Raw genomic sequence first — 88,897 nt, 5'->3', positions numbered from 1 at the left:
TTTGATTTATTCTAATCCTGATGATGTGGAGTTTTACATTATTGATCTTAAAGGAGGACTGGAATTTAGTCAGCATAATTACAAGCAAGTCAAAAAGGTGGCGAGTAGTCCATTACAAGCCTATGACTTATTAAAGGACTTAGCTGTAGATATTGAATTAGATATGGCTCATTTCAAGCAAAAAGGATATAACAATGTATTGAATACCTATATCAAGCGCAGAAAATTTATTATTGTGGATGAAGGAGCTGAACTTGTACCGCATAAATATATGGATAAAGAAGAAAGAAAAAAACTAGATTATTGTCAGTACGCTTTATCCAATATAGCAAGGGTGTCCGGTGCGTTAGGTTATCGTTTAGTGTTTGCTACTCAATATCCAACTGCAGATACTTTACCACGTCAAATAAAGCAAAATGCGGACTGTAAAATAAGTTTTCGTGTACCTACAGAAGTTGCTAGTCGTGTGGCGATAGATGAACAGGGCGCACAGGATATAAATATTAAAGGTAGAGCAATTTATCGAACATATGATAAGCAATTAATACAAGTTCCATATGTAAGTGATGATGAAATAAAAGGGAGGTTTAAGCAATATGTTAGCTCAACTACAAAGACAGCAGAGAGACGAACAGATACTGTTGAGTTTGGATAAATTGACATATGCCACAAGAGAACAATTACAAATCATTAATAATCTTGGTGGTGATCGTAATGCACAACGGATACTTGCCAGGATGGAAAAAGATAAATTATTACTATCTGCACGACTGGAAAAGAAAATATACTATCTGTCCAATAAAGGTAAACAATTAATCGGGTCCGCACAAGGTATTTTAAGCAAGAAAGAGGTTACTCACGCATTAATGAGAAATGATCTTTACATTGAATTAGGATTGCCTAAAGACTGGAGGAAAGAACGTCCTGTTACCTGGGGAGATAAAAAACTAATACCGGATGCAACATTTAAACGAAATGGTGAGTTTTACTTTATAGAAATTGATAATCAGCAAACTATGGCAACAAATATAGAAAAGATTAAAAAATACAAAGACTTATCATACATTATCCATCAACAATACAACCACAGACCAACATTAATATGGTATACATTATCAGAAATTAGAAAGAAAAAGTTAAAAGAACTTTGTGAAAAGTCGTCCATCAAATATGAAATATATGGTAACATGTAGGTAAAAAGATATGGGGGTTAATATATATGAGTGGATTTTTAGGAGCAATTGGAATTGTAGGTATATTAAGTGGATTGGTGTTATTTGTATTAGGATTTATTAAGAAGAAAAAATATCGAGGTGGATGGATTGCATTAGCATCACTTGTACTAACCATTATCGCAGTAGCGACAACTCCAGAAGCAAGTTCAGAAGAACCCAATGAACTAACTGCAGAAGAAAAAATCATAGAAAAATTAGGAGAAAAAACAAACCAAGACCAAGAAAGATTAATTAGTTATTCAAATGAAGATGGTGTTATAGAAGTTGTTCTTGCAGGAGATCAAAGTCTTGATGATGAGGGTACTTTAAAATTAATGCTATACAATGCACAGGATGTTTTCCCAATTCTTTTTGAAGAAGAACAAACTAAAGAAGCGTCAATCAATATACAGCAAACTTTTGTAGACAAATACGGAAAAGAGTCAGAACAAGATGCATTGCAAATCATGATAAGTCAAGAAACGAACGACAAAATAACTTGGGAAAACTTCAATATAGATAATTTTTCAGAAGTAGCAGATGATTATTATGTCCATCCAGGAATAGAATAATAAAAAGAAAGAGAGGGATTACCCTCTCTTTTTAATGGAATACAAAACGGTATACATTTAATAAAAATATATGTTTATTCCTCATTTTTCCTTTATGGTGTAAATGTTTATATATCAGCATTTTTGAACATTTTTAGACATATTGAAAACTCGTCCAATCGACTCCCTCCGTCTCCACCAATACATAACTAATATTGGTGTGATATTATTTATAAAGTCGTGGTAACACTTTTGTTATTTTGATTTAAATTCTAATAACTATGCTTGTTTAAAGTCATCTTCCATTTGGTTGATGGCTTTTTTATGTTGCAGCTTCTTTCCAAAATTAGTCGATGAGTATGATTAATTAAAAAATCTAATTTACCAACTAAACGATATTCTTGAACTTTAATAAGAAAAAATTAATGAGTGCCCAAAAATCCTGAGGAATAGAAAAAATGGTCACTCATAGAGTGGATGAGTGCCCAAAAATCCTGAGGAGCAGAAAAAATGGTCACTCATAGAGTGGATGAGTGCCCAAAAATCTTGAGGAATAGAAAAAATGGTCACTCATAGAGTGGATGAGTGCCCAAAAATCCTGAGGAATAGAAAAAATGGTCACTCATCATGCCACCTATTTTCATCATTATATTTGAATTCTTGATCAACCAGCGGGATTGATCCACAAAAAAAGCTAAAACTCTACTTTATATAAACATTGACTTATATAAGCAAGTGGTTATATAATCACTCGAGGAGGAGATAACCATGGTTCATACCGAAACTACATTCGAAGTTCAAGAATTAACAAAGTTACTAAAGGTAATGAGTGATCCTACTCGAATTTTAATAGCATATTTCTTACAAAGTAAAACATACTGCGTATGTGAATTTGTTGAGATGTTTGAAATAAGTCAGCCGGCAATTAGTCAGCACATACGTAAATTAAAACAGATAGAATTAATTACGGAAACAAGAAAAGGCCAATGGAGGTATTTTACAATGAACAAACAATCTCCTTATTATTCAATGGTTCAGCAGATTCTTAAAACAATTAATCCAGAAAATACAAAAGTAAAAAATGTAATCACAAAAGAAAAGCCACTGGAATGTTAGGGAGGAATTTAGATTGTCATCAGTGATTATTGCATCAGTTATATTTTTACTCACGCTCATATTAGTGATATGGCAACCAAAGAATTTAAATATTGGGTGGTCAGCTTGTGGGGGAGCAATTGTAGCATTACTTTTTGGTGTTGTTAGCTTTAGTGATGTATGGGATGTAACAGGGATTGTTTGGAATGCAACTCTTACTTTTATTGCTATTATTTTAATCTCATTAATATTAGATGATATTGGATTTTTTGAATGGTCTGCACTACATATGTCACGTCTTGCAAAAGGAAATGGCATTCTAATGTTTGTTTATGTATGTGTGCTTGGTTCTTTTGTTGCTGCATTTTTTGCAAACGATGGGGCAGCATTAATTTTAACACCAATTGTATTAGCAATGGTGCGATCTCTAGATTTTGATGAAAAAATAGTATTTCCATTTATAATCGCGAGTGGTTTTATTGCAGATACAACTTCACTTCCTTTAATAGTAAGTAACTTAGTGAATATTGTGTCAGCTGACTTTTTTGGAATCGGATTTATTGAATACGCCACACATATGATTGTACCAACAATTGTTGCACTTGTTTCTAGTATTATTGTACTTTTCGTTTATTTTCGAAAACGAATTCCTAGGACCTATGATTATTCCAAATTGAAAGAACCACGTAAGGCGATTAAAGACTATCGCATGTTTCGATTATCATGGTTTGTATTAGGACTATTATTAATCGGGTATTTAGTTAGTGAGTTTGTTGGTATTCCAGTATCATTTATAGCTGGTGTGATTGCCATTATATTTTTAGTTGTTGCGAAGTATAGTCAGGCTGTCAATACGATGGCGGTGATAAAGGGAGCACCATGGAATATTGTCTTTTTCTCCATTGGCATGTATGTAGTAGTTTATGGACTACGAAATGTTGGATTAACGGATGTCTTGGCTGACGTGATACAAGTTGTTGCAAATCAAGGGATGTTTGCAGCAACTATCGGAATGGGCTTTATTGCTGCATTTTTATCCTCTATTATGAACAATATGCCTACCGTGATGATTGACGCTCTTGCAATTGCTGAAACTTCAACAACTGGAATAGTACGCGAAGCTTTAATCTATGCTAATGTTGTTGGTGCGGACCTAGGTCCAAAAATCACACCAATCGGTTCTTTAGCTACATTATTATGGCTTCATGTGCTAACGCAAAAAGGAGTTAAAATCTCATGGGGAACTTATTTTAAAACTGGAATTGTAATAACGATACCCGTTCTATTTATGACACTTGTAGGATTGTTTATCTGGTTAATGATTATAAATTAAAATAAAGGAGTTTTTATTATGGCGAATAAAATTATTTATTTTTTATGCACAGGAAATTCATGTCGCAGTCAAATGGCAGAAGGATGGGCAAAGAAAATACTAAGTGAGGAATGGGATGTATATAGTGCAGGAATTGAAGCACATGGACTTAATCCGAGTGCTGTAAAAGCAATGAAAGAAGTGGATATCGATATTACAAATCAAACTTCTGATCAAATTGATAAGGATATTTTAAATAAAGCGGACCTTGTTGTTACCCTATGCGGAGATGCGAAGGATAAATGTCCAATGACTCCTCCACAAGTAACAAGAGATCATTGGGGATTTGAGGATCCTGCAAAAGTGCAAGGTACTCAAGAAGAAAAATGGGCTGTTTTCCAACAGGTTCGTGATAAAATTGGCGATCGCATAAAAGTGTTTGCTAAAACAGGAGAATAATTATTAGACAAAGCATGACGGTATAGACTACCTTCATGCTTTTTTATTGTTTTTGAGTATAAAAACTGTGGATATGTCTATGATTTTATTATTGTCTAAAGCCAAATGATTAATAGAGTAAACGATAATCAAGTTGAAATATATTTGAAATAAGAATGTAAGTTTATAAACTTATAATTAAAGGGAATGAACAAGTGAATAGGAAAATTTATTTCAAGATAGCAATAAAACAGGCTTTAAACGCTATTACGATATGGAAGGTGTGTTGGTAATGAAGGGGATTTTACTTGCAGGTGGAAGCGGATCTCGATTGTCTCCAAGTACGGATAGCTTAAATAAGCATTTACTCCCGGTTTATGACAAGCCGATGATTTATTATCCACTATCAGTATTAATGCTAGGTGGTTTAAAAGAAATAATGATAATCAGTACACCAGAAGATACATCTCGTTTTGAGAGGTTACTGGGCGATGGTTCACATTTAGGAATTACTATAACTTATCGAGTGCAGGAAGAACCAAAAGGAATTCCGGAAGCTCTCATAATTGCAGAAGATTTTATTGGTACAGATGATGTCACACTGATGCTTGCAGATAATATATTTTACGGTCAAGGGTTTACAACTTTATTAAGAAAAGCGATTAAAAAACATCAACATGCCATGGTATTTGGTTACCGGGTTAAAGATCCGGAGAGATTCGGAGTTGTTGAATTTGATCATAACCAAAAAGCAATTTCTATTGAAGAAAAGCCAGAAGATCCCAAATCTGATTTTGCCGTAACTGGGTTATACATGTATGATTATCGAGCTGTTAACATTGCGAAGAATTTAGAGCCCTCTGACAGAGGAGAATTAGAGATTACGGATGTTAACAAAGAGTATCTGAGGTGCAATCAACTAGATGTAGAGTTGTTAGGAAGAGGATTTGCATGGATGGATGCGGGCACGCAAGAATCACTATTTGATGCAGCGGAATTTATAAAAACAACACAACAACGTCAAGGTTTTAAAATTGCATGTTTGGAAGAAATCGCATTTTACCTTGGATATATTTCTAAAGAAGCATTATATGAAAGAGGCAAAACAATGGAAAAAAATGATTACGGACAATACCTGATGGAAATTGCTGAAAGAAAGCACCATCAGCAATATTGGGATTCGATTGATCATCATCCAATGTTAGGACTGGTAGAAAATGAATAAGTCAGCGATTTTAATAACAGGTGGAGCTGGATTTATTGGGTCAAATTTTATCCATTACTTTATGGATATATATCCGGAAGTTCCAATTGTAAATATAGATAAATTAACCTACGCAGGGTCTCTTCAAAACCTCAAGGGAATAGATTCGAACGCTAACTATCATTTTGTAGAAGGTGATATTGCAGATGATCAGGTTGTGCAGCAAGTATTTCAAAACTTTGATATCCATGGAGTAATCCATTTTGCGGCTGAATCACATGTTGACCGGTCTATCAAAGATGCACGTTCTTTTGTAGATACGAATGTTGTAGGTACACTGAATTTATTACAAGCTGCACGTAATGATTGGGAAGAAAAAGGGGAACTAGAGGGCAGACGATTTCATCATATATCAACTGACGAAGTATATGGGTCACTTGGAGAAGAAGGGATGTTTACTGAAGAAACTCCTTATGATCCTAGAAATCCATATAGTGCATCAAAAGCTGGTGCGAATCTGATGGTGAAAAGTTTCGGATATACGTATGGTATGAATGTGATTTTATCTTCTAGTTCAAATAACTATGGTCCTCGGCAGCATGAAGAGAAGTTACTCCCTACAATTATTGAAAAAGCGTTAAATGGAAAAGGAATTCCGATTTATGGTGACGGTAAAAATGTTCGTGATTGGTTATATGTGGACGATCATTGTCGAGCAATTGATACAGTATATCATTTTGGGAAATCTCAAGAGACATATAACATTGGTGGTAGAAACGAAAGAACTAACCTTGAAATTACAAATCAGATTTGTGAAATCTTAAATGATTTACGTCCGGACTTGTTATCAAAATATGAAATAGAGAAGTTTCAAGATTTGATTACCTTTGTCGAAGATCGTAAAGGACATGACTTACGATATGCAATTGATGATCGCAAATTAAGAAATGAACTACAATGGGAACCAAAACAATCATTAGATAATGGACTGAAACAAACAATAGAGTGGTATATACGAAAATGGGAATCTATTACAAAAATGAACCATTGATTTCAGTTGTTGTTCCTGTTTATGGTTGCAAAACCTGCCTTGTTGAATTATGTAGTCGAATTAAAGAGACGATACAGTCCATTCCAGCTCGATATGAAATAATACTCGTCAACGACGCAAGTCCAGACCAAGCGTGGGAAGTAATTGCAAATTTGCATGAACAGGATAATAGAATTAAAGGTATCGATTTAGCTAGAAACTTTGGGCAACATCATGCGATAACTGCAGGGTTAGACTATGCTCAAGGAGATTGGGTTGTGGTCATGGATTGCGATCTTCAAGATCGACCAGAGGAAATTAAGGTATTATTTGAAAAGGCAATGGAAGGATATGATGTTGTATTCGCTCAGCGAGTTAAACGTCAAGATAAATCGATGAAGCGACTTTCTTCCAAACTTTTTTATAAAATATATGATTATTTCGCTGGACAAGAGAGTGATGCTTCCATTGCCAACTATAGTATTATCTCTGCAAAAGTTGCAAGTAGTTATCGGAAAATGAGTGAGCAAAATAGATATTATCCGATGTTTATCAAGTGGTTGGGATTCAAGCAGACTAAAATTCCAGTTCAACATGATCAACGTAAAGAAGGGAAATCATCTTATGATTTTAAAAAACTAGTTTCGTTAGCTACCGATGCTATTGTTTCTCAATCGAATAAGCCACTTCGTATTTCGATTAGTTTTGGTTTTTTGATGTCGCTGGTCTCTTTTGTGTATGCAGTTTATTTATTTGGAAGATATTTCTTTTTAGATGAACATGTACAAGGATGGACGAGTGTAATGGTATCTATTTTCTTTATTGGTGGTTTAATATTTTTCCAATTTGGAATTATTGGTTTGTATTTAGGTAAAATTTTTAATGAAACAAAGAACCGACCGATTTATACTGTTCGGAATGTGATAGGAGAAAAACAAGAAAATGGGGTTGATTAGATGATTAAATCTTACTTAGAGCCTACACCTTGGGATCAACGCAATTTCCCGGTTGAAACATATCAACTATCTGAGTATAGTGAAGCAGCGTTAAGAGAAACGGATCAAGTAAAAGGGCATTTTACCGTGAAGGTGGGAGTGTTCGAAAATACGAAGCTATTACATGATTATGGATTCTATTATGCTGATACATTGATTGCACCATTTTGTAAAAAGGATCGTTTTTTGTTCGAGAGAGCAAAAGAGGCTTCATTTACAGAGAACTTTGATAAAGACGAAATACTAAATATTGCAGAAGAAGCGTTTCAAGGTGGCAGATACCATCGTGATTTTAATATACCAAATAACATGGCAGATAAAAGATACCGTAATTGGGTTAAAGATTTAATTAATCAACGTTTAATTTTAGCATACAAACAAAATGGGGAAATTGCGGGCTTCTTTGCTTATAAAGATGATCAAATATTGTTGTTAGCTATGCATGAGGACTACAGAGGAAAAGGAATGGCAACTGCTTTTGCGGGGGCGTGTGTAAAAGAACAGTTCGAGAGAACCGGACATACCGAACTGAAAACATCAATATCTCCTAGTAATCCGGCATCCTTAAATGTATTTCTTGGTTTAGGGTTTCGTCTTGGTCCAGCTATTGATGTATATCACAAACTAAATGGAACGATTGAGGAAAGGGAATAACTATGGCATATGCATATATTATTGGGACCATTGTTTTCACAGTATATGGTCAATTAATTATTAAATGGACGATGGATAAACAAGGAGAACTTCCTGCTGGTTTGATGGATAAATTTTTATTTCTAGTACAAATGATATGGAATCCTTGGATTTTATCCGGTTTTGTAGCAGCCTTTCTTGCAGCATTGAGTTGGATGGCTGCCATGACGAAATTTGATATCAGTTATGCATATCCTTTTATGAGTCTATCATTTGTGCTTGTTTTTATACTATCGGCAATATTTTTTGGAGAACCAATCAGTACACAAAAAATGGTTGGATTTGGATTAATTATACTAGGAATTATAGTAATGAGGTGATCAGTTGATACCATTTAATGTACCTTGTCATATAGGTCGAGAAGAAGAAACAATTGCTGAGGCAATTAAAGAACAAAAATTATCTGGGAATGGCCGTTTTAGTAGATATTGTACTACATGGTTGGAGAATCATTTAGACGCAAAAAAAGCAATATTAACCCCATCTTGTACGGCGGCATTAGAGATGTCTGCTATTTTGACAAATGTGTCAGAGGGAGACGAAGTTATTATGCCATCTTACACATTTGTGTCTACTGCCAATGCATTTGCATTGCGAGGCGCACATATCCGTTTTGTTGATGTAGAACCAACGACAATGAATATTGATCCTAAAGCGATTAAAGCAGCAATAAGTCACCGAACCAAAGCGATCGTAGTAGTACATTATGCGGGTGTTGCTTGTGATATGGTTCCTATCATGAAATTGGCTAACGAACATCAATTATGGGTGATCGAAGACGCTGCACAAGGTTTAAAAAGTCAATATAATGGCCGTCCATTAGGAACTATTGGTCATTTAGGAACATTTAGTTTTCACGATACAAAAAATTATACATGTGGAGAAGGCGGAGCACTTATCATAAATGATGAAGCTTTTGTAGAGCGTGCAGAGATAATACAAGAAAAAGGAACCGATCGTTCTAAATTTGTTCGTGGGGAAGTCGATAAATATACATGGCGAGATATTGGATCTTCTTATTTAACGAGTGAATTAAATGCGGCATACTTATCTGTTCAATTGGACCAAGCAGAAGTTATTAATCAAGACCGTCTTGCTGCTTGGTATTTGTATCAGAAAGGATTAAAACCATTAGAAGAGAAGGGAATTCTAGATTTACCAACCATACCGACTGGATATAAGCACAACGCTCATATGTTCTACATTAAAACAAGAACAGAAGAAGAAAGAAATGAACTTATCAAATACTTAAAGGAACAAGAAATTATGGCTGTAACCCATTATGTTCCATTACACCAATCTGAAGCTGGCAAATACTATGGATCTTTTTCAGGTGAAGATGTTTATACAACTTCTCATAGTAGCAGACTTCTACGCTTACCACTTTATTACGGAATAACGAAAAAGGATGTCGCATATGTCATACAAACTATTCAACAATTTTATTCAGCATAAATGGTTATGGCTTGGTGTATTAATTATTATCGTGTATCTTTCACCTTATTTTATTAATGGTGAAAATACACATATACGAATACATGATAATATGGATTCAAACGTTGTATGGTATAAAGTTTTAGCCGAAAGCGGACAAATATTTACATTAAAAGATGTGATGCTCCCATACGCAATCGATGGTTTGCCCCGCAGCGCTTTACCGTCACCATTTGATGCTGTCGTTTGGCTGTATGTATTATTTGAACCGATGACTGCATATACGATCAGCCAAACAATTATGCGACTGGCAGCTTATTTTGGGATGTATCTACTATTAACACGGTTTGTATTAGCAAAAGATACTACTCCGTGGATTACCGTTGGTGTATCACTTGCATTTGCAATGTTACCTTATTGGCCATCAGGAGCTTTATCCATTGCAGGTATTCCCTTAGCTTTATATGTATTTTTAAACATTCGAAAATATAAATCCGAAGCACCGAAACATGCTTGGATATTATTAGTGATAATACCGTTCTTTTCGAATTTTATTTTAAGTTTTGTATTTTTCGTAGGATTAATGGTTGTATTATGGCTGATTGATTATATTCGACAAAAAGAATGGAATTGGAGTTTTTTTAAAGCAATATGTTTAATGACATCGATGTATCTTGTGAAGAACTACTTATTAATAACATCGATGTTTTTTGACTCAAATTTTACTACTCATCGAGAAGAGCTTGACTTAGGGTATAATTCGTTTGAGCGAAGTTATGAATTAGCGTGGGAAAATTTCTTATATGGACATACTCATGATGAAGCACATCAAGCTTATATTATTGTTCCAATCATTCTTTTTGCTTTATTTCTGGCCATATATAAGAAAATTCAGCCCAAATTATTAATAACGCTATTTTTAAGTAATTTAGTCCTTTCTTTTTGGTATGCATTTTGGTATTGGGAAGGATGGCGTGTAATAAAAGATGAGATATCGATCGTTAATACATTTAACTTTGCAAGAATCCATTTTCTCGATCCTACCATTTGGTATATCGCATTTGCGGTTGCTTTAGCGGTTATTTGGAAATATGCAAAGCTAGGTAAATATCTCGTTATTCTCGTATTAATTGCCCAAAGTCTTTATTTATTTGTGTTAACTGAAGATATAAAATATGGAGAGGTTGGAACTCCAACATTTAACGACTTTTATTCGGAAGAATTGTTTACAGAAATTCAACAATACATCGGTAAGGATCCATCTAGTTATCGCGTTGTTAGTATCGGAATGCATCCAACAATTGCACAATATAATGGATTTTACACGTTGGACACATATAACAATAGCTTTCCTTTAGAATATAAGCATGAATTCCGAGAAATTATAGCTGGTGAACTAGATAAAAATCCTTCCTTAAAGAATTACTTTGACACTTGGGGAGGGAGATTGTATATGTATGTAGCAGATCATGGTGAAAATTATATGTTTACAAAAGATAAAAATGAGCCTATTCAACAATTAGATATTAACACAGAAGCTTTAAAGAACTTAGGTGGAGAGTATATACTCTCAGCCGTACCTATTGATAATGCCGAAGAAATTAATCTAGTACTTGAAAAGCGGTTTGAACAAGAAGAATCTCCATGGGAAATATATCTTTATCATGTTCCATAGTGTATATGTTGTTTGAAATCCACAAACGGGGAACTTTTTAGAGGCATCGGTTTTATAGCTAACTTGAAAAAAAGAACACTTTTCAAGTGGACCTCAAGCTCGAGCTATTCTGAAGAGGAGTTCTTCATCTTTCATTACAATTAGAGTTAAGTTGTTTCTATAATATGAACATGTAGTATATAACTACTTATTTAAATTGAAATTAGTATTTTTAAATCGACTCAAACAATAATTGAACTATTTCTTATACATAGAGATAGTTCTTTTTTTTGAGATCTACCAGCTATTATTCTTGACTATATATTCGTTATATTTTAATTATTCAATACATGATACATAAATGTAATACTATGATAATGCCATTGAAATCTCTAGATGTTACACTGCATATGTTCTAATTTTAGGATGAACATGAAAAATTTAGAAATACATAAATGATTTGTACACTCAATTTTTCGAGATAGACCAAGAAAGCAAAGGGGGAGCTTAATAATGAAAAAATCACTCAGATTGCTATCAATTGTGGTTATACTTACTTTCATAGTATCTATCTTTCAAAATCCTGTTTATGCAAATTCCAAAGAGGATTTAAAAGAAGTTAAAGATGAAAGAAGTAAGATTCAAGAAGAATTGTCTGACTCACAACAAAAGGTTATGGACGCTGTAGAAGAATTAAATGTATTATATAATGAAATTGATAGTCTACAAGTAGAATTAGCAGAAAAAGAAGCACTTATCGATGATACGGAACAAAAAATGAATGACACAATGAATGATATATCTGATTTAGAAGTAGAAATTAAAGAATTAGAGAAAAAAATCGAAGAACGATTTGACATATTAAAAGATCGTTTAGTATCTGTGCAACAGACTGGTGGAGATATCACATATTTAGAAGTGATATTTGGTTCTCAAAGCTTTCATGATTTTGTTAATCGTGTAAGTGCGGTAAATAAAATTACAGATTCTGATGCTGCATTGATTGAGCAACAAGAGTTAGACATGAAGCAATTAGAAGAAAATAAGCAACAAATTGTAGTAAAGTTAAATGATTTAAATGAATTAAAAGATGAACAAGATCAAATGAAGGTAGAAGTTGAAGAGAAGCTTGTTGTACAAAAGGATCAGCAATCTGAACTAGAAGATAAGAAAAACAGTCTTCAAGCAATGGTGGAAGAACTAGAAATGTCGGATAGTGAATTAGCATATCTAGAAAATAATATCCAAACCGACATTCAAAAAGAAGAGGAAGCAAGAGCTAAAGCAATTGCTGCAAAAGAGGCTGAAAAGAAAGCACAAGCAGCAAAGAAAGAAGCACCTAAGCGTGAAGTGTTAAATACTTCTACATCTAAAAAAGAAGACAAAAGTAATAGTTCAAATGATAAAGCTAAGGAAGAAAAGCCAACATCCAATAATGATGAAAAGACATTTACAGTAACATCAACCGCTTATACAGCAGACTGTAAAGGATGTTCGGGTAAGACTTCATATAATGGTATTGATTTGAAAAAAAATCCGAATATGAAAGTCATTGCTGTAGATCCTGAAGTTATACCACTTGGTAGTATTGTTGAAGTAGAAGGATACGGTGTTGCTATTGCAGCAGACACTGGTAGTGCCATTAAAGGGAAGAAAATTGATGTGTTTATTTCTGATAAAAATGCTGCTCGTAGCTGGGGAGTTAAAACTGTAAAAGTAACTATAAGATAACGTACAAAAAAGGAGATCGGATTTTTGTCCAATCTCCTTTTTTTAGTAATGTAATTAACTAATCACAATGCTTTGGATAATAGCAAAGTAAGCCAATACGACAAAAATAACGGATACTAAGAACGAAAGTGTTGCATTTTTTTTCATTCTATAAATATATAAACTTCCAATAAGGCATATCAAAGCTATTACTGCAAAGAATAAACCGGAATCCGTAGCAATCAGAGCAACCTTACTACCTTCTAACGAACCATTATAAAACATATTTAACAATGGTGCATATCCTCCATGTTCTATGAGAGTCTCAAGGTTCATCGGTGGGGATTGTTCATTAAGAGCACCAGTTATAATGAAAATGATAGTAATAATAAAGAATTCCACACGCACCCATGGCTTTGGGTTATATGTGGGATCTTTTTTTATCCTTTGTTTCATCCAAAAACCATTAATCAATGCATATAAAATTAATGGAATAATAAATAAATGCTTGAGTAACAAGCTTTGCCCATAGGAGACTAAAAAGGTATCTGTATAATCCGCTCCAGCTGTAGTGACGTTCATTAATAATATGCCACTTACGATAATTAATAGAAAACAACCAATTGCAGTTGGATGAAACCACCTTAGAAAGGCTAGCCAATTCGATGAATTCGATGAGAACCAACCTACTATTAACAATATCCCTGACCATACAGAAACTGCTAATACATGCATAGTGTGGATTGCTATACCATAAACTCCTTCTATGCTTCCAGCATGACTTGACCAGGCAATTCCAATAGTAAGAAGAAAAAGAAGAAATAGCTCTCCTATAATGAAAATTTGCCGATGATCATTCCCAAAAATTGTTATATAAAATGCCGTCACTATACAAATAATAAATGTAAACAGCCAAGCATTTCCGATTCGGAAAGTGAGTAGAATAGATTCAACAGCAGATCCAATCCCTTCCATTCCTGCGACATGTATAATTAATTGTATCAGAGGAATAAAAGATAATAATGCAATACTAAATACCGTAAATAATTGTAAAGAGGTAGATATTTTAATAGTTGGTTTAGAATTAGTGGGAATCCATCTTAGAATAAATGCTCCCGCAAGGAAAGAGAAACATAAATAAAGTAACGTCTCACTCCATATTGTGAAGAAAAACATAGCTTATTTTTTCTTTCTTATTAATACAATTGCAAGAATAGCGATAATTGCTACAAGAAGAATTGTAATAATCATGGTGTTAGAGCTTGAATCTGTAGCAGTTTCTTCATTAGTTTCATCTGCTGTAGTTGAATCGTCCGATTCAGATTGATTATTTTCAGTCATTGATTCATCTTCTTCAGTAGCATTCGATTCTTCGATATCTTCTTCTGAAGATTCTTCTACTTCTTCATCAGCATCAATTTCAAATGAGATCGAGTCCTGCATTGCATGACCATCTACACCAATAATATCCCAAGTCACTGTGTAAGAACCATTAGCTAGATCTTCTTCTAATGTTGCAACAAGCTCACCATCAGTTATGGAAATATCAGTGGCTTCAAACGTATCTCCTTCACTATTCTCAATTTGTAATGATGCGTTTTGCTCAATAACAGTATCGAAGTATAACTGTATTGTATCTATTGCCTCTGTAAGTGTTGAACCATCTTCTGGATTTGAAGAATCCAAATGTGTATGTGCAAATACAGTATGTGCACTAAAAAGGAATAAAGTGGCTACAAACAGTAGCGTGGATATTTTTTTCATAAGAATAACCTCCTAAATTTTATGTCGTTAACAGATTACTAAATAATTCATACAGAAACAACTTATATAACCTCTAAACTAATGACACTTTCGTGACGATACTAATGTGTGAAAACTATGATATTTAGGATTATTGAGTTAAACTAAGTGAAGATGATTACATAAGGAGTGTGTTTTGAATGAAAAGTTATCCAAACGCTCAAGCAACAAAAGCACTAATTGAACAATTAGTAAAAATCCCAAGTCCAACTGGTTATACAACGAATGCGATATCCTTTGTAGAAAATCACTTAAAACAGTTAGGAGTGGAAACAAAACGAAATCATAAAGGAGGTCTAATTGCCACTGTCAAAGGAGAAAATGATAGTAAACATCGCTTTTTAACAGCGCATGTCGATACGCTTGGGGCAATGGTTAAGGAAATAAAAGATAACGGGCGTTTAAAGATTCAACGAATTGGTGGTTTTCCATTTAATTATATTGAAGGAGAATACTGTACTATTCATATGTCTAATGACAATACTATTACAGGTACGATTTTAATGCATCAAACCGCAGTTCATGTTTACCATAAAGCAGCTTCATTAGATAGAAGTGAAGAGAATATCGAAATACGAATTGATGCAGAAGTACATAATGCCAATGATACACGAGCGCTAGGAATAGAAGTAGGAGACTTTATATCATTTGAGCCTCGAGTAGAGATAACTGATAATGGTTTTATTAAGTCTAGACATTTAGATGATAAAGCAAGTATAGGTATATTATTACAAGTGATAAAACAAATCCAAGAAGAAAATATAAAACTACCTCATACAACTCATTTTTTATTCTCAAATAATGAAGAAATAGGTTATGGGGGAAATTCAAACATTACTCCTGAAACAGTGGAATATTTAGCTGTCGATATGGGAGCAATTGGTGATGGCCAATCAACAGATGAATATACAGTTTCTATTTGTGTTAAGGACTCATCAGGTCCGTACCATTATGGTCTTCGTAAACATCTGGTGAATATAGCAAAACAACATGATATTGGCTATAAATTAGATATATACCCTTATTACCAGTCAGATGCTTCAGCAGCTATCCAATCAGGCAACGATATTATACATGGACTAATTGGACCTGGGATTGATGCATCTCACGCTTTTGAACGAACACATGAATCTTCGTTAATTCACACAGAAAAATTAATCTATCATTATATTCAAACAGAAATGATTGAAATGTAAAGATATAGATAGTATAGATTTAAATGGTTGAGTCTAGATTAATATAAAAAGTAAATTTTACGGGCGCGTATGGCTAGATGATGCCAAGCTCAAAAATTGAAAGAGAAGGCCCATCAGCCACCCGTAAAATGGATACGTCATTGCTCATTTAAATTAATACATAAACATAGATACATAGATAATGAGAAATGCTTCCAAGTAAAATAAAAATGTGAAAGATCTCATGAAAACCGAAATAACGGAAACGTAAAAAGTCTGGTTTTAACCAATAAATAACTGCGCCAACAGTATACAAAATCCCCCCTAAAATCAACAGGAACATTCCTTGCAACCCAATCTCAGGAGCTAAAGATCCACTATATAAGATAACTATCCAACCCATTAATACGTATAGCAGCGTAGATAACCATCTAGGGGAGTGGAACCATATAAGTTTAAAGGAAACTCCAAGCAACGCAAGACCAGTAATAATTGCAAATAAGACCCAGCCGATTGTTCCCTTAAGACTAATCAAACAAAAAGGGATATATGTACCTGCGATTAGAACATATATCATCGAATGATCCAACTTACGCAAAAAAGCAATAACTGGTGGTTGTGCGATGATGGAATGATAAACTGTAGATGCTGTATATAAGAGGATTAAACTGACTCCAAATATAGTAACTGCAGTAATTGTTTGAGCAGATGCACTTATTTGTGCTGATTTAACGACAAGAAAAACTAGTCCAATGATTGATAAGACAATGCCAATAAAATGTGTAAAAGCATTCATAGGTTCTCTAATATATTTATTCATTTTAACACCTTCATTCCTTTATGTAGTTTTTAAAACTATATAATGATAATACATATATTTCGTGATGTAGTCAATATTTACATATCCGTGTTTTGAAAGTATAATATGTATCAAATCAAAATGAGGAGAATAATAATGGATATTTATAAGCAATTAGAGGACTTAACATTATCTAACCAATTATCGCTAGAAGAAATTCCAAATATTGATTTATATATGGATCAAGTTATTCAACTTTTTGAAAGCAAGTTTAGTTCATCAAAGCGGAATGATGATGAAAAAGTTCTGACGAAAACAATGATTAATAATTACGCTAAAGGAAAGTTGTTATTCCCAATTAAAAATAAAAAGTACTCCAAAGATCATATACTATTGATTGCGATGATTTATCAAATGAAAAGTGCTCTATCGATAAGTGATGTTGGTAAAACATTAAAAGGTATTAATCATCAAGTTTCAGAAGGAGACATTCAACTGGGAGAATTTTATGGGAGTTATCTACGATTAATGGAAAAAAATGTAGAGTTATTTGAAGAATTTATATCAAGTCAACAAAATTCAGTTGGTGAAGAAATTAATAATAAAGAAGTATCTGAAGCAGATTATTTACAACAAGTATTACTTATTTTAAGTTTCACAGGGATGAGTAACTTCTTTCGGAAAGCAGCTGAAAAAATGGTAGATAATCTTGTATGGAAGGAAGAAAATAAAGATGAAGCTTAGTATTTTAGATCAGTCTCCAGTTTTAGAAGGCGCTAGCTCAAAACAAGCGTTGGAGGAGACAATTAAATTAGCTAAATTAGCTGAGGGTAAGGGATATCATCGTTATTGGATTGCAGAGCATCATGGTATGCCACAATTAGCAAGCCCTTCACCAGATATTTTACTAGCTATAATTGGTAGCCAGACGTCAACAATACGAATTGGTGCTGGAGCAGTTCTGTTACCAAATTATCGTGCTTTTCCTGTTGCTGAAAGATACCATATGTTAGCTTCCATGTTTCCGGGACGAGTTGATTTAGGAATTGGACGTGCCCCTGGTGGATCAGCAGAAGCATCTATTGCGCTTGCTGGGGATTTTTTGAGTAAAGTCAACGATATGCCTACTTTAATTGATGAATTATTACATTTTTTGTACGATGATTTTCCAGAAGACCATTTATATGCAAAAATAGATATTTCGCCCCGGACAATTGAACCCCCACACCCTTGGCTATTAGGAACGAGTGAAAAAAGTGCGGTTCTTGCAGCAGAAAAAAATCTTGCTTATGTGTTTGGACACTTTATGACGGATAGTGATGGTCCTAAAATCATAAGAAAGTATCAAGATTTAACAGAGAATAAAAAGTCTATAATTGTTGCTGTGTCCGTCATTTGTGGGGAAACTGAAGAAGAAGCTTTACAAATAGCTAAGGAAGCATCTACGTGGAATCAAAAAGCTACATCAATTGAAGTAGATAATCAAAATAATGATATGTTCTCTAATATGATAATTGGTAATCCTGTACAAGTAAAAGAACAACTACAAACATTACAACAGTTATATCAATGTGATGAATTTATGATACTTACGATTACTTCAAATTATCAGGATAGGAAAAAATCATATGAACGAATAGCTAACATATTCCTTTAGTTTGAGCATCTACGTCAGATTCCGTTTATAGCATACGTCTTTTATCGAAGACATATAATGGACTACATGGACAAGCTATAAAGGAGAGCAGAAAGATGAATGATTGGGTTACGGCTATTATGGAACAGCTAGGTTACCTAGGGATTTTTTTAATGATGGCATTAGAAAATATTTTTCCACCTATTCCATCAGAAATTGTATTACCATTTGGTGGATTTTTAACAACCTATACAAATCTAACGGTAATAGGTGTTGTAACTGTTGCTACCTTGGGATCTGTAATAGGTTCTATGATTCTTTATTGTATTGGAACAGTTTTAGACATACCTCGATTAGAGAGAATAATAGATCGTTATGGGCATTGGATTCGCTTGAAAAAGTCAGATGTACAGCGAGCAGATAATTGGTTTCATCAGCGTGGTTATTGGACGGTCTTTTTCTGTAGAATGGTACCGGTAATAAGAAGTCTTATATCTATTCCAGCTGGTATGACGAGGATGAATTTCCCTGTTTTTATTTTACTAACTACCGTTGGTACAATTTTATGGAATGTTATATTAATTAGTTTTGGTGTTATTTTAGGAGAAAACTGGCAGCAGATATTAGGATTTATGCATGGATATTCAAGATTTGTATATATTGTTATTATTTTAGTACTTGTAGTAATTACTATTATCTTTATTAGAAGAAAACGTCAGCGCTAGTTTAGGTTGACGTTTTCTTCATTTAGTTCCTCTGTCATATAATAATCTTCCGTTAGTTCTAATATAGAAATTAATTCATAAAGCATTACTAACTCGAATGGGAGTTTATTTAACATATCTTTGCTCAGTTCATGCGTTCTATGTTTTTCTTTCCAAAATAATTTATTCAACCGGGTTCTTTTATCTTGTATATCATTGCTATTAAAAGCAATCTCTTTTTTTAATACTTGTGCAATATAGGAGGATACAATCATTAGTTCATTTTTTTCATTCTCATTTACGTTTATTCGACCTTTAGGATGGTCAATAACATTCGTTATATGATAATGCATAATTCTTAAAAAATGTAACTGTGTTTTTAAATCTTTAAATTTTTCTTGATTATATTCGGTGAAATGATATTTTGTATCATTTGTTTGATACCTACTTAAAATTTCAGCTCTAATTATTATTTTATCTAATTCCAATAACCTATTTAAATATTTACTCTCGTTACTTTTTTCATCTGTAAGTAAATGGCAGTGATATATATCTTTTGTTAATACACCTAATTCTTGAGCAATGGATGTTACTTTAGATTGAATGTTTTTTTGATAATCAGGTGGAAGTAAAAACATATTTACTAATGTAGATACAGATAAACCGATTGTTGTTGTAAATAGTCTAATAAAAAATTCCATCAAATAATTACTATGAATAACATCTACCATTGCAACAGAAGTAATCGTGGCAACTAACAATCCATCATGTAATTTAAGACGAAAGCAGGTAGAGATTGTGAAAACTGCAGATAGAGCGTATGTCACCGGTGAATTTCCAAACAAAGCAATAAATAATACTGCATATGCTGCTCCAATTGCAGAAGCAGGAAATCGTATCAACCCTTTTCGTATAGAATCAGAAACGGTGGGTTCAATGGTTACAATGGCAGTGATAACAGCGAATACAGGAGACCATCCAATCCATTTGCAAATATAAGCTGTTAAAAGAACAGCTATACCAGTTTTAATTACTCTGCTACCAATAAATGACCGAAGTTTCACGATTATAAAATCTCCATTCTTTACCTAAGTGAGTCAATTTCATTAGTGTTATGCCCCATGTTATTTATGAGATTGATTCAAGTAATATTTCTATTTTCCACCCTTATTGAGTAAATTTCAAATTTTTTTCAAAAAAGTGTTGCAAAATAGAAAATATTTTTATAAACTGTATTATAACAAAATTATAAATTATTAAACTGTTATATAAAAGGAGGTTTTCAAATGTCTGAAAAACAGGTGCTGTGTCCTGATTGTGGTATTCCGATGGATGCAAAGCAAACATCACTAGAATGTGATTATTGTCTTTCTAAAAAAGCAGAGTAAATTTTTTTTGTGTCAATTGTTATATAACAAAAATTGATATTTATTTATTATTATAATACAGGTGGTGAAGGTTATTTTATGAATGATGTATCTATACTACAAAGTTCTTCAAAAGTAAAATACGAAGATGTTCTAACTACTGAAGCGCGAGAGTTTTTGTTTTTATTACACCAACATTTTAATCAGCGAAGAAAAGAATTACTTGATGAAAGACAAGAAAAACAAAAAAGATTGGCTGATGGAGAAAAGTTAAATTTTCTATCACTAACCAAACATATACGAGAATCAGATTGGGAAATTGATCCAGTACCAAAAGATTTAAAAGATAGAAGAGTCGAGATTACTGGACCTGTAGATAGAAAAATGATCATCAATGCTTTAAATTCAGGTGCTAATACTTTTATGGCAGATTTTGAAGATGCTAGTTCTCCAACTTGGGAGAATATGATGCAGGGACAACGTAATCTAAAAGACGCAATTCGAAGAGAAATTGATTTTTTTGATAACCGGGGAAAAGAATATCGTTTGAATGATAAAACGGCTGTACTAATTGTTCGGCCTAGGGGATGGCATCTCGAAGAGCGACACATTAAAGTTGAAAATGAGCCTATGTCTGCTAGTTTAGTAGATTTTGGATTGTATTTTTTCCATAATGCCAAAGAATTAATACGGAGCGGATCTGGACCATACTTTTATTTGCCTAAAATGGAAAATTATTTAGAAGCGCGTCTTTGGAATGATGTATTTGTTTTTGCCCAAAACGAAATTGGTATTCCACAGGGAACAATTAAAACTACTGTGCTGATTGAAACAATTACTGCTGCATTTGAAATGGATGAGATTTTATATGAGCTACGCCATCATTCAGCAGGTTTGAATTGTGGTAGATGGGATTATATTTTTAGTTTCATTAAAAAGAATCAAAGTGATCCTGCTATGCTATTACCTGATCGTTCGACGGTAACGATGGAAACTCCTTTTATGCGCTCGTATTCTTTATTAGCAATTCAAACTTGCCATCGAAGAAACGCGCATGCAATTGGTGGAATGGCTGCTCAAATTCCTGTGAAGAATAATAAAGAATTAAATCGTCAAGCATTTGAGAAAGTAAAAAAAGATAAAGAACGAGAAGTACGTGATGGGCATGATGGGACATGGGTAGCGCATCCAGGTATGGTTCAACTAGTAAAAGATGTTTTTGATTTAGGTATGCCTGCAGCTAACCAGATTAATAGAAAACGAGAAGATATACACATTACAGCAAATGATCTTTTACAGCTACCGACTGGGCCAATAACTATAGAAGGGTTGCGTACAAATATTACCGTTGGAATTCAATATATGGCGGCCTGGTTATCAGGGCGTGGGGCTGTTCCAATTAATAATCTAATGGAAGATGCAGCAACAGCTGAAATATCGAGGGCACAAATATGGCAGTGGATACAAAATGAAGCAATTATGGATAATGAACAACAAATCACTTTTAAATTAGTCAAGGATATGGTAGATGAAGTAGTTCTATTTGAAGAAAACTTAGGAACAGAAAATATGGAATCGGAACACGTATACGAGGCTACTAATCTATTTTTATCTTTAATCAAACAAAAAGAATTTGAAGAATTTTTAACTTTACCAGCTTATCATCAATTAAATGAAGGAGGATATGTAAATGACAAATAAAAGAGTAGAGAATTTAACAAGACACTGGGAAGAGGATATTCGATGGGCGGGGGTTGAACGTCCATATAAAGCAGAAGATGTAATACGTCTTAGAGGGTCTATTGATATAACGCATACTTTAGCGACTCGAGGTGCTTCGAAGTTATGGAAATTAATTAATGAAGAAGACTATGTAAATGCTTTAGGTGCACTTACCGGAAATCAAGCGGTTCAACAAGTGAAAGCGGGACTTAAAGCAATTTATTTAAGTGGATGGCAGGTTGCTGCTGATGCAAATATAGCAGGAGAAATGTATCCTGATCAAAGTCTGTATCCCGCAAATAGTGTCCCTCAGGTAGTGAAAAGAATCAATCAAGCACTACAACGATCGGATCAGATTCATTATTCTGAAGGTAAGAATGATATTGATTGGTATGCTCCTATAGTAGCGGATGCAGAAGCGGGTTTTGGAGGACAATTAAACGTGTTTGAATTGATGAAATCAATGATTGAAGCGGGGGCTGCGGCTGTTCATTTTGAAGATCAGTTATCTTCTGAAAAGAAATGTGGTCATTTAGGAGGTAAAGTGTTGTTACCAACACAGAATGCAGTTCGGAATTTAATTGCAGCCAGATTTGCAGCAGATGTGATGGGAACACCAACTATTATCATCGCACGTACAGATGCAAATGCAGCGGATATGATAACTAGTGATATAGATGAATATGATCATTCATTTCTTACTGGAGAGAGAACGATAGAAGGTTTTTATAAAACACAGCCAGGAATCGAGCAAGCAATATCAAGGGGGCTTGCATATGCTCCTTATGCTGATTTGATTTGGTGTGAAACATCAGAACCAAATATGGAGGAAGCTAGAAGATTTGCTAAAGCTATACACGAAAAGTTTCCTAATAAATTACTCGCATATAATTGTTCACCATCATTTAATTGGAAGAAAAAACTTTCAGATCAAGAGATTGCAGATTTCCAAAAAGAGTTAGGAAAATTAGGTTATAAATTCCAATTTGTAACATTAGCAGGTTTTCATGCTTTAAATTACAGTATGTTCGATTTAGCTAAAAAGTATAAACAATCCGGTATGGCAGCTTATTCCGAATTACAGCAAGCGGAATTTTCAAGTGAGAAAGACGGGTATACAGCTACAAGACATCAGAGAGAAGTAGGAACAGGTTATTTTGATGAAGTTGCACAAGTCATTTCTGGTGGTAATGCTTCTACTATAGCATTAGCAGGTTCAACCGAAACCGAACAATTTACAAGTTCTTACAAATAAATAAGAAAAAATCTGTTCACCATTTTAATAGTGAACAGATTTTTTTGACTGTCGTGGCAGTATTTGTCGAAATTGAAATATAACTGTAACATTTCTATAATATGCATGACATTTTCCAATGTTATACTTCATATTACCTAGAAAATATACATAATGTGTTTAAATATATAAAACTGCATAGGACTTTCTCACAATCATACATAAATAGTCTTAGAGAATTGCAGTGTAATAGGGAAGCGAGGAAAAAATGTTGAAAAAGGTAATATTTACATTAACTACGGCAACTGTAGTTGGGTTAAGCAGTACTTTGTTCACAGGTGTCGCACATGCAGAAACAATTGAGGATTTAGAATCACAACAATCACAAATTCAAGAAGATCGAGATGCTATTAAAGCAGATTTATCTGATGCCGAAAGCGAGATAGCAGATGTACTTATTGAGTTAGAGGAACTTAATAAAGAAATTGAACGTGTGGATAAAGCACTAAAAGAAAATGAAAACAAAATGGATGAAACTCAGGACAAGATTTCAGAGCAAGAAGCTGAAGTTGAGAAGTTAGAAAAAGAAATTGCAGAGTTAGAAGAGGCAATTGAAAAGCGTTATGAAATCTTAAAAGAACGCGCTATATCTTTACAGCAAAGTGGTGGAGAGATTACATATTTAGAAGTAATTTTTGGAGCACAAGACTTTGGTGATTTCATTAACCGTGTACAAGCTGTCAATAAAATTACTGATTCAGATACATCTTTAATTGAACAACAAGAAGCAGATAAAAAAGAAGTGGAAACAAAACAAGATGAAGTAGTTTCTAAACTTGATGATTTAAAAGAAATGGAAGTTGAAATTAAAGGGATGCTTGCAACAATTGAAGAACAGAAGTCAGAGAATGAAGTGAAGAAAGACGACTTGAAAGAAAAAGAAGACAACCTAGTGGCAATGAAAAATGAACTAGAAGTTGAAGACTCTAAATTGGCTACCTTAGAAAAGGATGTTGAAAGAAGTTTAAGTACTGCTACTTCACCTGCACCAAATACAACAGTAGCAAGTGCTAGTGTTGGAACAGATTCAAAATCAGATAATAATAATGTAACAAGAACTTCTGGATCTGGTGGTGTAAGTACAGCAATTAATGCTGGGTTTAATCATCTAGGAACACCATATGTTTGGGGTGGAAAATCACCAAGCGGATTTGATTGTTCTGGATTTGTTTCTTGGGCTTTTGCTCAGGGAGGAATTTCAATTCCATCAAGTACTTCAGCATTAGCTAGCACTGGATCGAAAGTATCTGCTAGCAATATGCAGCCTGGGGATATCGTATTCTTTGATACGTATAAAACAAATGGACACGTTGGTATCTACTTAGGTGGAGGACAATTTATTGGTGCACAAAATTCAACTGGTCTTGCAGTTGCTGACATGACGAGCGGTTACTGGGCAGACAAATTTAGTGGGCATGTACGTAGTGTACGTTAAATAAACTATAATATTGAAAAAAACCATAAGGGAAATTTCCCTTATGGTTTTTTATATTTTTCCGTAGATATCTAAGTTTATTCAAAGGCATTTAAGTTATAGCTTCATGGTACTAACATTCCATTGGATGAACGAAAAAAACCATTGAAAGAGTTTTTACTTTATGAACCAATACACCATGATCAGGCGAAATATGGTTTAAGTCATTTAATAATCGGATATATATAAGTTATCGTTATCATACATAAAAAACCAAGAAAGGACTAACTGATGAATAAACATAAGTTTATAAATCCAGTATTTTTTGTATCCTCTATATTTATATTAATACTAGTAATTATAGGAGCTATAACTCCGGGAAAATTTGAGTCTGTTGCTAATAGATTATTTAATTTTACTACCATTAATTTTGGATGGTTTTACTTACTTGCTGTTTTTGTATTCATTCTATTTTTAGTATGGCTCGCTTTCAGTAAGTACGGCAAAATCAAGCTTGGCCCTGCTGATTCAAAGCCTGAATATTCCTTCTTCGCTTGGATTGGAATGCTATTCTCGACTGGTTTTGGTTCTGGTCTCGTTTTCTGGGGTGTGGCAGAACCAATGAATCACTTCTTTAATACACCCTTTCCTGGATTAGAAGCACAAACAGAGGAAGCTGCCCGTGTCGCTATGGGTTATTCATTTTTTAACTGGGGAATTAGTCAATGGTCGGTTTTTGCATTAGTTGGTCTAGTTATAGCATTCAATCAGTTTCGTAAAGATAAAAATGGTCTAATATCTACAGCAATTGAACCAATAGTTGGAAAGAATCGCTTAACTGCTAACACGGTTAATTCATTCGCAGTTATCGCAACCGTGATGGGAGTAGCTACTTCATTAGGATTAGGGATTATGCAAATGAATGGTGGTTTAAATTCTGTATTTGGACTTTCAAATTCAATATGGGTACAGATAGGAATTGCGGTTACCATGTTGCTTGTTTATCTGATATCATCCGCCACCGGTCTGAAAAAAGGTATGAAATGGCTTAGTACATTAAATCTAACTTTATGTCTTGCTCTGTTATTATTTGTATTTATTATGGGACCAACTGTATTTATCTTGAATCTTTTGTATTAGGGATTGGAGATTACATTACAAATTTTGTACATTATAGTTTGAGAATGACCCCATATACTGGAGATTCTTGGGTGACAGAATGGACGATATTCTACTGGGCATGGGCGATATCGTGGTCACCATTTGTAGGAGCATTTGTAGCCAGAGTTTCACGTGGTAGAACCATTCGCGAATATATTTTTGGTGTGACAGTAGTTCCACCTGTTATTGCTTGTTTATGGATTGCTGTATTTGGCGGGACATCATTAATTAGTGATCTGAATAATGGTACAATGATAGCAGAAGCTGTGGATGAAGATTTAGCAGTGGCTTTATTCGAGACATTTGGTACTTTACCATTAAGTACATTAATGTCTGTATCAGCTATTTTTCTCATATTTACTTTCCTTGTGACTTCCGCAGACTCGGCTACTTATATTTTAGGTAGTATGACTTCGAAAGGAAGTTTGAATCCAGCACTTGTGACAAAGATTGTGTGGGGAATGTTAATTACTGCTATTGCAATTGTTCTACTATTAGCTGGTGGTTTAGAAGCACTGCAAACCGCTGCATTGACCTCAGCATTACCATTTACCATTATAATAATTTTCTTAATGATTTCTTTCTTGAAAATAATAAAAAAAGATAACAGTTCTAAGTAACTTAAATTTTGGAAAGCGGACTTGAATCATTTTAATAATATTGATTCGAGTCCGCATAATTTTATTTCTAAACAGGTAATTCACCGTTCTTGATTTTCTATCTATATTCTAGACATGCTGAAGGTATTTAGATTATAATATTGAATAGGAGAGAGGGTGATTCCATGGGAAGGTAAAAGTGAATAACAACATCAGACATTGCACTGAGGCTGTCATTCTACCTATTTGGTTGAATCACCAACGTGCTTATTACTAACAGAATTATTTTAAAGTAAATCAGGAGGTGAAATCCTTGTGCCATTCTTGGTACAGGGATCTTAATTGGACATATCGACGATTATTAATTTAACTGCGGTTGCAATATTAATCGCATTAACCGCTTTTTTTGTAATGTCAGAATTTGCTATTGTTAAAATTCGAAGTACGCAATTAGAACCACATATAGAACAAGGTAAGAAACGTGCTATTTATGCAAAAAGGGTAGTGACACATTTAGATGAATACTTATCTGCCTGTCAGTTGGGTATCACAATCACTGCACTCGGTATTGGACGTTTAGCAGAACCGACTTTTGAACGGATGTTGCACCCAGTACTAGAGGATTTTAATTTAAGTAGCGCTGTCGTTACAACAGCTTCTATTGCAATTTCGTTTGCTTTTGCAACATTTCTACATGTGGTTGTTGGGGAGCTTGCTCCGAAGACATTAGCAATTCAAAAGGCAGAAAAAGTCACATTATTCGTTGCAAGGCCATTAACTTGGTTCTATCGATTACTTTTCCCTTTTATTTGGTTCTTAAATGGTTCAGCAAGGTTGCTTACCAAAGCAGTTGGGCTTAAGCCAATGAGTGGACATGAAGATACTCACACAGAAGAGGAATTAAGACTTATTCTAGCAGACAGTTACAAAAGTGGTGAAATTAATCAATCAGAAATGATGTACGTGAATAACATTTTTGATTTTGATGAAAGAGTAGCAAGAGAAATTATGGTGCCACGTACGGAAATGGTATATTTCTCAAAAGAAGATAGTTTCGAGGCAAATTTGGAGATCATTCGTGAAGGACAATTTACGAGGTATCCTGTGGCTGATGAAGACAAGGATAATATTATTGGATTAGTGAATTTAAAAGAAGTCTTTACTGGACAATTAGATAATGACAAACCAAATTCTATTGAACAGTTTATTCGTCCAATTATCCATGTTTCCGAGGCTACACCAATAAAACAACTTTTACTAAAAATGCAGAAAGAACGTATTCATATGGCGATCGTGAATGATGAATATGGTGGTACGGCAGGATTAGTAACGGTAGAAGATATTCTAGAGGAAATTGTTGGAGATATTCGTGATGAGTTTGATGAAGATGAAACTCCGGATTTTGAATCGGTAGATGAAAATACATTCCTTGTATCAGGAAGACTAAGTTTAGATGAAATTAATCAACGTTTAAATATCTATTTAGAAGACGATGAAGTAGATACAATTGGTGGATGGTTCTTTACTCATAATTTAGAAGCTGATGTTGGCACTGTTATGGAATATGAAGGACATGAATTTGCACTTATTGAAAAAGATGGCTTCCAAATTAAACGAGTTAAAATAACAAAAATAGCTTAAAGGATTATAAAAGCTTCGTGTGTAGAATAACTCTACTGCGAAGCTTTTTATATTTTTCAAACATTGATTTTTCCACCAACTGTAGATATTTAACGTGAATGGCTATGATAGATAGATCATAATTACACTTTATCTTCTTAGCTGCTATAAATAATCATTCAACTACCTAAAATATGAAGTTTAGTATTTCGTTATGACGGTTACATAACAAGTACAATCATTTTAGGAGGTGTCCTATCTTGGATATTCAGAAAAAGATAAAAAAACTTGAATATATGCAGACAGAAGGAAGTAACAAAATATTTACGATGTATCTAAATACAGATTTAAGTGATCCGGATCAACAAGGTGGAGAATGGAAGATTCATCTTAAAAATGGAATGAGGAATTTTGAACAATACCTTGAAGAGGGAGATAATAAAGAAGAATTAGAGAACTTTCGAGAAGTAAAACAGAAAGTAGATGATTACATTAAGGAATATGAAAAAAGTTTAAAGAGAGGCCTTATTGTATTTGCTACAGCTGATGAATCGATTTGGTTTGCTGAACGTGTACAAATGAGATTAGATGATGAATTTTATTGGCAGGAAACCCCTGAGCTAAATCAATTGAAAATCCTCGGAGAAAAATATCCACAAACAGGGATTATTCTAGTTCAGCAAAATTATATTAAACTACTAGACACAAACTTAAATATGCTTAAAGATACTGTAGGCTATGAATTAGATGTAGAAGAGGAAACTTGGAGAACAATGCAAGGGCCACGTCAAGGGAATTCTACTACAGGTCTTGGTTCTGGAAATTTACAAAAGGATCACTTTGAAGCAAGATATGAAGCGAACCAACAGCGTTGGTATAAAAGTATTGCAGGTAAATTAGATAAACAGGCGAAGGACAGAGATTGGAAAAAAATATTTATTGTAGGGGAAGCACCTGCATCAAAAGAATTATCAAATCAAATGAATAAAGAAATTGACGAGGTTATTCTTAAAAATATGCTAGAGCACGAAGAAAGTAAAGTAATGCAAGAGGTATTAGCATAGAAATTAGTCGTCGAGCCATTATTAAAAAAATCGACCAGAAATTCCTACAAAAGGATAGCTGGTCGATTTTACATTTTAATTATCAATCGGGTCTAGAAAATTTCGATTAACATACCCTGTAATATTTTCATACTCTATTTCAATCCACTCGTTACCATCATCGTACACTTTTACAATATCACCAGTAGCTAATGTTCCAGAAATTTGATGGTCTGTACTTGGACCGCTCCGAACATTTAATAAGTCTGCATTAACGATTCGATCTTCTTCTACAGTTTCATCTGGTTCTGACTCACTATCGCTTCCATCGTTAGAGTCTTCTTTCTCTTTATCATCAGTTTCTTCCTGTTGCTTATCTTCTTCATCAATAACTACATTTTGAGGTTTGTTATCATGCTCGTCTGTTTGTTTTGCCCTAGAGTGCCCATGATTTTCAAATTCTGGATTATTAAATTGATCTTGCATCATTACTACAAATAAAACAAAAGCAGTACTAGCTATTATAAGTAGTAATATCCCCATTTTCTTTTTATCCATCATTCACTTCTCCCAGAAATAGTATCTAAACGTAGTATACATGGAAAAGTAAGAATAGGAAATGTTATATGGTGAATTTTAGCAAATTAAGCACCTTTACATAATGGACAGAGTCCATATATTTCAAATTTATGATCTTCAATGACATAATTCGTCAATGATTTTTCTGCAGAATCCATTGGACAAATTTGTATCTCTTTTGTTTTACCACATTCATTACATATAAAGTGATGATGGTGATGGTGCGTACAATTCATACGAAAATGTTTTTCACCATTTAAGTCAGTTGACTCTAAAATACCAAGAGAGTGATATAAATGTAGATTACGGTATATGGTATCAAAACTTACACTATCAAAACTTTTTTCTAAATGAGATATGAGGTCTTTTGCAGAACGATAACCATCGACATCTTCGAAAAACTCTAAAATGTCTTTTCTTTTACCAGTTGCTTTATAACCTTTATCTTTTAAAACGCCCATTGCTTCTTGAAGATTCATGTTATAGCCCCCGTTTACTTAGATTGAAGCTTTTTAATTCCTATAGCTACTAATAATATGATAATAGCTATCATTACTATTGTACCACCTGGAGGGATATCTAAATAGTACCCTGAAATTATTCCAAGTATAACAGATAATTCCCCAAAAATAACGGAGTACAGTATCATTTGTTTAAAACCTTTGGCTAAACGCATGCTAGCTGCTACTGGTAATGTCATTAGAGCAGATACCAGTAATACCCCAACAATTCGAATAGATGCAGCAATCACTAATGCTGTTAAGACAATAAAAAGTAAATGAATCCATTTTGCATGTAGCCCTGATATTACTGATTGTTCTTCATCAAAAGATAATGAAAACAATTCTTTGTAAAATAAAATAATGATAGATACAACAATAATTGAGATGATTAATATTGATGTAAAATCGTTTTGGCTAACAGCAGAAACAGATCCAAATAAATAATTAAATAAATCATTATTAAACCCGTCAGCTATTGATATAAAAATAACACTTAATCCTACTCCAGCAGACAAGATAATCGGAATAGCAATTTCTTGATATGCTTTATATACGGTTCGGAGTTTTTCAATTAAGACAGAACCTGCTACGGAAAAGACCATCCCACTATAGATAGGTGAGAGCATCAAACCGAATTTTTTTTCCGCCATAAGACCGAAGGCGATTCCTGCAAGTGTTACATGAGATAACGCATCTGCTATCAAAGATAATCTACGAACGACAATAAATGTTCCGAGTAAAGGAGCAATTAAACCTATTAAAATACCAGTTAAAAACGTGTATCGTAAGAAAGGATATTGTAAAAAATCTATAAGCATATTTCACCCCTCCAATTATGAATGCTGATGACTTACTAGATTAACCGGATGTCCATAAAAATTGGAGAAGTCCTTTTCTGTAAGTGAAGCATATTCTTCCGGATTACCATGGAAGTGCAATGTTTTATTTAAACACACTATATCAGTAGCGTATTCTGTCATCGTACCTGTATCATGTGTTACTAAGAGTAATGTTTTATTGTGCCGTTGATGAAGTTCATGCAATAATTCATAGAATCTACGAACATGTTCATAATCTATCCCTACAGTGGGCTCATCAAGAATAAGGAGCTCTGGATCACTAACAAGTGCACGAGCAATAAATATTCTCTGTTGTTGGCCACCAGAAAGATTGCCGATGTTTTCATGAGCATATTCGGTCATGTCTACCTGATCTATTGCATGATAGACCTTTTGTTTATGCTTTTTTGACGGGAAGCGAAAATAGCCAATTTGCGACGTAAGACCTGATGAGACAACTTCAAAAACTGTTGCTGGAAATCCCTTATTAAAGGAATTTGCTTTTTGAGATACAAATCCAATTTTATTCTTATCTTTCAATTTTTGAATGGGCTGTCCAAAGACTTCAATTGTTCCATTATCTGCCTTACTAAGGCCCAATATTAAACGAATTAAAGTAGTTTTACCTCCACCATTTGGTCCAACTAATCCCATAAATGCACCTTGTGGGATTTCAAAATTTATATTGTCTAAAACGATTCTTGTATCATAACGAAAATTAAGATTGTGCATAGATACGACAGGGGACTTCATAAGAATCCTCCTTTTTTAATTTAGTTTCATATGGAATTGATTCGATTTGTAAATAATTGTACCTAATTATAATAGCGTAATGATTAAGAAATGTAAATAGGAATCGTTACGAATAAGTAAAACTTCTAAAGAAACCCTTTACAAAAAATCAATTAAATTTATTGCGAAATATCTGATATTGATTTATAGTTATAAATAAGGATATGTAAATGTCTTTTATTTTTTTACACAAAAATGAATGAACGTTCATTCAAATAGGATTGGGGGAGAAATTTGTGACATATTCCATAAAAAGTGCAGCAGTATTAGGATCTGGTGTCATGGGATCGGGTATTGCAGCTCATTTAGCAAATATCGGAATACCAGTAACAATGCTAGATGTTGTACCAAATGAATTAACGAAAGAAGAAGAGACTGAAGGATTAACATTAGAAGATCGAAAAGTAAGAAATAGAATCGCTGAGCAAAGTAAAAAGAAATTATCGAAACAAAAACCCTCACCAATTACAACAAAACAGAGTTTAAATCTAATTCACATTGGTAATTTAGAAGATGATATCGAAAAATTATCTGAAGTGGACTGGATAATCGAGGTAGTTGTTGAAAATCTTGATATAAAGAAAAAAGTGTTTACTAACGTAGATAAATATCGAAAAGAAGGTACGATTGTTAGTTCAAATACTTCGGGGATTTCTGTTGAAGCCATGATTGAAGATTGCTCTGAAGATATGAAGAAACACTTCCTTGGGACACATTTCTTTAATCCGCCAAGATACTTGAAACTGTTAGAAGTAATTCCGACACAACACACTGATTCTAGCGTTCTATCATTTATGAAGCAATTCAGTGAAGATGTGTTAGGAAAAGGTGTTGTGGAAGCAAAAGATACACCTAATTTTATTGCTAATCGTATTGGGACATATGGATTATTAGTAACTGTCCGTGAAATGCAAAAGGGCGGTTATAGTGTAGGAGAAGTGGATTCTGTTACAGGTCCATTAATTGGAAGACCGAAGAGTGCGACATTCCGGACGCTCGACGTAGTAGGACTTGATACATTTTACCATGTTGCAAAAAATGTCTATGACCAGGTGAATCATAAAGAAGAAAAAGCCGTCTTCGAGATTCCAGCTTTTGTAAGTCAAATGATAGAAAAAGGTTGGATTGGAGCAAAAAAACGTAAAGGATTTTACGAAAAACAAAAAGACGGAAAAATTTATGAAATCATTCCAGAAACATTGGAGTTTCAAGAACGAAAGAAATTAAAGTCAGCTGCTGTTGAAATGGCAAAGCAACAAAAAGGTTCTAAACGCAAATTGAAAGCGCTTGTAGACGCTAAGGGAGATCGTGCTAGTGACTTAGTTTGGTCAGTACTAAAATCTAGCTTGTTATATTCGGCAGAGTTACTTGGAGAAATCGCAGATGACATCGTATCGATTGACCAAGCTATGAAGTGGGGGTTTGGTTGGGAGTTAGGCCCATTTGAATCTTGGGATGCGATTGGAGTTAGAGATTCTGTTGAACGAATGAAAGCAGAAGGAGAAGCTATTCCAACTTGGGTCAAAAATATGTTGGATAAAGGGTATGAAACCTTTTATCAAAAGGATAATGGAAATACTCTTTACTATGATAATGGTGAGTATAAACAACAAGTTGTTAATGATAAAGAGATAAACATTCGCTCATTAAAGGAACAAAAAGGCGTCATTAAGAAAAATACTGGTGCTAGTTTAATTGATATGGGTGATGGTGTTGCGCTTTTAGAATTTCATTCCCAAAGTAATGCCATTGGCTTAGATATTATACAAATGGTTAATTTTGCAGTTGAAGAAGTGAATAAAAATTATAAAGGTCTTGTAATAGGGAACCAAGGAAAGAATTTCTGTGTTGGGGCTAACTTAGCGATGATGTTAATGGAAGCACAAGATGATAATTTCTTTGAATTAGATATGGTCATTCGTCAGTTTCAAAACATGACAATGAATATTAAGTATTCCGACCGCCCAGTAGTTGTAGCACCTTTTAACATGACTCTTGGTGGTGGTGCAGAAGTGTCTTTACCTGCAGCAGCTATCCAAGCCTCTCCGGAGACTTATATTGGACTCGTAGAATTTGGTGTTGGTTTAATTCCTGGAGGCGGTGGAACGAAAGAACTTTATTTAAAAGAACTTCGTCATATGCCTAAAGGAATAGACTTTGATTTAACTAAAGTTGCGAATAATGTTTTTGAGAAAGTAGCAACGGCTAAAGTTTCTACTTCAGCTGCAGAAGGAATTGAAAATGGATTTTTAAATAGTAACGATAGAATAAGTGCTAACCCAGATCATGTTCTATATGATGCTAAACAAAGAGTTATCAGTTTATATGATGGTGGTTATAAGAAACCCCAACGTGAGAAAATTCCGGTTGTTGGTGATGCTGGTTATGCAGCGATGTTAATGGGAGCAAAGTCATTGCAATTTAGTGGATATGCTTCGGAACATGATGTGAAAATTGCAGAGAAATTGGCTTATGTATTATCAGGGGGAAGAATAAAAGAAGGTACGGAAATAGATGAGCAAGTAATGCTTGACCTAGAACGTGAGGCATTTTTAAGTCTAATAGCTGAACCACTGACACAACAACGTATGCAACACATGTTAGTTAAAGGGAAACCATTACGTAACTAATCGATAAAGGGGGATAAATCGTGAAGGAAGCAGTTATTGTTGCTGGTGCGAGAACACCAGTCGGAAAAGCTAATAAAGGTTCACTAGCAAATGTTCGTCCAGATGATTTGGCAGCATTAACAATAAAAGAAACATTAAAGCGCGCTGGGGATTACAATGGGAATATTGATGATGTCATTATCGGATGTGCAACTCCTGAAGCAGAACAAGGAATGAACATGGCAAGAAATGTTGCGGGTCTTGCAGGACTGAAAAATGATGTTCCAGGAATTACAATAAATCGCTATTGTTCTTCAGGACTGCAAAGTATTGCATACGGCGCTGAAAGAATTATGGTTGGTGCAAGCGATACGATTATTGCTGGTGGAGCAGAGTCAATGAGCATGTTACCTATGGGGGGACATGTACTAAAGCCGAATTCTAAACTAGTAGAAAGTGCTCCAGGTTACTACATGGGAATGGGGCACACAGCAGAAGAAGTAGCAAATCGTTTTAGTATATCAAGAGAGGATCAAGATGCTTTTGCAGTTCAAAGTCATCAACGAGCAGCCAAAGCTTTAGAAGAAGGGAAATTTAAGGACGAAATTGTACCTGTTGAAGTAAGTCAAAGGCTAATTGGTAATAAGAACAAAGTAGAAAAGAAAAGTTTCACTTTTAATCAAGATGAAGGTGTACGTGTAGGAACAACTTCCGAAATCTTAAGTAAATTACGACCTGCATTTCATGTAAAGGGATCTGTAACTGCAGGAAATGCTTCGCAAATGAGTGATGGAGCTGCTTCGGTATTATTAATGGAAAGAGAAAAAGCAGAAGCGGAAGGTTTAACTCCAATATTGAAGTTTCGCTCCTTTGCCGTTGCAGGTGTTGAACCAGAAATTATGGGTGTGGGTCCAGTAGAAGCAATTCCGAAAGCATTGAAAATAGCAGGACTCGAATTATCAGATATTGGGTTGTTTGAATTGAACGAAGCTTTTGCTTCTCAATCTTTACGCGTAATTCAAGCTTTAGATTTAGATACGGATAAAGTGAATGTAAATGGTGGAGCAATTGCCCTAGGACATCCATTGGGCTGTACAGGGACCAAACTTACTTTGACATTAATGCATGAAATGAAACGAAGAAATGAACAGTTTGGTGTAGTTACGATGTGTATTGGTGGCGGTATGGGAGCTGCTGGAGTATTCGAATTACTTTAGTTTAAAAAAACCAATAATGGAGAGGGAGAAAAACATGAGTGAAACAAAAGAAAAAATATTCAAAGGTGGAGCATTTTTAGTTGAGGATATAACAGGAGAAGACATTATTACACCAGAAGATTTTACAGATGAGCACAAGATGATAGCAAAAACTACAGAAGATTTTGTTTTAGGAGAAGTCGTGCCAAAAATTGATAATTTGGAGAACCATGAGTTTGAGCATTCTGTTGATTTATTGAAGAAAGCGGGAGATTTAGGATTACTTGGAGCTGACGTACCAGAAGAATATGGCGGGCTTGCTTTAGATAAAATTAGCTCTTCTTTAATTACAGAGAAGTTTTCACGTGCAGGTGGGTTCTCTGTAACACATGGGGCACATGTTGGAATCGGTTCTTTGCCTATTGTGTTTTTCGGTAATGAAGTACAAAAAGAAAAATACTTGCCAAAACTTGCCACTGGAGAGCTCTTAGCAGCATATGCATTAACTGAACCAAGTTCTGGGTCAGATGCTTTAGGAGCAAAAACAACTGCAAAATTAAATGACGCAGGTACGCACTATATCCTTAATGGTGAAAAACAATGGATTACAAACTCTGCATTTGCTGACGTATTCGTAGTTTATGCAAAAATTGACGGAGAACATTTTACAGCATTTATTGTAGAAAGAGAATATCCTGGCGTATCTACTGGTCCGGAGGAAAAGAAAATGGGAATTAAGAGTTCCTCTACTCGTACACTAGTTTTGGAAGATGCAGAAGTTCCAGTAGAGAACTTATTAGGAGAAAAAGGGCGAGGTCATGTTATCGCATTTAATATTTTAAATGTTGGTCGTTATAAACTTGCTGTAGGTGGAGTTGGTGGATCCAAACGCGCGATTGAATTAGCTTCGAAGTATACAAATGAAAGAAAACAATTTAATACACCAATTTCTAGCTTTAATCTAACAAAAGAAAAGCTTGCGACAATGGCAGCAGGTATTTATGCAAATGAAAGTTCAGTTTATCGTACAGTTGGATTATTTGAACAACGGATGGGAGCATTGACAGATGAGCAATTAAAAGATGGGCGAGAAGTTGCTCGTGCAATTGCCGAATATCAGATTGAATGTTCCATGACAAAATATATGGCTACAGAACTATTAGATTATGTAGTTGATGAAGCTGTACAAATGCATGGAGGATATGGATTTATGCAGGAATATGAAGTGGAACGCGCATATCGTGATTCTCGCATTAACCGTATATTTGAAGGTACGAATGAGATTAACCGTCTGTTAGTTCCTGGTACACTACTTAAGAAAGCATTAAAAGGTGAGTTGCCACTATTACAAAAAGCACAAGGTTTGCAAGAAGAATTAATGATGATGATGCCTGAAGAGATAGGAACAGAAGCACTAGAACAAGAAAAATATTTACTCAAAAATGCGAAGAAAATGATTTTACTAGGAGCTGGCCTGGCAGCACAAAAATACGGTCAAAAATTAGATCGTGAACAAGAAATTCTTGTTAACCTTGCTAATATGGTTGCAGAAGTATTTAATATGGAGTCAGCAATTCTTCGTACAGAAAAGGCAATTTCTAAAGTTGGTGAAGAAAAATCGAAACAAAAGCTACTATATACAGAGGTCTATGTACAAGAAGCATTTAATCGTATTGAGGCAGAGGCGAAAGATATTCTTGTAACAGTAGAAGATGGTGATACTCTTCGAATGATGCTTTCATCATTACGTAAACTAACTCGTCATACACCAATTAATGTTGTACAGAAAAAACGTGAAATAGCAGCTCGAATTATTGAGGAAGAGAAATATGTAATTTAATTCTAAGTTAAAAGACCCATCTCACTTTAGAGTTGGGTCTTTACATGGTTAATCTTTATGCTGTTGTTTAAGTAATTTTTTAATTTCCTCCATGTCTTTTTCCATTTTTTCTAATTTAATATCAGTAGGAGAAGGAGACTCTTCACGACTTGCTTCTTCCACATTATTCACAACAACACCTACAAATAAATTGATAATGACAAATGCCCCAATTAAAATAAATGTAACAAAATACCACCATGACGTCGGATCTTGATCTAGTATAGGATACATCACCCCACTTGCCCATGATTCAAGCGTAATTACTTGAAAGAGTGTCAATAACGTACGATGAAGTGATCCAAAATACTCTGGAGAAATTGATTGGAATAACATTGTGCCAATAACTCCATATACATAGAAAAATAACCCTAATAAAAGCATAATCGTACCCATTGAAGGGATTGTTAGCAGCAAGGCATTGACCATCTTTCTTAATGAAGGAATGATAGATATCGCTCTCAATACACGAAGCACACGTAGTATTCGTAACACCATTACGTAACTTGAACCAGCTAGAATGATACTGCTTAACACTATAATTAAATCAAATACATTCCATGGTTCGGTGAAGAAACTTTTCAAAGTGGAACTGCCAATTAAACGAATAATAATTTCGAGAGTGAAAACTGTTAGTAATGTCCAATCTGCCCAAATAATAAAGGTAGAAAATTGCGCAAAAAAAGGATAGGTCTCTAATCCGACCAAAATTGCATTTAATATAATAAGTCCAATAATAATATTTAAAAATATATTACTATTGGCGATTTTTGCACATTGTTTGTGTATTGTTCTCATTCTTTAATTTTTTCCTCCTGTATTTATGTATGTTACTATTGTACGCTGTAGATGACGTGATGTCACTCAAATAATTAAAGTAGATGATTGGATATTAAAATACGAAATGTGGTAGCATACAGTTATGAATATGAACGGGAGGGAAAAATTACAATGTATCGTAGAGTAACTGATTTTTTGAATGAATGGAGTCAATCCGCAGATGGTACAGCAAAAGTAATCAACAATTTAACAGATGAAAAACTTGATCAATCTATTGTTGAAAATCATAGTACACTTGGTTGGTTAGGTTGGCATTTAGTTAACAGTCCTGCTTTTTTTGGGAAATTAGTTGGCCTGGATATTGATTTGTCACATGATCCAGATCAAGTCCCTGAAAAAGCGAAAGACATAGCAGAAGCATATAATAAAATGGTTCAGATGGTAAAAGATCAGGTAGAACAACAACTTACTGATGAAGCGTTAAATGAACAAGTGGACAGTTTTGGTACACCTATCCCTCGTGGTGCGATACTAAGAAAGATGGTTGATCATCAAACACATCATCGTGGTCAAATGACTGTGTTATTAAGACAAGCTGGTTTATCTGTACCTGGTGTTATGGGGCCAACAAAAGAAGACCAATAAGTTCTAGTTTAAATTTTACTTATCATAATAATTAAAATATGGTATATTATAGATAGAGAGTAAGACGATAAATAAAAAGTCGTCTCATGTAACTAAACATGAGACGACTTCCAATAGACCAACCCCAAAAGCGGGGAAGGCACACCGAAGGCAATAATCCCTCAGCGCCGGGCTAAAGCACATGAGGGGTTATTTTTTTTGGTTGATCTCGGACATAATAAACGCAATCAGTGTTCCAAAAGAAATCATAAGCGTCAATACGCCTTCCATATCCATAGGCACCACCCCCCTTCAAAGGAAATACCTTTAAAGGAAATGTGTGTACCTAGCACCCTCATGTGAAGCCGGTCTATTATAGTAATAGTGTAACATATATAAACAGAATTCATTCTAGTCTATTTGTTGTGTTTTTTACACAATACAAATAATTGAGTGAATTAAAAGTTTTGTGCGGTATGTCTGGTCCAATTTGTCGTACCAATATTAGCTAATTCAACAGCCACTTGTTTTGGACTTCGTTCACATCCTTCGTATACCCATTTTGATAAATAACCTACCGTTCCGTAGCTTGCAAATATGGCATAACCTTCATAAGAATAAATGTTTAGTAAATGATTATATAAAGACTCGCATAATAAATGGATAAATTTTGACTTATTAAACTGCTCCTTATAAAAACTTTTAAATTCCAAAATATGTAAGCAAATACCTAAAGTTGAATTGTTTACAAGATCAAACTCAATTTTCTCCATTTGTTTTTTTGAATTAGATTGATAATGCGAAAGGAACTCGTCGATTATATTTTCTGTTACTTGTTCCATAAGATCATACTTATCATAGAAATGCAGATAAAACGTCGAACGACTAATACCAGTTTTATCTACTATTTGTTTTACAGTTAGTTTTTCAAAAGGAGTATTATTTAATAAATCTAAGAAAGTATTTATTATAACAGAACGAGTTGAGAGATTATTCATTCAATCACTTCCTAGTTAGAAGTCATAGTCAGATGGACATTCTATTCCAAAATGTAGTTTGTAAGCAATTACAGTTAAGTTTAAAATAATTATATAGTAAATATTTTTAGGGGGTCAATCAATGTCTGATGTTTATGTAATTACGGGAGGAACAGGTGGCATGGGAAAGTCCATTGCTGAATTAGTAGGAAAGAAAGGAACGGTACTCCTAGCAGACGTGAATGAAGAACGTCTTATCCAGGTGAAGGAAGAATTATCAACAAAAGGAATTAATGATGTATATTATCAAACTGTCGATATTACCAACAAAGAAAATATTCAAGATTTAGTTGAAAAAACAAAATCTCTAGGATCTTTAAAATCGATAATCAATACTGCAGGGTTATCACCAACAATGGCAGATTCAAAAAAAATTGCGGAAGTAAATCTATTAGGAACTGCAAATATTTTGGACTCATTCATCCAAATAGCAGAGGCTAATACTGTAGCAGTATGTATCTCCTCTATGAGTGGTCATATGATACCGAAACAAGGGCCATATATGGAAATACTAAAAAATCCACTTGCACCAAATTTGGTTGAAGCAATGGAACAAATCGCACAGGGGAATTCAGGAACTTCATATAGTTTGTCTAAGTTAGGTGTCTTAGTAATGGTAGAAGACCAAGCGTGGAAATGGGGGCAAAAAGGTGCGCGAATTGTATCGGTTTCACCAGGAACAATTAATACTCCAATGGGAAGGCAAGAATCCTCTAAACAGGAACAAATGAAGGTAATGCTTGAACATACTCCCCTACAACGAGAAGGAGAACCGATGGAGATCGCGACTGCCGTTAATTTCTTAATTAGTGATGCAGCATCTTATATAACAGGAACAGATCTTCGGGTTGATGGTGGAACAATAGCAAATATACAAAATATGAATAAATAATAATCGAAATAATTCACTTATAAATGAGAAATACGTTTTCATTTGGGGGTGTTTTTGTTTCCTTAAACTCTTACCTACGAGATGTATTAAGGATGCAAATGTGGTAAAATGTCCACGATAAGAAAACATGTAGGAGGAATATGATGGCTATAAAATTTTATTGGTATCCTAATTGTGGCACATGTAAGAAAGCAAAAAAATGGTTTGATGATAATCAAATAGACTATGAAGCAATACATATTGTGAACGAGACTCCTTCTTCTGATCAGATTCAAAATTGGATGGATATCAGTGAGTTTCCTGCAAAGAAATTTTTCAATACAAGCGGGAAAAAGTATCGGGAACTTAATATTAAAGATAAAGTCAATCAGTTATCCGAGAAAGAGATAGCAGATTTATTAAGTTCGGATGGTATGCTAATTAAACGCCCGATTGTTACGGACGGGAAAAATCTAACAATTGGGTTTAAAGAAGATTCCTTTGAAAAGGTTTGGAAGTAATTTTAACTAGAAAAATGATATTATAGATTGTATAGTTAAAATGGAATGATAATTTGGAGGGATTGTTTATGAGTTTGCCACAAGATTTATTGTATTCTAAAGAGCACGAATGGGTAAAACAAGAAGATGGGAAATTACGCATCGGGATTACAGACTTTGCTCAAGATGAATTGGGAGACATTGTGTTTGTCGAACTTCCTGAAATTGGGGAAGAGTTAAAAGCTGATGAACCCTTTGGGAGTGTAGAGTCTGTAAAGACAGTATCTGAACTCTATGCACCAGTAAGTGGAAAAGTAGTCGAAATCAACGATGAGTTGGAAGATAGCCCAGAGTATGTTAATGAATCTCCATATGAAAAAGCTTGGATGATTGTGATTGAACCATCCGACGAAAAGGAACTTGAAGAATTATTATCTGCAGAGAAATACGAGGCGTTTATTCAAGACTAATTTTTAGGCTGACAATTACACGTTATTTGTGTATAGTCAGCCTTTGTTTTATCATATAATGATAATATACAAATACTAGCTTATATTTCGATTAATGTATCAGTGAAGACGGTTTAAGTGTTTTGAGAATCGAATTATCATAAGTTTTATGGGAGATCTTTATTCCAAATCAAGTCGTGCTAAATAAGCATGTTTCTTGCTTACATAAGGAGTGCTATGCGATGATGACAAATGAATCTAATAAAGTAATAATTGTAGAAGGTTTGTCGGATAAACGACAGATTGAAAAAATCATTGATGATCATGTTATAATCGTTTGTACAAATGGGACTTTAGGTGTTGAAAAACTAGATGAACTACTAGAAACGTATCAATTAGATGAAAAAGATGTCTATATATTAGTAGATGAGGACCCTTCTGGTATGAAATTGAGAAAACAATTAGCGAGGGAATTACCTCATGCAGAACATATTTATGTGAGCAGTGAGTATCGCGAAGTTGCGGCTACACCTATGAAAGTTTTAGCTAATGTATTAATCGGAGCGAGATTTACAGTCCACCCATCTTATTTAATATAAAGAAAAGAACGATAAAGGTGATATATTATGAAGGAATGGAATAAACAAATGGAACGAGGTGTGATATATATTTACACACCATTTTGTGGAACTTGTTCGGTTGCGAGGGCGATGTTGGATAATATTGAACGACTTCACCAACAAGACATTTTTCACGAAATAAACGCATCTATTCACCCTGAATATATGCAGAACAACCAAATTGAAAGTGTACCATGCTTATTATTTATGGAAAATGGGGAAATTGTCGAAAGAATATATACGTTTTATTCAACTGCAAATATATATGATTATTTGATAAAATATCAACCAGAATTATTTTCAAATGCGACGTAATTTATTGATTGACAGTCCTATAAGCGCGTGCTAAGATAGGTACACTGAATTAATTAAAAATAACCATTAAAAATATGATATCTCTTATCTAGAGCGGTGGAGGGACTGGCCCTTTGAAACCGCGGCAACCTTCATAATTAATGAAAGGTGCCAATTCCTGCAGAAAATGAAAGATGAGAGAACGTCAGACGATATACGATAAGTACGTACGTCTTTCTGTTCTCTTACAGAAAGGCGTTTTTATTTTGACGAATTTTGGAGAAACTAAACGAAATGGTTGTTGGAGAGTAAGAGGAGGAATAAAGATTGATATCCATAGAAGGGTTAAGTAAAGTATTTTCATTAAATAAAAAAGACATCAAAGCTGTAGACTCATTGACCCTCAATATTGAAGATGGCGATATTTATGGCGTAATCGGTTATAGTGGAGCCGGAAAGAGTACGTTTGTACGTTTAATAAATCGACTAGAGGAACCTACATCTGGAAAAGTAACAATAGGAGATCAAATAATCACGGAATTAAATAAAAGTGATCTTCGTGTTGCACGACAAGATATAGGTATGATATTTCAACATTTTAATTTATTATGGTCACGTACGGTAGAGGACAATATTGGGTTTCCTTTAGAAATTGCTGGTGTTGATAAGCAAGAAAGAAAACGTAGAGTAAAAGAATTAATTGGATTAGTTGGTCTTGAAGGTAGAGAGAAATCATATCCTTCACAATTAAGCGGCGGACAAAAACAGCGTGTTGGAATTGCTAGAGCCCTAGCGAATTCCCCTAAAGTATTACTATGTGATGAAGCTACTTCTGCTCTAGATCCAGAAACGACTAATCAGATCTTATCATTATTACAAGACATTAATGAGAAATTAAATTTAACGATAATCTTAATTACCCATGAAATGCATGTTATTCGTAAAATTTGTAATCGTGTAGCTGTAATGGAGCAAGGAAAAGTAGTAGAAGAGGGACAAGTCCTAGATGTGTTTACAAATCCGAAACAATCAGTGACTAGAAAGTTCGTTGAACAGGTTATGAGTTCTAATGAGGATAGTGATATGTCAACGATCGTTGAAAATTATCCGAATGGGGTTTTATATCGAATTCATTTCTTAGGGGAGACTACAAATCAAACCTTAATCAGTCAGATAGCTAAACAATTTTCTGTAGATTTAAATATTATCCAAGGAAATATCACACAGACACAAGCAGGCAGCTATGGAGCATTGGTAGTTCAAGTAACGGGGAACGACAGTGAAATTGAACGAGCTAGAAGCTTTATCGAGAGTCAAGAGTCTGTTGAATTGGAGGTAATTCAACATGCTAAGTAGTTTATTTGAAGGGATCAAAATAGAAGATTTAATCGAAGCAACCTATGAGACGTTCTACATGACACTTATCTCAATGGTAGGAACAGCAATTTTTGGGATTTTGCTTGGGTTACTATTATTCCTAACTTCAAAAGGTAATATTTGGGAAAATCGAGTTGTGAATAATATTGTTGCAGCCTTTGTAAACATCTTCAGAGCTATACCATTTATTATACTAATTTTATTGCTATTCCCGTTTACCGATTTTCTAATGGGAACGATTCGTGGTCCTAATGCTGCTTTGCCAGCACTTATTATTGGATCTGCTCCATTCTATGCACGATTAGTAGAAATTGCACTTATTGAAGTGGATAAAGGTGTAGTGGAAGCCGCAAAAGCAATGGGAGCAAAGACAAGAACAATAATCTTTAAAGTTTTATTACCTGAATCAAAACCGGCACTCGTGTCTGGAATAACTGTTACAACAATTGCTTTGATAGGATATACCGCTATGGCTGGAGCGATTGGGGCAGGTGGACTTGGAAACTATGCTTATTATTTCGGGTTTCAGCGTCGTGACTTTGATGTTGTGTTATGGTGTACGATTATTATCGTACTTATCGTATTTATATTCCAATTCATCGGGGATGCTATTACTAGAAAACTCGATAAGCGTTAAAGAAGAATTCCTCAGGTAGCTTCACTACTTGTTGAAATAATTAATTAAAATGTTAAAAGGAGAGGACACAGAGATGAAGAAATTATTATTATTGTTAACTATTGCATTTGTGGGATTATTAGCAGCTTGTGGAACAAGTGATGAAGGTTCATCAGGTGATGAGTCGTCTGATGAAACCACAGAAATATCAGTTGGAGCTTCTAGTGTACCGCATGCGGAAGTTTTAGAAGAAGCAAAGCCATTATTAGAAGAGCAAGGAATTACATTAAATATAGAAGAGTACCAAGATTATATCTTGCCTAATGATGATTTAGCTGATGAACGTATTGATGCAAACTATTTTCAGCATATTCCTTTTCTAGAACAAACAATTGCTGACACAGGTTATGAAATTGAATCTATTGGCGGCATACATGTGGAACCAATGGGTGTATATTCCCAAAATATAACTAGTGTTGAAGAAATCACAGAAGGCACAGAAGTAATTTTAAGTAACTCAGTTGCTGAACACGGACGTATCCTTTCTTTATTTGAAAAAGAAGGCTTAATTAAATTAGATGAAAGTGTAGAAAAGTCTGCAGCAACGATTGATGATATTGAGGAAAATCCGAAGAATCTTCAATTCTCAGCTGAAACAGAACCAGGATTCTTACCTGAGTACTATCATAGTGAAGAAGATGCGCTAGTTGTTATCAATACAAATTATGCTATTGATACTGGTTTAAACCCTTCAGAAGATGCTTTATTTGTTGAAGGTGAAGAATCAGACTATGTAAATGTCATTGCAGTTCGTTCTGAGGATAAGGATAATGAAGCATTAAACGCTCTAGTCGAAGTTTTACAATCAGAAGAAATTCAAAACTTTATCACGGAAAATTATGATGGGGCAGTGGTTCCGACACCAACTAATTAAGTAATTAAGAGTAAAATGTAAGAATTGTATAGAAAAATCAGTTAAAGTGGTTTATTTTAAAAAAAATGAAGTTTTAATAGGAAATCAAGGTTTAAATCCATTTTGTTCGGGAATAGTTTCTGTGTTAACATTTTTAATGTTAACGAATAAGAAAGGATGATTTATTATTACCAGTGGAATGGATTTAACCTTTACTTCGGAAATGCAAAAAGGACTTGGACAATCAAGAGGATTGAATTATGAGGAATATGGAAGAAGTTTAGAAAAACAAATTCATGTTGAGAAACTGCGAGAGAAGGAATACCATGATGCTAAAACAATGGCATCTGAAATAAATTCACAACTACCAAAATAAATCTTAAAGACTGATGTCAATACGACATCAGTCTTTTATAATTACAAACGATAGGAAATATAGAATTTGTAGGCAATGGATAACTAACTGAATAAACTACACAAACTCCCAACAGCTAGACGACTTCAAGAAATCACCCTCCGATAAAGAAGACTGCCGAATGTTCTTTATGAGGCTTAGTCGCACTTATACCCCTGGGTGAAAAGAAGACTGCCGAATGTTCTTTATGAGGCTTAGTTGCACTTATACCTCGGGGTGATAGTCATCATCAGTTCGGCACCTCAATGTGTTTCCTATATCTCAGTTGTTTTGTTTCAGTTGCTATGTGGCTAAACGGGCACTAGCGCCATTGTCCTTATTACAGATAAGTTTGATAATATGTTAAAATAAATTTATATGTCCTTCTTAATGATTCAGTAAAATCTTCACCTTTTTAATACTTATTTAATAGCTAGCAATCGTGTTAGAAATAACCAAAAATGACAAGTTCAGTATAGCTTAAAAGAGTTGATAATTAATTTGAAATGCTTTAAGATTATAATGAGAATAAATTGAGAATGGATATAAATTCATTTGATGAAAATAAAGTACTTGGAGGTATGTTTTATGTCAGGATCAGTTTTAGAAATCAAAAATCTTCATGTAAGCATAGAGGATAAAGAGATCTTAAAAGGGGTAAACCTTACAATAAAAGGTGGAGAATTTCACGCAATTATGGGACCAAATGGTACTGGTAAATCAACACTAGCATCAGCAATCATGGGCCACCCTAAATATGAAGTTACAGAAGGAAGCATTACACTTGATGGTGAAGACGTATTAGAAATGGAAGTTGACGAGCGTGCTCGTGCTGGAATGTTCTTGGCTATGCAGTACCCAAGTGAAATTAGTGGTGTTACGACTTCTGACTTTTTACGTTCAGCAATTAATGCAAAACGTGAAGAGGGCGATGAGATCCCATTAATGAAATTTATCAAAGAATTAGATAAAGATTTAGATTTTCTTGATATTGATCAAAGTATGGCTACACGTTACTTAAACGAAGGTTTCTCAGGTGGAGAGAAAAAACGTAATGAAATCCTGCAATTAATGCAATTAAAACCAGAGATTGCGATTCTTGATGAAATTGACTCTGGATTAGATATCGACGCATTGAAAGTAGTTTCAAAAGGAATTAACCAAATGCGTTCAGATGAATTTGGTTGTCTAATTATTACTCACTATCAACGTCTACTTAACTATATTACTCCTGATTTTGTTCATGTAATGATGCAAGGTCGCGTAGTGAAATCTGGTGGACCAGAACTTGCAAAACGTCTTGAGGCAGAAGGTTATGAGTGGATTAAAGAAGAATTAGGTATTGAAGACGAAACCATTGAACAAAATGCGTAATGTAAGGAGGGATAGCATGACTGTAGAAACAAAACTTCCATTCAATCAAGATTATATAAACCAATTTTCAGAAGATCGTAATGAGCCACAATGGATGACGAAATTACGTTCAAGCGCTTTAGGTATGGTTGAATCATTAGAAATGCCGAAGCCAGATAAAACAAAAATCACAAATTGGAACTTTACAGAGTTCAAACATGAATATAAAGAAGGAAAAACAATTTCTTCCCTATCTGAATTACCGGAAGAACTAAAAGATTATTTCGATGACGAGAACAAGCCTAATAACTTGCTTATTCAACGAAATCAATCTGTTGCTTATAGTACATTACAAGATGGTTTAGCATCAAAAGGTGTTATTTTTACAGATATCTTTACCGCGATGCGTAATTATAGTGATCTTGTAGAAAAGTATTATATGAAAGATGCTGTTGCAGTAGATCAAAATAAATTAACTGCACTACATGCAGCATTAGTCAATGGTGGTATTTTTGTATACGTTCCAAAAAACGTACAAATCGAAGAGCCGTTACAAGCAGTGTTTTGGCAAGAAGATGCAGAGAACGCTCTATTTAATCATGTGTTAGTAGTTGCTGAAGAAGGTAGTTCTGTTACTTATGTAGAGAATTATTTATCTCATAATGACGAGCAAGCATCTGTAGCAAATATTATTACCGAAGTATTTGCACATGATAATGCACAAGTTGCATATGGAGCTGTAGATAATTTTGCAGCAGGTACTACAACGTATGTAAACCGACGTGGGGTTGGACATCGTGACGCTCAAATAAACTGGGCATTAGGTCAAATGAATGATGGTAACACCGTTTCTGAAAACATTACGTATCTATTAGGAGATAACGCAACTTCTGAAGCAAAAGCAGTTTCTGTAGGGCGTGGAAAACAAACACAAAACTTCACATCAAGTATCCGTCAATTTGGTAAACAAACAGATGCTTATATCCTTCAGCGTGGAGTAATGAAAGGTGCAGCTTCTACTATCTTTAATGCAATTGGTAAAATTGAACATGGTGGTACGAAGTCAAATTCAGAACAAGAATCTAGAGTGCTTATGTTAAGTGAAAAAGCACGTGGAGACGCAAATCCAATTCTTCTCATTGATGAAGATGATGTAACTGCAGGACATGCAGCTTCTGTTGGCCGAGTGGACCCAATTCAAATGTACTATTTGATGAGCCGTGGTCTTAAACAGGAAGAAGCTGAGCGTCTTGTAATTCATGGTTTCTTAGCACCAGTAGTTTCACAGATCCCGATTGAGTCTGTTCGTAAACAATTAACGCAAGTAATTGAAAGGAAAGTTTATTAATGGATGTAAATGCCATTAAACAACAATTTCCGATTTTAAACCAAGAAGTAAATGGACATCCGCTTGTATATTTGGATTCTTCTGCAACATCTCAAAAACCACTTTCAGTTATTGAAGCAGTCGAAGCTTACTATAAGGAAAATAATTCCAACGTACATCGTGGTGTTCATACACTTGGTACAAGAGCAACAGATCAGTATGAGGGATCGAGAGAAAAGGTTCGTTCATTTATTAATGCGGACAGTACAAAAGAAATCATTTTTACAAGAGGGACTACTACTTCAATTAATATCGTGGCGTCAAGCTATGCTAGAATGAATGTCGGACCAGGCGATGAAATAGTTATTACCCAAATGGAGCACCATAGTAATCTAATTCCTTGGCAGCAAGTTGCTAAAGCAACCGGAGCATCGTTGGTGTATTTACCGCTTCAAGAAGACGGTACTATTACGATTGAAGATGCCAAGAAGACAATTACTGGTCAAACGAAAATTGTAGCGATGGCACATGTTTCCAATGTACTTGGTACAATTAATCCTATTAAAGAAATTGCTGCTATTGCGCATCAACATGATGCAATTATGGTGGTCGATGGTGCGCAAGGGGCGCCTCATATGAAAGTGGATGTGGAAGATTTAGATTGTGACTTTTATGCGTTTTCTGGCCATAAAATGTGTGGTCCAACTGGAATCGGAGTATTATACGGAAAACAGCATTTATTAGAAAACATGGAGCCTATTGAATTCGGTGGTGAAATGATTGACTTTGTTAATCTATATGACTCTACGTGGAAAGAACTTCCTTGGAAATTCGAAGGTGGAACACCAATAATTGCTGGCGCTATAGGACTCGGTGCTGCTATTGATTTCTTAGAAGATATAGGACATCAAGAAATTGTCGATCATGAAAATGAATTGGCTGCATACGCATTAAAGCAAATGCGTACAATTGATGGACTTTCCATTTATGGACCTGAACAAAGAGCTGGGCTAGTAACATTTAATTTAGATGATGTACATCCACATGATACTGCTACTGTATTAGATGCAGAAGGCATTGCAGTGCGTGCTGGTCATCATTGTGCTCAACCATTAATGAAGTGGTTGAATGTTTCAGCAACAGCTAGAGCAAGTTTTTACCTTTATAATTCGAAAGAAGATGTAGATCGATTGGTAGAAGGACTGTTAAAAACAAAGGAGTATTTTGGGAATGTCTTTGAATAACCTCGATACACTTTACCGACAAGTAATAATGGATCATTATAAAAATCCCAGAAATCGTGGTACTCTTGAAGGAGACTCTGTTACAGTTGATATGAATAACCCGACTTGTGGCGATCGCATTCAGCTTCAGTTACATGTTGTAGATGGAATTGTTCAAGATGCAAAGTTTGAGGGAGAAGGTTGTTCGATTAGCATGTCATCTGCTTCTATGATGACACAAGCGATTAAAGGGAAGAAGATAGAAGAAGCATTAGAAATGTCACATACATTTTCTGATATGATGTTGGGAAATGATGTAGATACAGAAGAAATGGGAGATATTGAAGCATTACAAGGTGTTTCTAAATTCCCTGCAAGAATAAAGTGTGCTACCTTACCCTGGAAGGCAATGGAAAAAGGGGTACATGATCAATAAAGCAGAGATGTTTTTTCTGCTAGGAGGAGGTTATCTATATGGCTAAAAATATGCCAGAAATCGATGAGTATAAATATGGATTTCATGATAAAGACGTATCTATTTTTCGTACGGAAAAAGGATTGACGCCACGAGTAGTAGAAGAAATTTCGAAAATGAAGGAAGAACCAGAGTGGATGTTAGAATATCGCTTGAAAGCTCTAGAGCATTTCTATAACCGCCCAATGCCACAATGGGGTGGAGACCTTTCTGGATTAGATTTTGATGAAATCGTCTACTATGTAAAACCATCTGAAAAACAAGGTAGAACTTGGGATGAAGTACCTGATGAAATCAAGCAAACATTTGATAAATTAGGTATTCCAGAAGCTGAGCAAAAATACCTTGCTGGTGTATCAGCTCAGTATGAATCTGAAGTTGTTTACCATAGCCTGAAAGAAGATCTTAAAGATCTAGGTATCATCTTTAAAGATACAGACACTGCATTAAAAGAAAATGAAGAATTATTTAAAGAGTATTTTGGTAAAGTAATTCCGTACTCTGATAATAAGTTCTCAGCATTAAATTCTGCAGTATGGTCTGGTGGATCTTTCATTTACGTACCAAAAGGAGTCGAAGCAACAACTCCACTTCAAGCATACTTCCGTATTAATTCTGAAAATATGGGACAGTTTGAGCGTACGTTAATTATTGTTGATGAAGGGGCTTCTGTACACTATGTAGAAGGTTGTACAGCTCCAGTTTATACAACAAACTCTCTACACAGTGCAGTAGTTGAGATTATTGTTAAAAAAGATGCATATTGCCGTTACACAACAATCCAAAACTGGGCAAACAATGTGTATAACCTAGTTACAAAGCGTGCAACTTGTGATGCGAATGCAACAATGGAATGGATTGATGGTAACATTGGTTCTAAATTAACAATGAAATATCCAGCTATCTTGCTTAAAGGTGAAGGTGCACGTGGAAATACACTTTCTATCGCACTTGCTGGTAAAGGACAGTTACAAGATGCTGGTGCGAAAATGCATCACTTAGCGCCGAACACGTCATCTACGATTGTTTCCAAGTCAATCTCTAAACAAGGCGGTAAAGTATCTTATCGTGGTTTAGTACACTTTGGTCGTAAAGCGGATGGAGCTCGTGCAAATATTGAGTGTGATACGCTTATTATGGATAATGAGTCTACTTCAGACACTATTCCGTATAACGAAATCTTAAATGACAACATTTCTTTAGAGCACGAAGCTAAGGTATCTAAAGTATCAGAAGAACAGCTCTTCTATCTAATGAGCCGTGGCTTATCAGAAGAAGAAGCAACAGAAATGATCGTAATGGGCTTCATCGAGCCATTTACAAAAGAACTTCCAATGGAATATGCGGTTGAAATGAACCGTTTAATCAAGTTTGAAATGGAAGGTTCTATTGGTTAAGGGGAATCGTTGATAAATGAGGTATTTATGCACGAGGTATAGGCTTATGATAACGTTCGTGATAACGTTAGTCGTTCAAAAAGCTTATTGCCTCGTGCTTTTTCTCTTTATAAAGGTGGCCATAAGTGTTTATTGTCTCTTGAACATTGTCATGTCTCATCAATGATTTTAAGACAAATATATCCACTTTTCTATTTGCTAAGAAGGAGGCATAACTGTGTCGCAAATCGTGCGGTCTAAATTCAGGAAATACTTTTTTAAACGCTAGATGGTAAGTTTTATATGCAACAGGTACCATCCCTCTAAATATAAAATAATCTTCATTAAATCCGTACATAGTTTCTTGCTGTTTTTGTTTTATACCCTCTAGCATTTCTACTAAGAAATCTGCTAAAGGCACAACATCAGCACTTGCTTCTGTTTTCGGAGGACCTATTTCTTTGGTGCCTGAATCATACGTTTTATTTATGTCGGCTTCTTTAAGTTCAAAATCAATATCTTTCCATTGAAGTGCTATTGCCTCTCCGATACGGAGACCAGTGTAAAACATAAATATGCTCATATGCTTAAAATCTTCATTCTCGAATTCCTCAACCTTTCTATCAAATTCTCTTCGTCTTATATAGCTATGTTTCTTTTTAACTCTTTTGATTGGGGGCACAGCTTTTGCTGGATCCTTCGGCAAATCAAAATATTTAATAGCATGATTGATCACTACTTTGAATCCAGAGAATACTGTGCGAGCAGTTTCATTAGAATTCAAATTGTTTAATAAATATTGTTTGAAGTCTAGGCATTGTTGAGTAGTTATGTCATGTATCTTAATGTGTCCGAACTTATTCTTCATGTGTTTATTATATTCATTTGTTCTTCTTCGTTTTGTTTTAGGTTTAAGCTCGGTATGTTCAATGTTATGATAAAATACTTCTTCAAATGTCATTTCTTCAGGTGCTCTATTTTTTACCTTTATTATAAATTCTGCCTCAGCAATTTTAGCTTCTTTTTCTTTTTTAAAGCCTCGTTTTAGTTTTTGTTTTGACTTACCGTAAATATCTTTATACCACGTTGAAAAATAATAAGTTCCTCTTTGTTCATCTTTGTAGACTGGCATAATTCTACTCCTTTACTAATAAATAGGAATATACGTTCTGTTTGAAGTTTAAAAAATTTTACTTATCAAACCATTCGATCACCCCCAAAGGCTCAAAGCAGATAGTATAACCTTTTAAATTAACTGTATTTCCGTATTTTTCTTTGTATCTTAATATTGCTTGATTTAAAAATTCTTCTGTAACATCTAGAAAATTTGCTAGTTCAAATCTATTGCGTATGAATTCCTTGTGAGCTTCAATAATCATTTCTAACGGAACTGCCCGTTCGTATGCCCAAGAACGGGCCCGTACTTCTTGTTTACGGCTGTTTAAAACAGTTTGATTTAAAATATCACCTGAGCTGGTGTGATAATGCCCCAATTCTTCTGCCATGATACAGTGTCTTTCTTTGTTGGAATCTAAATTTTTATCAATCCAAATAACATTGTCACTGTAAAGTCCCTTTAATTTGCCTTTAATAGGTTCTTCTTGTACAAATACACCAAGCTTAAAAGCTTCGTCTAAAAGCCCTTCATATCCCATACTCAATCCCCCTGCTGTTGTCTCTTAGACCTTACAAACTCCTTAAAGCGTTCAATCTCTTCGCGTTCTTCTTCAGTCCATTCTTCCCCGTCGTGATGAGCTGCTATTGTTTCTACTTGTTGATTATTCTCCTTCATCGCATCTTTGAACTTTGCCTTCTCAAATTCAACAAAGGCGTTTACATCCCCTCTAAAATACTCATGTATAGTTTCATCGTACATATCGTACTTAACAAGATGTTCCTGTACCGTCATTCCAAACACGTCAGTAATTGCCTTTAACTGTTCTGAATTTAACGGAATGAGGTCTTCTTCTATTTCTTGTAATGTACTAACGGGTATATCAGACTCAATGGCTAAAGTTTCTATTGAAAGGCTTTGTTCTTCTCTTTCATCTTTGATGGTCCAGCCTATATCATAAATACTTCCCCATCCTATTATTTCATCAAGAGTGACTTTAAAATAATTTGCGACTTTTTGAAGCTTATCTATAGAAGGAGAATTTGTATTCCATCTGTACATGGAACCCTTCCCTAGACCAAGCCCTTTTTCTAAACTCGGTATTGAGATACCGTGTTCTCTACATAGAGACTGTATATTTTCCAATATAGACATGTTTACACTCCTAACCAAATGACAATAAAAACTGCAAATTTACATTTATATATTGACAAACTGTATATATGCAGTTATTATTGTCATTAACAGCTTAATTATTCGCAAAAAGACAATAAAAAACTAGAGGTTCTACGAACCATTCTTGAAAATCGTCGCCCAACGATTGTTATTTATTGTGCCTTCTTAGACTATATTAGAATATTTTCAGTCGGTAGTCAATAATTAAGCTGAAATTTAACCTATTTTTCTACATTATTTTCAGAAAGAGGTGAAAAGAATGACAAATTATACTGAGTTTGGAGCGGAAGCAAGGAAGTTAATGTTAAAGAAAAGCATCACATTAACTTCTCTTGCTAAAGAACTTGGTATTTCTGTTACTTATGTATCTGAAATTTTAAAAGGCACTAGAGCAGGTGATAAATACAGGAATAAAATAGCAGAAATTATCGGAATGGAGGAGTAAAAATGCCTCAGGTACAACAAAAACATTTTTATGATGCTAAGGATGTCTCACAGATTCTAGGCGTATCTGAAAGAACTGCTTATTATCGCATTCATGAGATGAATAACGACCTAAAAGCAAAAGGGTTTTATGCAGAACAAGGAAAAATACCAAAACTTTATTTTCATGAGAAGTATCCCTATATACCAAACAATTAGAAAGAAGGTGAATTAATTGTCGTTATCCATGTTTAAGGACGAACACCAAGTTAAAGCTACTAATCTACTAAACCAATTCGATAGAAACACGATGCAAGCAGCATTAAGTGTCGCAGAAGGTGATTTTTCAAAAGCAGCCACACATTACTTTAACAATGCACATATCTGTAATGAGTTGCAGTACATGAAAAATGAAAAAGAAACAATGGATCAGATTGTACGAGAAATGAAAGTTCACGGTATGACACCATGATAAAACGAATCGGTGAAAGTGGAGATTATTATGTCGGTTTGTTTATAGCATCTCTAGTAGGCTTTTATATTTGTTCATTTTTTTCCACCTGAAAGGAGGTGAAAATAGTTGTTGCTCTCAGGGTTATTATATAGCAAAAACGTAGAAGACATTACAGTATTGAAGCATTCAAAGAAGTATGTTGCTCAATCAAAAAATCCAACCTCACGATCTATGTTTGGTTACACAGTTATTAAATTGAATGAGGATGTAACTTTTCATGTTGGATGGAGAAAAGATGATTTGAAAGAGTATAAGGCTTTAAAAGGAGAATATCTTGCACAAACAATAATGCAACCTCCAACAGTTATAAAAAGTTGGGACGAGTTAAGACGTAGTTTTAAAGTATTTAGAAATGAAAAACCCACTGACGGCAATCAGTGAGCTTAAACAATCATATTTAAATTTCATTTTACTTGAAAGGGGAAATTTTGACAATGGAAATTACCGTAAAAATCGATGCACCAGGATTAGAAGGTGCTATTCATACACTAGCACAGGTATTAGCAAATTATGATTTACCGAACCAAGGAGGAAATCAACAAGCTGCTGCAGTGGAACAACAGCCACAACAAGAGCAATACCAAGAACCTGTACAGCAACCTGCGTATCAGCAAGTACCAACACAACAAACACCGGCACAACAGCCACCAGTGCAACAGCAACCGCCGGTACAACAGCCACCAGTGCAAGAACAAGCACCGCAACAAGGGGCAGTACCAACAAGCAACCCGTCTTATGGAATGGAAGAATTGGCGAAGGCTGCTTCACAGTTAATGGACGCAGGTAAACAATCAGAACTTGTTCAACTTCTTGGAGAGTTCAATGTACAAGCTTTAACGGCTTTACCACAGGAGCAATATGGTGCGTTTGCTATGAAACTCCGTGATCTTGGGGCTAAGATATGAGCAACGTAATAGATCACGCATCCAGGAGCCATGCTTTATTATCTGCTAGTTCCGCCGTGCGCTGGTTAGCTTGTACACCTTCTGCAAGATTAGAAGAGCAATTTGAGGATAAAGGTAGTCCTTATGCTGCAGAAGGAACACTTGCCCATGAAATAGCAGAGTTGAAGCTTAGAAAATACTATACAGAAGCAATGGCAAAAAGTACATTTACTCGTCGATTGAACAAGCTGAAAAAACAGGAGCATTACCAGGAAGAAATGTTAAAACATACAGATACTTACTTGGAATATCTTCAGGAAATAACATTGGCAATGGATAGTGTACCTTATGTCGCAATAGAGAAAAAGGTGGATTTCAGTTCTTACGTACCTGAAGGGTTTGGGACTGCTGACTGCATCATTATTTCCAAAAACACCTTGTATGTGAATGATTTTAAATACGGAAAAGGCGTACAAGTTAGTGCGGAAGATAATCCGCAAATGAAGTTATATGCACTTGGTGCTTATCTGGAATACAGTTTCCTTTATCCAATTGAAAAAGTGCATATGAGCATTGTACAACCTCGTTTAAATAGTATTTCAGAATACGAGATTACTATACAGGAACTTCTGCAATGGGGTGATGAAATAAAACCTATTGCGGATAAAGCTTTTAAAGGAGAAGGGGAATTTTCACCAGGGGATCACTGTAAATTCTGTAAAGCAAAAGCAGTATGTAGAGCAAGAGCAGATGAGTATAGTGCGTTGGATGATTTTCACCAAATGAAACCACCTTTAATTAGTAATGATGAAGTTGGCCTGATATTAGAGAAGGCGCAAGGCCTTGATAGCTGGGTAAAAGCGTTAAAAGATTATGCGCTTAAAGAAAGCTTAAAAGGTAATGAAATACCTGGATGGAAAGCAGTTGAAGGTAGAGGATCTAGAAACTTTATTGATCAGGATAAAGCATTTAAAGAGTTACAAGAGAAAGGGATTAAAGAAGCTATGCTTTTTGAACGTGTCCCTTTAACGGTTCCAAAGATTGAAAAACAACTTGGTAAAAAAGAATTTAGGGAACTTGTTGAAGATGCTGGACTTGTACAAAAGTCACCTGGTAAGCCTGCACTTGCAAAATCATCTGATAAACGCCAAGCAATTACGAATCAAGTAGATGCAAAGGATGATTTTAAATAGTGGGTGAAATAGCAGATTATCATGTAGAACAATTTGCTTCAGGTAACTGGGGCGTGCCAACAAATAACAACTATCAAAGGAGAGATTCAGTAATGGAAAATAACACTCGTATCGTAACAGGAGAAGTTCGTTTCAGTTTTGTAAGTTTATTAAACCCTCGTGAGGATCAATATGGTGGAGCACCGAAGTATAGTGCAACTATCTTGGTACCGAAAACAGATACAGCGACGAAAGCAAAAATCGATGCAGCTATCGAAGCAGCGAAACAAAAAGGCAAAGCGGAGAAATGGAACGGTGTAATTCCTCCAGTGGTGTCTACACCAATACACGATGGGGACGGGGTTAAACCTTCCGATGGTATGCCTTTTGGCGATGAATGTAAAGGGCACTGGGTATTTACAGCAACTACAGGCGTAGATTATCCACCAAAAGTAGTTGATGCTAACCTTAATCCAATTATGGATTCTACTGAAGTTTATAGCGGAATGTATGGAAAAATAGCAGTGAATTTTAATCCTTATTCGTTCCAAGGTAAAAAAGGTGTTGGTGTTTATATCAGTACCAATGTACAAAAAACTCGTGACGGCGAGCCTTTAGGTGCTAGTGCTCCTGCTGCAGATTCTGATTTTGGTGCAGTGCCTCAGCAACCACAAGCGCAACAGCAACCGCCGGCACAAGGATATGGCCAACAACCGCAACAAGGACAATATCAACAGCCACCTGTTCAACAACCTAATTACAATCAAGGGCAATATGGACAAGCCCCACAGCAAGGAGGATATCAACAACAGGCACCGCAGCAACCGCAAATAGATCCGATTACTGGCCAACCAATTAACGGTGGCGTGTATGGGGTATGATTACAAAATTAAATATCGATATTGAGACATATAGCAGTGTAGACATCAACAAGGCGGGATTGTACAAATACGTACAGTCCCCCGATTTTGAAATATTACTTTTCGCTTATTCCATAAATCATCAACCTACAAAAATTATTGATTTAGCACAAGGTGAAAAAATACCAAAAGAAATTATAGAGGCAATGAGAAATCCAAGTGTAACTTTACATGCTTATAACGCTGCATTTGAGTGGTATTGCTTAAGTAAACATTTTGGTTTAATTCTTCCGGAAGAATGGCTTCCGCAATGGCGAGATACGATGCTTCACGGAATGTATTGCGGATTTACAGCAGGGTTAGGACCAACAGCTAAAGCGGTAGGGCTTCCCCAAGATAAACGTAAATTAACAACAGGTAAAGCATTAATAAAGCTTTTCAGTACACCTACAAAACCCACTAAGAAAAACGCAGGTCGGACACGGACATTACCGCACCATGAACCGGAGAAGTGGGAGCTGTTCAAAGAATATTGTGTGCAGGATGTAGAAGTTGAAAAAGCAATTGAACAAAGACTATCTAAGTTTCCTGTTCCAGAAGCTGAACAAAAGATGTGGGAGCTAGATCAGCGAATTAATGTAGCAGGAGTAAAAGTAGATAAGCAGTTGATTGATGGAGCTTTATATTCAAGTGATGTGACAACAGATCAATTGACCAAAGAAGCTATTCAGATAACCGGTTTATCAAATCCAAACAGCGCAGCTCAATTAAAAGCTTGGTTAGAAAAACAGGGTGTAGAAGTAGAGAACATGCAAAAAGCTACTATTGAAAATTTAATCAATGAAGTTGACGGAGATATAAAACGTGTATTGGCAATTCGTCTTGAACTCTCCAAAACAAGTGTGAAAAAGTACAAGGCAATGGATGTAGCAGTTTGTGCTGACGGACGTGTACGAGGTTTACTACAGTTCTACGGGGCGAATCGTACTGGCAGATGGGCTGGGAGATTGGTCCAAGTACAAAACCTTCCAAGAAATTATTTAGATACATTAGGGTTCGCACGTAAATTGGTGCAAGAAAGACAAGTAGAAAAAATCAAAATGATTTACGGTAATGTACCGGATACGTTATCTCAATTAATCCGTACGGCTTTTATTCCTGAAGCAAGTTATGTACTTCTCATTTCTGATTTCTCTGCTATTGAGGCACGGGTAATTGCTTGGTTATCTGGTGAGCAATGGAGATTGGATGTATTTCAAACTCACGGAAAAATATATGAAGCCAGTGCTTCACAGATGTTTGGAGTTCCAATTGAATTAATTCAAAAAGGTAATCAAGAATATGAACTTCGTCAAAAAGGAAAGGTTGCAGAACTCGCACTTGGTTATCAAGGTGCAGCTGGTGCTTTAATTTCAATGGGTGCCTTGGATATGGGATTAACAGAAGAAGAATTGCCAGACGTAGTAAAACGTTGGAGATCTTCGAATAAAAGAATCGTAGATTTATGGTACTCATTAGAAAATGCAGCTCTTGCAGTTTTACGCACAGGCCAACCACAAGGGGTAAAGGGATTATTGTTACAACGTGAAAGTGATATAGAGAATGGTCTTGATTTTTTAACTATCACATTACCAAGTGGTCGTAAATTATATTATGCAAAACCATTTCTGCAAGAAAATGACTTTGGTAAAGATGCAGTACATTACTGGGGTATGGACCAGACAACGAAGAAATGGACAAAACTAAATACGTATGGCGGTAAATTAGTCGAGAACGTGGTACAGGCTATTGCTCGTGATTGTCTTGCTGAAACACTTGTAAGGATAGATCAAGCAGGATATCAAACGGTAATGCATGTACATGATGAAGTTGTCCTAGAAGTTCCAAAGGAACAGGCAGATTTAGAAAGAGTATATGAAATCATGGGTGCACCGATTAGCTGGGCACCAGGATTACCACTAGAGGCAGACGGTTTTATTTCGGAATATTACAAAAAGGATTAGGAGGGGTTTTAATGGGTGGAAGGCCTCAAAAAGAATGGGCTATTTATAAGGGAGATCAGTTTGTTTTTATGGGGACTACAAATGAATGTGCGAAAGAATTAGGGGTACATCCTGATACGATTAGGTTTTATAGTACACCAATTTACAAAAAGCGTTTAGAGAAAAGAGGTAATCTAGACAATTCTACTGTTGTTGTTGATTTAGGGGAGGTTCAGGAAAATGATTGATTCAAAGAGTATCAAGCAATTTTCACAAGAGTTACAAATCCGTACGGATGTGCTAAATGATATTCATTCTGAGCGTAATCGCCAAACCTACAAATGGGGAAAACAAGTACATGCTTATGCTGTTTGGCTAACGATTCTGATAGAAGAAGTAGGCGAGGTTGCCCAGGCTATTCAAAAAGGAAGTGTGGCTTCCAAGGATACTGATGCCAGTGATTTATATACAGAATTAATACAAGTAGCTGCGGTAGCCACAGCTATAGCGGAGCAGGTGAAAGAAAATGAGTGATCATCTTCAAAATAGTATTGTTTCATTTGCTGAAACTGCTAGAAGTCAAGAGGATAAAGGAATAAGTAAGTACGGTAAAAAATTAGATCCATTAGATGGTTATGATTGGTTGCAAATGGCCAAAGAGGAACAAGTAGATGGTTTTCAATATTTGGAAGCTGAAGCAGTGAAACGCAAGCATATTGCTACTCGAATTCGTGCTTTAATCGAACATTCCACATTAGCTAGGTGGTCTAAGTCAGAAATTAACCACTTGCTAGATGAATTGGAGGGAATTCAATGATACGGATTGTTGAAGGTTCTCTTGAGGAATCCAAAGAACAAATGAAAAAGACTATCTCCATCGTGAAAGGAGAAGTCTCCAAGTTTAAACGCTCTGTTCGGCCTTCTAATCGTTGCAAGAGTCAGAAGGAAACCATCGCTAAACATGAGGCATTTGTACACTTTTTCCGAGTTTCACAAATGCAGCCTGTCTATATAGATAATATATGCATTAACTATTTATTGTATACCCGATTTTTGAAGAAATTAAAAGACTATCAGATTAAGGAAACGATTCAAGATAACAGCTTGGTAGTTTCATATAGAAAAGGGTCCTCCAGTGGAAAATTAGTCTTACATGATATTACAGATAAATTGGACGGATTAACGTTTTTCCCTCGAGGAGTAATAGAAAGTAACGGTTGAAATAGAAAGCAGGTGAAACAATGGCATTACAGTACGACAGACAAATAACAATTTCCGCTGGGGCTAGTCGAAAGGCTACCCAGTGGCCTGCTCAAGAATTATATTGGTCGGATATGTTAGCAAAGTTACAAATGGCTAGCCGTGGCAAAGAAACTCTAGAAGACTACCTGAAATTACCTAAACGAAAACAGGATGAATTAAAAGATGTTGGTGGGTTCGTTGGAGGAGAACTTCTTCATAATCGAAGGAAGGCAGCTAATGTATTAAGCAGAGACTTAATAACACTGGATCTGGATAATATTCCTGCAGATGGAACAAACGACATCTTAAAAAGGCTAGAAAGCCTAGGATGTGCTTATGCAACGTATAGTACCCGTAAGCATATGCCTGAAAAGCCTCGTTTACGTGTTATCGCACCTCTTAATAGAACAGTGTCTGCTGATGAATATGAACCGTTGGCTCGAAAGTTAGCTTCGATTATTGGTATCAGTTTTGCCGACCCGACAACATTTGAAGCTTCCCGACTGATGTATTGGCCAAGTTGTTCATCCGATAGTATTTTCGTATTCCAATATGCAGATAAGCCATTCCTAGATGCTGATGGTTTGCTTGGGATGTATGGGGATTGGAGAAACATACAAGAGTGGCCACAGGTTCCAGGTGATGATAATAGGCATGTGAAAATGGCTGCTAAACAAGGAGATCCAACAGAAAAGCGCGGAGTAGTTGGTGCTTTCTGCAGACAGTATGACATTTATGCAGCTATTGAGAAGTTTCTTCCTGGGGTTTATACCGAAGTAGACGGAGACAATCACCGCATGACATATATTGACGGTTCTACGGTTGGTGGAGCGGTTATTTATGAAGATGGTAACTTTCTCTATTCCCACCATGCGACGGATCCCTGCAGCGGTCGCTTGGTGAATGCATTTGATTTGGTACGTTTACACAAGTTTGGGGATGAAGATGACGAAGCAAAACCGGAAACACCGGTAAATAAGCTACCTTCTTTTGTTCAGATGAGTTCCTTTGCATTAAATGATGCAGGCGTTGCTTCTATTATTAACCAAGAACGATACGAGCAAGCAGTAGAAGATTTTGGAGATTCACCTTCTACACCTGCAAGTAAAGACGATTTGAACTGGATTCAACAATTAAAGATTAGTGCTTCAACAGGGCAACCGTTAAAAACGATTGAGAATATATTGATTGCTTTAGAAGGTGAAAACAATTTAAAAGGCAGAATTATGTTAGATGAATTCGCCGATTCGATTGTTGGTGTTGCACCTTTACCATGGGCACCACGTAATCATCAAGAGGGTTTGTTTAAATGGAGTGAAAAAGACGATTCTGGACTGATTATATACCTCGAAAAGATATTAGGGTTCCAGTCCAAGGACAAGCTTACACATGCTTTAAATCAGTGCGCTGCAACGCATTCGTATAATCCTGTCACCGATTATTTAAACGGCTTGGAATGGGACGGCGTAAAGCGACTAGATACGTTATTTATTGATTACCTGGGCGCAGCTGACAATCCGTATACACGGGCAGTAACGAAAAAATCATTTACTGCTGCTGTAGCAAGAGCTATGGAGCCAGGTGTTAAATACGATACCATGCCAGTACTTACAGGAGCACAGGGAATTGGTAAATCGACGTTTCTTCATAAACTGGGCATGGTATGGTTCAGTGATGCACTGGAAACATTTGAGGGCAAAGATGCAGCTGAACTATTACAAGGTGTATGGATCGTGGAAATTGGTGAAATGAGTGCTTATAATAAATCGGATTTAAACACGATTAAAGGGTTTTTAACTCGTACAGAGGACCAGTATAGAGCAGCCTATGCACGTAAAACAGAGAAGCATCCTAGACGATGTGTTTTCTTCGGTACAAGTAACCGAAGTGACTATTTAAAGGATCCAACAGGTGGGCGCCGTTTTCTTCCTATTGATGTTGGGTTACAACAACCAACAAAAGGTATATTCAAAGATTCCGATGTACCAGAACGTATTTTACTAGATGACGAAGTGAATCAAATTTGGGCGGAAGCCGTTTGGTATTGGCGGTTGGGCGAGTCCTTAATTCTAACGGGCGATCTTGCAGAAGAAGCAAAACGGCAGCAAGAGGGACATTCTGAACAAGATCCATGGGAAAGTGTTATCCAGGAATTTGTAGAACGAGAAGTACCGTTGGATTGGAGTAAAAAAGATATACAGGCTAGACGTATGTATTGGAGTAATGAATTTGGAGATAACCAAGTACAGACAGTTAAAAGAGACCGCGTTTGTGCAGCTGAAATATGGGTGGAGTGTTTCCATGAAAAAATGAACCGTTTAAAACGAGGGGAAACCATGCGTATTAATGATATATTGAGTAACTTAAACGGATGGGAAAAAAGGAAAAAACCCTTTAGATATGGCCCTTACGGGTTAGTAAAAGGCGGTTATGTAAGAGAATAATTTTGTATACTTTGCCTGTATACTTTGAGGTGTTTTGTATACCTTCCTAAAAAATGGAAATGTATACCTTGTATACTTTGAAAAACTAGAAGGTATACGGGAAGGTATACAGGCTAAACCCTTGATATATCTATATATATTACTATTTGTATACTTTGTATACCTTAAATATATAGAAATATATAAATAAAGTAATTAGGGGGTATAGGAGTATTACCTAAATACCTAAATAGCCTAATTATAAATCATACGCGTATATGAGAAAGAAAGTAGACAGTTTTGTTTTGGAGGTTCGAAGATGAGAGAAAAAGACATTGAAGAGTATCTTCGTAAAGAAGTTAAAAAAGAAGGAGGTAAAGCGTATAAATTTGAATCACCTGGAAACGATGGAGTGCCAGATAGAATAGTGATATTTCCAAATAACCGTATTTTCTTTATCGAATTAAAAGCACCAGGTAAAAAACCAAGACCTCTACAAGTTAAACAATTAAGAGATTTGGATAACTTGGGTTGCAAAACAAGTGTCATTGATACCAAAGAAAAAGTTAATAATTTTATAGAGTTGGTGAAGGATCATGAAATTTAAACCCCATAATTATCAGCTTTATAATATCAATCGTGTTCTATCAGACCCTTTTATCGCACTTTGGTTGGATATGGGACTAGGAAAAACAGTAATCACATTAACAGCGATAAACGATTTAAAGTATAACCGGTTTGCAGTGAATAAAGTTTTAATCATTGCCCCGAAAAAGGTAGCACAAGGAACATGGACCAACGAAGCCAAGAAATGGGATCACTTAAATCTATTACGTTTTTCAGTTGTTTTAGGATCTCAAGCAAAACGAATTAGAGCTTTAAACACACCTGCAGATGTATACATCATCAATCGAGATAATGTTGTTTGGTTAGTTGATTATTACCGTAACAGTTGGCCGTTTGACATGGTGGTTATTGATGAGTCATCAAGTTTTAAAAACCACCAGTCTAAACGATTTAAAGCTTTAAAAGGGATCCGACCACATATAAAACGCCAAGTGCAATTAACCGGTACACCTTCTCCTAATGGACTGATTGACATTTGGTCACAGATATATCTGTTAGACGGGGGCCAACGATTAGGGAAAACGATTGGCGGTTTCCGAGAAAGATATTTTGAACCGGATCAACGTAACCGAGATAGAATTTTCTCTTATGCACCAAAAGATGGAGCGGATAATAAAATTCATAGTTTGATAGGGGACCTTGTTGTCAGTATGAAAGCATCAGACTATATCGAATTACCTGCGGTAACGTATAACTCAGTTCCTGTCATCTTGGATGATAAAGCGAAAAAAGCATACGAGAAATTGGAGAAGGAAATGCTTCTAGAAGTTGATGAGGCAGAAATTACGGCTACATCTGCAGCAGTACTCGGAAATAAACTTCTCCAGCTGTGTAATGGAGCTGTTTATGACGAAAGCCGAAACATCATCGATATCCATAACAATAAAATGGAATCCTTCTTGGAATTAATCGAAGCATTAAATGGATCACCAGCTTTAGTCTTTTATAATTTCCAGCATGATAAAGCTAGGATCATTGAGGCATTGAAAAAGCAAAAGTTAAGAGTTCGAGAATTAAAAACTGCAGAAGATGAACTTGACTGGAACAACAAGGAGATTGATGTATTACTTGCACATCCTGCTTCAGCAGGTTACGGATTAAACTTACAACAAGGCGGAAATCATATTATCTGGTTTGGTCTTAATTGGAATCTAGAACTCTACCAACAAGCGAATGCGAGACTAGCAAGACAAGGACAAAAGGAAAAAGTATTTATTCATCGTCTTACTGTCATGGGAGGAATGGACCAAAACGTAGAAGAAGCTTTGATTGGTAAAGCAGCTAAGCAAGAAAGTTTATTATCTGCATTGAAAGCACGAATCGAAAAAGTAAAAGAAGAGGGGGCTTAATAATGCATTTAACAGAAAAGCAATTGAAACTAATTACGGATGTAGCTTCACAGAATGCGATTAAAGCTTACAGAGATTATACAGAGCAGCAACAACAAGAGAAAAAGGATAGGAGATTAAGAAATATAAAATTACTTCTTAAAAATTATCGGTCTTTTGTAAAACACTGTGATGACATCATAGAAGAAATTCAAGATTTGGACACAGAACTTGAAGTTACCTTACTTGATTCTGAAGAATTTGCGATAGAAGCAATTAAAAGAAGTAAACTCCGAACTTTGTCCATCGTAAGATTTACCCAAAAAATGATAAGAGTTTATGAAACTACCTGTGAAGAAGAAGGACCTGAAGCCATAAGAAGGTTTAAAGTGTTGAGAGAGCTTTACATCACCGAGCCTAAAAAGAGCATTAGAGAAGTTGCAAATGTCCTTTTTTTATCCGAAAAGACGATAAAGCGCGATAGAGATAAAGCAGTAGAAGCCTTGTCCGTCCTGATGTTTGGCGTGGATGCGGTAAAATTTAAGTGAATAAAAGAAATGTCCAAAAGATGTCCCTTTTTAGGGCTATAATCCGTGGTACAATGATAGTGTGCAAAAATTATATCTAAGTTTAAAAGGCATTCATCTAAAATGTGAATGCCTTTTTAATACATTTGAATAATTAATCGTTGGATTGAATCGCATCTTTTAACTCATCAAACTTATGATCTAACATAGATACGTTGTGTTCAGTACCAGAAGTATTGCTGCTTATGGTTTCTAATTCCTGATAAATTAATTTTAACAATGCAATGATTTCGTTAGCTTGATCTTCCTTCATTTTATCACCCCCTTTTATGGGTTATTCGACCTATAATTTAAAATTCCTGCTAAATAAAGAGGAATATTTACCTTTTTTGTCGAATAAAGAAGGGACTCATATTATAGGGAGGAAGATATATGGAACAAAAAATAATTTTTGGGAAATTACTAGGGGAAATTTACCGAATACAGAACAGAAATGGGTATTGTCCAGTTTCAGAAGGAAGAATTTACGGATTATTAAACGGTATTGAATCAGCTATAGATAAGGAAATTGAATCCAGTGGATTTTTATCTAATGAAGAACTAGGAAAAGTTGCTTATGTATTGGATGATTATTGGAAAGACCCTAACAAAATGGAAGAAGTCCAAGGATATTATAATCTAGAAGATGATTTTGAAAGAGCAGGATTGAGTAGAGGCCAAATAATCAAGGCATTAACATATTTTAAAGCTAATAGTCAGTTTAATGATTTAATAGAGAAATTTGACAGCGAACGATCTCCTGTAGAGTGTAAAACCTTTGAATTAGATGAATGGGATAAGTAATTTTGCAAAAGCACCTCAGTAGGTGCTTTTTTGTTGGGTGGATAGGGATAACGTTTGTTGGTGGGGGCTACGTAATGAATTTAAATATAGGTAAAATTATGCAGGAATTTCCTCCTTTTATGTCGAATTAATTGTATATAAAAGAGGAGGGGTTTCATGAATGAGAGCGCAGAAGTAATTGATAAATTAAGTAAGATGATTGAAATTCATCAGGAGAAAAGAGAAGAGTACGAAGAATTATTAAATGAACAAGAATTAACTTTGTACAGAATTATAGAAAGAAATAAAGATGTTTACAAGTGGATTGTTTCGCAGAAGAAAGCCTACCCATTTAAACATCCGGATTATGATAATTTTTATTATAAAGACGGGCCAGTGTTAGGGCATATTGAATTTGATTACTTAGATGCAATGATTGTATATGATGTTACTAAAGAAGATATTTTATTTGTGCCAATTGATAGTGATGAAGAACCCAAAGCATCAACGGTGAACTTCATAGTTAAAAATAAATACTTCCAGTCAGCTGTAAAGGGATTGAACTATATTGAAGAAATGTTTGAGGATTATATAAAAGTTATGGATGAAAGAGTAAATAAATTAACCCAACAAATAGAAAATGTTAAATAAGTAGTTAAGACATCTCAATAAGAGGTGTCTTTTTTATATTCAAAGGGATGATTAACATTTAGGGAGCAACCATTGGCATTTGTATGTCGAAGGGTAAGGGGTTAATCAATAGAGCAGCGTGGTGCTGGTCTAACTAAAATATAAGGAGTGCTTATATGTCTAAGTTATCTATGGATATAGTATTAGATAAAAATGCATCTACTAAATTAAAAGCTATATCTAAACATACTGCTGCATTAGCTGATGAGTTAGATCGTATAGATGCAGATACTTGCCCAGAATGTGGGGAGTTATGCGAAGTAACAGAATGTCATGCAGACGGAATGCCGGCGCATAAATCTTATATGTGTCATGTGTGTGGATACATTAAGAGGGAGGCAAACAATGAACAAAATAACCTGTGATGAATGCCGTCATGAATACGAACTAACTCATTTAAATACAAACCTTAAAGAACAATTACCTAACAACATTGAACGATATTATATTGAATGCCCTAACTGTAAAGCACAATACACAACTCACTATCTAGATGATGAACTGAAGAAAGTACAGGCTGAAATAAAACGGCTCCAGAAAATATACCCAGGAAAAGTAAAGCAGAAGAATAAGTTAGTAAGATTACGTAAGAAGATATTGCTAATGCATAACACATTAAAAGCACAGGTAGAAAACGGTGAATAACAATGGCCCATAAATCATTAAGACCTTGTGGAGAAATAGGCTGTAATAATCTCACCAGAAATTCCTACTGTAAAACGCATGAGAAAAACGTACAGAAAACTACAAGAGAATATAACACATACAAAAGAGATCCAAAGATTAATTCCTTTTACAAATCTACCAAATGGCAGAAGGTAAGAGCTGTAGCATTAGCCAGAGACAAAGGACTGTGCCAACGATGCATGAAGCAGGGTAGAGTACGGCAAGCACAAGTAGTTCACCATATCATTGAAGTTAAGACTGATTGGAGCTTACGTTATGTACTCGATAACCTTGAGTCACTGTGTCATGCTTGTCACAATGCCGAACACAAAAGTATCCCCCGGGGTAAATAATTTAAAAGCGCGTCTCGTCCAGAGCGTGCAGCCCTCAAACGCACAGAAATATCCGTTTTTAAAATTTTTTCAAGGAGGTGTAATTTATGGCTGGAAGAAACAAACAACCTTTATCTGTTATCCAGGGTAAGGGGAGGTCAAACCATTTAACAAAAGATGAAATCAAAAAAAGACAAGATCAAGAAAAGCAGATTAAAGGCTTCACAGATAATATCGAAGTTCCGTCATACCTAACCAAAAAGCAGAAAGAAGAATTTGAACATCTTTCTCATGAGCTAATTCGGTTAGGTATTTTTAGTAATCTAGATGTTGATAATTTAGCACGATACATTGACTCAAAAACACAGTATCTAGATTTGATTAAAGCAATGAAAAAGATTAAACCGACTGAAACAGTCACAATGAACGGTAAGTCAAAAGTAATTGCAAATGAAGACTATCCCGTTTTAATGAGATCTAAAAATAAACTCTTTAACGAATGCAGAACTGCTGCAAGTGATCTTGGCCTTACGATTACATCTCGTTTGAAATTGGTTATACCTAAAGCGGAAGATGATAAACCGATGACAGAAGCGGAAAAGCGCTTTAGTGGGAGACTATGAGCTTATTAGAAAGAGTTTTTAATTATTGTGAACAAATTATAAGTGGTGAGATCAAAGCTGGACAAAAACATAAGTGGGCAGTTAAACGATTCATTGAAGATTTCAATTCAGCTCAAGAAGAATCATGTTTCTTTTACTTTGATGAAAATGAATTGGAAGACTTTTATTGGTTTGCAAGAGAATTCAAGCACGTTGAGGGTGTACTAGCAGGGGAACCTATTGAATTGGTTGATTTTCAGTTATTCCTTGCAGCTAATATTTTCTGTTTTAAAAAGAAAAGCAATGGCGCTAGAAAGATTAGAAAAGTATACATTCAAATTGGTAGAAAAAATGCAAAGTCACAATTCTTAGCGATTGTGTCAGCATATGTAACTTTCTTTGGTGATGAAAAACATCGTGCTTTTATTGCTGGTTGGACTCGTGACCAATCATCAGAAGTCTATGATGCAGTTTTAACAGGTATTCGTTCTAGTGAGCTACTAGAAGAAAAATGGAATCAAGCATATGGGAAAATTACGATATTTAAAAATAGTTCCGTTATCATACCGTTGTCTAAAGAAGCTCGAAAAACTGGAGATGGGAAAAACCCTTCTGTTGGTATAGTTGATGAATACCACGCACACGAGACTAGTGAAATATATGACGTGTTAGCATCTGGGATGGTCGCAAGACGTGAACCTTTAATGTTTATAATAACAACAGCAGGATTCGATTTAAACAAACCTTGTTTTAAAGAATACGAATATGTTAGTAAAATACTAGATCCCGATCAGCCACAGGAAAATGATGAATATTTTGCTATCATTTGCGAACTTGATAAGGATGAGGAAGGGAACCTTCTTGATGATATTAAAGATGAATCTAATTGGATAAAAGCTAATCCTATTGTAGCGACTTACGATGAAGGGTTAACTGCTATAAGGTCAGAGTTAAAAGTTGCTCTAGATCAACCAGAAAAAATGAGGAACTTCCTAACTAAAAATATGAATGTATGGATTGATTCAAGGCCTAACGGATACATGAAGATGTCCAAGTGGAAAACTGCAATTATAAAACCAAAAGATGTGTTGCCTTATCCTGTTTTTCTTGGGTTAGATTTATCCAGTACAACAGACATAACAAGTATAGGAAAGGTTTTTCAGCTACCTGAAAGAAAATTTATTATTCAACAACATTCGTTTATGCCTGAAGATAAGTTGAATGAGCGAATGAAAACCGATAATGTACGCTTTGACTTGTGGAAAGCCCAAGGATATATAACAACAACACCTGGTAGCGTAGTCGATTATAGTTATGTCGAACAACACATTTTAGATATGAGAGATCAAGGTTACAACATAATTGAAATTGATTACGATAAATGGAATGCTACTCACTTAGTGCAAATTTTAGAGAATCACGGTTTTACGATGGTTGAGATACCACAATTTTTAAGGCATTTGTCTTCTGCTACAAAGGAATTGCGAAGTGGTGCATATCGAAAAGAGGTTAATCATTTTGATGATCCTTTATTGCATTGGGCTTTAAGTAATGCTGTTACGAAACAAGATGCACAGGAAAATATTATGTTGGATAAAGAGAAATCAACTGAAAGGATTGACCCTGCTGCTGCTGTTATAAACGCCTTTAGTCGTGCAATGGCAGGCGAACAAACTCAAGATTTAAGTGCGCATTTCTTAAATAATTGGAGGATGTAAACATGGGATATTTAGCAGACGATAAAATACCATCCTATTTTATTAGAATGGATGATGAAGATTATAAAAGATTATACAAAATCTTTAAAAGAACAAAAAACAAGCGCATAAAGAAAAAGCTGGCAAAAAGAATCGATTCTTTAGTTGAACCTTTTACAGAAAAGGAAGCCCTAGAATTATTACTACCTTCAGGAGTGAACATTGATGGCAAAAGCAATTAAAAATTTCATAACAGCATTTTTTATTTCCTTCTTTACCAAATGGTTGGAGGATTTTTTAATATTATCTGCTTTAGTAATTGTGGTTGTAAACACATATTTAATTACTGTTATTAGTCCAAATATATTGGCTGGTAATTATGTGCTTGCAGCCTTTTTATTTATTATCGGCATTGTGCTAGCGAGGAGGTAAAGGAGGTGGTAAACATTGATATTTAAACAAGCTTTAGCCCCCAAAGCTCAAACAGAAACATCTGATCTCAAAAACCCAGAACCATGGTTTTTACGAGCGTTTGGACACTCTACTCAAAGTGGGGAGAAAGTAACGGTCAACTCTGCTCTTGGTGTTCCTGCAGTTTATGCGTGTGTGAACATCCTTGCTAATGGTATAGCGACTTTACCTATGCAAACATTCAAACGCACTAAAACGGGCAGGGAACGAGAAAAGAAACACATTGTATCTAAGCTATTAGAAACTAGACCTAACCAATACCAAGGTCCTTTTAAATTTAAACACTTAATTGAAACCCATCGTAACTTGTGGGGGAATGCTTATATCAATATAGAATGGGGAGCGGATGGCCGGCCGAAAGGATTATGGTTATTAAATCCATCTAACACAGAACCAGTTGTTGATATAGCCACGAATGAGTTGTGGTTTCATACCGTATTACCCGATGGAAAAAACGTAAAGATATGGCACGGAGATATAATACACCTTACCTCATTATCTACTGACGGAGTGAAGGGAAAGTCCCCAATCCAACTTATACGTGAATCTATCGGAAGCGCACAAGCTGCTCAAAAGTTTAAAGGTAGTTTTTATCGTAACGGGGCAGCAACAACTGGCGTGTTAAAAGTAGAAGGCATGTTAAATCCAGAAGCAAAACAAGTTGTAAGGGAACAATGGGAAGAAGCGAACACTGGAATAAACAATGCACAGCGTATCGCCATCTTAGATGCAGGTTTGGATTATCAAAGTATTCAGATGCCGTTGAAAGACGCACAGTTTATAGAAAGTATGAAATATGATAAGACCGAAATTGCGACTTTCTATAATATTCCAATGCATATGGTTAATGAATTAGATAGATCAACCCATTCTAATATTGAACAGCAAGCAATTGATTTTATTCGAAACACACTTAGTCCTATTTATACGCAATATCAAGAGGAATTCACTTATGGACTGTTCTCTGAAAGAGAAGCCCAAAAATATTATATTAAGTTTAACTTAGAAGCTTTATTAAGGGCTGATAAGAAAACACAAGCTGAATTCTATAAAATCATGACTGAAATCGGCGGATATAGTATTAATGAAGTTCGTGAATTAGAAGACAGAGATGGTATAGAAGGCGGAGACAAACACCGGGTAGATTTAAACCACATTTCAATTGATATCGCAGACGAATATCAACTTGCAAAATCCGGCTCGAAAGGGGGTGGGGAAAATCAAGAAGAATAGCATACAAGCGCCAGTATTAATGAGTGCCACACCAATTCAAACTAAGAATAAGCAATTGATGACGGTGAAGAACCTCACCTCTAAATCTGCCGATCTTTATATCTACGGTGAAATTGTAGATAACACGGATTGGAAGTGGGATGAATCAGATGTTATGCCAGATGATGTACTAGAAGCATTAAACACTATAGATGGCTTGGATGAGGTTAATATTTATATTAACAGTCCTGGTGGATCAGTATTTGCTGGACAAGCTATTTACAACATGCTTAAACGTAACAAGGCGAAGAAAAACGTTTATATTGATGGTGTTGCAGCATCGATGGCATCTATTATCGCAATGGTGGCGAATAATCTTTATATTCCTTCTAATGCTTACCTAATGATTCATAAACCATTAACAATTGCTATAGGTAATGCTTCTGATTTCAGAAAGATGGCAGACGACTTAGATGTTATTGAATCTGGATTAGTAAACATTTATGAAGAAAATTTAATTGATGGAGTGGATATTGACACCATTAAAGATTTGATGGAAAAGGAAACATGGCTTACTGGAGAAGAAGCAGCACAATATTTTAATGTGGAAGTAGTAGACTCAAAAAACATTGCAGCGGTTGATGGAGATTTGTTAGCTAAATATGAAAAGACACCACAGAAATTAGTTGCAAAAGTTAATGAACCTAATAAAGACACGCAATCGACTTATGATGTAGAATTAATTCAATTTCAAAACGAACTGGACCTACTAGCATTGTAAGGTCTATTTTTTATGTTTAAAAAACAAGGAGGAAAAACAATTGAAAACAATTTTCGAAAACGCACTAAACCGATTAATGACTAACTCTAAGGTACTTTCTGTTCAAATGAATGGAATGACCAAGCACGAACAGGATTTACGTCAAAATGCATCTGATTTAAAAGATGAAGCAAAAGCTCTTATGGATGAAGGCAAGCAAGATGAAGCAAAAGATAAACTAAAGGAAGCGAAGGCAGCAAAGGAAAAGCTTGATAACTTCTTAGCGTTAAAAAATGATTTTGATGGATTTAGCATTCCAGAGCCACAGGCAGCTGCAGGGTCTATTATACCTCAGCCAAAAAACGAGGAAAAACCAGAATATAAAGCGCTCTTCTTTAAAGCGTTAAAAGGTCAAAAACTAACTGATGAAGAAGCAGAGGTGATGGAAGGATATTATGCACGTCTGTCTAAAGAAAGTGGCGAAGATGGTGGATACATTATTCCAGAAGACATTTCCACTCAAATTAATGAGCTGGCACAGACTACCGATGACCTTCGTCAATATGTGACTGTTGAGCCGGTCACAACAAACAAAGGCTCTCGTACTCTTGAAAGACGTGCAGATCATACACCGTTAGCGCCATTGTCCGAATACGGTGATCCAAATGCTATGCAGGAAATTGCTTCTCCAAAATTTGACCGATTATCTTATGTAATCGACGATTATGCGGGATTCTTACCTGTGGCAAATACTGTTCTTGCCGACACGGATCAAGCACTTAAAGCTTATCTAGCCAAATGGATTGCAAAAAAATCAAGAGCAACGGGAAACCATCTAATTCTAGAGCAACTAAATACACTTGAAAAAGTTGACTTGAAAGATTACCGAGGAATTAAAACTACTCTTAACGTTACACTCGATCCTGCGTTTGCTGAGGGCGCATTAATAATTACAAACCAAGACGGATTTAACTATCTAGATCAATTAGAAGATAAAAATGGCCGTCCATTGTTGCAGCCAGATCCAACTCAAGCAACACGTAAATTATTATTCGGAACGCATCCAATCGTTAAACTATCTAATAAAACAATTGCCACCCAAGCAGGTATGGCGCCGTTTATAATTGGAGATTTAAAAGAGGCAATCGTGTACTGGAATCGTCAGCAAATGCTTTTAGATATGACCAAAGAAGGCGGAAACGCTTGGAGAAGTAATACAACTGAATTCCGGGTTATTGAGCGTGAAGATGTTACTAAATGGGATGAAGAAGCAGTTGTATATGGTCAAATTGACATCACTGCCCAACCAGTAGAAGAAACTCCAGAAGTTTAAAAATTTAAAATAATAGGAGGTAATCTCAATGAAAGTAAAAGTGCTAAAGAAATTTAGAGATAAAGAAACGAAAAAAGTTTTTGATCCAAAAGGTAAAGATAACTCTGTTTATGAAGGTACTGAAGAAAGAATTAAAGAGATTTCTGATAAAGGATATGTTGAAAAGCCTAAAAAGCAATCTACTAAGAAAACCACAAAGAAAGAGGACGCTTAAATGCGTTCTCTTTTTATTTTGAGGTGATGTTATGCAAGTGAAAGAAATTAAAGAATACTTGCGTATAGAACATGATGAGGACGACTCTTATTTAGAAATGTTGGTTGTTCGTGCGAAAATGTATATCCGAAATGGTGTTGGAAAGTTGGACGATGACAACGAACTTTTTAAAATGGCAATCACTGTTTTAGTTGGTCACTGGTATGACAATAGAGAGTTATCAAGAATCGGTAACAATTCCTATAGTATTCCGCATTCGTTCGAAGCGATTATTCAACAACTAAGATATTGCTATGTGGGGGTTGATGCAGAATGAATCCAGGAGATTTAAAACAACGTTTAACCTTCATAACTCCAAAACCTAAAGAGGGTGGATATCCTGTACCTGGTCACGATACGTATACCAAAGCATGGGCATCATTGCGATTATTAAAAGGTTCTACAAGATATGCAGCTGCACAAGTGCAAATGGAGCATAATAGAGAGTTTACTATCCGTTATCAATCTAAACTCACCGACGACGAAAGACCGGAAGAATTGTCTGTACTGTGGAGAGGAAAGAAACACTCCATTGAGTCTATTGAAGATGTGGACGGATTGAAGAAGGAAATGCTTGTTGTATTAAAGGCGGTGTCTTAAATGGATATGCAATTTCAAGGATTAGACGAACTCATGCGTGAACTGGATGGTATGGAAAGAGACACCGAAAAATCTAAAAAAGATGCACTTGAAGCAGGCGGAAAGGTAATGCAAAAGTCTGCTAAAGATATCGTTCGTGTCCGTACTGGTAATTTGAAAGGGCATATTGAATTATCAGATGTGGAGAATGATCAGATAGAAGTTTATGTAGATAACCAAGGTAAGGCTTATTACGGTTATATGTTAGAGGTTGGTACTTCGAAAATGTCTGCACAACCTTTTATGGGGCCTGCATTTAACCAGAATCGAATTAGAATCGAACAAGCTATGGCAAATAGTATAAGAGATTCATTGAGGTCATTCCTATGAACCAATTAATAATGGACACATTAGGACCAATAGGAATACCAGTTGAATATCAAAATTACACAGGAAGCGAAAAAGAATATATTCGCTTTTTTTATTTGCCACAAGTGGATTTTCAAAGCGACGATGAAGAAATTTACAGCACAGTTTATGTACAAGTTGATTTATTTACACCATGGGACCCTAACAGTAATGCGAAACAAATAAAACAACGTATGAAACAAGCAGGATTTAAAAAGAATTTCGAACATGAATTATTTGAAGAGGATACAAATTTATTTCATTACGTATTACGGTTTTACATTATAAAGGAGGAAGATTAAATGGCAACTGTAGGATTAAGAGATATTTATTATGCAAAAGTAACAAGCGACGACGAACAAGGAACGGTTTACGAAACACCTAAACGTATGGGACGCGCTATCACTGCTAATGTGCAGCCTGCTTACAACAGCGCGGAATTACGAGCGGATGATGGGGTGGCTGAAACTGCTGAATCCAGAGGGGTGACAACGGTTGTAGTTAATACTGATGACTTGCAACCCTCTGTACAAGCAGACGTCTTAGGAAAAACAGTGAATGATGACGGGGTTTTAATCGATAGCGAAAACGACCGACCTCCATATCTCGCTATAATGTTCCGTGCAGAAAAAGCAAACGGGGCCTATCGCTATACAGTATTGTACAAAGGCAAATTTACACCACCAGAAAACAACTATGCTACAAAAGAAGAAACGCCTGCTTTCCAAACACCTACAATTAATGGTCGCTTTTTACGTCGTGCATCTGACGATAAGATTGGAGCGCAAGTGGATGAAGATGGAGAAGGCGTAAGCACAGAAATAATTGACAACTGGTTTGAATCTGTTTATGAAGAAACAGTTCCAGAAGTGTAGGAGGTAGCTATGAAAATTACACTGTATAAACCACAAAAAGTGGATGGAGAAAATAAAAGAAAAGAATCAATTTATAAAATTCCTTTTGTTTCTGCTAGACATCACCGTAAATTACTAGAATACGAACAAACCATAGACTATACCGAAATGACTTTAGAGGACACAGACGAACTAGTAGGGTTTGTTTGTGATGTATTTGGTAACCAATTTACAATAGATGAATTCTATGATGGTGTTCCTTCACATGAACTGGTAAGTGTTATCGGAGACGTATTCTTTTACGTTCGTACAGGTAAGGACCCGAAAGAAGTAAAAGAAGAGGGAAACGAGGAGGGGAAGTCTTAACTCCAGAACAGATAAAAGAGTTAAAGGCTTCCCGAAAGAAAAAGGCTAAAGAAGATTTAAAATCTATGAAACAACTATATAAAAAGCTATTTAAGAATGGGTGGACTCTCAATGAAATAGATGAGATGGACATCCATTTTTATTTTAGTTTGTTCAGCGAAAAAGAAGAACAGGTGTACATTGATGAACTTAATCTGGTCTAGGAGGAGGTAACGAATGGTAAATGTAGGATCATTACGTACAACGATTAGCTTAGACTCTGCACAGTTTCAACAGGGTATGGCCGGAGTTAACCGTCAGTTAAAATCATTGAAACAAGAACAAAAAGCCGTTACCTCTTCTGGAACAGGATTTGCACGTGGATTAACTGAAATGCGAGATAAGTCTGACGTTTTGACTCGTACATTAGATTTACAAAGAGGCAAAGTCCAAGAGTTGCAACGTAGATATGAGGAAAGCAAAAGAGCTACAGGCGAAAATTCAAAAGAAACTCAAAAAGCAACTGAAGCCTATAACAAGGCTGTAGCTGAAATGAATCGTACTGAAGAACAGTTAAAAAATCTTAATGCAGAAATTGAACGTCAAGAAAATCCTTGGAATCGTTTATCTGAACAAATGGATAACACCGGTCAAAAAATGCAAGATTTCGGTCGAGGGATGAGTGACTTTGGTAAGAACTGGACTATGAAAGTAACTGCCCCTATTGTGGGTGCTGGAGCATTAATGCTTAAAACAGGTATGGACTTCGAACAATCTATGTCTAATGTACAAGCTGTTTCTGGTGCTACAGGAGATGATTTAGCAAAACTTGAAGGTGCAGCAAGAGAAATGGGTTCACAGACAAGTAAATCAGCTAGTGAAGCAGCGGATGGATTGTATTACATGGCATTAGCTGGTTGGGAAACTGAGGAAATGCTAGGCGGATTAGAACCTATTCTTCGTTTATCCGAAGCAGGGGCAATGGATTTAGGTCGTGCATCTGATTTAGTAACAGATTCCATGTCAGCGATGCAGATTGAAGTAAAGGACTTACCCGCATATCTTGATAATGTTGCAGAAGCATCTAGACGATCTAATACCAACATTGATGCATTAATGGAGGCGTATGTGGTTGCAGGTGGTAACTTAGCAGCGTTTAATGTACCTCTTGAAGAATCTACAGCAATACTAGGGTTACTTGCCAATCGTGGTTTAAAAGGTAGTGAAGCAGGTCGAGCGCTTAACGCAGTAATGGTAAACCTTACATCCGGTGCAGGTCAAGCAGGCGCAGCTATGGAAGAACTAGGGATTAGCGCATTCGATTCCGATGGGAATTTCATTGGTTTAGAAGATACTCTAAGATTAGTAAAAGATCGTACAAAGGATATGACGGAAGAACAAAAAGCACAGTATATTTCCATGTTAGCTGGCAAAGAGCATCTTAAATCATTTCAAGGAATGCTTGCTGGTTTGGATGAAGAATACGGAGAATTAAAAGGTAGTGTATCTGATGCAGATGGCGCATTAAACGATATGGCAACTACCATGCAGGATAACGCACAGGGTAATGTAACTCGTCTTAAATCAGCCTTTGAAGAACTGTCTATTCAATTTGCAGAGCATTTACTCCCTATGTTTACTGCTGGTGTTGAAAAGGCACAAGATCTAGTTGAATGGTTCAGTGAATTAGAGGATGATACCAAAAAGAACATTGTAACTATGGCAGGATTAGCAGCGGCTGTTGGTCCAGCTGCAATTGTCTTAGGTAACTTAACTACTGCTGTTGGAGGATTGTTGCGAGTTGGTGGAAGTTTATCCAAGATGATAGGTACTGCTAAGGGTGCTGGGATGGCTGGGCGAATTGGATTACTAGGACTTGGAGGACCTACTGGGTTAGCCATAGCAGGGGTAGCAGCATTAGGAGCTGTTTTCTTGGCGACCAGAGATAGCGGGCAAAAATTACATGATGTTAATTATGATCTTATAGAAAGTGTAGATGCTGAAATAGAGGCTTTAAACGATTTAGAATCTCAATTTAGCGGATTACACGACAAAAATAAATTAACGACAGATGAAATGTTACGTTATATGGACATCATGGATGAAATAGCTAACGCTAAGAGCGAAGAAGCTATTGCGAAATTAAAAGATGAACAGGCTGAATTACTAGAAAAATCTGGCTTGACAAACAAAGAGATGGATACCTTTCTGCAATTAAATGATGAAGTTGTAGAAAAATCACCTAGTGTAACTACAGCTATATCCGACCAAGGAAATGCTTATGTTGATAATTTAGAAGCATTAAAAGAGCTGAATGTTGAAAAACGCAAAGAACTCATAATGAACGCTAACCGTGAACTTGAAAAAGCTTTAGAAAACGAAACGGCATTGATTATAGAACAAAAAGATTTACAAACTGAAATAAACGAAATGGAGCAAGATAGAAACGATGCGTATCAAGCTAGATTCGAATTATCTAATCAAATTGCTGAAGAAGAAATAAAACAAAACGAAATAAATCAACAAATAAAAGATTTAAAAGCTGAAATGGAAGGATTGGATGGTGACGCGCTTCATAATGCAGAATCAAAATTAGCTATCTTAGAATTAGAAAAAATAGAACAAGATACTATTGTTGAGTCACTAGAACATGAGAAGCGTGAACAGGGCAAAATTTATGATAAGTTAACAGAGAAATTGAGTAAGAAAAGAGAAGATTTAGCTGTTACAGAAGAAGAACTTAAAGAAATAGATAAACTTCAAGGTGATTATGAACAATTGATTCTTGCCCAAGCTGATATTACAGCAGAAAAAGGAAAAGGCCTTCAAAAAGTTTATGAAGAAATAGAAAAAATTAAAGATGCTAAAAGTGAACTAGATAGAAAACATAAATCTGGTGAAATCACGACAGAAGAATATGAAAAGCAAAACAGAAAGTTATCAGATCAAAAAGAACGATTGTTGGATGCCAAAGGGCAACTGGAAGATATAAACACTCTTGCCGGAGAAACAATTTATGACAAAGAAGTGAATGTTAATGCTAATCCTAGTTTATCTGCTTTCAATCGTGATTGGTCACAACCAATTAGCAAGAGAATTAATTTAAACGCCCAAGTAGCAACAACGGGCGGTTTAACAGGTGCTGCACTTAGAGGTTATGCAACCGGAACAAATAACCACCCCGGTGGTGCATTTATTGCAGGTGAAGAAGGTTGGGAACTAGGACGTAAAGGTAATCAATGGGAAATGTTAAACTTTGGACTCTATGATCGTCCGCAAGGGTATCAAGTATTTCCACATGATGAGTCTAAGAAAATATTAAATGCTTTAAATAACACTCAAATACCTGGTTATGCTACTGGTGCAAGACCACCAGGAGAAGCAAACCGAATTATTGATGAAGTAAACAATCCATCGTCAAGTCAACCTGTAGTTATTGAAGTCCATGTAACAAGTGAAATGGATAGTAAAGCAGTTGGACAAGGTGTTGCAAGAGTAGTTACTGATATACAAAGAAGAGATACAAACAGAGCAAGGAGGCGACCTTCATAATGAAAGCTATGACATTTAACAATAAACGTAATCCTAATTTTATATTATTAGAAGGTCGTACAAAAGCTCCATTCCATCCAATATCTCGAAATATAGTATCTACTCCAAAAGGGCATAGATTAAAAGATTCTAAAAAAGAATTACTTTATATAAGTCAGCCTATAGGATACCTTGTTAAAGATGATGTCGATGCTCTAAAAATAAAAGATGAACTAGCTGAATGGCTAGTAACAAAAGAAATTGCACCATTACAACTTGATGATGAACCAAGACGCACCTATTGGTGTGTGGTACAAAATAGCATTGATGATTTGAGTCGCTTTGCTTATACAAGACAAGGCACAATACAATTTTTATGTTTTTATACTACAGGCGAACAAAAAACAATCCCAGTAACCGCCACACCAACAAGTCACACAATTACTGGACAAGACGAAACACCTTGGACTGTAGAAGTAGTGTTTACTGGTGCTACGGATAAATTTGAATTACAGACAAATAAAGGGTTGTATCTGTTATTAGGATATAACTTTATCGAAGGTGATAGGCTAACGATCAAATATGAAAATCGTGAGGTATGGCTTAATGGTGAAGATTTACGACATGCGGTACGAATGAAAAGTAATTACGAGATGTTGAGTCTAGGAAGTATTGAAGTTAGTGCAAGTCACGAATGTGAGTTAATTTATGATGAGCGATACTATTAATATCTTATCAATGTATTTCTATTTAAAATAAAGTATTCTTCTTTTTCTGTTAATATTAATGTAGAAGAAAGGAGAACTTATATGAAAATGACCACTTTTTGTAATGTTTGTATGAGAGAAGCAAGATTTAAAAACTTTGAATTTATTAGTACTGATTTTAATGACGAGGGTGTGTATAAGTTAATATGTAGCAGGAATCATCAATCGACAATCATAATTCAAGATGAGAAGTTTGAAGTCTTGTTTGATATTGGTAGCCTTGCTCTATTAAATGGTTACACTATTCAAGCAGTTGCCAGTATTGCTGCTAGTGTTGAACGTTTTCATGAGTTTTGCATTAAAGTATTTTTAGAACATAATGGTACTGATTCTTCGGAAGTAGAAACAGCGTGGAAACAATTAAAGAATTCATCTGAACGACAGTTGGGAGCATTTCATGTGATGTATTTAAATGAATTCAAAAAGGCTCCCACTATAATGAAACAAAACTGTGTTGCATTTAGGAATAAAGTAATACACAAAGGATATATCCCAACATATTCAGAAACAAAAGAGTATATTAAAGAAATGTTTTATTATATACAAAGTATATTACAGGAAGTAAACCCCCGGTATCAAATAAGCTACGTTAAATTAGCTCTTGAAAGACAACAAGATTTGGCGGAGAAGTTTAATATTAGATACGACAGTACAATTTCAATGAATTCACAGATGATTTGTCTAGCACGGGAACCCATTGATTTAAAGAAAGATACATTTGAAAATAGATTCGAACTGTTAAATACGGTCAATACAATCCAATATAGGCACCAACTGCAAAGTGATACTTAACAGTAAGGAGGAGATCAATGTCAGAGTTATATATTTTTAGTCAATACGAACAACCATTAACCATATTGTCCGAAGATACAGGGCTTGTTAGTACACAATTCCGAGAGGAGAAAAACAGCGTACCGACAACGCCTTTTTCTTTTACCATTGAATCTGATCATGCATTAGCGAAGCATGTTAAAGATGAAAATAAAGTTGTCTTCAAAGACCGAGAAGGCGACTGGCGCATGATGGTTATTCGTGAGTTGGATGATTCAGATACTATCGAAGGCCCAATAACAACCGCCACATGTGAGCCTGCTTTTCTAGCTGAGTTAAATGATCATATTGTTGTGGATAGACGATTTAACGAACGCACCGCAAATGTAGCTTTAGATGCTGCACTGGAAGGCACGCGTTGGCAGGGAAGTGTAGAGGTCGAACTTGGTAATGCTACTACTAACTTTTATTATTTAACCAGTGTGGATGCTATATGGGATATTTTATCCACTTGGGGTGGTGAGTTTAAAGACGTTATCGAATTTGATGAAGAAACAAATGAAATCACTGCTTTTAAAATTAAAATCATCCAACGACTTGGGAAAGAACATGGTCAACGTTTTGAGATTGACCACAACATAACGGAAATCGGTCGTACTGTTTTATCTTATCCAAAGACAGCTTTATATGGTCGAGGTGCATCATTGCCATATGAAGATGACGAGGGAGAGCATACAGGCGGGTATACACGCTATATCGGTTTTGAAGATGTGGAATGGAAAGTGTCAAACGGCGATCCAGTAGATAAACCAAAAGGACAACGGTGGGTAGGTAGTCCAGATGCGCTTGCTAAATATGGTTTAGAAGATGGTACAAAACATCGTTATGGTACTTACAGCAATCAAGACTACGAAGACCCAGAAGAACTATTGAAAGCAACTTGGCATCATTTACAGACGGTTGCTAGCCAAGTTGAAGTTAATTACCGTTTATCTGTTGAACTATTTGACGATGAGGTAAGTCTTGGTGATACTGCCACAGCAATTGACCGCAAGTTTTCTAGACCGATAGAAATACAGACTAGAATTATTGCTTTGGAATATGACCTACTGGACCCGGATGGCACAATGGTTGTTGAGATGGGGCAGTTCTTGGATTTTAACGATAACCGTCTAGATGACCTTGAAAAAGAAGTGGAAGGGATTAAACGGAATCCTCCTAAGCAACAAATTGATGAAAACAGTTATCCTAATCAAAAACCAAGTACTCCAATTAATCTTGAAGCCCATGCAGGTATGGAAGTTATTCAACTGTACTGGACATATGCGGATGAATTATTTATCAAGCATTATGAGGTTTACGGAAGTCGTACCGAGGACTTTATTCCAGATACTCAACACTTATTGTGGAGAGGTCAAGTCAGTGCCTTTTCTCATGCGGTAGGAACTGACGAAGTATGGTATTACCGAGTAAGGGCAGTCAATTATCACGGCACACCTAGCGATTGGTCAGTTCAAATATCTGCTGCAACTCATCGTATTATAAGTGAGGATATATTATGGGGTCCAGACTTAGCAGAGCGAATGAGGGAATTGCACCACGTTAGCGATATTATCGGTGAGGGCGGTGTAGATTTTGACCAAATATCACAGGAAGCTAAGAACCTTCTAGACCAGCAAGCAAGGCAATACACCAACGAACAGATACAAATTACTCGTGATGATCTTTTAGGGGATATAAGTGATTTATCCGATAATTTAGAGTATGTGGAAGGTCAGTTAGTAGATAAAGTTAATAAGGGTGATGTGTACACCATATCTGATATTGACGGCATGTTTCGTAATACAGTAAGTGTTACTCAATATCAAACAGATATGGATGGTGTTGTAGAAAATTTAGAACATCATACTTCTTTAATTGAACAGAACGAACGGGAAATACGTAATCGTGTGGAGCAAACTATATTTGAAAATGAGACTGGCTATTTAAGGCAGTCTATTAGCGATGTTCGTCAGTTTGCAGAAGGTATTGAGTCAACTGTAAGTAATATACAGATTGGTGGGCGGAATTTATTGCCTAATAGTAATAAATACGATAGGTGGGATGCTTATGCCGGGGCAACAGTTAATAAAACTCCTTTTGATATGAAGGGAGAGTGGGGTTTTTCAGATGCTGTTAGAATGACAACCGAAGGGGGAACTAATACCATTCGGTTACTCTATACTACTTCTGGAAGATTGACCGAGCCTATGGTTATGAATCAAATTTATACCTATTCAATGTACATTAAAAACATGGGAGAAAAACCTATCAGGCTATTTCTTAACGGCTTAGGTATTAACTCTTCCCAATCTTCTTTAACTATTGAATCTGGTGAAAGTGGACGATTTTCTTTAAGTGGAACAAGAAGAACTAACTATGATTGGTTCCAACCTCAACTTAGACCAATAGATATATCAGATGACATTGATGTGATTATAGGTAGAGAGCAAATCGAAAAAGGTAACGTTGTAACCGATTGGACACCTGCACCAGAAGACACAGACCAACGTATGACCCAAGCAGAATCACGTATTAGGCAACTTGCAGATGAAATAGACTTAAAAGTTGATGTTGACGGCATTGTATCTCAAATAAACCTTAATCGTGAGGGGGTACGTATTAAAGGTAACTTAATACACCTAGATGGAACCACATTAATTAACGATGGGGTTATTCAAAATGCCCATATTGCCAATGGAACTATTGAAAGAGCCAAGCTAGTACGTGCAATCATCGGTGAAGCGCAGATAGAGGACCTAGCTGTTACGGATGCAAAAATTGCTAGTTTAAATGCAGATAAAATCAACGCATCTAGCTTGTCTGCTATTTCAGCTAACTTGGGAACTGTTCGAGCAGGAAGATTGTTAAGTAGTAATAACAACTTAGATGCAAACCTAAACACAGGTAATATCACATTAAGAAATGCTAATCTTACCATTGCTAATGGCGCACAAATCAACTTTGAGGATGCAGGAAATACACTCACATATCGTAAATATGATAGTAGTGACGGATTTAGTCGTTCCGCTGGTGTTGGGGTTGGAGATCGTATTGGTGGACGTTATCCGTTTGCTTATTTAGGTACTACAGGAGCATCTAATCTAGATAGTCTATCACCTTACTTTAGTGGTTTTATTGCTAACTCTACTGCAGCAACCGGAGCAGACAATGCAGCCAATAGTGTAAATGGTTTTATATTCCAAATGCGTAATCGTGCAGTAGGTTGGGATAAAGGCATAACATTTGATTTCAATGGTAATCCAACTATTACCATGATTGGTGGGCAGTCAAACGATTATTCTATTGGTGCTCTTTACCAAATTAGAGGTAAGCAAGCATTTAACGTTATTAATGATTATAACAGTCGTAGTGGATGGTTTATAGAAACAACTTATTCTGGTAATGGTGCAGACATTACTTTCCGGGGAATGTACGGAGCTGATTATAACTACCAAATTGGCGGTAATTCTTCAAGTAATGCAATAAGGAACATTTATTTACGAAACACGCCAGTCTATCCGTCTGATGAACGTTTGAAAGAAGATATATCTCTTAATGAATTAGGATTAAATTTTATAAATGACATTGATACACGCACGTACCGACTTATACAGAAACGTTCTGAGGAAAAACGAAATAAAATTCAATTTGGAATCATAGCGCAACAGTTAAAGTCAACATTTGAGAAGTATGAAGTTGATATAGAAGATTATAGCATTATTGGGGTTGATGAGGACGGAATGTATACTGTTCAAGAATCTCAATTACTTTTCCCTACTATTAAATCAGTTCAAGAACTATCAGCAAAATTAGACGACGAAATCAATTGGCAAAGAATTGAGTATACTCTTCTAAAAAATAGGGTAGTAGATTTAGAGAATGAAATAAAAATATTAAAGGAGATGGTAGCATGAATTTTACTAAAGAGGTAGAGTATATTTTTAATTATGAGATTGACGGACAAACATTAACCATAACGGAGCATCAATTTGTGGATGATATTGAAAATCGACGTTATAGATGGGTTGATCCTGAAGGGTGGGGATATCCGCAACCTTTACAATATGCCGGTACAGGTGCAGAATTTCAACAAATTGAAGCTGAATTAATTGGAGAGTCTTTGGTATATCAGAGTGAGCGTGAGGAAATAACAGTGGTCGTATATGATTTAAAAGATGTGGATGTAGTTATGACTACAACAGTTACTAAAACTATTAGGGAAGGTAATGTAAATTATAACTTTACAATAAATAACGTATCTAATTACCTAAAAAAACTTGGAGGAAATGCATAATGGTAAAATTACAAAACAAATATCTTAAAGATGCTGCAGAATTTCTTCAAAATGTAATATCAACAAAAGGCAAAAAGAACCTTCACCGCATGAGAGTGGTGAAGGTTTTATTATGCCAATATGAGAAAGTGGCCGAGGAAGAAATCACTCTTTTAAAAGAATATGCCAAGACAGACGATCAAGGAGAATTTGTTAAGAATGAAGCTGGTGGATTTGATATGGATGATTACAAAGGCTTCAATGAACAACACAAGGAGTTATTTGAGGAGTATTTTACCCTTGATGATAAGAACCTAGAGCCTGCTTTAAAAACCGTAGAGAAGTTAGTAAATGACTTTGATAAAGAGTTATCTGGAAAGAATGCAGAAATGCACTATCTACTTGTAGAGGCATTTGAATCTAACGAAGGAGAGGGTACAGATGATGAATGAATATACTTTTGAAGAAACAAGTTCACGTACGGTTGAGGTGAATGGTGAACGTTTAAGACGTATTGATTATAATGGTATTGATCCTAACAGAACGGAGCCGGAAGTTGATTACTGCAATATTAGTGGTAGAGTGTTTGTTGATGAAATGGCATTTTTCCAAGCTGCTATTGAAGGGAATATATCTGACTTGATAAAAGATAAAGTCATTGAACGATTAAATGAAAGACCAGAGGAACAACCAGAAAACGCTGAATTAGCTTAATGATTAAATAATTCACTTTTCTTTCCGATATACGAAGTAGAGAGGGGGGAGATTTTGATTTTTCACCAGAGAGAAGATGTTAGAAAGTTCATAAATGAATTTGAATATAAAGAACTGTATATATTTATTCAAGAAAGATTAGATGAACTTACCGATGAAGGGGATTTTGAAAATGGTCTTGAAGATGAAGTACTATTTGATGAAGTTGCTAAAATGGCTAGCAGAAAATACTCTTTGTCTAAAGAAGATGTATATTTAAAATTTCATGATATCGAAATGAAAGTAAATGAATTTATGATTGCAAACAAATAACTAAAACCGGGGAGCCACTACTCCCCTTAGCCCATCATGTCGGGAACATGGTGGGTTATTTATATTGTACGTTTTTATGTCGGGATGTTAGGGGGTTACGAATGTCACAAAAAGAGGAGATGGACATTGTGGATAGAACACAACAGGACATCATGGAGATTAGACATGACATTAAAAATATAAAAAATGATGTCTATACATTACAGATGAATGATGCAAAACAGGACGAAAAAATAGTCAATTTACAATCTACATTATCTTCTATACAAGATGATACAAAGTGGATAAGGCGAATGATTACAAAAGCAATTGTTACCGCAGTGATAACAGGAATTATCAGCGGAGCTATTGCTTTATTTTTTGCTAAATTTTAAGACTTGAAGGAGGTGAGAAGCATGGATAAAGCGACACTAACACGTACCATAGTATTAGTTATTGCATTGGCTAACCAGTTCTTAGTGACATTCGGATTAAACCCTATACCGGGGACAGAACAACTATGGGGAGAAGTAATAGCAATGATTATTACTGCTGCAGCTGCTACATGGGCATGGTTCAAAAATAATTACATCACAGCACGAGGTAAGAGCCAAAAAGAAGTATTACAACGAAATAGCCTTATTAAATAGGTGGCTAGTCCAAACGGGCAAGCCATTTTTTTTAATACAAAAATATTAAGAGGAGGAATTTATTATGAGTAAAATTTATTTAGATCCAGGACATGGTGGAACAGATCCAGGTGCAGTAGGAAATGGTTTGCAGGAGAAGAATGTCACATTATCTATTGCACTAAAAACCAGAGACATTCTAAATCGTGATTATGAAGGGCATAGCATTCGCATGAGTAGGACAAGCGACACGACTCGGAGTCTTGCACAACGTACAAATGATGCGAATA

At 35.5% G+C, this 88,897-nt stretch carries 99 protein-coding genes, 4 pseudogenes and 1 riboswitch; of the genes and pseudogenes, 88 read left to right on the top strand and 15 right to left on the bottom strand.

Annotation, left to right across the window (positions count from 1 at the left end; all coding sequences use genetic code 11):
- The 14 genes and pseudogenes from AQ616_RS18890 to AQ616_RS18825 form a co-directional block, all read left to right on the top strand.
- Nucleotides 1–655, top strand: a pseudogene (locus tag AQ616_RS18890) (FtsK/SpoIIIE domain-containing protein); the annotation flags it as partial.
- Nucleotides 597–1,193, top strand: a complete 597-nt coding sequence (locus AQ616_RS18885) for a replication-relaxation family protein (RefSeq protein WP_069686592.1) — start codon at nt 597–599, stop codon at nt 1,191–1,193. The pseudogene AQ616_RS18890 and the gene AQ616_RS18885, both read left to right, overlap by 59 nt.
- Before the next feature lie 26 nt (nt 1,194–1,219).
- On the top strand, nt 1,220–1,786 hold the full coding sequence (locus AQ616_RS18880) for a DUF4190 domain-containing protein (RefSeq protein ID WP_069686591.1): 567 nt from the start codon (nt 1,220–1,222) through the stop codon (nt 1,784–1,786).
- A gap of 747 nt (nt 1,787–2,533) precedes the next feature.
- Complete coding sequence (locus AQ616_RS18875; RefSeq protein ID WP_069686590.1) at nt 2,534–2,881, top strand: metalloregulator ArsR/SmtB family transcription factor; 348 nt, start codon at nt 2,534–2,536, stop codon at nt 2,879–2,881.
- Nucleotides 2,882–2,894: 13 nt separating this feature from the next.
- Entirely contained in the window at nt 2,895–4,193 is a 1,299-nt protein-coding gene (locus AQ616_RS18870; protein WP_069686589.1) for an arsenic transporter, read from the top strand.
- Nucleotides 4,194–4,211: 18 nt separating this feature from the next.
- A complete protein-coding gene (gene arsC, locus AQ616_RS18865) occupies nt 4,212–4,631 on the top strand; it encodes an arsenate reductase (thioredoxin) (protein WP_069686588.1) in 420 nt (139 codons plus the stop codon).
- 271 nt (nt 4,632–4,902) lie between these two features.
- Entirely contained in the window at nt 4,903–5,835 is a 933-nt protein-coding gene (gene rfbA, locus AQ616_RS18860) for a glucose-1-phosphate thymidylyltransferase RfbA (protein ID WP_017797537.1), read from the top strand.
- Entirely contained in the window at nt 5,828–6,865 is a 1,038-nt protein-coding gene (gene rfbB / locus AQ616_RS18855) for a dTDP-glucose 4,6-dehydratase (protein WP_069686587.1), read from the top strand. The genes rfbA and rfbB overlap by 8 nt, the downstream gene beginning before the upstream one ends.
- On the top strand, nt 6,835–7,800 hold the full coding sequence (locus AQ616_RS18850) for a glycosyltransferase family 2 protein (protein ID WP_069686586.1): 966 nt from the start codon (nt 6,835–6,837) through the stop codon (nt 7,798–7,800). Before rfbB ends, AQ616_RS18850 begins: the two co-directional genes overlap by 31 nt.
- Nucleotides 7,801–8,493: a GNAT family N-acetyltransferase gene (locus AQ616_RS18845; protein WP_069686585.1), complete on the top strand. Its 693-nt coding sequence runs from the start codon at nt 7,801–7,803 to the stop codon at nt 8,491–8,493. It abuts the gene before it with no gap.
- Nucleotides 8,494–8,495: 2 nt separating this feature from the next.
- Complete coding sequence (locus AQ616_RS18840) at nt 8,496–8,852, top strand: EamA family transporter (protein WP_069686584.1); 357 nt, start codon at nt 8,496–8,498, stop codon at nt 8,850–8,852.
- A 4-nt stretch (nt 8,853–8,856) separates the two neighbouring features.
- Nucleotides 8,857–9,987, top strand: a complete 1,131-nt coding sequence (rffA, locus tag AQ616_RS18835; RefSeq protein WP_017797532.1) for a dTDP-4-amino-4,6-dideoxygalactose transaminase — start codon at nt 8,857–8,859, stop codon at nt 9,985–9,987.
- The gene (locus AQ616_RS18830) at nt 9,950–11,641 is read left to right on the top strand and encodes a DUF6044 family protein (RefSeq protein ID WP_069686583.1); all 1,692 of its coding nucleotides are present in this window, start codon (nt 9,950–9,952) and stop codon (nt 11,639–11,641) included. Before rffA ends, AQ616_RS18830 begins: the two co-directional genes overlap by 38 nt.
- A gap of 492 nt (nt 11,642–12,133) precedes the next feature.
- Nucleotides 12,134–13,351, top strand: a complete 1,218-nt coding sequence (locus tag AQ616_RS18825) for a PcsB-like coiled-coil domain-containing protein (protein WP_017797530.1) — start codon at nt 12,134–12,136, stop codon at nt 13,349–13,351.
- 54 nt (nt 13,352–13,405) lie between these two features.
- Here the strand turns inward: AQ616_RS18825 and AQ616_RS18820 are convergent, their stop codons facing one another.
- Nucleotides 13,406–14,506, bottom strand: coding sequence for a copper resistance D family protein (locus AQ616_RS18820; protein WP_069686582.1), 1,101 nt, complete (start codon nt 14,504–14,506; stop codon nt 13,406–13,408).
- Between the two features lie 3 nt (nt 14,507–14,509).
- Entirely contained in the window at nt 14,510–15,094 is a 585-nt protein-coding gene (locus tag AQ616_RS18815; RefSeq protein ID WP_017797528.1) for a copper resistance CopC family protein, read from the bottom strand.
- A gap of 179 nt (nt 15,095–15,273) precedes the next feature.
- On the opposite strand from AQ616_RS18815, the gene AQ616_RS18810 reads away from it, so the two are divergent.
- A complete protein-coding gene (locus AQ616_RS18810; RefSeq protein WP_069686581.1) occupies nt 15,274–16,329 on the top strand; it encodes a M42 family metallopeptidase in 1,056 nt (351 codons plus the stop codon).
- 148 nt (nt 16,330–16,477) lie between these two features.
- On the opposite strand, the gene trhA is transcribed toward AQ616_RS18810, so the two are convergent.
- Nucleotides 16,478–17,128: a PAQR family membrane homeostasis protein TrhA gene (trhA, locus tag AQ616_RS18805; protein ID WP_017797526.1), complete on the bottom strand. Its 651-nt coding sequence runs from the start codon at nt 17,126–17,128 to the stop codon at nt 16,478–16,480.
- 135 nt (nt 17,129–17,263) lie between these two features.
- On the opposite strand from trhA, the gene AQ616_RS18800 reads away from it, so the two are divergent.
- The 3 genes from AQ616_RS18800 (at nt 17,264) to AQ616_RS18790 (ending at nt 19,468) form a co-directional block, all read left to right on the top strand.
- Complete coding sequence (locus tag AQ616_RS18800; RefSeq protein ID WP_069686580.1) at nt 17,264–17,851, top strand: DUF1836 domain-containing protein; 588 nt, start codon at nt 17,264–17,266, stop codon at nt 17,849–17,851.
- Entirely contained in the window at nt 17,841–18,764 is a 924-nt protein-coding gene (locus AQ616_RS18795; protein WP_017797524.1) for an MsnO8 family LLM class oxidoreductase, read from the top strand. Before AQ616_RS18800 ends, AQ616_RS18795 begins: the two co-directional genes overlap by 11 nt.
- A 95-nt stretch (nt 18,765–18,859) precedes the next feature.
- Entirely contained in the window at nt 18,860–19,468 is a 609-nt protein-coding gene (locus AQ616_RS18790; RefSeq protein WP_017797523.1) for a DedA family protein, read from the top strand.
- Here the strand turns inward: AQ616_RS18790 and AQ616_RS18785 are convergent.
- Nucleotides 19,465–20,511: an aromatic acid exporter family protein gene (locus AQ616_RS18785; RefSeq protein ID WP_069686579.1), complete on the bottom strand. Its 1,047-nt coding sequence runs from the start codon at nt 20,509–20,511 to the stop codon at nt 19,465–19,467. The genes AQ616_RS18790 and AQ616_RS18785 overlap by 4 nt on opposite strands.
- A 402-nt stretch (nt 20,512–20,913) precedes the next feature.
- Here AQ616_RS18785 and aceB point away from each other — a divergent pair, with 402 nt between their 5' ends.
- The 6 genes and pseudogenes from aceB to AQ616_RS18755 all read left to right on the top strand — a co-directional run bounded on the left by aceB (nt 20,914) and on the right by AQ616_RS18755 (nt 29,688).
- On the top strand, nt 20,914–22,515 hold the full coding sequence (aceB, locus tag AQ616_RS18780; protein WP_069686578.1) for a malate synthase A: 1,602 nt from the start codon (nt 20,914–20,916) through the stop codon (nt 22,513–22,515).
- On the top strand, nt 22,505–23,791 hold the full coding sequence (aceA, locus tag AQ616_RS18775) for an isocitrate lyase (protein WP_069686577.1): 1,287 nt from the start codon (nt 22,505–22,507) through the stop codon (nt 23,789–23,791). The genes aceB and aceA overlap by 11 nt, the downstream gene beginning before the upstream one ends.
- 247 nt (nt 23,792–24,038) lie before the next feature.
- A complete protein-coding gene (locus AQ616_RS18770; protein ID WP_069686576.1) occupies nt 24,039–25,265 on the top strand; it encodes a C40 family peptidase in 1,227 nt (408 codons plus the stop codon).
- Between the two features lie 270 nt (nt 25,266–25,535).
- Nucleotides 25,536–27,025, top strand: a pseudogene (locus AQ616_RS18765) (BCCT family transporter).
- Between the two features lie 321 nt (nt 27,026–27,346).
- On the top strand, nt 27,347–28,645 hold the full coding sequence (locus tag AQ616_RS18760) for a hemolysin family protein (RefSeq protein ID WP_017797516.1): 1,299 nt from the start codon (nt 27,347–27,349) through the stop codon (nt 28,643–28,645).
- Between the two features lie 239 nt (nt 28,646–28,884).
- Nucleotides 28,885–29,688: a VLRF1 family aeRF1-type release factor gene (locus AQ616_RS18755; RefSeq protein ID WP_017797515.1), complete on the top strand. Its 804-nt coding sequence runs from the start codon at nt 28,885–28,887 to the stop codon at nt 29,686–29,688.
- 75 nt (nt 29,689–29,763) lie between these two features.
- Here AQ616_RS18755 and AQ616_RS18750 read toward each other — a convergent pair whose 3' ends face one another.
- From AQ616_RS18750 to AQ616_RS18735, 4 genes are all read right to left on the bottom strand, one after another.
- Complete coding sequence (locus tag AQ616_RS18750) at nt 29,764–30,225, bottom strand: SH3 domain-containing protein (RefSeq protein WP_069686575.1); 462 nt, start codon at nt 30,223–30,225, stop codon at nt 29,764–29,766.
- Nucleotides 30,226–30,311: 86 nt separating this feature from the next.
- Nucleotides 30,312–30,725 carry a Fur family transcriptional regulator gene (locus tag AQ616_RS18745; RefSeq protein ID WP_017797513.1) on the bottom strand — a complete coding sequence of 138 codons (414 nt, stop codon included), beginning with the start codon at nt 30,723–30,725 and terminating at the stop codon, nt 30,312–30,314.
- A gap of 14 nt (nt 30,726–30,739) precedes the next feature.
- Nucleotides 30,740–31,567, bottom strand: coding sequence for a metal ABC transporter permease (locus AQ616_RS18740; RefSeq protein ID WP_017797512.1), 828 nt, complete (start codon nt 31,565–31,567; stop codon nt 30,740–30,742).
- Nucleotides 31,568–31,582: 15 nt separating this feature from the next.
- Entirely contained in the window at nt 31,583–32,341 is a 759-nt protein-coding gene (locus AQ616_RS18735; protein WP_017797511.1) for a metal ABC transporter ATP-binding protein, read from the bottom strand.
- Nucleotides 32,342–32,616: 275 nt separating this feature from the next.
- On the opposite strand from AQ616_RS18735, the gene AQ616_RS18730 reads away from it, so the two are divergent.
- The 3 genes from AQ616_RS18730 to AQ616_RS18720 are packed head-to-tail and all read left to right on the top strand — an operon-like array spanning nt 32,617 to nt 38,025.
- Nucleotides 32,617–35,010, top strand: a complete 2,394-nt coding sequence (locus AQ616_RS18730) for a 3-hydroxyacyl-CoA dehydrogenase/enoyl-CoA hydratase family protein (protein ID WP_084822512.1) — start codon at nt 32,617–32,619, stop codon at nt 35,008–35,010.
- A gap of 20 nt (nt 35,011–35,030) precedes the next feature.
- Entirely contained in the window at nt 35,031–36,206 is a 1,176-nt protein-coding gene (locus AQ616_RS18725) for an acetyl-CoA C-acetyltransferase (RefSeq protein ID WP_017797509.1), read from the top strand.
- Nucleotides 36,207–36,240: 34 nt separating this feature from the next.
- Nucleotides 36,241–38,025 carry an acyl-CoA dehydrogenase family protein gene (locus tag AQ616_RS18720; protein ID WP_069686574.1) on the top strand — a complete coding sequence of 595 codons (1,785 nt, stop codon included), beginning with the start codon at nt 36,241–36,243 and terminating at the stop codon, nt 38,023–38,025.
- A 48-nt stretch (nt 38,026–38,073) separates the two neighbouring features.
- Here the strand turns inward: AQ616_RS18720 and AQ616_RS18715 are convergent, their stop codons facing one another.
- Complete coding sequence (locus AQ616_RS18715; RefSeq protein ID WP_017797507.1) at nt 38,074–38,862, bottom strand: ion transporter; 789 nt, start codon at nt 38,860–38,862, stop codon at nt 38,074–38,076.
- Between the two features lie 153 nt (nt 38,863–39,015).
- Between AQ616_RS18715 and AQ616_RS18710 the strand changes: the two genes are divergently transcribed.
- A complete protein-coding gene (locus AQ616_RS18710; RefSeq protein ID WP_069686573.1) occupies nt 39,016–39,489 on the top strand; it encodes a DinB family protein in 474 nt (157 codons plus the stop codon).
- Between the two features lie 437 nt (nt 39,490–39,926).
- Here AQ616_RS18710 and AQ616_RS18705 read toward each other — a convergent pair whose 3' ends face one another.
- A complete protein-coding gene (locus tag AQ616_RS18705) occupies nt 39,927–40,466 on the bottom strand; it encodes a TetR/AcrR family transcriptional regulator (RefSeq protein ID WP_069686572.1) in 540 nt (179 codons plus the stop codon).
- Nucleotides 40,467–40,587: 121 nt separating this feature from the next.
- On the opposite strand from AQ616_RS18705, the gene AQ616_RS18700 reads away from it, so the two are divergent.
- The 14 genes from AQ616_RS18700 (at nt 40,588) to sufB (ending at nt 52,314) form a co-directional block, all read left to right on the top strand.
- On the top strand, nt 40,588–41,397 hold the full coding sequence (locus AQ616_RS18700) for an SDR family oxidoreductase (RefSeq protein ID WP_069686571.1): 810 nt from the start codon (nt 40,588–40,590) through the stop codon (nt 41,395–41,397).
- Between the two features lie 143 nt (nt 41,398–41,540).
- Complete coding sequence (locus tag AQ616_RS18695; protein WP_017797505.1) at nt 41,541–41,897, top strand: arsenate reductase family protein; 357 nt, start codon at nt 41,541–41,543, stop codon at nt 41,895–41,897.
- Nucleotides 41,898–41,965: 68 nt separating this feature from the next.
- Nucleotides 41,966–42,346 (top strand): glycine cleavage system protein GcvH, encoded by a 381-nt coding sequence (gene gcvH / locus AQ616_RS18690; protein WP_017797504.1) that lies wholly within the window; start codon nt 41,966–41,968, stop codon nt 42,344–42,346.
- Between the two features lie 221 nt (nt 42,347–42,567).
- Nucleotides 42,568–42,924, top strand: a complete 357-nt coding sequence (locus AQ616_RS18685; RefSeq protein ID WP_017797503.1) for a ribonuclease M5 — start codon at nt 42,568–42,570, stop codon at nt 42,922–42,924.
- Nucleotides 42,925–42,951: 27 nt separating this feature from the next.
- Entirely contained in the window at nt 42,952–43,260 is a 309-nt protein-coding gene (locus AQ616_RS18680) for a thioredoxin family protein (RefSeq protein WP_017797502.1), read from the top strand.
- An 81-nt stretch (nt 43,261–43,341) separates the two neighbouring features.
- Nucleotides 43,342–43,440, top strand: a riboswitch (SAM riboswitch).
- A 126-nt stretch (nt 43,441–43,566) separates the two neighbouring features.
- Entirely contained in the window at nt 43,567–44,595 is a 1,029-nt protein-coding gene (locus AQ616_RS18675; protein WP_017797501.1) for a methionine ABC transporter ATP-binding protein, read from the top strand.
- The gene (locus tag AQ616_RS18670; protein WP_017797500.1) at nt 44,585–45,253 is read left to right on the top strand and encodes a methionine ABC transporter permease; all 669 of its coding nucleotides are present in this window, start codon (nt 44,585–44,587) and stop codon (nt 45,251–45,253) included. Before AQ616_RS18675 ends, AQ616_RS18670 begins: the two co-directional genes overlap by 11 nt.
- 73 nt (nt 45,254–45,326) lie before the next feature.
- The gene (locus AQ616_RS18665; RefSeq protein ID WP_069686570.1) at nt 45,327–46,166 is read left to right on the top strand and encodes a MetQ/NlpA family ABC transporter substrate-binding protein; all 840 of its coding nucleotides are present in this window, start codon (nt 45,327–45,329) and stop codon (nt 46,164–46,166) included.
- A 178-nt stretch (nt 46,167–46,344) separates the two neighbouring features.
- A complete protein-coding gene (locus tag AQ616_RS19745; RefSeq protein ID WP_017797498.1) occupies nt 46,345–46,521 on the top strand; it encodes a YuzK family famiily protein in 177 nt (58 codons plus the stop codon).
- A 606-nt stretch (nt 46,522–47,127) separates the two neighbouring features.
- Entirely contained in the window at nt 47,128–47,913 is a 786-nt protein-coding gene (gene sufC / locus AQ616_RS18660) for a Fe-S cluster assembly ATPase SufC (protein ID WP_017797497.1), read from the top strand.
- Between the two features lie 16 nt (nt 47,914–47,929).
- The gene (gene sufD / locus AQ616_RS18655) at nt 47,930–49,240 is read left to right on the top strand and encodes a Fe-S cluster assembly protein SufD (protein WP_069686569.1); all 1,311 of its coding nucleotides are present in this window, start codon (nt 47,930–47,932) and stop codon (nt 49,238–49,240) included.
- Complete coding sequence (locus tag AQ616_RS18650; RefSeq protein WP_017797495.1) at nt 49,240–50,463, top strand: cysteine desulfurase; 1,224 nt, start codon at nt 49,240–49,242, stop codon at nt 50,461–50,463. The genes sufD and AQ616_RS18650 overlap by 1 nt, the downstream gene beginning before the upstream one ends.
- Nucleotides 50,450–50,878, top strand: a complete 429-nt coding sequence (gene sufU / locus AQ616_RS18645; RefSeq protein WP_017797494.1) for a Fe-S cluster assembly sulfur transfer protein SufU — start codon at nt 50,450–50,452, stop codon at nt 50,876–50,878. The genes AQ616_RS18650 and sufU overlap by 14 nt, the downstream gene beginning before the upstream one ends.
- 38 nt (nt 50,879–50,916) lie before the next feature.
- Nucleotides 50,917–52,314, top strand: coding sequence for a Fe-S cluster assembly protein SufB (sufB, locus tag AQ616_RS18640; RefSeq protein ID WP_017797493.1), 1,398 nt, complete (start codon nt 50,917–50,919; stop codon nt 52,312–52,314).
- A gap of 67 nt (nt 52,315–52,381) precedes the next feature.
- Here the strand turns inward: sufB and AQ616_RS18635 are convergent, their stop codons facing one another.
- The 4 genes and pseudogenes from AQ616_RS18635 to AQ616_RS20000 all read right to left on the bottom strand — a co-directional run.
- Nucleotides 52,382–53,425, bottom strand: a complete 1,044-nt coding sequence (locus AQ616_RS18635) for a site-specific integrase (RefSeq protein ID WP_069686568.1) — start codon at nt 53,423–53,425, stop codon at nt 52,382–52,384.
- Nucleotides 53,426–53,483: 58 nt separating this feature from the next.
- On the bottom strand, nt 53,484–53,948 hold the full coding sequence (locus tag AQ616_RS18630) for an ImmA/IrrE family metallo-endopeptidase (RefSeq protein WP_069686567.1): 465 nt from the start codon (nt 53,946–53,948) through the stop codon (nt 53,484–53,486).
- 2 nt (nt 53,949–53,950) lie between these two features.
- Nucleotides 53,951–54,064 (bottom strand): annotated as a pseudogene (locus tag AQ616_RS20005) (helix-turn-helix domain-containing protein); the annotation flags it as partial.
- 135 nt (nt 54,065–54,199) lie between these two features.
- Nucleotides 54,200–54,562, bottom strand: a pseudogene (locus AQ616_RS20000) (helix-turn-helix domain-containing protein); the annotation flags it as partial.
- 280 nt (nt 54,563–54,842) lie between these two features.
- On the opposite strand from AQ616_RS20000, the gene AQ616_RS18620 reads away from it, so the two are divergent.
- The 16 genes from AQ616_RS18620 (at nt 54,843) to AQ616_RS18545 (ending at nt 66,586) form a co-directional block, all read left to right on the top strand.
- Nucleotides 54,843–55,028, top strand: a complete 186-nt coding sequence (locus AQ616_RS18620; protein ID WP_069686565.1) for a helix-turn-helix domain-containing protein — start codon at nt 54,843–54,845, stop codon at nt 55,026–55,028.
- Between the two features lie 2 nt (nt 55,029–55,030).
- On the top strand, nt 55,031–55,225 hold the full coding sequence (locus AQ616_RS18615) for a hypothetical protein (RefSeq protein WP_069686564.1): 195 nt from the start codon (nt 55,031–55,033) through the stop codon (nt 55,223–55,225).
- A gap of 28 nt (nt 55,226–55,253) precedes the next feature.
- Entirely contained in the window at nt 55,254–55,478 is a 225-nt protein-coding gene (locus AQ616_RS18610) for a hypothetical protein (RefSeq protein WP_168156669.1), read from the top strand.
- Nucleotides 55,479–55,586: 108 nt separating this feature from the next.
- Nucleotides 55,587–55,901 (top strand): hypothetical protein, encoded by a 315-nt coding sequence (locus AQ616_RS18605; protein WP_069686562.1) that lies wholly within the window; start codon nt 55,587–55,589, stop codon nt 55,899–55,901.
- A 53-nt stretch (nt 55,902–55,954) separates the two neighbouring features.
- Nucleotides 55,955–56,425 carry a hypothetical protein gene (locus tag AQ616_RS19735; protein ID WP_069686561.1) on the top strand — a complete coding sequence of 157 codons (471 nt, stop codon included), beginning with the start codon at nt 55,955–55,957 and terminating at the stop codon, nt 56,423–56,425.
- Nucleotides 56,422–57,597 carry a DUF2800 domain-containing protein gene (locus AQ616_RS18595; protein ID WP_069686560.1) on the top strand — a complete coding sequence of 392 codons (1,176 nt, stop codon included), beginning with the start codon at nt 56,422–56,424 and terminating at the stop codon, nt 57,595–57,597. Before AQ616_RS19735 ends, AQ616_RS18595 begins: the two co-directional genes overlap by 4 nt.
- A complete protein-coding gene (locus tag AQ616_RS18590) occupies nt 57,597–58,457 on the top strand; it encodes a DUF2815 family protein (RefSeq protein WP_205634392.1) in 861 nt (286 codons plus the stop codon). Before AQ616_RS18595 ends, AQ616_RS18590 begins: the two co-directional genes overlap by 1 nt.
- The gene (locus tag AQ616_RS18585) at nt 58,457–60,439 is read left to right on the top strand and encodes a DNA polymerase (RefSeq protein WP_139136392.1); all 1,983 of its coding nucleotides are present in this window, start codon (nt 58,457–58,459) and stop codon (nt 60,437–60,439) included. The genes AQ616_RS18590 and AQ616_RS18585 overlap by 1 nt, the downstream gene beginning before the upstream one ends.
- A gap of 11 nt (nt 60,440–60,450) precedes the next feature.
- On the top strand, nt 60,451–60,666 hold the full coding sequence (locus tag AQ616_RS18580; protein ID WP_069686558.1) for a hypothetical protein: 216 nt from the start codon (nt 60,451–60,453) through the stop codon (nt 60,664–60,666).
- The gene (locus AQ616_RS18575) at nt 60,659–60,952 is read left to right on the top strand and encodes a MazG-like family protein (protein WP_205634393.1); all 294 of its coding nucleotides are present in this window, start codon (nt 60,659–60,661) and stop codon (nt 60,950–60,952) included. The genes AQ616_RS18580 and AQ616_RS18575 overlap by 8 nt, the downstream gene beginning before the upstream one ends.
- Nucleotides 60,945–61,235, top strand: a complete 291-nt coding sequence (locus AQ616_RS18570) for a hypothetical protein (RefSeq protein WP_069686557.1) — start codon at nt 60,945–60,947, stop codon at nt 61,233–61,235. The genes AQ616_RS18575 and AQ616_RS18570 overlap by 8 nt, the downstream gene beginning before the upstream one ends.
- Complete coding sequence (locus AQ616_RS18565) at nt 61,232–61,639, top strand: hypothetical protein (RefSeq protein WP_069686556.1); 408 nt, start codon at nt 61,232–61,234, stop codon at nt 61,637–61,639. The genes AQ616_RS18570 and AQ616_RS18565 overlap by 4 nt, the downstream gene beginning before the upstream one ends.
- A 20-nt stretch (nt 61,640–61,659) precedes the next feature.
- Nucleotides 61,660–64,104 (top strand): virulence-associated E family protein, encoded by a 2,445-nt coding sequence (locus AQ616_RS18560; protein ID WP_069686555.1) that lies wholly within the window; start codon nt 61,660–61,662, stop codon nt 64,102–64,104.
- Between the two features lie 298 nt (nt 64,105–64,402).
- Nucleotides 64,403–64,690, top strand: a complete 288-nt coding sequence (locus AQ616_RS18555) for a VRR-NUC domain-containing protein (RefSeq protein ID WP_069686554.1) — start codon at nt 64,403–64,405, stop codon at nt 64,688–64,690.
- Nucleotides 64,680–66,059: a DEAD/DEAH box helicase gene (locus AQ616_RS18550; protein ID WP_069686553.1), complete on the top strand. Its 1,380-nt coding sequence runs from the start codon at nt 64,680–64,682 to the stop codon at nt 66,057–66,059. Before AQ616_RS18555 ends, AQ616_RS18550 begins: the two co-directional genes overlap by 11 nt.
- A gap of 2 nt (nt 66,060–66,061) precedes the next feature.
- Complete coding sequence (locus tag AQ616_RS18545; protein WP_069686552.1) at nt 66,062–66,586, top strand: hypothetical protein; 525 nt, start codon at nt 66,062–66,064, stop codon at nt 66,584–66,586.
- Nucleotides 66,587–66,719: 133 nt separating this feature from the next.
- Here AQ616_RS18545 and AQ616_RS19730 read toward each other — a convergent pair whose 3' ends face one another.
- Nucleotides 66,720–66,878, bottom strand: a complete 159-nt coding sequence (locus AQ616_RS19730; RefSeq protein ID WP_168156668.1) for a hypothetical protein — start codon at nt 66,876–66,878, stop codon at nt 66,720–66,722.
- Between the two features lie 119 nt (nt 66,879–66,997).
- On the opposite strand from AQ616_RS19730, the gene AQ616_RS18540 reads away from it, so the two are divergent.
- From AQ616_RS18540 to AQ616_RS18395, 30 genes are all read left to right on the top strand, one after another.
- On the top strand, nt 66,998–67,408 hold the full coding sequence (locus AQ616_RS18540; RefSeq protein ID WP_069686551.1) for a hypothetical protein: 411 nt from the start codon (nt 66,998–67,000) through the stop codon (nt 67,406–67,408).
- Between the two features lie 156 nt (nt 67,409–67,564).
- Nucleotides 67,565–68,038, top strand: coding sequence for a hypothetical protein (locus AQ616_RS18535; protein WP_069686550.1), 474 nt, complete (start codon nt 67,565–67,567; stop codon nt 68,036–68,038).
- A 155-nt stretch (nt 68,039–68,193) separates the two neighbouring features.
- Entirely contained in the window at nt 68,194–68,442 is a 249-nt protein-coding gene (locus AQ616_RS18530; RefSeq protein WP_069686549.1) for a hypothetical protein, read from the top strand.
- Nucleotides 68,423–68,722, top strand: a complete 300-nt coding sequence (locus AQ616_RS18525) for a hypothetical protein (RefSeq protein ID WP_069686548.1) — start codon at nt 68,423–68,425, stop codon at nt 68,720–68,722. Before AQ616_RS18530 ends, AQ616_RS18525 begins: the two co-directional genes overlap by 20 nt.
- Nucleotides 68,723–68,724: 2 nt before the next feature.
- Complete coding sequence (locus AQ616_RS18520; protein ID WP_069686547.1) at nt 68,725–69,096, top strand: HNH endonuclease; 372 nt, start codon at nt 68,725–68,727, stop codon at nt 69,094–69,096.
- Between the two features lie 86 nt (nt 69,097–69,182).
- Nucleotides 69,183–69,698 (top strand): phage terminase small subunit P27 family, encoded by a 516-nt coding sequence (locus AQ616_RS18515; protein WP_069686546.1) that lies wholly within the window; start codon nt 69,183–69,185, stop codon nt 69,696–69,698.
- Nucleotides 69,695–71,395, top strand: coding sequence for a terminase large subunit (locus AQ616_RS18510; protein ID WP_069686545.1), 1,701 nt, complete (start codon nt 69,695–69,697; stop codon nt 71,393–71,395). Before AQ616_RS18515 ends, AQ616_RS18510 begins: the two co-directional genes overlap by 4 nt.
- Before the next feature lie 2 nt (nt 71,396–71,397).
- The gene (locus tag AQ616_RS18505) at nt 71,398–71,616 is read left to right on the top strand and encodes a hypothetical protein (RefSeq protein WP_069686544.1); all 219 of its coding nucleotides are present in this window, start codon (nt 71,398–71,400) and stop codon (nt 71,614–71,616) included.
- Nucleotides 71,600–71,806: a hypothetical protein gene (locus tag AQ616_RS18500; RefSeq protein WP_069686543.1), complete on the top strand. Its 207-nt coding sequence runs from the start codon at nt 71,600–71,602 to the stop codon at nt 71,804–71,806. Before AQ616_RS18505 ends, AQ616_RS18500 begins: the two co-directional genes overlap by 17 nt.
- A gap of 15 nt (nt 71,807–71,821) precedes the next feature.
- On the top strand, nt 71,822–73,078 hold the full coding sequence (locus AQ616_RS18495; RefSeq protein ID WP_240490533.1) for a phage portal protein: 1,257 nt from the start codon (nt 71,822–71,824) through the stop codon (nt 73,076–73,078).
- Complete coding sequence (locus AQ616_RS18490; protein ID WP_346421891.1) at nt 73,056–73,838, top strand: head maturation protease, ClpP-related; 783 nt, start codon at nt 73,056–73,058, stop codon at nt 73,836–73,838. Before AQ616_RS18495 ends, AQ616_RS18490 begins: the two co-directional genes overlap by 23 nt.
- A gap of 115 nt (nt 73,839–73,953) precedes the next feature.
- Nucleotides 73,954–75,150 (top strand): phage major capsid protein, encoded by a 1,197-nt coding sequence (locus AQ616_RS18485; RefSeq protein WP_069686594.1) that lies wholly within the window; start codon nt 73,954–73,956, stop codon nt 75,148–75,150.
- A 28-nt stretch (nt 75,151–75,178) separates the two neighbouring features.
- Nucleotides 75,179–75,364: a hypothetical protein gene (locus AQ616_RS18480; RefSeq protein ID WP_069686542.1), complete on the top strand. Its 186-nt coding sequence runs from the start codon at nt 75,179–75,181 to the stop codon at nt 75,362–75,364.
- Nucleotides 75,365–75,395: 31 nt separating this feature from the next.
- A complete protein-coding gene (locus AQ616_RS18475) occupies nt 75,396–75,680 on the top strand; it encodes a head-tail connector protein (protein WP_069686541.1) in 285 nt (94 codons plus the stop codon).
- Entirely contained in the window at nt 75,677–76,003 is a 327-nt protein-coding gene (locus tag AQ616_RS18470; RefSeq protein ID WP_069686540.1) for a phage head closure protein, read from the top strand. Before AQ616_RS18475 ends, AQ616_RS18470 begins: the two co-directional genes overlap by 4 nt.
- Nucleotides 76,004–76,372 (top strand): HK97-gp10 family putative phage morphogenesis protein, encoded by a 369-nt coding sequence (locus tag AQ616_RS18465; protein WP_017797568.1) that lies wholly within the window; start codon nt 76,004–76,006, stop codon nt 76,370–76,372. It abuts the gene before it with no gap.
- Nucleotides 76,369–76,692, top strand: coding sequence for a hypothetical protein (locus tag AQ616_RS18460; RefSeq protein ID WP_069686539.1), 324 nt, complete (start codon nt 76,369–76,371; stop codon nt 76,690–76,692). The genes AQ616_RS18465 and AQ616_RS18460 overlap by 4 nt, the downstream gene beginning before the upstream one ends.
- Nucleotides 76,693–77,265 carry a major tail protein gene (locus AQ616_RS18455; protein ID WP_069686538.1) on the top strand — a complete coding sequence of 191 codons (573 nt, stop codon included), beginning with the start codon at nt 76,693–76,695 and terminating at the stop codon, nt 77,263–77,265.
- A gap of 9 nt (nt 77,266–77,274) precedes the next feature.
- Nucleotides 77,275–77,610, top strand: a complete 336-nt coding sequence (gene gpG / locus AQ616_RS18450; protein WP_084822511.1) for a phage tail assembly chaperone G — start codon at nt 77,275–77,277, stop codon at nt 77,608–77,610.
- Nucleotides 77,611–77,826: 216 nt separating this feature from the next.
- Complete coding sequence (locus AQ616_RS18445; protein WP_069686537.1) at nt 77,827–81,141, top strand: phage tail tape measure protein; 3,315 nt, start codon at nt 77,827–77,829, stop codon at nt 81,139–81,141.
- A complete protein-coding gene (locus tag AQ616_RS18440; protein ID WP_069686536.1) occupies nt 81,141–81,848 on the top strand; it encodes a distal tail protein Dit in 708 nt (235 codons plus the stop codon). Before AQ616_RS18445 ends, AQ616_RS18440 begins: the two co-directional genes overlap by 1 nt.
- 81 nt (nt 81,849–81,929) lie before the next feature.
- Complete coding sequence (locus AQ616_RS18435) at nt 81,930–82,679, top strand: hypothetical protein (protein WP_069686535.1); 750 nt, start codon at nt 81,930–81,932, stop codon at nt 82,677–82,679.
- A 17-nt stretch (nt 82,680–82,696) separates the two neighbouring features.
- The gene (locus tag AQ616_RS18430; RefSeq protein WP_069686534.1) at nt 82,697–86,614 is read left to right on the top strand and encodes a phage tail spike protein; all 3,918 of its coding nucleotides are present in this window, start codon (nt 82,697–82,699) and stop codon (nt 86,612–86,614) included.
- Nucleotides 86,611–86,994 (top strand): hypothetical protein, encoded by a 384-nt coding sequence (locus AQ616_RS18425; protein WP_069686533.1) that lies wholly within the window; start codon nt 86,611–86,613, stop codon nt 86,992–86,994. Before AQ616_RS18430 ends, AQ616_RS18425 begins: the two co-directional genes overlap by 4 nt.
- Nucleotides 86,994–87,425, top strand: a complete 432-nt coding sequence (locus AQ616_RS18420; RefSeq protein ID WP_069686532.1) for a hypothetical protein — start codon at nt 86,994–86,996, stop codon at nt 87,423–87,425. The genes AQ616_RS18425 and AQ616_RS18420 overlap by 1 nt, the downstream gene beginning before the upstream one ends.
- Nucleotides 87,415–87,687, top strand: a complete 273-nt coding sequence (locus tag AQ616_RS18415) for a hypothetical protein (protein WP_069686531.1) — start codon at nt 87,415–87,417, stop codon at nt 87,685–87,687. The genes AQ616_RS18420 and AQ616_RS18415 overlap by 11 nt, the downstream gene beginning before the upstream one ends.
- Nucleotides 87,688–87,741: 54 nt before the next feature.
- Nucleotides 87,742–87,999, top strand: coding sequence for a hypothetical protein (locus AQ616_RS18410; protein ID WP_069686530.1), 258 nt, complete (start codon nt 87,742–87,744; stop codon nt 87,997–87,999).
- Nucleotides 88,000–88,100: 101 nt separating this feature from the next.
- Nucleotides 88,101–88,373 carry a hemolysin XhlA family protein gene (locus AQ616_RS18405; RefSeq protein WP_069686529.1) on the top strand — a complete coding sequence of 91 codons (273 nt, stop codon included), beginning with the start codon at nt 88,101–88,103 and terminating at the stop codon, nt 88,371–88,373.
- Between the two features lie 21 nt (nt 88,374–88,394).
- Nucleotides 88,395–88,628, top strand: a complete 234-nt coding sequence (locus AQ616_RS18400) for a phage holin (protein WP_069686528.1) — start codon at nt 88,395–88,397, stop codon at nt 88,626–88,628.
- A gap of 64 nt (nt 88,629–88,692) precedes the next feature.
- Nucleotides 88,693–88,897, top strand: a 205-nt coding sequence (locus tag AQ616_RS18395) for an N-acetylmuramoyl-L-alanine amidase family protein (protein WP_139136391.1), incomplete at its 3' end; no start/stop codon positions are given.

It is taken from the genome of Oceanobacillus sp. E9, from assembly GCF_001741975.1.
GTDB classification, from domain to species: Bacteria; Bacillota; Bacilli; order Bacillales; family Amphibacillaceae; genus Oceanobacillus; species Oceanobacillus kimchii.
The sequence above is the reverse complement of the archived record's forward strand: the minus strand, read 5'-3'. Positions and strand labels throughout refer to the sequence as shown.

What these genes read in the sequence shown, in the direction of transcription:
- AQ616_RS18470 (WP_069686540.1), top strand. Translation starts at nt 75,677, where the DNA reads ATGAATCCAGGAGATTTAAAACAACGTTTAACCTTCATAACTCCAAAA.
- AQ616_RS18415 (WP_069686531.1), top strand. Translation starts at nt 87,415, where the DNA reads ATGATGAATGAATATACTTTTGAAGAAACAAGTTCACGTACGGTTGAG.
- AQ616_RS18485 (WP_069686594.1), top strand. Translation starts at nt 73,954, where the DNA reads ATGACCAAGCACGAACAGGATTTACGTCAAAATGCATCTGATTTAAAA.
- AQ616_RS18750 (WP_069686575.1), bottom strand. Translation starts at nt 30,225, where the DNA reads ATGGATAAAAAGAAAATGGGGATATTACTACTTATAATAGCTAGTACT.
- AQ616_RS18880 (WP_069686591.1), top strand. Translation starts at nt 1,220, where the DNA reads ATGAGTGGATTTTTAGGAGCAATTGGAATTGTAGGTATATTAAGTGGA.
- AQ616_RS18440 (WP_069686536.1), top strand. Translation starts at nt 81,141, where the DNA reads ATGAAAGCTATGACATTTAACAATAAACGTAATCCTAATTTTATATTA.
- AQ616_RS18665 (WP_069686570.1), top strand. Translation starts at nt 45,327, where the DNA reads ATGAAGAAATTATTATTATTGTTAACTATTGCATTTGTGGGATTATTA.
- AQ616_RS18500 (WP_069686543.1), top strand. Translation starts at nt 71,600, where the DNA reads ATGGCAAAAGCAATTAAAAATTTCATAACAGCATTTTTTATTTCCTTC.
- AQ616_RS18830 (WP_069686583.1), top strand. Translation starts at nt 9,950, where the DNA reads ATGTCATACAAACTATTCAACAATTTTATTCAGCATAAATGGTTATGG.
- AQ616_RS18520 (WP_069686547.1), top strand. Translation starts at nt 68,725, where the DNA reads ATGGCCCATAAATCATTAAGACCTTGTGGAGAAATAGGCTGTAATAAT.
- AQ616_RS18610 (WP_168156669.1), top strand. Translation starts at nt 55,254, where the DNA reads ATGTTTAAGGACGAACACCAAGTTAAAGCTACTAATCTACTAAACCAA.
- AQ616_RS18560 (WP_069686555.1), top strand. Translation starts at nt 61,660, where the DNA reads ATGGCATTACAGTACGACAGACAAATAACAATTTCCGCTGGGGCTAGT.
- AQ616_RS18700 (WP_069686571.1), top strand. Translation starts at nt 40,588, where the DNA reads ATGTCTGATGTTTATGTAATTACGGGAGGAACAGGTGGCATGGGAAAG.
- AQ616_RS19730 (WP_168156668.1), bottom strand. Translation starts at nt 66,878, where the DNA reads ATGAAGGAAGATCAAGCTAACGAAATCATTGCATTGTTAAAATTAATT.
- rfbA (WP_017797537.1), top strand. Translation starts at nt 4,903, where the DNA reads ATGAAGGGGATTTTACTTGCAGGTGGAAGCGGATCTCGATTGTCTCCA.
- sufB (WP_017797493.1), top strand. Translation starts at nt 50,917, where the DNA reads ATGGCTAAAAATATGCCAGAAATCGATGAGTATAAATATGGATTTCAT.
- AQ616_RS18505 (WP_069686544.1), top strand. Translation starts at nt 71,398, where the DNA reads ATGGGATATTTAGCAGACGATAAAATACCATCCTATTTTATTAGAATG.
- sufD (WP_069686569.1), top strand. Translation starts at nt 47,930, where the DNA reads ATGACTGTAGAAACAAAACTTCCATTCAATCAAGATTATATAAACCAA.
- sufC (WP_017797497.1), top strand. Translation starts at nt 47,128, where the DNA reads ATGTCAGGATCAGTTTTAGAAATCAAAAATCTTCATGTAAGCATAGAG.
- AQ616_RS18615 (WP_069686564.1), top strand. Translation starts at nt 55,031, where the DNA reads ATGCCTCAGGTACAACAAAAACATTTTTATGATGCTAAGGATGTCTCA.
- AQ616_RS18885 (WP_069686592.1), top strand. Translation starts at nt 597, where the DNA reads ATGTTAGCTCAACTACAAAGACAGCAGAGAGACGAACAGATACTGTTG.
- AQ616_RS18435 (WP_069686535.1), top strand. Translation starts at nt 81,930, where the DNA reads ATGAAAATGACCACTTTTTGTAATGTTTGTATGAGAGAAGCAAGATTT.
- AQ616_RS18595 (WP_069686560.1), top strand. Translation starts at nt 56,422, where the DNA reads ATGAGCAACGTAATAGATCACGCATCCAGGAGCCATGCTTTATTATCT.
- AQ616_RS18850 (WP_069686586.1), top strand. Translation starts at nt 6,835, where the DNA reads ATGGGAATCTATTACAAAAATGAACCATTGATTTCAGTTGTTGTTCCT.
- AQ616_RS18580 (WP_069686558.1), top strand. Translation starts at nt 60,451, where the DNA reads ATGGGTGGAAGGCCTCAAAAAGAATGGGCTATTTATAAGGGAGATCAG.
- AQ616_RS18875 (WP_069686590.1), top strand. Translation starts at nt 2,534, where the DNA reads ATGGTTCATACCGAAACTACATTCGAAGTTCAAGAATTAACAAAGTTA.
- gcvH (WP_017797504.1), top strand. Translation starts at nt 41,966, where the DNA reads ATGAGTTTGCCACAAGATTTATTGTATTCTAAAGAGCACGAATGGGTA.
- AQ616_RS18535 (WP_069686550.1), top strand. Translation starts at nt 67,565, where the DNA reads ATGAATGAGAGCGCAGAAGTAATTGATAAATTAAGTAAGATGATTGAA.
- AQ616_RS18430 (WP_069686534.1), top strand. Translation starts at nt 82,697, where the DNA reads ATGTCAGAGTTATATATTTTTAGTCAATACGAACAACCATTAACCATA.
- AQ616_RS18620 (WP_069686565.1), top strand. Translation starts at nt 54,843, where the DNA reads ATGACAAATTATACTGAGTTTGGAGCGGAAGCAAGGAAGTTAATGTTA.
- AQ616_RS18545 (WP_069686552.1), top strand. Translation starts at nt 66,062, where the DNA reads ATGCATTTAACAGAAAAGCAATTGAAACTAATTACGGATGTAGCTTCA.
- AQ616_RS18770 (WP_069686576.1), top strand. Translation starts at nt 24,039, where the DNA reads ATGTTGAAAAAGGTAATATTTACATTAACTACGGCAACTGTAGTTGGG.
- AQ616_RS18800 (WP_069686580.1), top strand. Translation starts at nt 17,264, where the DNA reads ATGGATATTTATAAGCAATTAGAGGACTTAACATTATCTAACCAATTA.
- AQ616_RS18570 (WP_069686557.1), top strand. Translation starts at nt 60,945, where the DNA reads ATGAGTGATCATCTTCAAAATAGTATTGTTTCATTTGCTGAAACTGCT.
- AQ616_RS18840 (WP_069686584.1), top strand. Translation starts at nt 8,496, where the DNA reads ATGGCATATGCATATATTATTGGGACCATTGTTTTCACAGTATATGGT.
- AQ616_RS18445 (WP_069686537.1), top strand. Translation starts at nt 77,827, where the DNA reads ATGGTAAATGTAGGATCATTACGTACAACGATTAGCTTAGACTCTGCA.
- AQ616_RS18680 (WP_017797502.1), top strand. Translation starts at nt 42,952, where the DNA reads ATGAAGGAATGGAATAAACAAATGGAACGAGGTGTGATATATATTTAC.
- AQ616_RS18480 (WP_069686542.1), top strand. Translation starts at nt 75,179, where the DNA reads ATGAAAGTAAAAGTGCTAAAGAAATTTAGAGATAAAGAAACGAAAAAA.
- AQ616_RS18565 (WP_069686556.1), top strand. Translation starts at nt 61,232, where the DNA reads ATGATACGGATTGTTGAAGGTTCTCTTGAGGAATCCAAAGAACAAATG.
- AQ616_RS18540 (WP_069686551.1), top strand. Translation starts at nt 66,998, where the DNA reads ATGGAACAAAAAATAATTTTTGGGAAATTACTAGGGGAAATTTACCGA.
- AQ616_RS18515 (WP_069686546.1), top strand. Translation starts at nt 69,183, where the DNA reads ATGGCTGGAAGAAACAAACAACCTTTATCTGTTATCCAGGGTAAGGGG.
- AQ616_RS18825 (WP_017797530.1), top strand. Translation starts at nt 12,134, where the DNA reads ATGAAAAAATCACTCAGATTGCTATCAATTGTGGTTATACTTACTTTC.
- AQ616_RS18795 (WP_017797524.1), top strand. Translation starts at nt 17,841, where the DNA reads ATGAAGCTTAGTATTTTAGATCAGTCTCCAGTTTTAGAAGGCGCTAGC.
- AQ616_RS18720 (WP_069686574.1), top strand. Translation starts at nt 36,241, where the DNA reads ATGAGTGAAACAAAAGAAAAAATATTCAAAGGTGGAGCATTTTTAGTT.
- AQ616_RS18790 (WP_017797523.1), top strand. Translation starts at nt 18,860, where the DNA reads ATGAATGATTGGGTTACGGCTATTATGGAACAGCTAGGTTACCTAGGG.
- AQ616_RS18695 (WP_017797505.1), top strand. Translation starts at nt 41,541, where the DNA reads ATGGCTATAAAATTTTATTGGTATCCTAATTGTGGCACATGTAAGAAA.
- AQ616_RS18815 (WP_017797528.1), bottom strand. Translation starts at nt 15,094, where the DNA reads ATGAAAAAAATATCCACGCTACTGTTTGTAGCCACTTTATTCCTTTTT.
- AQ616_RS18735 (WP_017797511.1), bottom strand. Translation starts at nt 32,341, where the DNA reads ATGAAGTCCCCTGTCGTATCTATGCACAATCTTAATTTTCGTTATGAT.
- AQ616_RS19745 (WP_017797498.1), top strand. Translation starts at nt 46,345, where the DNA reads ATGGATTTAACCTTTACTTCGGAAATGCAAAAAGGACTTGGACAATCA.
- AQ616_RS18710 (WP_069686573.1), top strand. Translation starts at nt 39,016, where the DNA reads ATGTATCGTAGAGTAACTGATTTTTTGAATGAATGGAGTCAATCCGCA.
- sufU (WP_017797494.1), top strand. Translation starts at nt 50,450, where the DNA reads ATGTCTTTGAATAACCTCGATACACTTTACCGACAAGTAATAATGGAT.
- AQ616_RS18670 (WP_017797500.1), top strand. Translation starts at nt 44,585, where the DNA reads ATGCTAAGTAGTTTATTTGAAGGGATCAAAATAGAAGATTTAATCGAA.
- AQ616_RS18630 (WP_069686567.1), bottom strand. Translation starts at nt 53,948, where the DNA reads ATGGGATATGAAGGGCTTTTAGACGAAGCTTTTAAGCTTGGTGTATTT.
- AQ616_RS18465 (WP_017797568.1), top strand. Translation starts at nt 76,004, where the DNA reads ATGGATATGCAATTTCAAGGATTAGACGAACTCATGCGTGAACTGGAT.
- gpG (WP_084822511.1), top strand. Translation starts at nt 77,275, where the DNA reads ATGAAAATTACACTGTATAAACCACAAAAAGTGGATGGAGAAAATAAA.
- AQ616_RS18550 (WP_069686553.1), top strand. Translation starts at nt 64,680, where the DNA reads ATGAAATTTAAACCCCATAATTATCAGCTTTATAATATCAATCGTGTT.
- aceB (WP_069686578.1), top strand. Translation starts at nt 20,914, where the DNA reads ATGAATGATGTATCTATACTACAAAGTTCTTCAAAAGTAAAATACGAA.
- AQ616_RS18635 (WP_069686568.1), bottom strand. Translation starts at nt 53,425, where the DNA reads ATGCCAGTCTACAAAGATGAACAAAGAGGAACTTATTATTTTTCAACG.
- AQ616_RS18460 (WP_069686539.1), top strand. Translation starts at nt 76,369, where the DNA reads ATGAACCAATTAATAATGGACACATTAGGACCAATAGGAATACCAGTT.
- AQ616_RS18425 (WP_069686533.1), top strand. Translation starts at nt 86,611, where the DNA reads ATGAATTTTACTAAAGAGGTAGAGTATATTTTTAATTATGAGATTGAC.
- arsC (WP_069686588.1), top strand. Translation starts at nt 4,212, where the DNA reads ATGGCGAATAAAATTATTTATTTTTTATGCACAGGAAATTCATGTCGC.
- AQ616_RS18715 (WP_017797507.1), bottom strand. Translation starts at nt 38,862, where the DNA reads ATGAGAACAATACACAAACAATGTGCAAAAATCGCCAATAGTAATATA.
- AQ616_RS18475 (WP_069686541.1), top strand. Translation starts at nt 75,396, where the DNA reads ATGCAAGTGAAAGAAATTAAAGAATACTTGCGTATAGAACATGATGAG.
- AQ616_RS18420 (WP_069686532.1), top strand. Translation starts at nt 86,994, where the DNA reads ATGGTAAAATTACAAAACAAATATCTTAAAGATGCTGCAGAATTTCTT.
- AQ616_RS18820 (WP_069686582.1), bottom strand. Translation starts at nt 14,506, where the DNA reads ATGTTTTTCTTCACAATATGGAGTGAGACGTTACTTTATTTATGTTTC.
- AQ616_RS18745 (WP_017797513.1), bottom strand. Translation starts at nt 30,725, where the DNA reads ATGAATCTTCAAGAAGCAATGGGCGTTTTAAAAGATAAAGGTTATAAA.
- AQ616_RS18685 (WP_017797503.1), top strand. Translation starts at nt 42,568, where the DNA reads ATGATGACAAATGAATCTAATAAAGTAATAATTGTAGAAGGTTTGTCG.
- rfbB (WP_069686587.1), top strand. Translation starts at nt 5,828, where the DNA reads ATGAATAAGTCAGCGATTTTAATAACAGGTGGAGCTGGATTTATTGGG.
- AQ616_RS18405 (WP_069686529.1), top strand. Translation starts at nt 88,101, where the DNA reads ATGTCACAAAAAGAGGAGATGGACATTGTGGATAGAACACAACAGGAC.
- AQ616_RS18530 (WP_069686549.1), top strand. Translation starts at nt 68,194, where the DNA reads ATGTCTAAGTTATCTATGGATATAGTATTAGATAAAAATGCATCTACT.
- AQ616_RS18525 (WP_069686548.1), top strand. Translation starts at nt 68,423, where the DNA reads ATGAACAAAATAACCTGTGATGAATGCCGTCATGAATACGAACTAACT.
- AQ616_RS19735 (WP_069686561.1), top strand. Translation starts at nt 55,955, where the DNA reads ATGGAAATTACCGTAAAAATCGATGCACCAGGATTAGAAGGTGCTATT.
- AQ616_RS18740 (WP_017797512.1), bottom strand. Translation starts at nt 31,567, where the DNA reads ATGCTTATAGATTTTTTACAATATCCTTTCTTACGATACACGTTTTTA.
- AQ616_RS18650 (WP_017797495.1), top strand. Translation starts at nt 49,240, where the DNA reads ATGGATGTAAATGCCATTAAACAACAATTTCCGATTTTAAACCAAGAA.
- AQ616_RS18400 (WP_069686528.1), top strand. Translation starts at nt 88,395, where the DNA reads ATGGATAAAGCGACACTAACACGTACCATAGTATTAGTTATTGCATTG.
- AQ616_RS18845 (WP_069686585.1), top strand. Translation starts at nt 7,801, where the DNA reads ATGATTAAATCTTACTTAGAGCCTACACCTTGGGATCAACGCAATTTC.
- aceA (WP_069686577.1), top strand. Translation starts at nt 22,505, where the DNA reads ATGACAAATAAAAGAGTAGAGAATTTAACAAGACACTGGGAAGAGGAT.
- trhA (WP_017797526.1), bottom strand. Translation starts at nt 17,128, where the DNA reads ATGAATAAATATATTAGAGAACCTATGAATGCTTTTACACATTTTATT.
- AQ616_RS18705 (WP_069686572.1), bottom strand. Translation starts at nt 40,466, where the DNA reads ATGAATAATCTCTCAACTCGTTCTGTTATAATAAATACTTTCTTAGAT.
- AQ616_RS18555 (WP_069686554.1), top strand. Translation starts at nt 64,403, where the DNA reads ATGAGAGAAAAAGACATTGAAGAGTATCTTCGTAAAGAAGTTAAAAAA.
- AQ616_RS18455 (WP_069686538.1), top strand. Translation starts at nt 76,693, where the DNA reads ATGGCAACTGTAGGATTAAGAGATATTTATTATGCAAAAGTAACAAGC.
- AQ616_RS18510 (WP_069686545.1), top strand. Translation starts at nt 69,695, where the DNA reads ATGAGCTTATTAGAAAGAGTTTTTAATTATTGTGAACAAATTATAAGT.
- AQ616_RS18810 (WP_069686581.1), top strand. Translation starts at nt 15,274, where the DNA reads ATGAAAAGTTATCCAAACGCTCAAGCAACAAAAGCACTAATTGAACAA.
- AQ616_RS18575 (WP_205634393.1), top strand. Translation starts at nt 60,659, where the DNA reads ATGATTGATTCAAAGAGTATCAAGCAATTTTCACAAGAGTTACAAATC.